This window comes from Streptomyces sp. Da 82-17 (assembly GCF_046098215.1).
Taxonomy (GTDB): domain Bacteria; phylum Actinomycetota; class Actinomycetes; order Streptomycetales; family Streptomycetaceae; genus Streptomyces.
Window position 1 is genome coordinate 1 of sequence record NZ_JBJURH010000023.1, and the last position, 115,343, is coordinate 115,343.

93 protein-coding genes and 1 pseudogene (1 of these 94 running past the window's edge) are annotated in these 115,343 nt (G+C 72.0%); 54 read left to right on the forward strand and 40 right to left on the reverse strand.

The features are described 5' to 3' along the window. The coding region (locus tag ACIDOF_RS30490; protein ID WP_409009390.1) for an APC family permease at nucleotides 1-1,504 on the reverse strand (1,504 nt) is incomplete at its 3' end. Nucleotides 1,505-1,628: 124 nt separating this feature from the next. Between ACIDOF_RS30490 and ACIDOF_RS30495 the strand changes: the two genes are divergently transcribed. The 7 genes from ACIDOF_RS30495 to argF all read left to right on the forward strand — a co-directional run bounded on the left by ACIDOF_RS30495 (nucleotide 1,629) and on the right by argF (nucleotide 12,143). Then, nucleotides 1,629-2,231, forward strand: a complete 603-nt coding sequence (locus ACIDOF_RS30495) for a TetR/AcrR family transcriptional regulator (RefSeq protein ID WP_409009391.1) — start codon at nucleotides 1,629-1,631, stop codon at nucleotides 2,229-2,231. 134 nt (nucleotides 2,232-2,365) lie between these two features. Next, nucleotides 2,366-3,850: a 3' terminal RNA ribose 2'-O-methyltransferase Hen1 gene (locus ACIDOF_RS30500; protein WP_409009504.1), complete on the forward strand. Its 1,485-nt coding sequence runs from the start codon at nucleotides 2,366-2,368 to the stop codon at nucleotides 3,848-3,850. Further along, a complete protein-coding gene (locus ACIDOF_RS30505) occupies nucleotides 3,847-6,432 on the forward strand; it encodes a polynucleotide kinase-phosphatase (protein WP_409009392.1) in 2,586 nt (861 codons plus the stop codon). Before ACIDOF_RS30500 ends, ACIDOF_RS30505 begins: the two co-directional genes overlap by 4 nt. A 124-nt stretch (nucleotides 6,433-6,556) precedes the next feature. Next, nucleotides 6,557-7,006: a hypothetical protein gene (locus ACIDOF_RS30510; protein WP_409009393.1), complete on the forward strand. Its 450-nt coding sequence runs from the start codon at nucleotides 6,557-6,559 to the stop codon at nucleotides 7,004-7,006. Nucleotides 7,007-7,090: 84 nt separating this feature from the next. Next, complete coding sequence (gene secD / locus ACIDOF_RS30515) at nucleotides 7,091-9,433, forward strand: protein translocase subunit SecD (RefSeq protein ID WP_409009394.1); 2,343 nt, start codon at nucleotides 7,091-7,093, stop codon at nucleotides 9,431-9,433. Between the two features lie 362 nt (nucleotides 9,434-9,795). Next, complete coding sequence (locus tag ACIDOF_RS30520; protein WP_409009395.1) at nucleotides 9,796-11,028, forward strand: arginine deiminase; 1,233 nt, start codon at nucleotides 9,796-9,798, stop codon at nucleotides 11,026-11,028. Nucleotides 11,029-11,144: 116 nt separating this feature from the next. Then, nucleotides 11,145-12,143, forward strand: a complete 999-nt coding sequence (gene argF / locus ACIDOF_RS30525) for an ornithine carbamoyltransferase (protein ID WP_409009396.1) — start codon at nucleotides 11,145-11,147, stop codon at nucleotides 12,141-12,143. Nucleotides 12,144-12,203: 60 nt separating this feature from the next. Here the strand turns inward: argF and ACIDOF_RS30530 are convergent, their stop codons facing one another. After that, nucleotides 12,204-12,641: an ATP-binding protein gene (locus tag ACIDOF_RS30530; RefSeq protein WP_409009397.1), complete on the reverse strand. Its 438-nt coding sequence runs from the start codon at nucleotides 12,639-12,641 to the stop codon at nucleotides 12,204-12,206. Between the two features lie 296 nt (nucleotides 12,642-12,937). Between ACIDOF_RS30530 and ACIDOF_RS30535 the strand changes: the two genes are divergently transcribed. From ACIDOF_RS30535 to ACIDOF_RS30545, 3 genes are all read left to right on the forward strand, one after another. Further along, nucleotides 12,938-13,768, forward strand: a complete 831-nt coding sequence (locus ACIDOF_RS30535; protein ID WP_409009398.1) for an enoyl-CoA hydratase family protein — start codon at nucleotides 12,938-12,940, stop codon at nucleotides 13,766-13,768. Continuing rightward, nucleotides 13,765-16,062, forward strand: coding sequence for a bifunctional salicylyl-CoA 5-hydroxylase/oxidoreductase (locus ACIDOF_RS30540; protein WP_409009399.1), 2,298 nt, complete (start codon nucleotides 13,765-13,767; stop codon nucleotides 16,060-16,062). The genes ACIDOF_RS30535 and ACIDOF_RS30540 overlap by 4 nt, the downstream gene beginning before the upstream one ends. A gap of 96 nt (nucleotides 16,063-16,158) precedes the next feature. Beyond that, on the forward strand, nucleotides 16,159-16,821 hold the full coding sequence (locus tag ACIDOF_RS30545) for a hypothetical protein (protein ID WP_409009400.1): 663 nt from the start codon (nucleotides 16,159-16,161) through the stop codon (nucleotides 16,819-16,821). A gap of 43 nt (nucleotides 16,822-16,864) precedes the next feature. Here ACIDOF_RS30545 and ACIDOF_RS30550 read toward each other — a convergent pair whose 3' ends face one another. Both ACIDOF_RS30550 and ACIDOF_RS30555 read right to left on the reverse strand, forming a co-directional pair. Continuing rightward, a complete protein-coding gene (locus ACIDOF_RS30550) occupies nucleotides 16,865-17,689 on the reverse strand; it encodes a PaaX family transcriptional regulator C-terminal domain-containing protein (RefSeq protein WP_409009401.1) in 825 nt (274 codons plus the stop codon). Nucleotides 17,690-17,724: 35 nt separating this feature from the next. Beyond that, complete coding sequence (locus ACIDOF_RS30555; protein WP_409009402.1) at nucleotides 17,725-19,335, reverse strand: AMP-binding protein; 1,611 nt, start codon at nucleotides 19,333-19,335, stop codon at nucleotides 17,725-17,727. 122 nt (nucleotides 19,336-19,457) lie between these two features. Between ACIDOF_RS30555 and ACIDOF_RS30560 the strand changes: the two genes are divergently transcribed. Both ACIDOF_RS30560 and ACIDOF_RS30565 read left to right on the forward strand, forming a co-directional pair. Beyond that, the gene (locus tag ACIDOF_RS30560) at nucleotides 19,458-20,612 is read left to right on the forward strand and encodes an acyl-CoA dehydrogenase family protein (RefSeq protein ID WP_409009403.1); all 1,155 of its coding nucleotides are present in this window, start codon (nucleotides 19,458-19,460) and stop codon (nucleotides 20,610-20,612) included. After that, entirely contained in the window at nucleotides 20,609-21,007 is a 399-nt protein-coding gene (locus ACIDOF_RS30565) for a RidA family protein (protein ID WP_409009404.1), read from the forward strand. Before ACIDOF_RS30560 ends, ACIDOF_RS30565 begins: the two co-directional genes overlap by 4 nt. A 264-nt stretch (nucleotides 21,008-21,271) precedes the next feature. Here ACIDOF_RS30565 and ACIDOF_RS30570 read toward each other — a convergent pair whose 3' ends face one another. The 3 genes from ACIDOF_RS30570 to ACIDOF_RS30580 all read right to left on the reverse strand — a co-directional run bounded on the left by ACIDOF_RS30570 (nucleotide 21,272) and on the right by ACIDOF_RS30580 (nucleotide 24,903). After that, on the reverse strand, nucleotides 21,272-22,627 hold the full coding sequence (locus tag ACIDOF_RS30570) for an alpha-lytic protease prodomain-containing protein (RefSeq protein WP_409009405.1): 1,356 nt from the start codon (nucleotides 22,625-22,627) through the stop codon (nucleotides 21,272-21,274). Between the two features lie 72 nt (nucleotides 22,628-22,699). After that, nucleotides 22,700-23,680, reverse strand: a complete 981-nt coding sequence (locus ACIDOF_RS30575; RefSeq protein ID WP_409009406.1) for a LysR family transcriptional regulator — start codon at nucleotides 23,678-23,680, stop codon at nucleotides 22,700-22,702. Between the two features lie 137 nt (nucleotides 23,681-23,817). Then, complete coding sequence (locus ACIDOF_RS30580) at nucleotides 23,818-24,903, reverse strand: peptidoglycan-binding domain-containing protein (RefSeq protein ID WP_409009407.1); 1,086 nt, start codon at nucleotides 24,901-24,903, stop codon at nucleotides 23,818-23,820. Between the two features lie 252 nt (nucleotides 24,904-25,155). Here ACIDOF_RS30580 and ACIDOF_RS30585 point away from each other — a divergent pair, with 252 nt between their 5' ends. Next, a complete protein-coding gene (locus ACIDOF_RS30585; RefSeq protein ID WP_409009408.1) occupies nucleotides 25,156-26,139 on the forward strand; it encodes a LuxR C-terminal-related transcriptional regulator in 984 nt (327 codons plus the stop codon). 75 nt (nucleotides 26,140-26,214) lie between these two features. Here the strand turns inward: ACIDOF_RS30585 and ACIDOF_RS30590 are convergent, their stop codons facing one another. Continuing rightward, complete coding sequence (locus tag ACIDOF_RS30590; RefSeq protein WP_409009409.1) at nucleotides 26,215-26,391, reverse strand: hypothetical protein; 177 nt, start codon at nucleotides 26,389-26,391, stop codon at nucleotides 26,215-26,217. Between the two features lie 139 nt (nucleotides 26,392-26,530). Further along, nucleotides 26,531-28,057, reverse strand: coding sequence for a helix-turn-helix domain-containing protein (locus ACIDOF_RS30595; RefSeq protein WP_409009410.1), 1,527 nt, complete (start codon nucleotides 28,055-28,057; stop codon nucleotides 26,531-26,533). A 423-nt stretch (nucleotides 28,058-28,480) separates the two neighbouring features. On the opposite strand from ACIDOF_RS30595, the gene ACIDOF_RS30600 reads away from it, so the two are divergent. Next, nucleotides 28,481-29,020: a DinB family protein gene (locus ACIDOF_RS30600; RefSeq protein WP_409009411.1), complete on the forward strand. Its 540-nt coding sequence runs from the start codon at nucleotides 28,481-28,483 to the stop codon at nucleotides 29,018-29,020. A gap of 39 nt (nucleotides 29,021-29,059) precedes the next feature. Here ACIDOF_RS30600 and ACIDOF_RS30605 read toward each other — a convergent pair whose 3' ends face one another. Beyond that, nucleotides 29,060-29,773, reverse strand: a complete 714-nt coding sequence (locus tag ACIDOF_RS30605) for a hypothetical protein (protein ID WP_409009412.1) — start codon at nucleotides 29,771-29,773, stop codon at nucleotides 29,060-29,062. A gap of 358 nt (nucleotides 29,774-30,131) precedes the next feature. Here ACIDOF_RS30605 and acnA point away from each other — a divergent pair, with 358 nt between their 5' ends. Continuing rightward, on the forward strand, nucleotides 30,132-32,849 hold the full coding sequence (gene acnA, locus ACIDOF_RS30610) for an aconitate hydratase AcnA (protein ID WP_409009413.1): 2,718 nt from the start codon (nucleotides 30,132-30,134) through the stop codon (nucleotides 32,847-32,849). A 376-nt stretch (nucleotides 32,850-33,225) separates the two neighbouring features. Here the strand turns inward: acnA and ACIDOF_RS30615 are convergent, their stop codons facing one another. Next, complete coding sequence (locus ACIDOF_RS30615) at nucleotides 33,226-33,780, reverse strand: hypothetical protein (protein ID WP_409009414.1); 555 nt, start codon at nucleotides 33,778-33,780, stop codon at nucleotides 33,226-33,228. A gap of 283 nt (nucleotides 33,781-34,063) precedes the next feature. Continuing rightward, nucleotides 34,064-37,915, reverse strand: a complete 3,852-nt coding sequence (locus tag ACIDOF_RS30620) for a GH92 family glycosyl hydrolase (RefSeq protein WP_409009505.1) — start codon at nucleotides 37,913-37,915, stop codon at nucleotides 34,064-34,066. Nucleotides 37,916-38,621: 706 nt separating this feature from the next. Between ACIDOF_RS30620 and ngcE the strand changes: the two genes are divergently transcribed. From ngcE to ACIDOF_RS30635, 3 genes are all read left to right on the forward strand, one after another. Further along, nucleotides 38,622-40,070: an N-acetylglucosamine/diacetylchitobiose ABC transporter substrate-binding protein gene (gene ngcE, locus ACIDOF_RS30625; protein WP_409009415.1), complete on the forward strand. Its 1,449-nt coding sequence runs from the start codon at nucleotides 38,622-38,624 to the stop codon at nucleotides 40,068-40,070. Nucleotides 40,071-40,190: 120 nt separating this feature from the next. After that, complete coding sequence (locus ACIDOF_RS30630; RefSeq protein WP_409009416.1) at nucleotides 40,191-41,120, forward strand: carbohydrate ABC transporter permease; 930 nt, start codon at nucleotides 40,191-40,193, stop codon at nucleotides 41,118-41,120. Then, the gene (locus tag ACIDOF_RS30635; protein ID WP_409009417.1) at nucleotides 41,120-42,055 is read left to right on the forward strand and encodes a carbohydrate ABC transporter permease; all 936 of its coding nucleotides are present in this window, start codon (nucleotides 41,120-41,122) and stop codon (nucleotides 42,053-42,055) included. The genes ACIDOF_RS30630 and ACIDOF_RS30635 overlap by 1 nt, the downstream gene beginning before the upstream one ends. Before the next feature lie 28 nt (nucleotides 42,056-42,083). Here the strand turns inward: ACIDOF_RS30635 and ACIDOF_RS30640 are convergent, their stop codons facing one another. Together ACIDOF_RS30640 and ACIDOF_RS30645 are read right to left on the reverse strand one after the other, a co-directional pair. Next, nucleotides 42,084-43,646, reverse strand: coding sequence for an MFS transporter (locus ACIDOF_RS30640; protein ID WP_409009418.1), 1,563 nt, complete (start codon nucleotides 43,644-43,646; stop codon nucleotides 42,084-42,086). Nucleotides 43,647-43,711: 65 nt separating this feature from the next. Beyond that, entirely contained in the window at nucleotides 43,712-44,005 is a 294-nt protein-coding gene (locus tag ACIDOF_RS30645; protein ID WP_409009419.1) for a hypothetical protein, read from the reverse strand. Between the two features lie 196 nt (nucleotides 44,006-44,201). Between ACIDOF_RS30645 and ACIDOF_RS30650 the strand changes: the two genes are divergently transcribed. The 9 genes from ACIDOF_RS30650 (at nucleotide 44,202) to ACIDOF_RS30690 (ending at nucleotide 55,895) form a co-directional block, all read left to right on the forward strand. Continuing rightward, nucleotides 44,202-44,414, forward strand: coding sequence for a hypothetical protein (locus tag ACIDOF_RS30650; RefSeq protein WP_409009420.1), 213 nt, complete (start codon nucleotides 44,202-44,204; stop codon nucleotides 44,412-44,414). A 73-nt stretch (nucleotides 44,415-44,487) separates the two neighbouring features. Further along, nucleotides 44,488-45,402, forward strand: a complete 915-nt coding sequence (locus ACIDOF_RS30655; protein ID WP_409009421.1) for a helix-turn-helix domain-containing protein — start codon at nucleotides 44,488-44,490, stop codon at nucleotides 45,400-45,402. A 112-nt stretch (nucleotides 45,403-45,514) separates the two neighbouring features. Next, a complete protein-coding gene (locus ACIDOF_RS30660; RefSeq protein ID WP_409009422.1) occupies nucleotides 45,515-46,714 on the forward strand; it encodes an ROK family protein in 1,200 nt (399 codons plus the stop codon). Nucleotides 46,715-46,835: 121 nt separating this feature from the next. Continuing rightward, complete coding sequence (locus tag ACIDOF_RS30665; RefSeq protein WP_409009423.1) at nucleotides 46,836-47,930, forward strand: substrate-binding domain-containing protein; 1,095 nt, start codon at nucleotides 46,836-46,838, stop codon at nucleotides 47,928-47,930. A gap of 175 nt (nucleotides 47,931-48,105) precedes the next feature. Next, nucleotides 48,106-48,942 carry an ATP-binding cassette domain-containing protein gene (locus ACIDOF_RS30670; RefSeq protein WP_409009424.1) on the forward strand — a complete coding sequence of 279 codons (837 nt, stop codon included), beginning with the start codon at nucleotides 48,106-48,108 and terminating at the stop codon, nucleotides 48,940-48,942. Beyond that, the gene (locus ACIDOF_RS30675; RefSeq protein ID WP_409009425.1) at nucleotides 48,939-50,282 is read left to right on the forward strand and encodes a sugar ABC transporter permease; all 1,344 of its coding nucleotides are present in this window, start codon (nucleotides 48,939-48,941) and stop codon (nucleotides 50,280-50,282) included. Before ACIDOF_RS30670 ends, ACIDOF_RS30675 begins: the two co-directional genes overlap by 4 nt. Nucleotides 50,283-50,503: 221 nt before the next feature. Beyond that, nucleotides 50,504-52,435 (forward strand): 1-deoxy-D-xylulose-5-phosphate synthase, encoded by a 1,932-nt coding sequence (gene dxs / locus ACIDOF_RS30680; RefSeq protein ID WP_409009426.1) that lies wholly within the window; start codon nucleotides 50,504-50,506, stop codon nucleotides 52,433-52,435. Between the two features lie 224 nt (nucleotides 52,436-52,659). After that, nucleotides 52,660-54,183, forward strand: a complete 1,524-nt coding sequence (locus ACIDOF_RS30685) for an amino acid permease (RefSeq protein ID WP_409009427.1) — start codon at nucleotides 52,660-52,662, stop codon at nucleotides 54,181-54,183. Nucleotides 54,184-54,311: 128 nt separating this feature from the next. Next, nucleotides 54,312-55,895 (forward strand): ArnT family glycosyltransferase, encoded by a 1,584-nt coding sequence (locus ACIDOF_RS30690; RefSeq protein ID WP_409009428.1) that lies wholly within the window; start codon nucleotides 54,312-54,314, stop codon nucleotides 55,893-55,895. Here ACIDOF_RS30690 and ACIDOF_RS30695 read toward each other — a convergent pair. The 6 genes from ACIDOF_RS30695 to ACIDOF_RS30720 form a co-directional block, all read right to left on the reverse strand. Then, nucleotides 55,877-56,254 (reverse strand): NTP pyrophosphohydrolase, encoded by a 378-nt coding sequence (locus ACIDOF_RS30695; RefSeq protein ID WP_409009429.1) that lies wholly within the window; start codon nucleotides 56,252-56,254, stop codon nucleotides 55,877-55,879. The genes ACIDOF_RS30690 and ACIDOF_RS30695 overlap by 19 nt on opposite strands. Before the next feature lie 76 nt (nucleotides 56,255-56,330). After that, the gene (locus tag ACIDOF_RS30700) at nucleotides 56,331-58,463 is read right to left on the reverse strand and encodes a 3-hydroxyacyl-CoA dehydrogenase NAD-binding domain-containing protein (RefSeq protein WP_409009430.1); all 2,133 of its coding nucleotides are present in this window, start codon (nucleotides 58,461-58,463) and stop codon (nucleotides 56,331-56,333) included. Then, nucleotides 58,460-59,686 carry a thiolase family protein gene (locus ACIDOF_RS30705; RefSeq protein ID WP_409009431.1) on the reverse strand — a complete coding sequence of 409 codons (1,227 nt, stop codon included), beginning with the start codon at nucleotides 59,684-59,686 and terminating at the stop codon, nucleotides 58,460-58,462. Before ACIDOF_RS30705 ends, ACIDOF_RS30700 begins: the two co-directional genes overlap by 4 nt. Nucleotides 59,687-60,021: 335 nt before the next feature. Then, entirely contained in the window at nucleotides 60,022-61,314 is a 1,293-nt protein-coding gene (locus ACIDOF_RS30710) for an HRDC domain-containing protein (RefSeq protein ID WP_409009432.1), read from the reverse strand. Nucleotides 61,315-61,430: 116 nt separating this feature from the next. Continuing rightward, a complete protein-coding gene (locus tag ACIDOF_RS30715; protein WP_409009433.1) occupies nucleotides 61,431-62,093 on the reverse strand; it encodes a LuxR C-terminal-related transcriptional regulator in 663 nt (220 codons plus the stop codon). A 340-nt stretch (nucleotides 62,094-62,433) separates the two neighbouring features. Next, nucleotides 62,434-63,096, reverse strand: a complete 663-nt coding sequence (locus ACIDOF_RS30720) for a DUF3000 domain-containing protein (RefSeq protein WP_409009434.1) — start codon at nucleotides 63,094-63,096, stop codon at nucleotides 62,434-62,436. Nucleotides 63,097-63,187: 91 nt separating this feature from the next. Here ACIDOF_RS30720 and hemE point away from each other — a divergent pair, with 91 nt between their 5' ends. Next, nucleotides 63,188-64,279: a uroporphyrinogen decarboxylase gene (hemE, locus tag ACIDOF_RS30725; protein ID WP_409009435.1), complete on the forward strand. Its 1,092-nt coding sequence runs from the start codon at nucleotides 63,188-63,190 to the stop codon at nucleotides 64,277-64,279. Nucleotides 64,280-64,432: 153 nt separating this feature from the next. Here the strand turns inward: hemE and ACIDOF_RS30730 are convergent, their stop codons facing one another. Then, nucleotides 64,433-64,705, reverse strand: coding sequence for a hypothetical protein (locus tag ACIDOF_RS30730; RefSeq protein ID WP_409009436.1), 273 nt, complete (start codon nucleotides 64,703-64,705; stop codon nucleotides 64,433-64,435). Between the two features lie 116 nt (nucleotides 64,706-64,821). Between ACIDOF_RS30730 and ACIDOF_RS30735 the strand changes: the two genes are divergently transcribed. Next, the gene (locus ACIDOF_RS30735) at nucleotides 64,822-66,327 is read left to right on the forward strand and encodes a hypothetical protein (RefSeq protein WP_409009437.1); all 1,506 of its coding nucleotides are present in this window, start codon (nucleotides 64,822-64,824) and stop codon (nucleotides 66,325-66,327) included. Between the two features lie 82 nt (nucleotides 66,328-66,409). Here the strand turns inward: ACIDOF_RS30735 and ACIDOF_RS30740 are convergent, their stop codons facing one another. Beyond that, nucleotides 66,410-67,783: an FAD-dependent oxidoreductase gene (locus tag ACIDOF_RS30740; RefSeq protein ID WP_409009438.1), complete on the reverse strand. Its 1,374-nt coding sequence runs from the start codon at nucleotides 67,781-67,783 to the stop codon at nucleotides 66,410-66,412. 183 nt (nucleotides 67,784-67,966) lie between these two features. Here ACIDOF_RS30740 and hemG point away from each other — a divergent pair, with 183 nt between their 5' ends. Both hemG and hemQ read left to right on the forward strand, forming a co-directional pair. Next, a complete protein-coding gene (gene hemG / locus ACIDOF_RS30745; protein WP_409009439.1) occupies nucleotides 67,967-69,472 on the forward strand; it encodes a protoporphyrinogen oxidase in 1,506 nt (501 codons plus the stop codon). A gap of 4 nt (nucleotides 69,473-69,476) precedes the next feature. Continuing rightward, on the forward strand, nucleotides 69,477-70,196 hold the full coding sequence (hemQ, locus tag ACIDOF_RS30750) for a hydrogen peroxide-dependent heme synthase (RefSeq protein ID WP_409009440.1): 720 nt from the start codon (nucleotides 69,477-69,479) through the stop codon (nucleotides 70,194-70,196). A gap of 82 nt (nucleotides 70,197-70,278) precedes the next feature. Here hemQ and ACIDOF_RS30755 read toward each other — a convergent pair whose 3' ends face one another. From ACIDOF_RS30755 to ACIDOF_RS30775, 5 genes are all read right to left on the reverse strand, one after another. Beyond that, nucleotides 70,279-71,949: an alpha/beta hydrolase gene (locus ACIDOF_RS30755; RefSeq protein ID WP_409009441.1), complete on the reverse strand. Its 1,671-nt coding sequence runs from the start codon at nucleotides 71,947-71,949 to the stop codon at nucleotides 70,279-70,281. Nucleotides 71,950-72,050: 101 nt separating this feature from the next. Next, on the reverse strand, nucleotides 72,051-72,824 hold the full coding sequence (locus tag ACIDOF_RS30760; protein WP_409009506.1) for a TIGR04222 domain-containing membrane protein: 774 nt from the start codon (nucleotides 72,822-72,824) through the stop codon (nucleotides 72,051-72,053). Nucleotides 72,825-73,016: 192 nt separating this feature from the next. Further along, nucleotides 73,017-74,003: a TIGR04222 domain-containing membrane protein gene (locus ACIDOF_RS30765; RefSeq protein ID WP_409009442.1), complete on the reverse strand. Its 987-nt coding sequence runs from the start codon at nucleotides 74,001-74,003 to the stop codon at nucleotides 73,017-73,019. 5 nt (nucleotides 74,004-74,008) lie between these two features. Continuing rightward, entirely contained in the window at nucleotides 74,009-75,577 is a 1,569-nt protein-coding gene (locus tag ACIDOF_RS30770; protein WP_409009507.1) for a DUF692 domain-containing protein, read from the reverse strand. Between the two features lie 211 nt (nucleotides 75,578-75,788). Further along, nucleotides 75,789-76,526, reverse strand: coding sequence for a DUF4142 domain-containing protein (locus ACIDOF_RS30775; RefSeq protein WP_409009443.1), 738 nt, complete (start codon nucleotides 76,524-76,526; stop codon nucleotides 75,789-75,791). A gap of 219 nt (nucleotides 76,527-76,745) precedes the next feature. On the opposite strand from ACIDOF_RS30775, the gene ACIDOF_RS30780 reads away from it, so the two are divergent. Further along, complete coding sequence (locus tag ACIDOF_RS30780) at nucleotides 76,746-77,747, forward strand: phosphotriesterase (RefSeq protein ID WP_409009444.1); 1,002 nt, start codon at nucleotides 76,746-76,748, stop codon at nucleotides 77,745-77,747. Here the strand turns inward: ACIDOF_RS30780 and ACIDOF_RS30785 are convergent. Then, nucleotides 77,744-78,532, reverse strand: coding sequence for a peptidyl-tRNA hydrolase (locus ACIDOF_RS30785; protein ID WP_409009445.1), 789 nt, complete (start codon nucleotides 78,530-78,532; stop codon nucleotides 77,744-77,746). The two genes, ACIDOF_RS30780 and ACIDOF_RS30785, sit on opposite strands and share 4 nt — an antisense overlap. 148 nt (nucleotides 78,533-78,680) lie before the next feature. On the opposite strand from ACIDOF_RS30785, the gene ACIDOF_RS30790 reads away from it, so the two are divergent. From ACIDOF_RS30790 to ACIDOF_RS30800, 3 genes are read left to right on the forward strand one after another with little or no spacing between them, the layout of a single operon-like run. Beyond that, nucleotides 78,681-79,358 carry an AIM24 family protein gene (locus tag ACIDOF_RS30790; protein ID WP_409009446.1) on the forward strand — a complete coding sequence of 226 codons (678 nt, stop codon included), beginning with the start codon at nucleotides 78,681-78,683 and terminating at the stop codon, nucleotides 79,356-79,358. 47 nt (nucleotides 79,359-79,405) lie between these two features. Next, the gene (locus tag ACIDOF_RS30795; RefSeq protein WP_409009508.1) at nucleotides 79,406-80,374 is read left to right on the forward strand and encodes an ATP-binding cassette domain-containing protein; all 969 of its coding nucleotides are present in this window, start codon (nucleotides 79,406-79,408) and stop codon (nucleotides 80,372-80,374) included. Further along, nucleotides 80,371-81,039 (forward strand): ABC transporter, encoded by a 669-nt coding sequence (locus ACIDOF_RS30800; protein ID WP_409009447.1) that lies wholly within the window; start codon nucleotides 80,371-80,373, stop codon nucleotides 81,037-81,039. Before ACIDOF_RS30795 ends, ACIDOF_RS30800 begins: the two co-directional genes overlap by 4 nt. Nucleotides 81,040-81,114: 75 nt before the next feature. Here the strand turns inward: ACIDOF_RS30800 and ACIDOF_RS30805 are convergent, their stop codons facing one another. Further along, on the reverse strand, nucleotides 81,115-81,993 hold the full coding sequence (locus ACIDOF_RS30805; RefSeq protein WP_409009448.1) for a polysaccharide deacetylase family protein: 879 nt from the start codon (nucleotides 81,991-81,993) through the stop codon (nucleotides 81,115-81,117). 164 nt (nucleotides 81,994-82,157) lie between these two features. Here ACIDOF_RS30805 and aac(3) point away from each other — a divergent pair, with 164 nt between their 5' ends. Next, entirely contained in the window at nucleotides 82,158-83,015 is an 858-nt protein-coding gene (gene aac(3) / locus ACIDOF_RS30810) for an aminoglycoside 3-N-acetyltransferase (protein ID WP_409009449.1), read from the forward strand. Nucleotides 83,016-83,023: 8 nt separating this feature from the next. Here aac(3) and ACIDOF_RS30815 read toward each other — a convergent pair whose 3' ends face one another. From ACIDOF_RS30815 to zapE, 3 genes are all read right to left on the reverse strand, one after another. Further along, complete coding sequence (locus ACIDOF_RS30815; RefSeq protein WP_409009450.1) at nucleotides 83,024-83,890, reverse strand: PPK2 family polyphosphate kinase; 867 nt, start codon at nucleotides 83,888-83,890, stop codon at nucleotides 83,024-83,026. A gap of 132 nt (nucleotides 83,891-84,022) precedes the next feature. Continuing rightward, the gene (locus ACIDOF_RS30820; protein WP_409009451.1) at nucleotides 84,023-85,411 is read right to left on the reverse strand and encodes an alkaline phosphatase PhoX; all 1,389 of its coding nucleotides are present in this window, start codon (nucleotides 85,409-85,411) and stop codon (nucleotides 84,023-84,025) included. Between the two features lie 186 nt (nucleotides 85,412-85,597). Continuing rightward, nucleotides 85,598-86,713 (reverse strand): cell division protein ZapE, encoded by a 1,116-nt coding sequence (gene zapE, locus ACIDOF_RS30825; protein WP_409009452.1) that lies wholly within the window; start codon nucleotides 86,711-86,713, stop codon nucleotides 85,598-85,600. 37 nt (nucleotides 86,714-86,750) lie between these two features. Here zapE and ACIDOF_RS30830 point away from each other — a divergent pair, with 37 nt between their 5' ends. The 4 genes from ACIDOF_RS30830 (at nucleotide 86,751) to msrB (ending at nucleotide 90,265) form a co-directional block, all read left to right on the forward strand. Further along, a complete protein-coding gene (locus tag ACIDOF_RS30830; RefSeq protein ID WP_409009453.1) occupies nucleotides 86,751-87,578 on the forward strand; it encodes a pyrimidine reductase family protein in 828 nt (275 codons plus the stop codon). A 180-nt stretch (nucleotides 87,579-87,758) separates the two neighbouring features. After that, the gene (locus ACIDOF_RS30835) at nucleotides 87,759-88,208 is read left to right on the forward strand and encodes an indole-3-glycerol phosphate synthase (RefSeq protein WP_409009454.1); all 450 of its coding nucleotides are present in this window, start codon (nucleotides 87,759-87,761) and stop codon (nucleotides 88,206-88,208) included. A 197-nt stretch (nucleotides 88,209-88,405) separates the two neighbouring features. Then, complete coding sequence (gene murC, locus ACIDOF_RS30840; RefSeq protein WP_409009455.1) at nucleotides 88,406-89,824, forward strand: UDP-N-acetylmuramate--L-alanine ligase; 1,419 nt, start codon at nucleotides 88,406-88,408, stop codon at nucleotides 89,822-89,824. Between the two features lie 33 nt (nucleotides 89,825-89,857). Continuing rightward, nucleotides 89,858-90,265, forward strand: coding sequence for a peptide-methionine (R)-S-oxide reductase MsrB (gene msrB, locus ACIDOF_RS30845; protein WP_409009456.1), 408 nt, complete (start codon nucleotides 89,858-89,860; stop codon nucleotides 90,263-90,265). Between the two features lie 90 nt (nucleotides 90,266-90,355). Here msrB and ACIDOF_RS30850 read toward each other — a convergent pair whose 3' ends face one another. Then, nucleotides 90,356-91,180: an SAM-dependent methyltransferase gene (locus ACIDOF_RS30850; RefSeq protein ID WP_409009509.1), complete on the reverse strand. Its 825-nt coding sequence runs from the start codon at nucleotides 91,178-91,180 to the stop codon at nucleotides 90,356-90,358. A gap of 305 nt (nucleotides 91,181-91,485) precedes the next feature. On the opposite strand from ACIDOF_RS30850, the gene ACIDOF_RS30855 reads away from it, so the two are divergent. Beyond that, on the forward strand, nucleotides 91,486-92,163 hold the full coding sequence (locus ACIDOF_RS30855) for an ATP-dependent Clp protease proteolytic subunit (RefSeq protein ID WP_409009510.1): 678 nt from the start codon (nucleotides 91,486-91,488) through the stop codon (nucleotides 92,161-92,163). Between the two features lies 1 nt (nucleotide 92,164). Then, complete coding sequence (locus tag ACIDOF_RS30860; protein WP_409009457.1) at nucleotides 92,165-92,779, forward strand: ClpP family protease; 615 nt, start codon at nucleotides 92,165-92,167, stop codon at nucleotides 92,777-92,779. A gap of 180 nt (nucleotides 92,780-92,959) precedes the next feature. Here the strand turns inward: ACIDOF_RS30860 and ACIDOF_RS30865 are convergent, their stop codons facing one another. Further along, nucleotides 92,960-93,331, reverse strand: a complete 372-nt coding sequence (locus ACIDOF_RS30865) for a helix-turn-helix domain-containing protein (protein WP_409009511.1) — start codon at nucleotides 93,329-93,331, stop codon at nucleotides 92,960-92,962. 231 nt (nucleotides 93,332-93,562) lie between these two features. Next, nucleotides 93,563-94,876, reverse strand: coding sequence for an ATP-dependent Clp protease ATP-binding subunit ClpX (gene clpX, locus ACIDOF_RS30870; RefSeq protein ID WP_409009458.1), 1,314 nt, complete (start codon nucleotides 94,874-94,876; stop codon nucleotides 93,563-93,565). Between the two features lie 103 nt (nucleotides 94,877-94,979). Here clpX and ACIDOF_RS30875 point away from each other — a divergent pair, with 103 nt between their 5' ends. From ACIDOF_RS30875 to ACIDOF_RS30900, 6 genes are all read left to right on the forward strand, one after another. Continuing rightward, a complete protein-coding gene (locus ACIDOF_RS30875) occupies nucleotides 94,980-96,221 on the forward strand; it encodes a TetR/AcrR family transcriptional regulator (RefSeq protein WP_409009459.1) in 1,242 nt (413 codons plus the stop codon). A gap of 537 nt (nucleotides 96,222-96,758) precedes the next feature. Beyond that, nucleotides 96,759-97,370 carry an NUDIX domain-containing protein gene (locus ACIDOF_RS30880; protein WP_409009460.1) on the forward strand — a complete coding sequence of 204 codons (612 nt, stop codon included), beginning with the start codon at nucleotides 96,759-96,761 and terminating at the stop codon, nucleotides 97,368-97,370. Between the two features lie 51 nt (nucleotides 97,371-97,421). Then, on the forward strand, nucleotides 97,422-98,267 hold the full coding sequence (locus ACIDOF_RS30885; RefSeq protein WP_409009461.1) for a class I SAM-dependent methyltransferase: 846 nt from the start codon (nucleotides 97,422-97,424) through the stop codon (nucleotides 98,265-98,267). Between the two features lie 87 nt (nucleotides 98,268-98,354). Then, the gene (locus tag ACIDOF_RS30890) at nucleotides 98,355-98,786 is read left to right on the forward strand and encodes a protein-tyrosine phosphatase family protein (RefSeq protein ID WP_409009462.1); all 432 of its coding nucleotides are present in this window, start codon (nucleotides 98,355-98,357) and stop codon (nucleotides 98,784-98,786) included. A 486-nt stretch (nucleotides 98,787-99,272) separates the two neighbouring features. Continuing rightward, a complete protein-coding gene (gene phsA / locus ACIDOF_RS30895; protein ID WP_409009463.1) occupies nucleotides 99,273-101,168 on the forward strand; it encodes an O-aminophenol oxidase PhsA in 1,896 nt (631 codons plus the stop codon). A gap of 486 nt (nucleotides 101,169-101,654) precedes the next feature. Then, nucleotides 101,655-102,302, forward strand: coding sequence for a PDZ domain-containing protein (locus ACIDOF_RS30900; protein WP_409009464.1), 648 nt, complete (start codon nucleotides 101,655-101,657; stop codon nucleotides 102,300-102,302). Between the two features lie 56 nt (nucleotides 102,303-102,358). Here the strand turns inward: ACIDOF_RS30900 and ACIDOF_RS30905 are convergent. Then, nucleotides 102,359-103,115 (reverse strand): annotated as a pseudogene (locus ACIDOF_RS30905) (phosphodiesterase). Nucleotides 103,116-103,257: 142 nt separating this feature from the next. On the opposite strand from ACIDOF_RS30905, the gene ACIDOF_RS30910 reads away from it, so the two are divergent. Then, nucleotides 103,258-103,899 (forward strand): LysE family translocator, encoded by a 642-nt coding sequence (locus tag ACIDOF_RS30910; protein WP_409009465.1) that lies wholly within the window; start codon nucleotides 103,258-103,260, stop codon nucleotides 103,897-103,899. A 157-nt stretch (nucleotides 103,900-104,056) separates the two neighbouring features. After that, nucleotides 104,057-105,175, forward strand: coding sequence for an aminopeptidase P family protein (locus ACIDOF_RS30915; protein WP_409009466.1), 1,119 nt, complete (start codon nucleotides 104,057-104,059; stop codon nucleotides 105,173-105,175). Between the two features lie 106 nt (nucleotides 105,176-105,281). Here the strand turns inward: ACIDOF_RS30915 and ACIDOF_RS30920 are convergent, their stop codons facing one another. After that, on the reverse strand, nucleotides 105,282-107,015 hold the full coding sequence (locus tag ACIDOF_RS30920; RefSeq protein ID WP_409009467.1) for a DUF3459 domain-containing protein: 1,734 nt from the start codon (nucleotides 107,013-107,015) through the stop codon (nucleotides 105,282-105,284). Between the two features lie 216 nt (nucleotides 107,016-107,231). Continuing rightward, nucleotides 107,232-108,134, reverse strand: a complete 903-nt coding sequence (locus tag ACIDOF_RS30925; RefSeq protein ID WP_409009468.1) for a GNAT family N-acetyltransferase — start codon at nucleotides 108,132-108,134, stop codon at nucleotides 107,232-107,234. A 358-nt stretch (nucleotides 108,135-108,492) separates the two neighbouring features. On the opposite strand from ACIDOF_RS30925, the gene ACIDOF_RS30930 reads away from it, so the two are divergent. Further along, entirely contained in the window at nucleotides 108,493-109,044 is a 552-nt protein-coding gene (locus ACIDOF_RS30930) for an FHA domain-containing protein (protein ID WP_409009469.1), read from the forward strand. Between the two features lie 125 nt (nucleotides 109,045-109,169). On the opposite strand, the gene ACIDOF_RS30935 is transcribed toward ACIDOF_RS30930, so the two are convergent. Together ACIDOF_RS30935 and lpdA are read right to left on the reverse strand one after the other, a co-directional pair. Continuing rightward, entirely contained in the window at nucleotides 109,170-110,438 is a 1,269-nt protein-coding gene (locus ACIDOF_RS30935) for a M14 family zinc carboxypeptidase (RefSeq protein WP_409009470.1), read from the reverse strand. A 218-nt stretch (nucleotides 110,439-110,656) separates the two neighbouring features. Then, complete coding sequence (gene lpdA, locus ACIDOF_RS30940; protein ID WP_409009471.1) at nucleotides 110,657-112,153, reverse strand: dihydrolipoyl dehydrogenase; 1,497 nt, start codon at nucleotides 112,151-112,153, stop codon at nucleotides 110,657-110,659. A 136-nt stretch (nucleotides 112,154-112,289) separates the two neighbouring features. On the opposite strand from lpdA, the gene ACIDOF_RS30945 reads away from it, so the two are divergent. The 3 genes from ACIDOF_RS30945 to ACIDOF_RS30955 form a co-directional block, all read left to right on the forward strand. Next, nucleotides 112,290-113,228: a LysR family transcriptional regulator gene (locus ACIDOF_RS30945; protein WP_409009472.1), complete on the forward strand. Its 939-nt coding sequence runs from the start codon at nucleotides 112,290-112,292 to the stop codon at nucleotides 113,226-113,228. Nucleotides 113,229-113,339: 111 nt separating this feature from the next. Next, the gene (locus ACIDOF_RS30950; RefSeq protein ID WP_409009473.1) at nucleotides 113,340-114,749 is read left to right on the forward strand and encodes an MFS transporter; all 1,410 of its coding nucleotides are present in this window, start codon (nucleotides 113,340-113,342) and stop codon (nucleotides 114,747-114,749) included. Nucleotides 114,750-114,955: 206 nt separating this feature from the next. Further along, nucleotides 114,956-115,343 carry the start of an SAV2148 family HEPN domain-containing protein gene (locus ACIDOF_RS30955; protein WP_409009474.1) on the forward strand. 854 nt of this gene lie beyond the right edge of the window, so only the first 388 of its 1,242 coding nucleotides appear in the window; it begins with the start codon at nucleotides 114,956-114,958; its stop codon lies off the right edge, out of view.

The following is a 115,343-nucleotide window of genomic DNA, read 5'->3' on the forward strand; positions in this document are numbered from 1 at the left end:
CCACCTCCGCCTCCTCCTCCGGCGGCTCCGCCGCGAAGCGGGCGTACACCTCCGGGCGGGTGCGGCGCAGGCGCAGGGCGATGCCGACGCCGAGGGCGAAGGCGGCCGGGACGGTCAGGACGAGGAGGGCGTTGGTGGTGAACGGGGCCGCCGTCATCAGGTCGATCTTGGCGATCACCAGCCACAGCGCCCCGGCCATCAGGACGGTCGCGGCGACCGGGACGACCGCGGTGCGCCAGCGGCCCTCGTCGTGCCGGACGCGGCGGAAGAAGCAGAAGACGGCGACGGCGGTGACCGCCTGCAGTGCCAACAGGCCGATCATTCCCGGGGTGTTCATCCACAGCAGCAACTGCTGGTACGGGTCGGCCCCGGCGAGCACGAAGCCCGCGACGATCACCAGGGCGAGGACGCTCTGCGCGATCCCGGCGACGTACGGGGAGCGGTGGCGCGGGTGGACGCGGCCGAGCGCGGCGGGCAGGACGCCTTCCTGGGCGAGGGAGTGCCCGTACCGGTTGATCGCGTTGTGGAAGGCGAGTTGCGAGGCGATGATGCTGGTCACGATGAAGACGTGCATGAGCGCGGCCGCCCAGTCGCCCACGTAGTGCGAGGTGGCGGTGAAGAACAGGCCGAGCGGGTCGTCGGTGACGGCCTTCAGGACGCGGGAGCTGCCGAAGGCCTGGATGACGATCCACACGGTGAACGCGTAGAACAGGCCGAGGAATCCGACGGCGATGTAGGTGGCGCGCGGGATGGTGCGGCCGGGGTCGCGGGCCTCGCGGCGGTAGATCGCGGTCGACTCGAAGCCGGTGAACGCGGCGAAGGCGAAGGCCAGTACGGCGCCGGTGCCGGGTACGAGCACGTTCGACGGCGCGAAGGAGTCGAGCGCGAGCCCCTCGGCGCCGCCGTCCAGGAGCACCCCGCCCGCGAGCAGCACGAGGATGCCGGTCTCGGCGAGCAGCAGGACGCCGAGGACCTTCGCGCCGAACTCGATGCTGCGGTAGCCGAGGAACCAGATCACGCCCACACCCGCGAACGCGATCACCGGCCACGGCACGTCCACGCCCCACAGCGCCTTCAGCGCGTCCTGCGTGCCGGTGGCGAGGAGCCCGTACACGCCGATCTGCATGCCGTTGTACGCGAGCAGCGCGAGGGTGGCCGCGCCGAAGCCGGCCGGGCGGCCGAGGCCGCGGGTGATGTACGCGTAGAAGCCGCCGCCGTGCCGGACGTGCCGGGCCATCGTCGTGAAGCCGATGGCGAAGAGGGCGAGGGTGGCGCCGGCCAGGAGGTAGCCGACGGGCGCGCCGAGGCCGCCCACGGCGATGGCGAGCGGGGCGACACCGGCCATCACGGTCAGCGGCGCGGCGGCCGAGACGACGAAGAAGGCGATGTCGGCGACGCCGAGCCGGGCCCGGCGCAGTCCGGGGGAGTGCTCCTGCGCCGGGGCGACGCCCTGCGGAACGACGCCTTCTGCTGCCCCCTGGCGGGGTGCGGACTCTACGTCCATGCGCGCGGCCCTTCGTCGGGAGGGATCGGGTACGGGGGGACCGCCGAAACCTAAACCGTTTCGGTTTAGGCAATGTAGAGGTCGCCCGTACGATTCGGGAAGACCTCTCGACAGGAGAAATCACATGGGGCGGCCGCGGAAGGCCCTGCTCGACCGGGCGCGCATCGGGGCCACGGCCCTCCAACTCGTCGACGAGAAGGGCGACTTCACCGTCCCCGAGGTCGCCCGGCGGCTCGGCGTGCAGACCGCGTCGGTGTACCACCATGTGGACGGCCGGGCCGGCGTCGTCGAACTGGTCCGCGAACGCGTCGTCGAGAAGCTCGACCCGGACACCCTCGGCCTGCGCCCCTGGGACCGCGCCCTGGAGGCCTGGGCCCGCTCCTACCGCGCGGCCTTCGCCGCCCACCCGCGGGCCATCGCCATCCTGATGACGTCCCCGGTGCGCGCGCCGCGCGTGATCGGGCAGTACGAACAGGTCGCCGGGATGCTCGTCGACGCGGGCTTCCCCGAGGACGAGGTCATGCCCGTCATCACCGGGCTCGACAACATCGTGCTCGGCTCGGCCCTGGACATGTCGGCGCCCGAGGTGATGTGGGTCGTCGAGGACGAGTCGACCGCGCCGCGCCTCGCCGCCGCCCAGCAGGCCACCGGCGCCGCCCGCGCCGACCGCGCCTTCGAACTGACCCTCGCGGGCTTCCTCGCCCACTGCCGGGGGCTGCTGCCGTAGGCCGGCCAGACGGAGGGCGGCGGGCCCGAAAACCCCTGCGCCCCGGGCCGACCCTGCGGGTACCTTGAGGGCGTTCGAAGCCGCGTTCGCACCCTGCGCGCGCAGCTCAGACCGTGTTTCGAGGCGTACTCACCGTGTTCCTGACGATCACCACCACCGGCACCCCCGACCGCCCCGCCACCGACCTCGGCTTCCTGCTGCACAAGCATCCCGACAAGGCGCAGCGGTTCTCCACCGCGCACGGGCAGGCGCACGTCTTCTACCCGGAGGCGAGCGCGGAGCGCTGCACGGCGGCGCTGCTCCTGGAGGTGGACCCCGTGGCGCTGGTGCGGCGCGGCAAGGGCAAGGGCCGCGGCGGCGCACCCGACACGGCACTCGCGCAGTACGTCAACGACCGGCCGTACGCGGCGTCCTCACTGCTCGCCGTCGCCCTGAGCGCCGTCTTCAAGAGCGCCCTCAACGGGGCCTGCGCGGCCCGGCCCGAGCTCGTCGACCGCCCGCTGCCGCTGCGCGTCGACGTGCCGGTGCTGCCCGCGCGCGGCGGCACCGACCTCGTCGCGCGGCTCTTCGGCCCGCTCGGCTGGACCGTCACCGCCGAACCCCTGCCCCTCGACCCGCAGTTCCCGGAGTGGGGCGACTCGCGGTACGTCCGCCTCGTCCTCGAAGGTGAGGCCCGACTCGCCGACGCGCTGCGGCAGTTGTACGTGCTGCTGCCGGTGCTCGACGACACCAAGCACTACTGGGTCGCGCCCGACGAGGTCGACAAGCTGCTGCGCGCCGGCGAGGGCTGGCTCGCCGACCACCCCGCGCAGCGGCTCATCGTCGACCGGTATCTGACCGGCCGCCGTTCCCTCACCCGTGAGGCGACCGAGCGGCTCGAACTGGCCCGGCTCGCCGACGCCGACGACGTGGCCGTCGAGGACCTGGACAACGCCGTCGACGAGAGCGCCGACACGGAGGAGAAGCCCGTGCCGTTGGCGGTGCGGCGCCGCGAGGCGATCCTCGCCGCGCTGCACGCCGCCGGGGCGCACCGCGTGCTCGATCTCGGCTGCGGCCAGGGCCAGTTGGTGCAGGCGCTGCTCAAGGACGTGACGTTCACGGAGGTCGTCGGCGTCGACGTGTCGATGCGCGCCCTGACCGTCGCCGCGCGCCGCCTGCGCCTGGAGCGGATGGGCGAACGGCAGGCCGAGCGCGTCACCCTCCTGCAGGGCTCGCTCGCGTACACCGACAAGCGGCTCAAGGGGTACGACGCGGCCGTGCTCAGCGAGGTCGTCGAGCACGTCGACCTGCCCCGGCTGCCCGCGGTCGAGTACGCCGTGTTCGGCTCCGCGCGGCCCGGCACCGTCCTCGTCACCACGCCGAACGTCGAGTACAACGTCCGCTGGGAGACCCTGCCCGCCGGGCACACCCGGCACGGCGACCACCGCTTCGAGTGGACCCGCGAGGAGTTCCGCGCCTGGGCGGCCCGAACCGCCGAACGGCACGGCTACGACGTGGAGTTCACCCCCGTCGGCCCCGACGACCCGGAGGTCGGCCCGCCCACGCAGATGGCCGTGTTCACCCTCCGTACGAACACCGCGAACGGCACCACGAACCCGAAGGGAGCGAAGGCCGCATGAGCACCGAGTCCGAGACCGAGACCGAGACCGAGTCCCCGTCCACGGAGCGCGCCGCCGCGCCCCGCGAACTGCTCGTCACCGACCTGTCCCTGGTCGTCCTCGTGGGCGCCTCCGGGTCCGGCAAGTCCTCCTTCGCGCGCAAGCACTTCAAGCCCACCGAGGTGATCTCCAGCGACTTCTGCCGCGGGCTCGTCTCCGACGACGAGAACGACCAGAGCGCCAGCCGGGACGCCTTCGACGTCCTGCACTACATCGCGGGCAAGCGGCTCGCCGCCGGGCGGCTCACCGTCGTCGACGCCACCAACGTGCAGCAGGACAGCCGCAAGCAGCTGATCCAGCTGGCCCGGCAGCACGACGTCCTGCCCATCGCGATCGTCCTCGACGTCCCCGAGGAGGTGTGCGCCCGCCGCAACGCCGAGCGCGCCGACCGGGCCGACATGCCGCGCCGCGTCGTGCAGCGGCACACCCGCGAACTCCGGCGCTCGCTGCGGCACTTGGAGCGCGAGGGCTTCCGCAAGGTGCACGTCCTGCGCGGCGTCGACGAGGTCGACGGCGCGGTGGTCCGCCTGGAGAAGCGCTACAACGACCTCACCCACCTCACCGGCCCCTTCGACATCATCGGCGACGTCCACGGCTGCCGCTCCGAGCTCGACACCCTGCTCGGCAAGCTCGGCTATGTGGACGGCGCACACCCCGAGGGCCGTACGGCGGTGTTCGTCGGCGACCTCGTGGACCGCGGCCCGGACAGCCCGGGCGTGCTGCGCCGCGTCATGTCGATGGTGAAGTCCGGGAACGCGCTGTGCGTGCCCGGCAACCACGAGAACAAGTTCGCCCGCCACCTCAAGGGCCGGAACGTCCAGCACACCCACGGCCTCGCCGAGACCATCGAGCAGATGGACGCCGAGAGCGAGGAATTCCGCGCCGAGGTCAGGGAGTTCATCGACGGTCTCGTCAGCCACTACGTCCTCGACGAGGGCAAGCTCGTCGTCTGCCACGCCGGCCTGCCCGAGAAGTACCACGGCCGCACCTCCGGCCGCGTCCGCTCGCACGCCCTGTACGGCGACACCACCGGCGAGACCGACGAGTTCGGCCTGCCCGTGCGCTACCCGTGGGCCGAGGAGTACCGCGGCCGCGCCGCTGTGGTGTACGGCCACACCCCGGTGCCCAACGCGACCTGGCTGAACAACACCATCTGCCTCGACACCGGTGTGGTCTTCGGCGGCAGGATGACCGCGCTGCGCTGGCCGGAGCGCGAACTCGTCGACGTACCGGCCGAGCAGGTCTGGTACGAACCGGCCAAACCGCTCGCCACCGAAGCGCCCGGCGGGCACGAGGGCCGACCCCTCGACCTGGCCGACGTGCACGGCCGCCGCAGCGTCGAGACGCGGACGGTCGGCCGGGTCACGGTGCGCGAGGAGAACGCGGCGGCGGCCCTGGAGGTCATGAGCCGCTTCGCGGTCGACCCGCGCCTCCTGCCGTACCTCCCGCCGACCATGGCGCCGACGGCGACCTCGCAGGTCGAGGGGTACCTGGAGCACCCGGCGGAGGCGTTCGCGCAGTACGCGGCGGACGGCGTGGAGCGGGTCGTGTGCGAGGAGAAGCACATGGGCTCGCGGGCCGTCGCCCTGGTCTGCCGGGACGCGGAGGCGGCGCGGGAGCGCTTCGGCGCCGACGGGGTCACCGGCTCCCTCTACACCCGCACCGGCCGGCCGTTCTTCGACGACCACGCGGTCACCGAGGAGGTGCTGCGACGCGTCCGGGAGGCCGTGCGGGAGGCGGGCCTCTGGGAGGAACTCGACACCAACTGGCTGCTGTTGGACGCCGAGCTGCTGCCCTGGTCGCTCAAGGCGGGCGGTCTCCTGCGCAGCCAGTACGCGGCGGTGGGCGCCGCGTCCGGAGCTGTGCTCCCCGGCGCGCTCGCCGCGCTCGAAGCGGCCCGGGCACGCGGCGTCGACACCGGTGACCTGCTCGAACGGCAGCGGGAACGCGCCGCCGACGCCGAGGCGTTCGCGCAGGCCTACCGCCGCTACTGCTGGTCCACCGAGGGCCTGGACGGCGTGCGGCTCGCCCCGTTCCAGATCCTCGCCGTGCAGGGCCGCAGCCTCGCGGGCCTCGGCCACGACGAGCAACTGGCGTACCTGGACCGCATGGTGGAGCACGACGGCACCGGCCTGCTGCAGACCACCCGGCGCCTGTACGTGGACACCGGCGACCCGGCGTCCGTGCAGGCGGGCGTCGACTGGTGGCTGGAGATGACCGGGCGCGGCGGCGAGGGCATGGTCGTCAAGCCGGTCCGCGCCCTCGCCCGCGACGGCAAGGGCCGGCTCGTCCAGCCCGGCGTCAAGTGCCGCGGCCGCGAGTACCTGCGGATCATCTACGGCCCCGAGTACACCCGGCCGGAGAACCTGGAGCGGCTCCGCGGCCGCTTCCTCGGCCACAAGCGGTCCCTGGCGATCCGCGAGTACGGGCTCGGCCTGGAGGCCCTCGACCGGCTCGCGGAGGGCGAGCCGCTGTGGCGGGTCCACGAGGCGGTGTTCGCGGTCCTGGCGCTCGAATCGGAGCCGGTGGACCCGAGGTTGTAGCGGGCTGCGAGCGGCTCGTTCACTCGTTCGTGTGTGCCCGGAGGCGGTGGGAACGCCTCCGGGCACGGTCGCGTTGTGAGGGGAGATCGTCGGCAATCGAGGTCGTGGCGCGGGAGGGGGAGAAGTGGGTCAGCAGCAGCATTCCGGACGTACGGCGCCGGATCGTCCGGCCGCCGCCGCGCACCGCCGTGCCCTGACCGCCGCCCTCTCCGCGTTCCTCGCGGCCGTCGCGTTCCTGCTGCTGCCGTCGTCCACCGCGGCGGCGGAGGTGCAGGCCCAACGCGCGGGCGGCGCCGCCCAGTTCACACAGGGCTCGGCCGGCGTCCAGTTCGGCCCCGGCGGCAAGAGCGGCGCCCATCTCTCGTACGGACACATCGGCTCGCACCCGGAGACGACGCCGCCGCCCCCGTTCCTCGCGGCCCGCGCCGGGGACCAGGCGGGCCGGCGGGCGCACGGCGGGCCCGGGGAACGCGTCGGCCGGGGCGGGCCGCCCGCGGGCCGGGACGTCGCCGTGCCGCGCCCGCGCGGCCCGCCGAGACCTCCCGAGAGACCTCACGTACCGGTCGACGCCTGACCGTTGCCTGCCGCCGAGGAGGTGCGCGGGCCCGGGCGCCGATTCCGGCTGCCCACCCCCTCGTGCACCCCTTACGGGAGAACCATGTCTCGTGCGCCCCTGTGGCGGGCCGTCGTCGCGCTCTGCGTGATCGCCGCCTCGCTGTTCTTCGCCCTCACCCAGTCCGCCCGGCTAGGGCTCGACCTGCGCGGCGGCACCCAGATCGTGCTGCAGACCGAGAACTCGCCCACGACCCGAGCCGACGCCGAGTCGACGCAGCGCGCCCTCGAAGTGCTGCGCCAGCGCGTCGACGCCCTCGGCGTGGCCGAGCCCAGCCTGACCCGCTCCGGCGACAACCGCATCATCGTCGAACTGCCCGGCGTCCAGGACCCGCGCGAGGCCGCCGAGGTCATCGGCCGCACCGCGCAGCTGACCGTCCACCCGGTGACCGGAGTCACCGACAAGAAACCCGCGCCCCCCGGCGAGAAGGAACCCGCCGGAGCCGCCCGCACCCTCGCCGACCCGGACCAGAAGGGTGCGTATCTCCAGCTCGGGAAGGCCGCGTTGACCGGTGACGGCGTGCGCGACGCCGAGGCCGTGCTCGACCAGCAGAACATGGCCGGCTGGGTGGTGAACCTCAAGTTCCGCAAGGCGGCGGGCGAGGACTGGGCCCGCGTCACCGGCGAGGCGGCCTGCGCACCGCAGGGCGACCAGAAGCGCCGCGTCGCCATCGTGCTCGACGGCCGCGTCATCTCGGCGCCCAGCGTCAACCCGGACGTGGGCTGCCGCGTCGGCATCACCGGCGGCAACACCCAGATCACCGGCGGCTTCCAGCAGGCCGAGGCCGAGGAGCTGGCCGCGCTCGTCAAGGGCGGGGCGCTGCCCGTGCCCGTCGAGGTCGTCGAGCAGCGCACCGTCGGCCCCACCCTCGGCGCCGACGCCATCGCCGCGAGCGCCCAGGCCGCGATCATCGGCCTCGCCCTCACCGGCCTGTTCATCGTCGTGGTCTACCGCCTGCTCGGCTTCCTCGCCACCCTCGCCCTCGCGCTGTACGGCCTCATCTCGTACGCGGCGCTCGTCGCGCTGGGCGCCACGCTGACGCTGCCCGGGCTCGCCGGGTTCGTGCTCGCCGTCGGCATGGCGGTGGACGCCAACGTCCTGGTCTTCGAGCGGGCCCGTGAGGAGTATCTGGGCGCGCGTACGAAGAGTTCGGCCGGCCGCCTCGACAAGCCGCTGACCACCGGATTCACCAAGGCGTGGAGCGCGGTCGTCGACTCCAACGTGACGACGCTGCTCGCCGCCGGGCTGCTGTTCTTCTTCGCGGTCGGCCCGGTCAAGGGCTTCGGCGTCACCCTGTCCATCGGTGTGCTCGCCTCGATGGTCTCCGCGCTGGTCATCACCCGCGTCCTCGCCGACTTCGCGGTGCGGCGGGCCTTCGTGCGCAAGCGGCCCGCGCTCACCGGCATCACGTCCACCGGCAGAGTCAGGGCCTGGCTCGCCCGGCGGGACCCGCGCCTGGTGCACCACCGGCGCCGCTGGCTCGGCGCCAGCGCCCTGCTCGTCACCGTCGCGATCGCGGGCATCGCGCTGCGCGGCCTCGACTTCGGCGTGGAGTTCACCGGCGGCCGCCTCGTCGAGTACAGCACCAGCAGGCCCGTGCCCGTGGACACGGCCCGCGAGGCCGTCGCGGACGCCGGGTTCCCGCGCGCCGTGGTCCAGGAGTCGGGCGACGGCGACATCTCGGTGCGCACGGAACGCCTCAGCAACGAGCAGCAGCACACCATCAAGGAGGCCCTGGCGGCGCCGGGCGGCGAAGTGACCGTGGAGCGGGACGAGTTGATCGGCCCGAGCCTCGGCGACGAGCTGCGGCACAAGGCGCTGATCGCCCTCGGCGTGGCCGTCGCGGCCCAACTCCTGTACCTCAGCGTGCGGTTCAGGTGGACGTTCGCGGCGGCCGCGGTCGCCGCGATGGTGCATGACGTGCTGCTGGTCGTGGGCCTGTTCGCCTGGCTGGGCAAGCCGGTGGACAGCGTGTTCCTCGCGGCCCTGCTCACCGTGATCGGTTACTCGGTCAACGACACGGTGGTCGTCTTCGACCGGGTGCGCGAGGGCCGCCGCCGCGATCCGCGCTCCACCCTGGTCGACACCGCCAACACGGCCGTCGTGCAGACCCTGCCGCGCACCGTGAACACCGGCATGGGCGCCCTGTTCGTGCTCGCCGCGCTCGCGGTGCTCGGCGGCGACTCCCTCGCGGACTTCTCCGTCGCGCTGATCGCGGGCGTCCTGGTCGGGATGGCGTCCACGGTGGGTACGGCGGTGCCGCTCGCGGTGACCATGGAGCAGAAGTGGCCCGCCGAGCCGAAGCGCCCGTCCCGCCCGGGCCGGGACCGGCAACGCGAGGGCGGCCCGCTCGCCGCCCGCCGCGACGACTCGGGCGCGGTGGTCTGATCCCGGGCGGCGGGCCGGCCCTCGGCCCGCCGCCCGGTCCTCGTCGTCGAGCCCACCGGCCACCCGCACGCCGCGGTGCGAGGCGAGCGCGGGCCCGTGCACGGCGCGATCAGGCCCCCGGCGCCGACCCGAACCTGCGCATCGGCGCCCGGCTCGGGGGAGGGCATGCGGGTTCCGTTCTGTCGTCTCGCTGGTCGTTCCGGCCCCGCCCGCCCCTGACCGGAGCCGGCCCCGGACGGAAGCGGGCCTCGCAGACAAGCCTCCGAGCCAGCCGAGCCAGCCGAGCCAGCCGAAGCAGCAGAGGCAGCCGAAGCGGCCGGATTCGGCGGGTGAAGCGGGCGACGGCGGGCCAGGATAGGCCCATGGGATTCCATGTCGACTCCGAGACCGGCCGGCTGCGCCGCGTCATCCTGCACCGGCCCGATCTGGAACTGAAGCGCCTCACCCCGAGCAACAAGGACGCGTTGCTCTTCGACGACGTGCTGTGGGTGCGCCGGGCCCGGCAGGAGCACGACGGCTTCGCGGACGTGCTGCGCGAACGCGGCGTCGAGGTACACCTCTTCGGCGACCTGCTGCGCGAGACCCTGGAGGTGCCGGCCGCCAAGTCCCTCGTACTGGACCGGGTCTTCGAGGAGAAGGAGTACGGGCCGCTGGCGACGGACCCGCTGCGCGAGGGCTTCGAGGCGCTGCCGCTGGGTGAGCTGGTCGAGGCGCTGGTCGGCGGCATGACGAAGCGGGAGTTCCTGGAGCGCAATCCGGAGCCGACGTCGGTGCGGTTCCACGCCATGGACCTGGACGACTTCCTCCTGAAGCCGCTGCCCAACCACCTGTTCACGCGGGACACCTCCGCGTGGATCTACGACGGGGTGTCGATCAACGCGATGCGCTGGCCGGCCAGGCAGCGCGAGACCGTGCACTTCGAGGCGATCTACCGGCACCATCCGCTGTTCACCGGTCCCGAGGCCGGGGCGTTCCACCACTGGTCGGAGGGGCAGAGCGACTATCCGTCGACGATCGAGGGCGGGGACGTCCTGGTGATCGGCAAGGGCGCGGTGCTGATCGGGATGAGCGAGCGGACCACACCGCAGGCGGTGGAGATGCTGGCGCACAAGCTGTTCGCGGCGGGCAGCGCGACCACGATCGTGGCCCTGGACATGCCGAAGCGGCGGGCGTTCATGCATCTGGACACGGTGATGACGATGGTCGACGGGGACACGTTCACGCAGTACGCCGGGCTCGGCATGCTTCGCTCGTACACCATCGAACGCGGCGACGGGGAGCGGGAGTTGAAGGTCACCGACCATCCGCCGGAGCACATGCACCACGCGATCGCGGCGGCTCTCGGCCTGGACGGCATCCGGGTCCTGACGGCGGTGCAGGACGTGCACGCGGCCGAGCGGGAGCAGTGGGACGACGGCTGCAACGTGCTCGCGGTCGAGCCGGGCGTGGTCGTGGCGTACGAGCGGAACGCGACGACGAACACGCATCTGCGCAAGGAGGGCATCGAGGTCATCGAGATCCGGGGCAGCGAGCTGGGCCGGGGGCGGGGCGGGCCGCGGTGCATGAGCTGCCCGGTGGAGCGGGAGGCGGTGTAGGGCGCCGGGTCTGCAGACGGGGGCACTGTATAAAAATGTTGAGCCTCGTATAGACTTCCAGAGTCTCGTGGGTTCGTACGCCCGTCCTCATGTCCCCGTCCCGTCAGGAGCGCCCCATGGCCCCCGTACTCACCGGCCGCCCCTTCCTCAAGGAGCTGGACTTCACCGCCGAGGAGTTCCGCGGCCTGATCGAGCTCGCGGCGGAGCTGAAGGCGGCCAAGAAGGCCGGGACCGAGGTGCAGCGCCTCAAGGGCAAGAACATCGCCCTGATCTTCGAGAAGACCTCGACGCGTACGCGCTGCGCCTTCGAGGTGGCCGCCGCCGACCAGGGGGCGAGCACCACGTTCCTCGACCCCTCCGGCTCGCAGATCGGGCACAAGGAGTCGGTGAAGGACACCGCGCGCGTCCTGGGCCGGATGTTCGACGGCATCGAGTACCGCGGGGACGCCCAGTCCGCCGTCGAGGAGCTCGCCGAGTTCTCCGGCGTCCCGGTGTGGAACGGCCTCACCGACGACTGGCACCCCACGCAGATGCTCGCCGACGTCCTGACGATGACCGAGCACAGCAGCAAGCCGATCGAGGAGATGACGTTCGCCTACCTCGGCGACGCCCGCTTCAACATGGGCAACTCGTACCTGGTCACCGGTGCGCTCCTCGGCATGGACGTGCGCATCGTCGCGCCCGAGGCGTACTGGCCGGCCGCCGAGGTCGTCGAGCAGGCGAAGCGGCTCGCCGAGACCAGCGGCGCGACGATCACGCTCACCGAACAGGTCGAGGAGGGCGTGCGCGGCGCCGACTTCGTCGCCACCGACGTGTGGGTCTCCATGGGCGAGCCGAAGAGCGTCTGGGACGAGCGGATCAAGGCTCTCGCCCCGTACTCGGTCACGATGGACGTGCTGCGGGCCACCGGCAACCCCGACGTGAAGTTCCTGCACTGCCTGCCGGCCTTCCACGACCTGGGCACCAAGGTCGGCCAGGAGATCTACGCCAGTCACGGCCTCAGCGCGCTGGAGGTGACCGACGAGGTCTTCGAGTCGGAGCACTCCGTGGTCTTCGACGAGGCGGAGAACCGGCTGCACACCATCAAGGCCGTGATGGTCGCGACGCTGGCCTGAGGTCCTCCGTCATGGCGGTGACGTCGGCGTCATGGCGGTGACGTCGGCCTGAGGCCGACGTCACCGGGCCTGCTGGCGCGGGATCGCCCCGAGCGTGAACCAGACCGCCTTGCCCGAGGCCGTCGGCCGGTGGCCGCAGGCCTGGCTCAGGGTGCGGATCAGCAGCAGGCCGCGGCCGTGCTCCTGCCAGGGGTCGGGCGGGCCCGCGGGCGGATCGGTCAGATCGGCGGGCGGCTGCGGATCGGTGTCGTGCACCTCGACCTGGCAGCCGGCTCCGAGGCGCTCCACGACCAGTTCGATCGGCGCGTCCCCCGGCGTGTGCTCGACGGCGTTCGCGACCAGCTCGGCGGTGAGCAGCTCGGCGGTGTCGCAGTCGGCGGGCTCGTGCAGCTCGTGCAGGGCGGTGCGGACCAGGGCGCGGGCCACCGGAACGGCCGCCGCGGTGTGCGGAAGCGAGATCCGCCACGCGTGGGCGGGCGGTGCGAGTGACTCGTACAAGGCGGTTCCGTTCGGTTGCAGGCAGGGCGGGTCGTCCTGCTTTCAACCGTATGAATGGTAAGCGGCCGTCCTGTAGAGGCGATGTGCGGGGCTCGGCGGGGCCTGCGCCCTCGGGATCTCGGGACTTTCGGCGGGTGACCGGAGGCCGGGCAGCCTTGTCGGGCGGCGAGGCTTATCGCGTACCCGTGACGACAGTCACGTACGAGTGATAACTTCGGTGCAGGCTTGCAAGGCTCCCGACCGACGTCCGGCGACGACCGACGACGACCTTCGACGGCCGAAGGAGGCCGCGCGCGATGAGTCCCTTCACCGGTTCCGCAGCACGCACCCCGAAGTGGCAGCACCTCCGCCTCACCACGGACGACAGCGGCGTCGCCACCGTCACCCTGGCCCGCCCCGACAAGCTCAACGCGCTCACCTTCGGCGCCTACGCCGACCTGCGCGACCTGCTCGCCGAGCTCTCCCGGGAGAAGTCCGTGCGCGCCCTCGTGCTCGCGGGGGAGGGGCGCGGCTTCTGCTCCGGCGGCGACGTCGACGAGATCATCGGCGCCACCCTCGCCATGGACACCTCCCAGCTCCTCGACTTCAACCGCATGACCGGTCAGGTCGTCCGCGCCCTGCGCGAGTGCCCGTTCCCGGTGATCGCCGCGCTGCACGGCGTGGCCGCCGGCGCCGGGGCCGTGCTCGCGCTCGCCGCCGACTTCCGGATCGCCGACCCGACGGCCCGGTTCGCGTTCCTCTTCACCCGCGTCGGCCTCTCCGGCGGCGACATGGGCGCCGCCTATCTGCTGCCTCGCGTCGTCGGCCTCGGGCACGCCACCCGGCTGCTCATGCTCGGCGACACGGTGCGCGCCGCCGAGGCCGAACGCATCGGCCTGATCAGCGAGTTGACCGAGGAGGGCGGCGACGACGAGCGCGCCCAGGAGCTCGCCCGGCACCTCGCCGAGGGCCCCGCCCTCGCGTACGCGCAGACCAAGGCGCTGCTCACCGCCGAGCTCGACATGCCGCTCGCCGCCGCCGTCGAGATGGACGCGGCCACCCAGGCGCACCTGATGAACGGCGCGGACTACGCCGAGTTCCACGCCGCGTTCACCGCGAAGCGCGCACCGAAGTGGCAGGGCCGATGACCCCGCCGGCGCGCCCCGAGGGCCCGCTCAAGGTCGCCGTCGTCGGCGGCGGGCCCGGCGGGCTCTACGCGGCGGCGCTGCTCAAACGCCTCGACCCCGCCCGCGAGATCACCCTGTGGGAGCGCAACACCCCCGACGACACCTTCGGCTTCGGCGTCGTCCTCTCCGACGAGACCCTCGGCGGCATCGAGCACGCCGACCCGGCCGTGTACGCCGCGCTGCAGGCCGAGTTCGTGCGCTGGGACGACATCGACATCGTGCACCGCGGCCGCACCCACACCTCCGGCGGCCACGGCTTCGCCGCGCTCGGCCGCCGCCGGCTGCTGCAGATCCTGCACGCCCGCTGCCGCGAACTCGGCGTCGACCTCCGCTTCGCCACCGAGGCCCCGCCCGCCGCCGCCCTCACGCGGACGTACGACCTGGTCGTCGCCGCCGACGGGGTGCACAGCGCGACCCGGGCCGCGCACGCCGACGTGTTCCGCCCGCGGATCGAGGCACACCGCTGCCGCTACATCTGGCTCGCCGCCGACTTCGCCTTCGACGCGTTCCGCTTCGAGATCGCCGAGACCGAGCACGGCGTGATGCAGCTGCACGGCTACCCGTACGAGGCGAACGCCTCCACCGTCATCGTCGAGATGCGCGAAGAGGTCTGGCGTGCCGCCGGGTTCGACCAGCTCGGCGAGGCCGAGTCCGTGGAGCGGTGCGCGAAGTTCTTCGCCGACGCCCTCGACGGCCGCCCCCTGCGCTCCAACAAGTCCGCCTGGACCACGTTCCGCACCGTCGTCAACGACCGCTGGTCGCACGGCAGTTGCGTGCTCCTCGGGGACGCCGCCCACACCGCGCACTTCTCCATCGGCTCCGGCACCAAACTCGCCGTCGAGGACGCGCTCGCCCTCGCCGCGTGCATCGAGGAGCAGCCCACGCTGCCCGAGGCCCTCGCCGCGTACGAGGCCGAGCGGCGCCCCGTGGTCGCCTCCACGCAGCGGGCGGCGCGCGCCAGCCTGGAGTGGTTCGAGGACCTCGCCCGGTACGTCGACCAGCCGCCGCGCCGGTTCGCTTTCAACCTGCTCACCCGGAGCCGCCGGGTCACGCACGACAACCTGCGGCTGCGCGACGCCGACTTCACGCGGGCGGTCGAGGAGGAGTTCGGCTGCCCGCCCGGCACCCCGCCGATGTTCACGCCGTTCCGGCTGCGGGAGTTGGAGCTGCGCAACCGCGTCGTCGTCTCGCCGATGGACATGTACTCCGCGACCGACGGCGTGCCCGGCGACTTCCACCTCGTCCACCTCGGCTCCCGCGCCCTCGGCGGCGCCGGGCTCGTCATGACCGAGATGGTCTGCGTCAGCCCCGAGGGCCGCATCACGCCGGGCTGCGCGGGCCTGTGGAGCGACGAACAGGCCGACGCCTGGCGCCGCATCACCGGCTTCGTGCACACGCAGGCGCCCGGTACGGCCCTCGGCCTGCAGCTCGGGCACAGCGGCCGCAAGGGCTCCACCAAGCTGATGTGGGAAGGCATCGACGACCCGCTCGACGCGGGCAACTGGCCGCTCGTCGCCCCGTCCCCGCTGCCGTACAAGCCGGGCGTCAGCCAGGTGCCGCGCGAGTTGGACGCCGCCGAACTGCCGCTGATCCGGGAGCAGTTCACGCAGGCCGCCCGGCGCGCCGCCGACGCGGGCTTCGACCTGCTCGAACTGCACTGCGCCCACGGCTACCTGCTGTCGAGCTTCCTCTCCCCGCTCACCAACCGCCGCACCGACGCGTACGGCGGCTCCCTGGAGAACCGGCTGCGCTTCCCCCTCGAAGTCTTCGACGCCGTACGGGAGGTGTGGCCGCCGGAGCGCCCCATGACCGTGCGGATCTCGGCCACCGACTGGGCCGAGGGCGGCACGACGGGCGACGACGCCGTGGCGATCGCCCGCGCCTTCGCCGCCCACGGCGCGGACGCGGTCGACGTCTCCACCGGCCAGGTCGTCGCCGACGAGCAGCCCGCGTACGGCCGCTCGTACCAGACCCCGTACGCCGACCGCATCCGCGCCGAGGCCGGGGTCCCGGTGATCGCCGTCGGCGCGATCTCGTCCTGGGACGACGTCAACTCCCTGATCCTGGCGGGCCGTACGGACCTGTGCGCCCTCGCCCGCCCGCACCTCTACGACCCGCACTGGACCCTGCACGCGGCCGCCGAACAGGGCTACACCGGGCCCGGAGCACCGTGGCCCGCCCCGTACCGCGCGGGCAGCCGCCGCCCGCAGACCGGCCGCACCGACGCCCCGAAACCCCGCCTCAGCCTCGACTGAAACGCCCCCGGAACCCCCCGACTGCCGCCGCGACCAGGCAGGTTACAGTCGTCTGGCCTTTTTGTAATGAGCACAACAACATGGGGGAACGGTCGTATGCGTACGAAGACCACAGCACGGGCGATCGCGGCGGCGGCGGTCCTGACGCTCGCCCTGACCGCGTGCAACGACGAGGACCCGATGGGCGCGCCCACCGCGCCGGCCGACGCGTCGTCCACCACCGGCGGGTCCACCACCGGCGGGAGCACGGCGGGCGGCGCGGGCGAGGCCGGTGACGCGGGCGCCGCCGAGGACGACGGGCTCGGCCAGGCGCTCGGCGCGGACGAGGCCGCCGACGCGACGTTCGAGGACGACGGCGAGTCCACGCAGCTGGAGATCAAGCCGGAGAAGGCCGTCAAGGGCTCCTGGGCCGACTTCGAGGGCTTCGACCTGAAGGGCGTCGAGACCAAGGGCACCGTCCCGTACTACGTGACCATGGCCTTCACCTCGAAGGGCGGCGCCGAACCGTGGATCCCGACCTGGGGCAACGAGGACGAGGCGCTGGTCGGCCCGGGGGAGCCCGCGCAGGGCATCAACATGCTGGACGACTTCGCGAAGTGCCCCGGCGTGGACAAGAACGTGCCGTCCGGCAAGTTCAAGAAGGGCACCACGGACCGGCCCTGCGACATCTACGTCGTCCCCGAGGGCAAGCCGCTCTACATCCGCTGGGGCGCCGACATCGAGGGCCAGAAGCCGCTGGTGTGGAAGGTCGTCGGCTGAGCCGCGGCTGAACCCGGGAGAGCGGGGCCCGCCCGGCCTCCGCTCAACTCCCCACGCTCTCCCGCGCGTTGCAGAACGCCGCGCCCGCCTCCCGCAGCCGCGCGTCCAGAGCCGCGAACACCCGGGCCGAACGCTCGCCCGGCCAGTCGGACGGCAACAGCTCCGCGGGCAGCCCCGGGTCGGCGTACGGCAGGTGCCGCCAGCTGTCGAGGGCGAGCAGATAGTCGCGGTACGCCGCCTCCGGCGGGGTGTCCGGGCGGGACTCCCAGGCACGCAGCACCGGCTCGTGCGCGGCGAGGAACCGTTCGTGCTGCTCGGCGAGGGCCGTCAGGTCCCACCAGCGCGCCACCGCGTCGGCCGTCGCCGCGAACCCGAGGTGCTCCCCGCGGAACAGGTCCACGTACGCGGCGAGTTGGAGCCGCTCCAGGGTGTGCCGGGTCTCCTCGTACAGCCGGGCCGGGGCGATCCACACGCCGGGGGCGGCCGTGCCGAAGCCGAGGCCGGTGAGCCGGGAGCGCAGCACGTGCCGCTTCTGCCGCTCCGACTCCGGCACCGAGAACACCGCGAGCACCCAGCCGGACTCGCGCCGCGGCTGCCCGTGGGCGTAGATCCGCCGGTCGCCGTCGTCCAGGAGCTGGCGGGCGTCCGCGGACAGCGCGTACCCGGCGGCGCCGTCGGCCGTGCGCTCCGGCACGAGCAGGCCGCGCCGCTTCAGCCGGGACACGGCGGAGCGCACGGACGGCGCGTCCACGCCGACCGCGCCGAGCAGCCGGATCAGTTCGGCCACGGGCACGGGACCCGGCGTGCGACGGCCGTACGCGCCGTAGTACGTGACGATCAGGGACCGCGGAGTGTGCAGCTCTGCCACGGTGATCACTCTAGAACCCGCCGCCGCGGCCGAGTTCAGGGCGTCCGGAGGCGGAAGCGCTGCAGCTTGCCGGTGGGCGTGCGCGGCAGCGAGTCCGGGAACACGATCTCGCGCGGGCACTTGTACGGCACCAGCTCCGCCTTCACGAAGTCCCGCAGCAGCGCGACCGTCGCCTCCGTGCGCGGCACCCCGTCGCGCAGCACCACATGGGCGACGACGCTCTGCCCGCGCAGCTCGTCCGGGCGGCCCACCACCGCGGCCTCCACGACGTCCGGGTGGCGAAGCAGCGCGTCCTCGACCTCGGGCCCGGCGATGTTGTACCCGGCCGAGATGATCATGTCGTCGGCGCGGGCCACGTACCGGAAGTAGCCGTCCGGCTCGCGGACGTACGTGTCCCCGGTGAGGTTCCAGCCGCCCCGTACGTACTCCTGCTGTCGCGGGTCGGCGAGATAGCGGCAGCCGACCGGGCCGCGCACCGCGAGCAGGCCGGGCTCGCCGTCGGGCACCGGCTCCCCGGCGCCGTCGACGACCCGCGCCTGCCAGCCGGGCACGGGCAGGCCGGTGCGGCCGGGGCGGATCGCGTCGTCGGCGGCGGAGATGAAGATGTGCAGCAGCTCGGTGGCGCCGATGCCGTTGATGATCCGCAGACCGGTCCGCTCCCGCCACGCCTCCCAGGTGGCCTCCGGCAGGTTCTCGCCCGCCGAGACGCAGCGCCGCAGCGAGGAGATGTCGTAGTTGTCGACCTCGTCGAGGATCGCGCGGTACGCGGTCGGCGCGGTGAACAGGACGGACACGCGGTGCTCGGCGATCGCGGGCAACAGCTGCTTGGGGCCCGCCTGTTCGAGCAGCAGCGCCGACGCGCCGGCCCGCAGCGGAAACACCACGAGACCGCCGAGCCCGAACGTGAAACCGAGCGGCGGGCTGCCCGCGAACACGTCGTCGGGGGTGGGCCGCAGCACGTGCCGCGAGAAGGTGTCGGCGATCGCGAGCACGTCCCGGTGGAAGTGCATGCAGCCCTTGGGGCGGCCGGTCGTGCCGCTGGTGAACGCGATCAGCGCCACGTCGTCCGCGGCCGTGTCCACCGCGGTGAACCCGGGCTCCTGCCGGGCCGCCCGCCGCACCAGGTCGTCCGGGCCGTCACCACCGAACGGCGTGATCCGCAACCCGGGGGCCGAGGCCCTGGCCAGGTCGTCCACGTGCCGGGCGTCGCACAGCGCGTGCTCGACCCGGGCGATCTCGCAGACCGTGGCCAGCTCCCCGGCCCGCTGCTGCGCCAGCACGGTCACGGCGACCGCGCCCGCCTTCAGGACGGCCAGCCAGCACGCCGCCAGCCAGGGCGTGGTCGGCCCGCGCAGCAGCACCCGGTTGCCGGGCACGACGCCGAGCTCGTCGGTGAGCACCCGCGCGATCCGGTCGACCCGGTCCTGCAGCCCGCCGTACGACCACACCTCGCCGTTCGGGGTGCGGAACGCGGGGCGGTCCGGGCCCAGGCGGTCCACGGTGCGGTCCAGGAGTTCGGTGGCGCTGTTCAGCCGCTGCGGGTACCGCAGCTCGGGCAGTTCGAAGTCCAGGTGCGGCCACTGGTCGTGCGGTGGAAGGTGGTCGCGGGGGAAGGTGTCGGCGTGGGCCGAGGTTGTCAGCTCCATCGTTCGCCCCTCAGAAGTGCCCCGGAAAGTGCCGAGGACGTGGTGGCGTCGCTCATCGAGCGTATCGTGTTGGTGACGACAGTCAACGCATCGCGATAACTCCGCCGCAAGGAGGCGTGCCGGTGTCAGAATTCGCGCTCGACCCGAAGGAACTCCAGTGGTGTGCGGAGCTGCGCACCCTGGCCGCCGAGCGTCTGCGCCCGCTGGCCGACCACGGGGAGGCGGGCCGCATCAACCGCCCGCTGGTCCGCGCCCTCGGCGAACTCGGGCTCCTGGAACGGCTGTTCAGCTCCGGCTCGCTCGAACTCTGCCTGATGCGCGAGTCCCTCGCGTACGGCTGCACGGAGGCGGAGACCGCGCTCGCCCTGCAGGGCCTCGGCGCCCACCCGGTGCACGCACACGGCACGCCCGCCCAGCGCGCCCGCTGGTTGCCGCAGGTCGAGGAGGGCAGCGCGGTCGCCGCGTTCGCGCTGAGCGAGCCGGACGCGGGCTCCGACGCGGCGGCGCTGACGCTGGCGGCGGAACGGGACCCCGGGCGGGCCCCCGGGCAGGGCGACGGCTGGCGGCTGACCGGCGAGAAGTGCTGGATCTCCAACGCCCCCGAGGCCGACTTCTACACCGTCTTCGCCCGCACCACCCCCGGCGCGGGCGCCCGCGGCGTCTCCGCGTTCCTCGTCCCCGCGGACCGCCCCGGCCTCACCGGCACCCCGCTCGACATGATCTCCCCGCACCCCATCGGCGTCCTCGCCTTCGACGGGGTGCCCGTCACCCGGGACGACCTGATCGGGGAGGTCGACCGCGGCTTCCGCGTCGCGATGGGCACGCTCAACCTGTTCCGGCCGAGCGTCGGCGCGTTCGCGGTGGGCATGGCACAGGCGGCGCTCGACGCGACCCTCGCGCACACCGCCCGACGCCGGGCGTTCGGCGGCCAGTTGAAGGACCTCCAGGCCGTCGCCCACCAGGTCGCCGAGCTGGCCACCCGCACCGAGGCCGCGCGCCTCCTCGTGTACGCGGCCGCCGCGGCGTACGACCGGGGCGAACGGGACGTGCCGCGCCGGGCGGCCATGGCGAAACTCCTCGCCACGGAGACCGCACAGCAGGTCGTCGACGCGGCCGTGCAACTCCACGGCGCCCGCGCCCTGCAACGCGGCCACCTGCTCGAACACCTCTACCGCGAGGTCCGCGCACCCCGCATCTACGAGGGCGCCACCGAGGTCCAGCGCACCATCATCGCCAAGGAGCTGTACGCGCAGCTCGCAGAGGAGGCCGCCGAGTGAGCCTGGAACGCGTCAACCCCGCCGAGCTGTCCCCGCCCACCGGGTTCTCGCACGCCGTCACCGCGACCGGCTCCCGCCTGGTCTTCCTCGCCGGGCAGACCGCCCTCGACGCCGACGGCAAACCGGTCCCCGGGCCGCTGCCCGAGCAGTTCGAGCGGGCCCTCGGCAATCTGCTGACCGCCCTCCGCGCGGCCGGCGGCACCCCCGCCGACCTGGCCCGCCTCACGGTCTACGCCACGGACGTCGCGGACTACCGCGCGCATGCCCGTGAACTCGGCCGCATCTGGCGCGAGTCGGCCGGCCGCGACTATCCGGCGATGGCCGTCATCGGCGCGGTGCGGTTGTGGGACGAGGAGTGCCTGGTGGAACTGGAGGGGGTTGCGGTGCTGGAGTAGGCCCCGGCGGTACTGGTTCGTCTGCGGCGCCGCTGTGGCTGGTCGCGCAGTTCCCCGCGCCCCTAAAAGGGGCGCACCTGGCTGTGGGCAGGCGTTCCGCAGGGCGGAACGGGTGGGCACAGCGCCACCGCGGCGGGAAAGCCGACGACGCACCCCGGAAGCCCCTCCGGCGTTTGAGGAGCCGGGGGGCCGGGGGCGGAGCCCCCTGGGGGTGCAGACGTAGGGGGTGCGGGGACGACAACCCCGCACCCCCCCGGCGCACACCTACACCCGCTGCCAGAGCGACGGCGCAACCGGCGGCTCCCAGCCCGCCTGCGCCTGGTGCGCCTGGAGGCACCGGTACGACGCACCGTCGTACGTCACCGTGTCCCCCGCCTCGTACACCCCACCGGTGGCCCACGTCGTGTCACCGGGCTCGCCCGGCTCACCGGGGTCCGCGCCGCCGGCGGTCTTCAGCGTCAGCCCGTACGTCTGGAGCAGCGGGTTGATCGGCTGGTGGAACGTCGTCCCGCCCGAGCTGCAGTTGCCCGAGCCGCCGGACGTCACGCCCTGCGCCTGGCTGCCGGAGATGTACGAGCCCCCGGAGTCGCCCGGCTCGGCGCACACCGACGTCCGCGTGACCCCGCTGATCGTGCCCTCGGGGTACGTGACGCTGGTGTTGTGCTGCTGGATCGTGCCGCAGTGCCAGCCGGTCGTGGAACCGGAACGGCAGACGGAGGCGCCGACCGGCTGCTGCGTCGACCCCGTGACCTGCACGTTCGCCCCGCCCTGCCCCTTCACGTACGGCGTGGACGTCCACTGCGCGTTGACCGCCACCCACGCCATGTCCCGGCCGGGGAACGTGGACGCCTGGAACGTGCCCTGCGCGACCTGGTTCCAGCCGCTGGTCGTCGTGCCCGCGCGGCCGCAGTGTCCGGCGGTGGCGAAGCCCTGCTGCGTGCCCTTGGTGACGGGGAAGCCGACCGAGCAGCGCCCGCTGCCGTTCATGTAGTACGCGTCGCCGCCCCGCAGGTCGTACAGCGCACGCGGCCGCTGCGAGGTCGCGTCGACTCGCGCCACCGCCCGGTCCACCTTCGCCGCCGACAGCAGCTTCTCCCCGGCACGGGCCGAGATCGCCTGTACGACAACGGAGTTGCTGCGCACGTCCACGTACCAGACCGGCGCGTCCCGGGTGTCCGTCGTACGCGCCGCCCGGTCGAGGCGGGCCTTCGCCGCGTCGAGTTCGCCGAGCGTGTGCCGGACGACCTCGGCCCGCGCGCCCCGGGCGGTGATGGCGCGTACGTCGGCCGGGTCGGTGGTCGCCACGGTGAGGCGGCCGGAGTCGGCGCCGGACACCCACGCGCCCGCGAAGTCCTCGCCGAGCGCGGCCTGCAGGCGGCCCGAAGTCGCCCCCGCCCGGGCCTCGTTGACGAGCCGCTGCTCGGCCTGCGCGCGGGTCAGGCCGAGGTCGCGGCCCATCGCGTCGAGCACGGCGGGGGAGGTGCGGTCGACGCGCAGGGTCTCGGCGGCGGACGGGGCCGCCGCGGCGGGGTCGGGGTGAGCGGTGGCCTGGCCGGCGAGGGCCAGCGCGCCGACCGTGGCGAGCGCGGCGCACACGGCCGTGGCATGTCTGCGGAGCATGGGGGACTCTCCTCGGAATCGGTGGGGGAGGTGCCGACACCGTAGGAGCCGCCAACGGGCCGCGGGCAGCTGTCAGTTGACCCTCTGCCCGGCGTTATGCCCCCGGTTCGGGCCGTCCGGGCGGGTCAGCCAGGACGTGTAGCTGTCGCTGCGCGCGGCCGCCGTGGCGTGCGCGGCGCAGGCCTGCGTGAACACCGACGAGGCGAGCTGCGCGGGCTGCGCCGTCGGATGCCAGCCGAGCAGATGCCGCCAGGTCAGCGGCGTACCGGCGAGCGGCCGCGTGACCATCCCCGGCGTCGTCGGGAACGTCGCCCGGCACAGCCCCACGGCCCGCCCGACCTGCACCAGGTGCACGCACGACGCGGTGTCCGTCTCGTACACCCCGGCCGGGGTGAAGCCGGCGCGGGCGCAGGCGGCGGCGAAACAGTCCGCGAAGCAGCCGTCGCCCGGCACGTCCGTCCAGAACTCCCCGGACAGCTCGGCGAGTTGAACCTCGGCACGCCCCGCGAGCGGATGGCTGTCGGCGAGCATCACGAACACCGGGTCGACGGCCACCTCCCGCCACACCAGCGTCCCGCTCCCCGGCGGCGCGGCCGTCCCGCACGCCCCGACCAGCGCGAAGTCGAGCCGCCCCGCGACCACGCACTCGGCGATCTCCCGCTCCGACCAGGACGTACGCGTGGACACGCGAAGTCCGGGCGCCGAGTCGGCGAGCCGGTCGACGAGGCCGCCGAGCAGCGGGCCGTGCGTGCCGCCGACGGTCAGCTCGCCCCGGCGGTCCCAGGTGCGGGCGAACCGTACGGCCTCCTGCTGCAGGTCGCTCACGGCGGGCAGCACGATCCGGGCCCGCGCAAGCACCAGCTCGCCGAGCGCGGTCGCCCGCACGCCCTGCCGTCCGCGCTCGAACAGCGGCCCGCCCAGGGCCCGTTCGATCCGCTTCAGCTGCGTGCTGAGCGCGGGCTGGGCGAGCCCGAGCGCGGTGGCGGCCCGGGTGAGGCTGCCCGCGTCGGCGATGGCCCGGATCGTCTTGAGGTGACGCAACTCCAGCTCCATGAGGGGAGCTTGCGGGCAGCCGGCCAAGGAGGCAAGAGTCTGGTCCAGACCAGCGGAGGCGGGCGGGGCGCACACGCGGGCACCGGACGAGGGGCGGGGACGCATCGGCGTACGCCCCCGCCCCTCGGGTCGCGCGGCTACTGGACGCACACCGAGTCGCCCCAACTGCGCGCGAACGACGCGAGTTGACTCCGCGTCACCCACACCAGCTCGTTGTGCTTGCTGCTGGAGTCGGCGACCTGGTACTTCCCGGACTTCGCGCTGTGGTCGAGCAGCGCGATCCAGTGCAGCGTCGACCCGGTCGAGCGGCCGTTCCAGCGGGCGCACACCGCGAGGTCGCCGCCCAGCATCGACACCCCGCCCGCGCGCACCGCCGCCAGCGCGTCGTCGAAGCCGCCGGTCCTGGCCTGCTCCACGCCGAGCCGCCGGAACCCGGCGACGAGCCCGACCTCGTCCCGGATCTGCCCGGTGCCACGCGTGTTGTTCGTCATGCCGAGCACGGTCCGGCGGGCGTGGTCGATGGCGGCCCCGCGGTGCGCGACGTCCGTCCACCTGCCGGGCTTGCGGCCCATCCGCAGCTGCAGCGCGACGAACGCGGCGGGCCCGCAGTCGTACGCCCAGGTCGCGAGCCCGCTCCCGGACTGCGCCACCAGCACGGCCGGGCCCTTCTGGAACCCGCCGCCGGGCTTCCGCGGCGGCCTGAACAGGTACGTCCACGTGGTGTAGGTGACGGTCCCGGACGCGTCGAGCTTGCACCTGGACTGGTGCTTCTCGACGCTCGACTGCGTGAGCGGACCGAAGTCCCCGTCGACGGCCATCGCGTACCCGAGGTCCACGAGCAGGGTCTGCACAGCGCGGACCGTATGGCGGTTGCCCCAGCCCCGCTCGGCGGCGACCTTGCCGTTGTCCAGCATCTTCTTCATGGTGAGCGGCCCGGCCCAGCCGTCCTTCACGAGTCCGCGCGCACCCTGGAACTTCGCCACGGCCCGCTCGGTCAGCGGCCCGTAGTCCCCATCGGCCGAGGTCTGGTGGCCGTACGCGGTCAACAGGTGCTGCAGCGCGACCACATCGGCGCCGCCCGTGCCGGGCTTCAGGTCGACCTCGCGCGGGGCCGGGGCCGCGGCGCCGGTCGGGCCGCCGAACGCCTGCGTGCCGGCGACCCCGACGGCGGCGACGCCCGCACCGGCGGCGAGGGTTCTCAGGACAGTGCGTCGAGTGGGCATGGGAGGTCCTTTCTCCGATGAGTGGGGGGTACCGCCAGGACTCGGCCGTACGACCTGTGCGCGGCGCGGCCTGCCGTCGACCCTAGGCAGCCAACGCCCCTTGTGGCGCTACGACTTGGACCGATTCTCGGGCGGCCGGGACCTAGGCCCCGGCCCGCCGGACGGACTTCCGCGGTGCCCCGCCGAGTCGGCACGGTTCGGGATATCGTCGATGCCCCGCTGCGGCGCGACGCCAGTCACCGGAGGGTCGGCTTGGAGACGGTACTGCCAGAGACGGTCAGAGGGGCCCTGCGCCTGGCCGACCGCCAGTTGCGGATGCTGGCGCCGGACGACGTCAGCGAGATGTGCGCGGCCGTCCGCCGCGCCGCCATGGCCATCGCCCCCGTCGAGACGTTCTACGTGGGCCTCTACCAGGGCGACAACACGCTGGTCCTGCCGTACGTCTACAGCGACGGCGAGCTGCTCGCCGCCGACACCTCCCGGTTCGGCCGGGACGGGGTGTCGTACTGGATCAGGGCGCGGGCCGCGCCGTACCGCTACGCGCAGGACAACGGGCGGCGCTGCCATGTCGGGGCGCCGATGGGGGACGGCTCGCTGAGCCGGGACGCGGTCGCCGTGCCGATGTTCGGGCCCGACGGCGACACGGTGATCGGCATGGTCAACACCCAGTCACCCAGGGCGGACGTCTTCGACGACACCTTCGTCGTCGCCCTCGCATGGCTCGCCCAGGCCCTTGCGCTGTCCCTCGACGACGGCGCCCGCTCGGCGGCGCGCGAACGGCTCTACCGGGACTTCCCCGAACTCGACCACAGCCGCCTCGACTTCCCCGTGGACATGCTGCACACGGCGACCGACCGGCTGGACGAGGTCGCGCGCTGCCTGGACACCCTGCAGTCCCGCGCGGCGCTGCTCGACACGGCCCAACTGCGGCAGGAGCTGGGCCGGATCAAGGACCAGTGCCGGCTCGTCGGCACCGAACTGGCGATGATGGTGCTGAAGCCCGCCGCCCCGCCGCCCGACCGCACGGACCTCGGCGCGCTCACCGCCCGGGAGCGGGAGATCGCCGACCTGATCGCCCGCGAGTCGATGACCAACGCGATGATCGGCCGGCGCCTGTTCATCTCGGAGAAGACCGTCAAGGCCCATGTGAGCAGCATCCTGCGGAAGTTGGGCATCCGGCAGCGCTCCGAGCTGGTGTGGTGCCTGGGCGGCAGGACGGCCGACCGGCAGCCGTGACGCTCTGCACGCACGCGTTCGGGTGGGCACCCCCTGCGGGGCGCCCACCCGAATCGTCTACCGCTGCGGGACGGGTCAGCCCACGTCCCAGCACGTCTTCTCAAAGTCGTGCACCATGACGCTGCCGGCCTTGACGTGCGTGCCGTTCGCCGAGCAGCCTTCCACGTCGCTGCCGTGGGCGGACGCCGGGCCTGCGGCGAAGAAGCCGACCGCCATCAGACCGGCCAGTGCGATTGAGATGCGCCGAAGCATGCGTTTCTCCTTCGAGTGGGGACTTGCTTCGACCTTTCATCAGCCGCGGTCGCCCCGCACGTCGGGCGGTCCGACCGGGTGGGACGGGCCGGGCCGCCCCAGCGGTCCCACCCGCACGAGCCGGCCGGACCGTCGTCGGTCAGATGTCCCGGAACGTCTCGATCTGGGCGCCCACGGAGTTGAGCCGCTCCGCGAGGTCCTCGTAGCCGCGGTTGATGACGTACACGTTGCGCAGCACCGACGTGCCCTCCGCCGCCATCATCGCGAGCAGCACGACCACGGCCGGGCGCAGGGCCGGCGGGCACATCATCTCGGCGGCCCGCCAGCGGGTCGGGCCCTCCACCAACACCCGGTGCGGGTCGAGGAGTTGGAGGCGGCCGCCGAGGCGGTTGAGGTCGGTGAGGTAGATCGCGCGGTTGTCGTACACCCAGTCGTGGATGAGGGTCTTGCCCTGGGCGACGGCCGCGATGGCCGCGAAGAACGGCACGTTGTCGATGTTCAGGCCCGGGAACGGCATCGGGTGGATCTTGTCGATCGGCGCCTCCAGCTTGGAGGGGCGCACGGTCAGGTCCACCAGGCGGGTGCGGCCGTTGTCGGCGGGGTACTCCGCGGAGCGGTCGGAGTGCAGGCCCATCTCCTCCAGGACCGCCAGCTCGATCTCCATGAACTCGATCGGCACACGCCGGATGGTGAGTTCGGACTCGGTGACGACGGCCGCGGCGAGCAGGCTCATCGCCTCGACCGGGTCCTCCGACGGCGAGTAGTCCACGTCCACGTCGATGGTCGGTACGCCGTGCACGGTCAGCGTCGTCGTGCCGACCCCGTCGACCTTGACGCCGAGCGCCTCCAGGAAGAAGCACAGGTCCTGGACCATGTAGTTGGACGAGGCGTTGCGGATGACGGTGACGCCGTCGTGCCGGGCCGCGGCGAGCAGCGCGTTCTCCGTCACGGTGTCGCCCCGCTCGGTCAGCACGATCGGGCGGTCGGGGGAGCTGCGCTCGACCTCGGCGTGGTAGATGCCCTCGGTCGCGGTGACTTCGAGGCCGAAGCGGCGCAGCGCGATCATGTGCGGCTCGACGGTGCGGGTGCCGAGGTCGCAGCCGCCCGCGTACGGCAGCTTGAAGCGGTCCATGCGGTGCAGGAGCGGGCCGAGGAACATGATGATCGAGCGGGTGCGGCGGGCCGCCTCCGCGTCGATCGCGTCCAGGTCGAGCGTGGCGGGCGGCACGATCTCCAGGTCGACGCCCTCGTTGATCCACCGGGTGCGCACGCCGATGGAGTTCAGGACCTCCAGGATCCGGAAGACCTCCTCGATCCGTGCGACCCGGCGCAGCACCGTACGGCCCTTGTTGAGCAGCGAGGCGCAGAGCAGCGCGACGCAGGCGTTCTTGCTCGTCTTCACGTCGATGGAGCCGGAGAGCCGGCGGCCGCCGACGACGCGCAGATGCATCGGGCCGGCGTAGCCCAGAGAGACGATTTCGCTGTCGAGTGCTTCACCGATTCGAGCGATCATCTCAAGGCTGATGTTTTGGTTGCCGCGTTCGATGCGGTTCACAGCGCTCTGGCTGGTACCGAGTGCCTCGGCGAGCTGGGACTGTGTCCAGCCCCGGTGTTGACGGGCGTCACGGATGAGCTTGCCGATGCGTACGAGGTAGTCGTCTGCCATGGCGCGACCGTATATCGGATGTGAGATAAAAGAGAAACGGAGCGCGTCCGTCCGGGTGGCATCGCGTGTCGCCTCGGTGGACGGACCCCTGACTGCGCGTCAGGCGACGAGGGCCGCCCGCCCCCGAGGTTCAGAGGCTGTGGGCCACCGGGTGCGGCGGCTGGTGCAGCGGGAGTTCGGATCCGCTGGGCGGGCGCAGCGCCGTCGGCCTCCCCCGCGACCCCTCCGCGACCGGACGCCGACCTCGGCGGGCGGCGGCAGCTTCAAGATGAGCCAGCCGTACGAAGGTGACAATCGGGGCGAAACGGTGCGCAGTTCGGGGCGAAGTGCCGCGTATGTAGGACACGATCCGGCCTCGATGGCTTCTACGGTCGTCTCTGACCGGCCGACAGACGGCGACATGAGCAGCGGAAGGCGAATCCGATGACCGAGACCGCACCCCAGCAGCACACCCCCACCGGCGAGCGGGCCGACTGGCTGGAGATCCTCGCCCACCACCGCTCCTTCCTGCGCCGGACCACCCGGGACCTGACCGACGAGCAGGCCGCGCGGCGCACCACCGCGAGTGAGCTGTGCCTGGCTGGACTGGTCAAGCACGTCACCGCCGTGGAGCGCAACTGGACGGAGTTCATCCTGAACGGCCCGTCCGCGATGCCGGACTTCGAGGCGCCGACCGAGGCCCAGCGGCAGGAGTACGCCGACGGCTTCCGCATGCTGCCCGGCGAGACCCTGGCCGGGATCCTCGCCGACTACGAGAAGGTCGCCGCCCACACCGACGAGGTGATCGCGGCCCTGTCCGACCTGGACAAGTCCTGGCCGCTGCCGAAGGCCCCGTGGCACGAGCCGGGCGGGCGCTGGTCGGTGCGCCGGGTCCTGATGCACATCTGCGCCGAGACCGCCCAGCACGCCGGGCACGCCGACATCATCCGCGAGTCCCTGGACGGCGCGAAGAGCATGGGCTGAGGCCCCTCCGTCAGGTCCTCACTCCGCTTCGTCAGGTCCTCACTCCGCGCCGGGCCGCCTCCGCCAGTGCTGGCGCCGCTTCTCGTCCCGTACGTACACGCCCAGGCGGGCCAGTTCGGCGCGGAGTTCGCGGCGGTCGGCGGCGGACGTCGAGTCGTCGCGGGCGAGGGCCTTCGCGCGGGCCTTGAGCAGCGCGTCGGCGCCGGGCGGCAGGCCGGGCGCGTCCGGCACCCAGAGGCGGAAGTCGGCGGCGTGCGGGTCGCGGTCCGTCCAGCGGTGGCCGTGCCGGGTGAAGGCCGAGGCGAGCCGGCGCTCGCGGAAGTCGCAGCGCTCGCGCGCCAGTTCCGCACCGTCCGGGCCGAGCAGCACCAGGTCCTTGCCGTCCCGGAAGGCCGCGGCGAGCTTCGCGCGCGGGAACGTGCTCGGCTCGCCCCCTCGGGTCAGCGTGACCCCGGCGGCGTCGACCCGCACCGCCAGCTCCTCGTGCAGCACGAGCAGTCCGGCGAGCAGGCCGAGCACCGCGCCCGCGACCAGGAGGCCGAGCGTCAGCCAGGGCTCGGGGAGCGAAGTGAGGAGTTCTGCCGGACCCTTGAAGGGGGCGCGGGGCAGCGACACCAGCCAGTGCGCCAGGTGCTTCGCGGCGAACCCCGCGCCCGTGCCGAGCGCGGCGAAGGCAAGCGGCAGCCAGCCCGGCTGCCGCAGCCGCGAGGCGTCCTGCGTGACGCGCGTCTCGTTCCCCGTGCTGCGATTCATGGGATCCACCGTAGAAATCGGGTACGCGCCGTCGCATCGGCCGTCGGAAGCGGTCGGGCCCGGCCGGGCGCGACGAAAGTAGGGGGCGGGGGAGCCGAAGGTCGACGGTGCGTGCGGGGGAGTTCACGCGCGCTTCGCCGACTGTTGGCGCCGTCGGGCCGGGGCAGGGCATGACCGATCCCGCGGCATGTACTAGAGTTATCTCGACATCGAGATATCTGCCGAGGCGCACCGCGCCGCACGCCGACATCGAACCTGTCGGTAAGGGTTACCTAACTTAGCCCTACCTTAGCGGATCGGTCCAGGGTCGTGGCGGCAGGATTGCGGTGGTACGCGCACATATATGAAGGAGACTGTCGTGTCGGCGAACAGCTTCGACGCCCGCAGCACGCTGCGCGTGGGCGACGAGTCGTACGAGATCTTCAGGCTGGACAAGGTCGAGGGCTCTGCTCGCCTTCCCTACAGCCTCAAGGTTCTTCTGGAGAACCTGCTCCGCACCGAGGACGGCGCGAACATCACGGCCGACCACATCCGTGCCCTCGGCAACTGGAACTCGCAGGCCCAGCCCTCCCAGGAGATCCAGTTCACGCCGGCCCGCGTGATCATGCAGGACTTCACCGGCGTTCCCTGTGTCGTGGACCTCGCCACCATGCGTGAGGCCGTGAAGGAGCTCGGCGGCGACCCGGCGAAGATCAACCCGCTGGCCCCGGCCGAGCTGGTCATCGACCACTCCGTCATCGCCGACAAGTTCGGCACCAAGGACGCCTTCGGCCAGAACGTCGAGCTGGAGTACGGCCGCAACAAGGAGCGCTACCAGTTCCTGCGCTGGGGCCAGACCGCCTTCGACGAGTTCAAGGTCGTCCCGCCCGGCACCGGCATCGTCCACCAGGTCAACATCGAGCACCTCGCTCGTACGGTCATGGTCCGGGGCGGCCAGGCCTACCCCGACACCCTCGTCGGCACCGACTCGCACACCACGATGGTCAACGGCCTCGGCGTGCTCGGCTGGGGCGTCGGCGGCATCGAGGCCGAGGCCGCGATGCTCGGCCAGCCGGTCTCGATGCTCATCCCGCGCGTCGTCGGCTTCAAGCTGACCGGCGAGCTGAAGCCCGGCACCACCGCCACGGACCTCGTCCTCACGATCACCGAGATGCTGCGCAAGCACGGCGTCGTCGGCAAGTTCGTCGAGTTCTACGGCGAGGGTGTGGCGGCCACGAGCCTCGCCAACCGCGCCACCATCGGCAACATGTCGCCGGAGTTCGGCTCCACCGCCGCGATCTTCCCGATCGACGACGAGACCCTGAACTACCTGAAGCTGACCGGCCGTTCGGAGCAGCAGGTCGCGCTCGTCGAGGCGTACGCCAAGGAGCAGGGCCTCTGGCTCGACCCGGCCGCCGAGCCCGACTTCTCCGAGAAGCTGGAGCTCGACCTCTCCACCGTCGTCCCGTCGATCGCCGGCCCGAAGCGCCCGCAGGACCGCATCGTCCTCGCGAACGCCGCCGAGCAGTTCAAGTCGGACGTCCTCAACTACGTCGACACCGCCGACGAGGCCGGCATCGAGTCCTTCCCGGCCTCCGACGCCCCGGTCAACCACCCCAACGGCGGTCCGTCGAAGCCGGTCACCGTGACCGCCCCCGACGGCTCGACGTACGAGATCGACCACGGTGCGGTGACGGTCGCGGCCATCACCTCCTGCACCAACACCTCGAACCCGTACGTGATGGTCGCCGCGGCGCTCGTCGCGAAGAAGGCCGTCGAGCGTGGCCTGACCCGCAAGCCGTGGGTCAAGACCACCCTCGCCCCGGGCTCGAAGGTCGTCACCGACTACTTCGACAAGGCGGGCCTGACCCCGTACCTCGACAAGGTCGGCTTCAACCTGGTCGGTTACGGCTGCACCACCTGCATCGGCAACTCCGGCCCGCTGCCGGAGGAGGTCTCCAAGGCCGTCAACGACCACGACCTCGCCGTCACCTCGGTCCTCTCCGGCAACCGGAACTTCGAGGGCCGCATCAACCCCGACGTCAAGATGAACTACCTGGCGTCCCCGCCGCTGGTCGTCGCGTACGCCATCGCCGGTTCGATGAAGGTGAACATCACCAAGGACGCCCTGGGCACCGACCAGGACGGCAAGCCGGTCTACCTCGAGGACATCTGGCCGACCGAGGCCGAGGTCAACGACGTCGTGGCGAACGCCATCGGCGAGGACATGTTCAACAAGTCCTACTCCGACGTCTTCGCGGGCGACGCCCAGTGGCAGGCCCTCCCGGTCCCCACCGGCAACACCTTCGAGTGGGACACCGAGTCCACCTACGTGCGCAAGCCCCCGTACTTCGAGGGCATGACGATGGACCCGGCCCCGGTCGAGGACATCACCGGCGCCCGTGTGCTGGCCAAGCTGGGCGACTCGGTCACCACCGACCACATCTCCCCGGCCGGTGCGATCAAGGCCGACACCCCGGCCGGCAAGTACCTCACCGAGCACGGTGTGGAGCGTCGTGACTTCAACTCCTACGGCTCGCGCCGAGGCAACCACGAGGTCATGATCCGCGGCACGTTCGCCAACATCCGCCTGCGCAACCAGATCGCGCCGGGCACGGAGGGCGGCTTCACCCGCGACTTCACGAAGGACGACGCCCCCGTCTCCTTCATCTACGACGCCTCCCGCAACTACATCGACCAGGGCATCCCGCTGGTCGTCCTCGCGGGCAAGGAGTACGGCTCCGGCTCGTCCCGCGACTGGGCCGCCAAGGGCACCGCGCTCCTCGGCGTCAAGGCCGTCATCGCCGAGTCGTACGAGCGCATCCACCGCTCGAACCTCATCGGCATGGGCGTCCTCCCGCTGCAGTTCCCGGAGGGCGCCTCGGCGGAGTCCCTCGGCCTGACCGGTGAGGAGACCTTCTCCTTCGCCGGCGTGACCGAGCTCAACAACGGCACGACCCCCCGCACGGTCAAGGTCACGACCGACACCGGCGTGGAGTTCGACGCGGTCGTCCGCATCGACACCCCCGGCGAGGCGGACTACTACCGCAACGGCGGCATCATGCAGTACGTGCTGCGCAGCCTGATCCGCAAGTAAGCGGTACGGGTTCGTAGTTGAGGGCCGCACTCCCTGCGCGGGGGGTGCGGCCTTCGGCGTGTTCGGGTGGCGCTGGGGGTGGGTGGGGTGCGAGGCGGACTACTACCGCAACGGCGGCATCATGCAGTACGTGCTGCGCAGCCTGATCCGCAAGTAAGCGGTACGGGTTCGTAGTTGAGGGCCGCACTCCCTGCGCGGGGGGTGCGGCCTTCGGCGTGTTTGCGGGTCCCCGGGGCCCTGGTTGACGGTTGAGGGCCGCACTTCCTGCGCGGGGGGTGCGGCCTTCGGCGTGCGCGGGGGCGGCCCCGGGGTGTATTTCGGCTGCGGCGCCGTCGTGGCTGGTCGCGCAGTTCCCCGCGCCCCTTTCGGGCCGCGCTCACAGCATCCCCGCATGCGCCCCCGTCTGCTCGACCGCCGCGTGGGCCAGTTGCCATTCGCCGAGGAGGGCGAGGGTCGAGGCCAGGAAGGCTCGGCCCACCAGCATGTGCTGGGTGTGGGCGATGTGGCGGGTGAGCTGGGCGGCGAGGACCAGCAGGCCGCCGAACTGCAGGACTTGGACCAGGGTGCTGCCCGGCGGGGCCACGAAGCCGCCGAGCAGCAGCGGCAGCGAGCACAGCGGGGCGAGCACCGCGAGGACCGCCGGCGTACGGTGCAGGCCGCCGCGGCCGCCGAGCGCGCGGGCCAGGACCACCGTCGTCACGCCGAGCAGCAGGTGCCCGAGCAGCAGCACCAGCGTGGTGAGGAGCAGCCACAGGCCCGGGATCCGCAGGTCCGGGTAGGACGCCGCGACCTCGGGGACCTCCCGGGTCAGCAGCGCCATCAGGGCCATCTGCCCGAGCGCCGCCAGGACCACGGCCCCGGCGAGGGGCCAGCCGCGCAGGCCGCGCAGCCACTCGCCCGCGTGCAGCACACCGGTGAGCGCGCGGCGCACGGCGCGCCCCGCGCGAGTGATCGGGGAAGGCCGCGGCGGCGGGGGAGGGGCCGGCCGCGGCGGGCCTATGAGGGTCGGCGCGGCGTCCCCCGTTCCGGACGCGGACCTGCTGTTCATGTGCGTACTGCCCTTCTGCCCCGCGCCGTCACCCCAACTTCCGCAAGCGCGGCGGTCGTTGGGGCGCGGCCCACTCTCCTGACCCCCGCCGCGCGTGTCCCTGGCCGCACGACGGGCGTGCCGGGCCCCGGCAAGTGCGGGGCCCGGCACGGGGAGAAGAGCCCGGTTACGAGATCAACTCCACCTCCGCAAGTGTCGCAGCTCCCTTCGGAACGAGCCGATAGTGGCGGTACGTACCGGGATCGGACACCGAGAACACCCGTGTCTGGTGGTCCCACTTGAAGGATTCGCCGTCCCGCCGGTCCAGGACCTTCCACGCGTCGCCGTCCGCCGAGCCCTCCAACACCCAGCCGTCGGGGGCCTTCGCGCGGTCCGCCGACGTCAGGGTGTACTGCACGGCACGCGTCCCGTCGGAGCCGGCGAGCGGCAGGTTCACCGAGGCCACCTCGGCCGACGTCGTGGAGGAGTCGTCGAAGAGCGGGCCGTCGTTCTTCGTCGCGTCCTTCCGCGGCGCCGGCACCTCGTCGTCGTCCGTGATCGACACCGGCGCCGCGTCCGCGCCCGTGCCCCACTTGGACGGCTTCGGGCCCATGTCGAACTCCAGGGTGCCGCCGCGCGCGATCTCCTCGTGCGGCAGCGCCGTCGACGTCCACCGCTTGCCGTTGACCTCGAGGCCCTGCACGTACACGTTCTTCGCGCTGTTGTCGGGCGCGCTCACCACCAGCTCGCGGCCGCCGTCCAGATGGACCGTCGCCTTGGTGAACAGCGGGGAGCCGATGGCGTATTCGCCGCTGCCCATGACCAGCGGGTAGAAGCCGAGCGCGGAGAACAGGTACCAGGCGCTCTGCTCGCCGTTGTCCTCGTCGCCGTGGTAGCCCTGGCCGATCTCGCTGCCGGTGTAGAGCCGGGAGAGGACCTCGCGGACCTTCTCCTGCGTCTTCCACGGCTGCGACGCCGCGTTGTACATGTATGTGGCGTGGTGCGCGACCTGGTTGCTGTGCCCGTACATGCCCATCCGCACGTCACGGGCCTCCGTCATCTCGTGGATGACCCCGCCGTACGAGCCCGCGAACTCGGGGGACGCCGTCTCCGGGGTGTCGAAGTACGTGTCGAGCTTCTTCGCCAGCCCGGACCGGCCGCCGTACAGGTTCGCCAGGCCCCGGGAGTCCTGCGGGGCGGTGAAGGCGTAGCCCCAGCCGTTGGTCTCCGTGTAGTCGTGACCCCAGATGCGCGGGTCGTACTTCGACGACTCCACGCGCCAGCCGCCCTTCAGGTCCTTCCCCTGGAAGAAGCCCGGACTGTCCGAACTCCCTTGTCCCGCACCGGCCTTGGCATCGAACAGCTTCACGTAGTTGCGGGCACGGTTGAGGAAGTACTCCGACTCCTCCTTGTACCGCTCCTCGCCCGTCTTCTTGTGCAGCGCTCGCGCCATCCTCGCGATGCCGTAGTCGTTGAGGTAGCCCTCCAGGGACCAGGACAGGCCCTCGTGCGTCTCGGTCGACGCGTAGCCGAGGAACGGCGAGGTGTCCATGCCCTTGCGGCCGACGCCCGAACTCGGCGGCACCACCGTCGCGTTCTTCAGCGCGGCCTCGTACGCGGCCTTCTCGTCGAAGTCCACACCCTTCACGTACGCGTCGGCGAACGCCACGTCCGAGGACGTGCCGGTCATCAGGTCCGCGTACCCCGGCGACGACCAGCGGGAGATCCAGCCGCCGTCCTTGTACTGCTGCACGAACCCGTCGACCAGCTCGCCCGCCTTCTTCGGCGTGAGGAACGAGTAGGCGGGCCAGGTCGTGCGGTACGTGTCCCAGAAGCCGTTGTTGACGTACACCTTGCCGTCGACGATCTTCGCCCCGGTGTGCGTCGGGGTGTCCGGGCCGGTCTGCGGGGAGAACGGGGACGCGTACCGGTCCACCAGGCCCTTGTCCGTACGGACCTGCTCGAAGCCCGAGTTGGGGTACAGGTACAGGCGGTAGAGCCCGGAGTACAGCGTCGTCAGCTGGTCCTCCGTGGCGCCCTCGACCTCCACCTTGCCGAGCAGCGCGTCCCACTCCGCCCGCGCCTTCGACTTCACGGCGGCGAAGGACGTGCCGGACGGGATCTCCCGGTCCAGGTTGGCCTTCGCCTGGTCGACGGAGATCAGCGACGTGGCCAGGCGCAGCGTGACCGTGCGGTCCTTGCCCGCGTCGAAGCGGAGGTGGCCCTTCACACCGGACGCGTCCCCGCTCTGCACGGGCTTGTCGAACGTCCCGTACACGAAGAGCCGGGTCGCGCCCGTGGACAGGCCGGACTTGACGTCCGAGTAGCCGGTGACGATCCCCTTCTCCTGGTCGAGACTGAGGCCCGCCTTGTCGGAGACGTTGTCGAAGAGCACGCTCGCGTCGTCGCCCGGGTACGTGAAGCGCATCATCGCCGCGTGGTCCGTCGGCGTCATCTCCGCCTCGATGCCGTTCTCGAACTCGACGCGGTAGTGGTGCGGCCGGGCCGTCTCGTTCTCGTGCCGGAACGCGAGCGCCCGCTTCTTCCGGTCCAGGTCGGGGACGCCCTCGGCGGCCGACGGCAGCACCTGGAACGTCTGCCGCTCGCCCATCCAGGGGCTCGGCTCATGGCTCGCGCTGAACGCCTGCAGCGTCGGCAGGTTGTCCTCGTTGTTGCCGCGCGCGTAGTCGTACAGCCAGCTCAGGGAGCCCGCGTTGGTCACCGGCGTCCAGAAGTTGAAGCCGTGCGGGACGGCCGTCGCCGGGATGTTGTTGCCGCGCGAGAAGCCGCCGCTGGAGTTGGTGCCGCGGATCGTGGACGCGTAGTCCGAGGGGTGCTCCTTCGGCTTCGCCGGGGGCGCGCTCTTCAGCGTCACGTCGTCGACCCAGCCCTGGAACTTCGACGGGCCCTTCGGCGAGTCGTACGCCACGAGAATCCGGTCCACGGTCTTGCCCGCGGCGACGCTGCCGATGCCGGACGCGACATGGTTCCACTGGTTCACGTACAGCCGCTTCGCCGCGGCCTGCCCCTGCGGGGTGAGCAGCCCGCCGTGCTTGTCGGTGGCCTTGAGCTCGCTCAGATACGTGCCGTCCGTGAACGCCAGGTCCACCGACACGTGCGTCGCGGCATAACTCAGATCCGGCGCGGGCTCCGGCATCGCGGGGAACACACGGTACGACAGCTCGGTGTCCCGGGCGATCTCCACGTCCACGTCGAAGACCTTGTTGTACGAGTACGCGCGCCCGTCCGCCTGATGCGTGCCCGCGTAGCGCAGCGCCCGCTTGCCCGTGAATCCGGCGCCCGCCTTCGCGGTCGGCGAGCCGCTCGGCCCGCGGTGCACGGCGGAGATCATGTCCTCGGGCGCGGGCCCGCCCGTGCTGCCGTCGGAGATCTGCAGATCGGACAGCTGAGTCGCGTCCGCCGCCCCGTTGTTGGCGGTGATCTCGAACCGGTAGTGCGCGTACGCCGTGTCGTTGGCGACGTCGTACGTCTTCGTCTCGAACCGCTTCGCGAACGTCTCGCCGGAGCGGGAGTCGAGGGTCTTCCACTCCTTGCCGTCGGCCGAGCCCTTGAGGACCCAGTCCTTCGGGTCGCGCTCGGCGTGGTCGTTGGCCGAAGTCAGGGCGTACTTGCGGACCTTGACCGGCTCCGACAGGTCGTACTCCACCCAGCCCTGCGCGGCGAACGTCAGCCACTTGGTGCTGGACTCGCCGTCGATGAGGTTCTCCTTCACCTCACCGGAGCCCGCGTTCTCCCCGCTGGCCCGCACCTCGCCCACCCGGTCGGTGACGTTGCCCGGAAGCCCGCTGCTGAACTCGCCGTTGACGCCGGCGGCCTTCTTCTTCCCGTCGGGGGTCGTCTCGACGGCACTGGTCCAGTCCGGCCGGGGCTGCCCTTCCTCGAACGACGAGCTGAACTCCTTTGCGCCGCTTGCCGGTCGGGGCGCGGCGGTGGCGGCGCCCTGGGCCGCGGTGACCAGGAGGAGAGCGGCGACGGGCACGACGGCGAGGGGCCTCAGCCCCGGACGTCTGCGCCCCATACGTCTGCGGCGCGCGGGCCGGTGCGGGGGACTCTGCATTCTGGGGCCTCCAGGCAAGGCGGACAACGTTGTCAGAGCGGAGTGCAGGGTCCAGTAGGGCGTCAAGTGGGGTTGGGTGTCAAGGGTGTTGGGGGTGGTCGGAGGGTGAAGGGGGAGCACGGGGGCGGCGGGGGAGCGCGGCGGCTGCCGGGACAGTCGGAAAGCGGCCAACTTCCGGCGGGCGGGCGGGAGTCGGGAGCGGGCGGCTCGGCGCGCGGGCGACGGCCGTCCCGACGCCCCCAAAAGTCCAGGTGATCCCCCACGAAAGTCCACGGGCGCGGGGTGCCTTCGCGGGAGAGGCTGCGGCGGGGCTTCCGGGAGGTCTCAACTCGGGAAAGACTGCCGACCAAAGCTGTATTCGATCTTGCTCAGCGGAAGGAGAGTGGACTATACCTGTCGGCGTCCGGACAGCCGTACGACGGCGTGTGCGGGCGCGGGGGCCGGGAATTGGGGAGATGCGGGCGGGCCGGGGAGAAGGCCGCGACCGCCGACCGAATTCAGCCGTTCCCGAAGAGCGAAGAGCCAACAGCGAAAAGCGCACAGCCAAGAGCGAACAGCCAAGAGCGAACAGTCGAAGAGAGATCGCACGACCCCAGCTTCACCACACCGCGGTGCCGGGGAGGGTCCGGTTCACCGCCTGAGTCCTGGAGAAGGCGAGGACTTGAGCATGGGATCCACTTCAGCGCGCAAGGGCAATGACGGTGTCGGACGCCGTGATCTGATCAAGCGGTCGGCCGCGCTCGGCCTGGTGTCCGTACCGGCGATGAGTTTCCTGTCCGCCTGCGCGAGCGGGGACGGCGGCGCCGAGGACAAGGTCGACAAGGGCAAGAAGACCAAGGACAACCCCCTCGCCGTCAACGAGAGCGCACCGCTCGACTTCGTCCTCTTCGACGGCGGCTTCGGCACGCAGTACGCGAAGGACGCCATCAAGGTCTACGAGGGCAAGTTCCCCAAGGCCAAGGTCAAGTTCCAGCCCACGCAGAAGATCCAGTCGACGCTGCAGCCGCGCTTCAACGGCGGCAACCCGCCGGACCTCATCGACAACTCCGGCGCCGAGCAGATGGACATGGGCGTCCTCGTCGGCAAGGACCAGCTCGCCGACCTGACGCCGCTCCTGGACGCGCCGTCCGTCGACGACCCGAGCAAGAAGGTCCGCGACACCCTCCGCCCCGGCATCGTCGAGATGGGCCAGTTCGACGGCGAGAAGGTCTGGATCATGTACTACGCGTACACGGTCTACGGCGTCTGGTACTCGCAGAAGGCCCTCGACTCCCTCGACGCGGAGTACCCGGAGACCTGGGACGACATGCTCAAGGTCTGCGCGAAGGCGAAGAAGAAGGGCATCGCGCCCTGGACGTACGCGGGCAAGCACCCGTACTACATCCCGTTCTCGCTGTACCCGATGATCGCCAAGGTCGGCGGCCGCGAGGTGCTCGACGCGATCGACAACCTGGAGCCCAACGCCTGGAAGCACCCGGCCGTCAAGGCCTGCTTCGAGGCGTACTACGAGCTCTACAAGAAGGGCTACATCCTCAAGGGCACGCCCGGCCTCGACCACATCCAGTCGCAGACCGCGTGGACCGAGGGCAAGGCCCTGTTCCTGCCCAACGGTTCGTGGGTGGAGAACGAGGCGGCGAAGACCATGCCGGACGACTTCGACCTGGCCGTCTCCGCGCCCTCCGGCCTGGACTCCTCCGACAAGCTGCCGTTCGGCACCATGTGGGCGTCCGGCGGCGAGCCGTTCATCGTGCCGTCGAAGGCGAAGAACCCGGACGGCGCGATGGAGCAGCTGCGCATCATGCTCAGCGAGGACTCCTCGAAGAACTTCACCAAGTCCGTGAAGTCCCTGACCGCGTTCGACGGCGGCACCGACGGCATCGAGCTGACCCCGGGCCTCAAGTCGGCCGTCGCCGCCCTGGAGAAGGCCGGCGAGAACATCGTCAACCCCCGCATCCAGGACTGGTACGTCGCGCTCCAGAAGGAGAAGATCGGCGTCGGCGGTCTCGGCGAGATGATGGCGGGCCGCCTCACCCCGGCCGAGGCCATCAAGAAGATCCAGGGGTACGCCGACGAGGCGGCCAAGGACGACTCGATCAAGCACTACAAGCACCAGTGAGCGACGCCGGGGGCCCCGGACGACCCGTGGCCCCCGGCTCTGTACGCACGCCGCCGGCCGGGCGCCCGGTGGCGGTGGCCGCACCCGCGGGGAAGCCGGGGAAGATCGGGGTCGGTAGGAATGCAACACGGTAAGTACCGTTTCATCGCGGGGTTCCTGGGGGCCCCGCTCGCGCTGTACGCGCTGTTCGTCATCTGGCCGTTCGTCCAGTCCATCTTCTATTCGTTCACGGACTGGAGCGGTCTGAGCCCCGAATTCAAGATGGTGGGCTTCGACAACTTCCTGAAGATGTTCGAGGACGACGTCTTCTGGAAGTCGCTCCAACACAGCCTGGTATTCGTCCTGTTGCTGCCGCTGGCCACGCTGTCGCTCGCGCTGTTCTTCGCCTTCATGCTGAACGTCGGCGGGCGGCGCCGGAAGAACGCGGCGGTCGCGGGTGTGCGGGGCTCGGCCTTCTACAAGGTCGTGTACTTCTTCCCGCAGGTCCTCTCCATCGCCATCGTCGCGCTGCTCTTCCAGTTCGCGTACAACCCCAACAGCGGGGCGCTCAACTCCGGGCTGAAGGCGATCGGTCTGGGCAGTGTGCAGCCGGACTGGCTCGGCGATCCCGATCTCGCCCTGTGGTGCGTCTTCGCGGTGCTGGTCTGGTGCACGGTCGGGTTCTTCGTGGTCCTGTTCTCCGCGGGCATGGCGTCCATTCCGAAGGACTACTACGAGGCCGCGCTGCTCGACGGCGCCAACCGCATCACCACGTTCTTCAGGATCACGCTGCCGCTGCTGTGGGACACCGTGCAGTCCGGCTGGGCGTACATGGGGATTCTCGCGCTCGGCGCCGAGTCCTTCGCGGTGGTGCAGATCATGACCGTCGGCCCGAACGGCGGCGGTCCCGACTATTCGACGACCGTCCTCCCGCTGTACGTCTACCAGAAGGCGTTCCGGGACGGTCAGGCTGCCTATGCAACGACGATCGGTGTGGCCCTGCTCGTCGTGACGCTGCTGTTCGTGGCGATCGTGATGCGGATGGGCCGGCGCGAGCGGCTGGAGTACTGATGAAGACGACCGACACCGACACCGGCATGCCGCCCTCCGGCGCCGGTGACCAGCGCACCGCCGTCACCAAGACGCAGGCCGCCCCCGCGAGGCCCGCGGAGAAGTCCGCCGAGGGCACGACCCTCAACGTCTTCTCCCACGGCATGCTCGTCCTCTGGGCGTTCATGGTGGTGCTGCCGCTGCTGTGGGCGGTCATGACGTCCTTCAAGGACGACAAGTCCATCTTCTCGTCGCCGTGGTCGCTGCCGGACACACTGCACTTCGAGAACTGGGCGCGCGCCTGGACCGAGGCGCACATGAGCGACTACTTCCTCAACACCCTGATCGTGGTGGGCTGTTCACTGGTCGGCACGATGCTGCTCGGCTCCATGGCGGCATACGTCCTGGCCCGCTTCGACTTCGTCGGGAACCGCTTCATCTACTTCCTCTTCGTCGGAGGAATGAGCTTCCCGATCATCCTGGCGCTCGTGCCGCTGTTCTACGTCATGCAGAACATGTCGCTCCTGAACACCCTGCCGGGACTGATCCTCAGCTACATCGCGTACTCCCTCCCCTTCACCGTCTTCTTCATGACGTCGTTCTTCCGTACGCTGCCGACCTCGGTGGCCGAGGCGGCGTTCGTCGACGGGGCCTCGCACACGCGGACGTTCTTCCAGATCATGCTGCCGATGGCCAAGCCCGGCCTGATCAGCATCACGATCTTCAACTTCCTCGGGCAGTGGAACCAGTACATGCTGCCGACGGTCCTCAACAACGAACCCCAGAACAAGGTCCTCACCCAGGGCCTCGTCCAACTCGCCGTCAGCCAGGGCTACAAGGGCGACTGGTCCGGCCTGTTCGCCGGCCTGGTCATGGCGATGCTGCCGGTCCTCGCGGCGTACATCGTCTTCCAGCGGCAGGTGGTGGCGGGCCTCACGGCGGGGGCGTTGAAGTAGCGGACCGGCAGGCCGGCGCGTCGGCGGGTCAGCGGGCGGCGGGGGCGGAGCCGGGGGCGGGTACCGGAGCCTCCGCCCCCGAACCCCCGCCTTCCGCGAAGGACTTCGGGATCGTACGCAGCGCGAACGCGCCGAGAGCCGCGTGCAGCACGCTCGCCACGAACGCCGCCGCGTGCAGGCCCAGGACGAACGCGGAGCGGGCCGTCGACGCCGACTCGGCGGACAGGGACGGGAGTTGCAGGGTCTCCGTCAGCGTGCCCGCGAGGCCTGGGCCGTCGAGGCGGAAGATCAGCGTCGCCAGGGAGCCGAGGAGCGCGATGCCGAGGGCGTTGCCGATCTCGTTGCTCGTCTCGGCGATCGCCGCCGCCGACCCGGCACGCTCCGGCGGCACCGCGGCCACGGCCGTGTCGGCGACCACGCTGAACGAGATCCCGTACCCGACCCCGGTGACCACGGTGGCCGCCACGTACCAGCCGACCCCGCCCGTCGCCCCCGTCGCGAGCAGCAGGAGCAGCCCGCCCGCGATCGTGAAGTGCACGGTGACCAGCGCGGTGCGCACGCTCGTACGGGCCACGAACGCCGGGGTCACGACGCACGTCACCGTCAGGACCGCCGCACCGGGCAGCGCCGTCAGGGCCGCGTCCAGGACGGAGAGCCCGAGCACCGACTGCAGATAGACCCCGCCGAGGTACGCGACCGCCGACCACGCCGCCAGCGGCAGCAGACCCGTCACCGCGGCGACCGTGAACACCCGGTCGCGGAACAGCCGGAAGTCGATCAGCGGGAACTCCAGGGCGAGTTGGCGCCGTACGAACCAGAACAGGGAGGCCGCGCCGAGCGCCCCGAGGGCCGACGGGACGGGGGCCAGGCCCTCGGCGGCCGTGTGCTTCACCGCGTACACCGCGAGCAGCAGACCCACCGCCGAAAGGAGCACGCTGAGCACGTCCACGCGGTCCGTGCGGCCGCTCGGCACCTCGCGCAGCAGGACCGGCGCGAGCAGCAGGAACAGCGCGACCACCGGCAGGTTGATCAGGAACACCGAGCCCCACCAGAAGCCGCTGAGCAGTTGCCCGCCGACGACCGGGCCGACCGCGAAGCCCGCCGCGAACGTCGCCGCGAACACGCCGATCGCGCGGGAGCGCTGCCTGGGGTCGGCGAACAGCCCGCTGAGCACGGCGAGCGCGGACGGCAGCAGCGTCGCACCGGCCACCCCCATCAACGCCCGCGCGGCGATGAGGAGTTCGGGGCTCGGGGCGAACGCCGCGCCCGCCGAGGCGAGGCCGAACACGGCGGCGCCGACGGTCAGGAGTTTCAGTCGCCCGTACCGGTCGCCGATCGCGCCGAACGCGACGAGCAGGGAGCCCACCGCGAAGCCGTACACGTCCAGGATCCACAGCGCCTGGTCCGCGCTCGGCGCGAGCGCGGCGGACACGGCGGGCATCGCCAGGAACAGCACCGAGCTGTCCATGGCGACAAGCAGCACCGGCCCGAGCACGACGAGCAGCCCGAGCCAGGCACGGGGGCCGGGGGAGGGGGAGACGGGAGAGGGGGAGACGGAAGAGGGGCGTTGTCCGTTCACGCTTGCGTTCATGCGTCGGACGATGCGGCCTCAGCGCCGCGGCAGCCATCTCCCTCCCGTGGGTACACCTCGCAGGGTCACCTTTGGAGTGCGGACAGGCCCTTCTGCAGGTCCTCAGCGTTCATCACCGGGTGCAGTTCGATCTTCGCGCCGAGCTCGCCGAACAGCGGCTCGGCGATGGTCGGCATCTGCGAGCTGTCCTGCATGTCGAAGACGAAGGTGCAGGAACGACAGCCGTCCTCGGGGCCGAAGTAGGCCGCCTCGGGCTTGAGGGTCTCCGTCAGCTGCTGCATGAGCTTCGGGAGGCTGCCGTTCTTGATCGCCTCGTTGGAGATCTGCGTGTCCAGTCGCGCTCTCAGCATCATCCTCATGACGCACGCTCCTCATCGGACGACGGACCGGAGCGGGGCGCTGACGGCGACCGCTGAAGCACCGGTCACGTCCCTTCAAACTCTACGCGCGCCCGCCCGCCGGAACATGCCGGAGGCCCTTGCCCGTTCCGTTGAACCGTCCACTGAACGCGTCCCGCCCAGAGCCGTACGCCGTGCCCTGCGGCACCCTGGAGGTATGAGTGCGCCGATAGTCGTCCACCAGCCGCAGGGGAGCGGGGGCCGCCGCGTCACCGTGCACGGCGAGATCCTCGGCCTGGCCCGCAACGACCGCGACCTGATCGAGTTCCTGCGGCGCGCGGGCCTCGACGACCCCGACGGCCTCGTCCTGGCCGACTCCCCGCTGATCGAATGGCGCGGAGGCCGGGCCCACGAGTACGACGCCGCCTGAGCCCCACCGGCAGGCGTGGGTGCACCTCGCAGGGGCAGGCACGCCGAGGAGCCTGCCGCCTACGCTCGGACGCATGGAGACGGAGAGCCTCGGGGCCTACCTCAAGAACCGCCGCGACCGCGTCACCCCCGCCGACGCCGGCCTGCGCACCTACGGCACCGCCCGCCGCGTACCGGGCCTCAGGCGCGAGGAGTTGGCCCAGCTGGCCGGGGTCAGCGCCGGGTACTACACGCGGCTCGAACAGGGCCAGGCCGGCACCGCCTCCCAGCAGGTCCTCGACGCGCTCGCGAAGGTGCTGCGGCTCGACCCGACCGAGACGGCCCACCTGCACAACCTCGCCCGGCAGAGCGGCACTCCACGGCTCGTACGGCCCCGGCCCGAGCGGCCGCACCGACGCGTCCTCACGCTGCTCGACGCGCTCGGCGAGGCGAGCCCGGCCGTCGTGCTCGGGCGGCGCGGCGACATCCTCGCCTGGAACCGCACCGGCCACGCCCTCGTCGCCGAACACCTCGACTTCGACGCCCCGCAGGACCCGGCCCGCCGGCCGTCCGTGCCGCGGATGTTCTTCCTCGACCCGCTCGCCCGCGAACTGCACCGGAACTGGGCGGAGTTGGCCCGTATCCACGTCGCGTACCTGCGGCTCACCGCGGGCCGGTACCCGACGGACGCGCGGCTCGCCGAGCTGATCGGCGAACTCACCATGCGCAGCGGCGAGTTCGCGTCCCTGTGGGCGAAGGGCGACGTCGCGGACTGCACGGTCGGGCGGATGAGCCTTCAGCACCCGACGGTCGGCGGCGTAGACGTCGACTACCAGGTGTGGCTCCAGCCCGAGAGCCCGGACCACCGCCTGGAGCTCTACACCCCGGCCGACCGGGCCTCGGCGGACGCCCTGCGGCTGCTCGCGGCGCAGGTCGCGGGCGCGGGGGCGGGCGGGCGCGAGGCCGCCGCGGCCACCGGGGCGGCTGCCGACGAGGAAGCTGTCTTGTGAACGTACTTCCGTCAAGGGCTTGACGGGCATTGTCCGCGGAGGCTGAGCTTAGGCTTTACAAGTTTTAGTAAGCCGGAGCCTCAGAGAAGCGGCCTCGGCAGAGGAGGTCGTCGTGGAGACTCCGGGGTCGCAGTCGTCGCTGCACCGGGCCAATCTCGAACGGGTCGTGCGGGCCGTGCGGATGGCGGGATCGCTCACTCAGGCGGAGATCGCCAGGACGACGGGCCTGTCGGCGGCCACGGTCTCCAACATCGTCCGGGAGCTCAAGGACAGCGGCACCGTCGAGGTCACCCCGACCTCCGCGGGCGGCCGCCGGGCCCGCAGCGTCTCGCTCAGCGGGGACGCCGGCCTGGTCGTCGGCGTCGACTTCGGCCACACCCACCTGCGCGTCGCCATCGGCAACCTGGCCCACCAGGTGCTCGCCGAGGAGGCCGAGCCGCTGGACGTCGACGCCTCCGCCGCGCAGGGCTTCGACCGGGCCGAGGAGCTGGTCGGCCGCCTGATCGAGACGACCGGCGTGGACCGCTCCAAGGTCGCGGGCGTCGGCCTCGGCGTGCCCGGCCCGATCGACGTGGAGACCGGCACGCTCGGCTCCACGGCCATCCTGCCGGGCTGGCAGGGCGCCAACCCGGGCCAGGAGCTCTCCGGCCGCCTCGGCGTCCCGGTGTACGTCGACAACGACGCCAACCTGGGCGCGCTCGGCGAGCTGGTCTGGGGCAGCGGCCGGGGCGTGAAGGACCTCGCGTACATCAAGGTGGCGAGCGGCGTCGGCGCCGGGCTCGTCATCAACGGGCAGATCTACCGCGGCCCGGGCGGCACCGCAGGCGAGATCGGGCACATCACGCTCGACGAGTCGGGCCCGGTCTGCCGCTGCGGCAACCGCGGCTGCCTGGAGACCTTCACGGCCGCGCGGTACGTCCTGCCGCTCCTGGAGTCCAGCCACGGCGCCGGTCTGACGATGGAGAAGGTCGTCGCCCTCGCCCGGGACGGCGACCCCGGCTGCCGGCGCGTGATCGCGGACGTGGGCCGGCACATCGGCAGCGGCGTCGCCAACCTGTGCAATCTCCTCAACCCCTCGCGCGTGGTGCTCGGCGGGGACCTCGCGGAGTCCGGGGAGCTGGTGCTCGGGCCGATCCGCGAGTCGGTGGGGCGGTACGCGATCCCCAGCGCCGCACGGAAGTTGTCGGTGCTGCCGGGCGCGCTCGGCGGGCGGGCCGAGGTGCTCGGGGCGCTCGCGCTCGCGCTGAGCGAGATGGGCGACTCGACCCTTCTGGACGGCTCGCTGCCCGCACCCACACCTGTCTTCACTTAGATAACGGATGGCACCGTTGTCATCTCGTTAAGGATTTACTCCTTGACGCTGCTCGCGCGGCCGAGTTGACTTCCAGCCACCTCGGCCGCAACGACGCGGCCTCGTCAGGGAGGCACCCCACATGAACGCAATGACGCGCCGCGTCGTCATAGGCACCGCGACGGTCTCCATGGCCCTCGCGCTGACCGCCTGCGGCAAGGCCGGAGAAGGCGAAGAGGGCAGCGGCGGCGACAGCAAGACCATCGGTCTGCTGCTCCCGGAGAACAAGACCACGCGCTACGAGACCTTCGACCGCCCGATCATCGAGGGCAAGATCAAGGAGCTGTGCTCCGACTGCGAGGTCAAGTACAACAACGCGGCCCAGGACACCGAGACCCAGAAGAAGCAGTTCGAGGCGCTGCTCACCGAGGGCGTCAAGGTGATCATCCTGGACTCCGTCGACTACAAGGCCACCAAGTCCTGGGTCAAGAAGGCCAAGGACCAGGGCGTGAAGGTCGTCGCGTACGACCGCCTCGCCGAGGGCCCGCTCGACGCGTATGTCTCGTACGACAACGAGAAGATCGGCCGCCTGCAGGGCGAGGGCCTGGTCAAGGCGCTCGGCGAGGACGCCGCCGAGGCGAACGTCGTGATGATCAACGGCTCGCCCACCGACCCGAACGCCCCGCTGTTCAAGAAGGGCGCCCACAGCGTCCTCGACAAGCAGGTCGGCAAGGTCGTCTACGAGCAGGACATCCCGGACTGGTCGCCGGACGAGGCCAACAAGAAGATGGCCGCCGCGATCGACTCCCTCGGCAAGGACGGCTTCGACGGCGTCTACTCCGCCAACGACGGCATGGCCGGCGGCATCATCACCGCCCTCGACAAGCGCGGCGTGAAGGTCCCCGTCGGCGGCCAGGACGCCGAACTCGCCGGTCTGCAGCGGATCCTGAGCGACAAGCAGTCGTTCACCATCTACAAGCAGATCAAGCCGGAGGCCGAGACCACCGCCGAGATCGCCGTCCGCCTGCTCCAGGGCAAGGACATCAAGGACCTCACGCCGACCAAGGTCGACTCGATCAGCGGCGAGTTCAAGGGCACCCCGGCGAAGCTGTACGACGCCCAGATCGTGACCAAGGCCGACATCGCCGGCACGATCCTCAAGGACAAGGTGTACAAGGCGAGCGAGATCTGCACGGCTGAGTTCAAGAAGGCGTGCGCTTCCGCGGGCATCAAGTAGTCGTCGTACGGCACCCGTTCACGGCTGAAGTCGGCTCGGGTGCCGTCGATCGCCCTGCGGGCTCGTCCTCAATCGCCGGACGGGCTCGATCTCGCACCCCCTGTGCGGGGCCCTCAGCGCGCCCCCTCGCGCGTACCCCCCTTGCACCATCCCCGCCGATCAGGCGGCGAAGGAGATGATTCACGTGTCCGCTACGCCCGTGCTGGCGTTGCGCGGAGTCTCCAAGCGGTTCGGTGCCGTCCAGGCACTCACGGACGTACACCTGGAGATCCACGCCGGTGAGGTGGTCGCCCTGGTCGGCGACAACGGCGCCGGCAAGTCGACCCTCGTCAAGACCATTTCGGGGGTCCACCCCATCGACGACGGCGCCATCGTCTGGGAGGGGCGGCCCGTCCGCGTCAACCGGCCGCAGGACGCCCAGAACCTCGGCGTCGCCACCGTCTACCAGGACCTGGCGCTCTGCGACAACCTCGACGTCGTCGCCAACCTGTTCCTCGGCAGCGAGCTGAAGCACGGCCCGGTCCTGGACGAGATCGCCATGGAGAAGCGGGCCAAGGAGCTCCTCGACACGCTCTCCATCCGCATCCCCAGCGTCCGCATCCCGGTCGCCGCGCTCTCCGGCGGCCAGCGGCAGGTCGTCGCGATCGCCCGCGCCCTCGTCGGCGACCCCAAGGTCGTCATCCTCGACGAGCCGACCGCGGCGCTCGGCGTCGAGCAGACCGCGCAGGTCCTCGACCTGGTCGAGCGGCTGCGCGAGCGCGGCCACGCCGTGATCCTGATCAGCCACAACATGGCCGACGTGCAGGCCGTCGCCGACCGCGTCGCGGTCCTTCGCCTGGGCCGCAACAACGGCGTCTTCGACGTCGCCGGCACCTCCCACGAGGAGATCATCGCCGCCATCACCGGCGCCACGGACAACGCCGTGACCCGCCGCAAGGCCCGTACGGCCGGCAACGGCGAGGACCGACAGGCCGCCGCGGACGGCACGTTCACGAAGGGGGACGCGAAGTGAGCGACCTCACCAAGAAGCCCGCCGGGACGGACGAGAAGCCCGCGGCGGCGGACGAGAAGCCTGTCTCGGTGAGCAAGGAGCCGGTGGCGACCGAGGCGAGCGCCGCACCCGTGCCCGCCGTGGACCCGCGCCTCCTCGTGCGCGAGCAGGGACTCAAGGGCTACTGGACGGAGTTCAGCCGGAAGATCCGCGGCGGCGAGCTGGGCTCCCTGCCCGTCGTCATCGGCCTGATCATCATCGCGATCGTCTTCCAGGCGCAGAACGACAAGTTCCTCTCCGCGAGCAGCCTCACCAACATCGCGGTCTTCACGTCCGGCCTCGGCATCATGGCCGTCGGCATCGTCTTCGTGCTGCTGCTCGGCGAGATCGACCTGTCCGTCGGCTCGGTCGCGGGCATGGGCGCCGCCGTGTGGGCGGTCCTGAACGTCTCCAACGGCTGGGGCGACTGGACGTCCGTCCTGGTGGCCGTCCTGTCCGGCCTGGTCATCGGCGCCCTGCACGGCTTCTTCTTCGCGAAGATCGGCGTGCCCGCGTTCGTCGTCACCCTCGCCGGCTTCCTCGGCTGGAGCGGTCTGCAGATCTGGCTGATGGGCAACGAGGGCAGCATCAACGCGCCCTCCGGCGGCGTCGTCGAGAACCTCACCGGCTACTTCTTCGAGGACAAGGCCGCCGCGTACGGCCTGGCCGCGATCGCCATCGCCGCGTACGCCGGTTCGCTGCTGCTCGACACCAAGCGCCGCAAGAGCGCCGGGCTGCCGTCCCGGCCGGTCAGCGAGATCGCGCTGCGCACGGCGGTCGTCGCGGTCCTGGTGCTCGTCGCCGCGTACGTCCTGAACGAGCTGCCCGGCTCCCGCGGGCTGCCGCTCGCGCTCGTGCTGTTCCTGGCCGTCCTCGTGATCGCGGACTTCGTGGCCCGGCGCACCACCTTCGGCCGGCAGGTCTTCGCGGTCGGCGGCAGCGCGGAGGCGGCCCGCCGCGCCGGCATCAACGTCGACCGGATCCGCATCACGGTCTTCGCGATCTCCGGCATGCTCGCCGCGTTCGGCGGCCTCTTCATCGCCTCGCTCTCCGGCGGCGCGACGAAGAACCTGGGCTCCGGCAACACCCTGATGCTGGTCATCGCCGCGGCCGTCATCGGCGGCACGAGCCTCTTCGGCGGGCGCGGCAAGGTGTGGTCCGCGCTCCTCGGCATGCTCGTGCTCCAGGCCATCCAGCAGGGCCTGAACCTGCTCGGCATGGCCAGCGAGATCCAGTTCATGATCACCGGCGCGGTGCTGCTCGCCGCGGTCGTGATCGACTCGGTCTCCCGGCGTACGCAGAAGACCGCGGGCCGCGCGTAACGCGCACCCCCCGGGGCTCCGGCCCCGGGACCCCGCCCCGTGCCCGGCACCCATCCCCCTGGTGCCGGGCACCCGCCTGTCCGCATACGGTCGGGTGCATGACGTACCGCCCCACGGGTGACCCCACCCGACGGCGGGCACCGCGGGCGGAACATTAGACTCGACAGACCCGGCACAAGCTCGAAACAGCTCGACCGAACCACAGAACCTAGGAGGCACGGGTGGGCCTGCTGACCCGTATCAAGGGGCCGCGCGATCTGGACAGGCTCAGCCACGAGCAGCTGGACGAGCTCGCGGCCGAGATCCGTGGCTTCCTCGTCGACGCGGTCTCCAAGACCGGCGGCCACCTGGGCCCGAACCTGGGCGTGGTCGAGCTCACCATCGCCATGCACCGCGTGTTCGACTCGCCGAAGGACAAGGTCCTCTTCGACACCGGCCACCAGAGCTATGTGCACAAGCTGCTCACCGGCCGTCAGGACTTCTCCAAGCTGAAGATGAAGGGCGGCCTCTCCGGCTACCCCTCGCAGGCCGAGTCCGAGCACGACGTCATCGAGAACTCGCACGCCTCGACCGTCCTCGGCTGGGCCGACGGCCTCGCCAAGGCCAACGAGCTGCGCAAGAAGAACGACCACGTGGTGGCCGTCATCGGTGACGGCGCGCTCACCGGCGGCATGGCCTGGGAGGCGCTCAACAACATCGCCGCCGCCAAGGACCGCCCGCTCGTCATCGTCGTCAACGACAACGAGCGCTCGTACGCCCCCACCATCGGCGGCCTCGCCAACCACCTGGCCACCCTGCGCACCACCGACGGGTACGAGCGGTTCCTCGCCCGCGGCAAGGACATCCTGGAGCGCACCCCGGTCGTCGGGAAGCCGCTCTACGAGACGCTGCACGGCGCCAAGAAGGGCCTGAAGGACTTCATCGCCCCGCAGGGCATGTTCGAGGACCTCGGCCTGAAGTACGTCGGCCCGATCGACGGCCACGACATCGAGGCCCTGGAGTCCGCCCTGCAGCGCGCCAAGCGCTTCGGCGGCCCCGTCATCGTGCACTGCCTCACCGAGAAGGGCCGCGGCTACAAGCCCGCCCTGGACGACGAGGCGGACCGCTTCCACGCCGTCGGCAAGATCCACCCCGACACGGGCCTGCCGATCTCGTCGTCCGGCCTCGACTGGACGTCCGTGTTCGGCGAGGAGATGGTCAAGCTCGGCCACGAGCGCGAGGACATCGTCGCGATCACGGCGGCCATGCTGCAGCCGGTCGGCCTGGACAAGTTCTCCAAGGCCTTCCCGGAGCGCGTGTACGACGTCGGCATCGCCGAGCAGCACGGCGCGGTCAGCGCGGCCGGCCTCGCCCACGGCGGCCTGCACCCGGTCTTCGCCGTGTACGCCACGTTCCTGAACCGCGCCTTCGACCAGCTCCTGATGGACGTGGCCCTGCACAAGTGCGGCGTCACCTTCGTCCTGGACCGCGCCGGCATCACCGGCACCGACGGCGCCTCGCACAACGGCATGTGGGACATGTCGATCCTGCAGTGCGTGCCCGACCTGCGCATCGCCGCCCCGCGCGACGCCGACCAGGTCCGGATGCAGCTGCGCGAGGCCGTCGCCGTCGAGGACGCCCCGACCGTGGTCCGCTTCTCCAAGGGCGCCGTCGGCCCGGCCGTCAAGGCGGTCGGCAAGGTCGGCGGCATGGACGTGCTGCGCACGCCCGGCGCCGACAAGCCGGACGTCCTGCTCGTCTCCGTGGGCGCCCTCGCGCCGATGTGCCTGGAGATCGCCGACCTCCTCGACAAGCAGGGCATCAGCACCACCGTCGTCGACCCGCGCTGGGTCAAGCCGGTCGACGAGGCGCTCGCCCCGCTCGCCGAGCAGCACCGCGTCGTCGTCACCGTCGAGGACAACTCCCGCGCGGGCGGCGTCGGTTCGGCCGTCGCGCAGGCCCTCAGGGACGCCGGTGTGGACGTGCCGCTGCGCGACTTCGGCATCCCGCCGCGGTTCCTCGACCACGCCTCGCGCAAGGAGGTCATGGCGGAGATCGGCCTCACGGCCCCCGACATCGCCCGCCAGGTCACCGGCCTCGTCGCGAAGCTCGACGGGCGGTTCGACAGCCCGGCGGCCAACGGCAGCAACGCCGTCGAGCCCGCCCGCGACTGACCCGCACGGGACGCCGACGGGGCCCGCACAGGCCCCGTCAGAGACAGCTCCCCAGCACGGAACGGCGCCGTCCGCAAGGCGTCATCAGGCCCGGTCCGGCCGCCCTCCTACGGGTGGCCGGGCCGGGTCTTTCGTGTGAAACTCCTTGCCATCCGGGCATACGGGCACAGACACGCCGCGCAGGTTTCGGTCATGGCGAGCATCGTCAGCAAGGGAGCAGGCCCGTGAGCAGCAGCACACCTCCACCCTCAGGCGGACTCTTCCGCACCAAGACGGTCGAGCAGTCGATCCAGGACACCGAGGAACCGGAGCACGCACTCAAGAAGTCGCTGTCCTGGTGGGACCTGACGGTCTTCGGCGTCGGCGTCATCATCGGCACCGGCATCTTCGTCCTCACCGGCAAGGTGGCGAAGGAGAACGCGGGCCCGGCGACCGCCCTGGCGTTCGTCGCCGCGGGCATCGTCTGCGCCCTGGCCGCGCTGTGCTACGCGGAGTTCGCGTCGACCGTGCCCGTCGCCGGTTCGGCGTACACCTTCGCGTACGCGTCCATCGGCGAGCTCCCCGCCTGGATCATCGGCTGGGACCTGGTCCTGGAGTTCGCGCTCGGCACGGCGGTGGTCGCGGTCGGCTGGTCCGGCTATGTGCGCTCGCTGATGGACAACGCCGGCTGGCACCTACCCGTGTCACTCGAAGGGCCGGACGTGCCAGGGGGCACCTTCGACATCCTGGCGTTCCTGCTCGTCCTCGTCCTGACCGTGATCCTGGTCCTCGGCATGAAGCTGTCCGCCCGGTTCACCGCCCTGGTCGTGGCGATCAAGGTCACCGTCGTCATGATCGTCATCGTGGCCGGCCTGTTCTTCATCGTCGGCGACAACTACAAGCCGTTCATCCCCGACCCGGTGACCCCGGAGGCCGGCGGCGGCTGGGAGACCGCCCCGCTGGTGCAGTTGATGTTCGGCTACGAGCCCACCAACTTCGGCGTGATGGGCATCTTCACCGCCGCGTCCATCGTCTTCTTCGCCTTCATCGGCTTCGACGTGGTCGCCACCGCCGCCGAGGAGACCAAGCTCCCGCAGCGCGACATGCCCCGCGGCATCCTCGGCTCGCTGTTCATCTGCACCGTGCTGTACGTGGCGGTGGCGCTGGTCGTCACCGGAATGCAGCACTACACGAAACTGTCCGTCAGCGCCCCGCTGGCCGACGCCTTCAAGGACGTCGGGCATCCGTTCTACGCGGGCGTCATCAGCTTCGGCGCCGCCGTCGGCCTCACGACGGTCTGTCTGATCCTGCTGCTCGGCCAGACCCGCGTGTTCTTCGCGATGAGCCGGGACGGTCTCCTTCCGCGGTTCTTCTCCGTCACGCACCCGAAGTTCGGCACCCCGTACCGGCCGACCATCCTGCTGGGCGTGGTCATCGCCGTCATCGCCGGCTTCACCAGCATCAACGAGCTGGCGACGCTGGTGAACATCGGCACCCTGTTCGCGTTCGTGGTCGTCGCGTTCGGCGTGATGGTGCTCCGCCGCACCCGCCCCGACCTGCACCGCTCCTTCCGCACCCCGTGGGTTCCGGTGCTGCCGGTCCTCTCCATCGCCGCGTCGCTGTGGCTGATGCTGAACCTGCCGGGCGAGACCTGGGTGCGGTTCGGCGCATGGATGCTCCTCGGCGTCGTCGTGTACTTCCTGTACGGCCGCAGGCACAGCCGTCTGGGCAAGGCGATCTCGGGCAGGGACGTGCAGCAGCCGCTCTGATCCCACCCGCGTTCCGGTTGAGGGGCGGGGAGTTCACGGGGCGTGCGGCGCCCGAGCGGCCACCGCACGCCCCGTGAACTCCCCGCCCCTCAACACCCCACCCCCCAGCGCCAGATACCTTGGCGCCCATGCCCGCCGAGCCGCGCTCCGACGACCCGCCCCGCAGCACACCCACGCTGCCCCAGCAGCGCGGCGAACCGGGGGCGGTGCGTCCGGCGCCCGCGCGGGCGGCCAGGACCGCGTACTGGCCGCGTCTCGTCGCCGCCCTCGCGCTGCTCGCGCTCCTCACCCGCCTCCCGTCGTTCCGGCTGAAGCTGTGGAACCCCGACGAGGGCTTCCTCGCCGTCCAGGCCCGCATGCTGGCCGACGGCGGCGAGTTGTACGAGACGGTCGTCGACCGCAAACCCCCGCTCCTGCCCTGGCTCTACCAGGGCGCGTTCGCGGTGTTCGGCGACGACTCGCTGCTGCCGCTGAAGATCCTCGCCGTCCTCGCGCACCTCGCGACCGCCGTGCTGCTCGCCTCCCTCGCCCGGCGCCGCTGGGGCGACAGCGCGGGCCGCACCGCGGGCGTCCTGTACCTGTTCCTCTCGGTCGGGCTGAACCCCGAGGACACGCAGGCCGCCACCTTCGAGGTCTTCATGCTCCCGGCGACCGCAGCCGCCGTATGGTGCGCCGACCGCCGCCGTTGGGCCTGCTGCGGCCTGGCCGTCGCCGCCGCGGTCCTCGCCAAGCAGACCGGCGGCGCCGTCCTCCTGCCCGTCCTGTGGATGCTCTGGCGCTCCCGCCCCCGCACCGGCCCCGGCTCCGGCCTCCGCACCGGCCCCGGCTCCGGCCCCCGCACCGGCCCCGGCTCCCGCTTCCGCCCCCGCCGGGCCGACGTGCTGCGGCTCGCGGCCGGCGCGGTGCTGCCGGTCCTCGCCGCCGCGCTCGCCACCGACCCGCGCGGCTTCCTGTTCTGGACGGTCACCGGCTCGGGCGCGTACGCCTCCTTCACCGGCTCCGAACTGCACGTACTGTCACGGGCGTTGACCAACGCCGCGCTGCTCGCCGTGGCCTGCGCCGGGCTGCTCCCGGCCGTCGTGCGAGTGCTGCGGATCGCCCGCACCGGGGCCGCCGAGCTGTGGCTGTGGCTCGGCGCGTCCGCCGCCGCCGTCTGCGTCGGCTTCCACTTCTTCGGCCACTACTACCTCCAACTGGTGCCCGCCCTGGCCCTGTTGGGCACCGCCGCCCTGCAGAGCCTGCCGCGCGACTGGACACCGGCGACGCTCACCACGTCCGCGCTCGCCTGCGCCCTCTTCCTCGCCTGGGGGTTTCTGGCGCCGCGCCCCGACCTCGCGCACGCACAGCGGGTCGCCCACGCGATCGGCAACGCCACGGGCCCCGAAGACCGCGTCCTCGTCTGGGGCATGCACCCCGAGACGTACTGGCTCGCCGACCGCACCCCCGCCACCCGGTACCTCACCGCCGGGTTCCTCACCAACTACAGCGGCGGCCGCAACGGCCCGCAGGTCGGCGAGAAGTACGCGGTCGACGGGGCCTGGGACGTGTTCCGCGCCGAGCTGGCCGCCGACCCGCCCGCCCTGATCGTCGACGACTCCCGCGGCAAGCCGTACGCCCCCGACGCCCTGCCCACGCTCAAGGCCCTGCTCGCCGCCGGGTACGAGCGGACCGCGGAGGTCGAGGACGCGGTGATCTACCGCCGGGTCGGGTAGACCGTCCGCGGCCCCACGCACACCGCGCCCAACTCGCCGACCCTGCGCCGCAGTTCACGGTCGGCGGTCACCACCACGGTGACGTCCGCCGCGGCCTCGGCGACCAGCTCCACGATCCGGTCGTCCCCGCTCGCCGGCGCCGCGTCCACCCGTACGCCCGGCACGGACTCCACACCGCGCGCCGCGCCCTCCACGACGAGCACCACGTCGAGCGGACCGGGATGTCCGTCGACGCCCGTCTCCGCGTACGCCACGAGCCCGTCCCGCAGCCGCTCGGCCGCACCCCGCCGGTCCCGCCACCACCCGTCCGGCACGGAACCCACGGTGTTGGCGGCGTCGACGACGAGCAGAGTGCGCATGGACCGACCCTCTCACGCACCACTGCCCCCGACGCCGACAAGGCACCGGGGGCAGCCGTACGAGAAAGAAGCAGAGTTACGCGGGCACGCTCGCCACGCCCTGCTCCAGGAACCGCTTGCCGTTGACGCGCTCGGAGACGCCCTCACGGTCCAGGTACGGCGTGATGCCGCCCAGGTGGAAGGGCCAGCCGGCGCCGGTGATCAGGCACAGGTCGATGTCCTGCGCCTCGGCGACGACGCCCTCGTCGAGCATCAGGCCGATCTCCTGCGCCACGGCGTCGAGCACGCGGTCGCGGACCTGCTCTTCCGTCAGGACGCTGTCGCCCTGCTTGAGGAGGGCCTGGACCTCGGGGTCGAGCTCCGGCTTGCCGCTGTCGTAGACGTAGAAGCCGCGCTTGCCGGCGTCCACGACGGCCTTCAGGTTCGGGGAGACCTTGAAGCGCTCCGGGAAGGCGCGGTTCAGCGTCTCGGAGACGTGCAGGCCGATCGCCGGGCCGACGAGCTCCAGGAGCACCAGCGGCGACATCGGCAGGCCGAGCGGCTCGACGGCCTTCTCGGCGACGTCGACCGGGGTGCCCTCGTCGATGACGTTCTGCACCTCGCCCATGAAGCGGGTCAGGATGCGGTTGACGACGAACGCCGGGGCGTCCTTCACCAGCACCGCGGTCTTCTTCAGCTTCTTGGCGACACCGAAGGCGGTGGCCAGGGAGGCGTCGTCGGTCTGCTCGCCGCGGACGATCTCCAGGAGCGGCAGCACGGCGACCGGGTTGAAGAAGTGGAAGCCGACGACCCGCTCGGGGTGCTTCAGCTTCGACGCCATCTCGGTGACCGACAGCGAGGAGGTGTTGGTCGCGAGGATCGCGTGCGCCGGGGCGACGGCCTCGACCTCGGCGAACACCTGCTGCTTGACGCCGATCTCCTCGAAGACGGCCTCGATGACGAAGTCGGCGTCGGAGAAGCCCTCGGCCTTGTCGAGCACACCGGTGACCAGGGCCTTGAGGCGGTTGGCCTTGTCCTGGTTGATGCGGCCCTTGCCGAGCAGCTTGTCGATCTCGGCGTGGACGTAGCCCACACCCTTGTCGACGCGCTCCTGGTCGATGTCGGTCAGCACGACCGGCACCTCCAGGCGGCGCAGGAACAGCAGCGCGAGCTGGCTGGCCATCAGACCGGCGCCGACGACGCCGACCTTGCTGACCGGACGCGCCAGGTTCTTGTCCGGGGCGCCCGCGGGCCGCTTGCCGCGCTTCTGCACCAGGTTGAACGCGTAGAGCCCGGCGCGCAGTTCACCGCCCATGATGAGGTCGGCGAGCGCCTGGTCCTCGGCGTCGAACCCAGCCTGCAGGTCGCCGTCCTTGGCCGCGGCGATGATGTCGAGCGCGCGGTACGCGGCCGGGGCGGCGCCGTGCACCTTGCCGTCCGCGATGAAGCGGCCCTTGGCGACGGCCTGGTCCCAGGCCTCGCCACGGTCCACCTCGGGGCGCTCCACCTTGACGTCGCCCTTGAGGACCTTCGCGGTCCAAAGCAGCGACTGCTCAAGGAAGTCGGCGCCCTCGAAGATCGCGTCGGCGATGCCGAGCTCGAAGACCTGCTTGCCCTTGAGCTGACGGTTCTGGTTCAGCGAGTTCTCGATGATGACCTGGACGGCGTTCTCGGCGCCGATCAGGTTCGGCAGCAGCGCGCAGCCGCCCCAGCCGGGCACCAGGCCGAGGAAGACCTCGGGCAGCGAGAACGCGGGCAGCGCCTTGGACACGGTGCGGTAGGTGCAGTGCAGACCGACCTCGACACCGCCGCCCATGGCCGCGCCGTTGTAGTACGCGAAGGTCGGCACGGCCAGCGCGGACAGGCGCTTGAAGACGTCGTGCCCGCCCTTGCCGATGGCCAGCGCGTCCGAGTGCTGCTTCAGCAGCTCGACGCCCTTGAGGTCGGCGCCGACGGCGAAGATGAACGGCTTGCCGGTGAGGCCGACGCCGACGATGTCCCCGGCCTTGGCCTCCGCCTCGACCTGGTCCACGGCCGCGTTCAGGTTCGCGAGCGACTGCGGGCCGAAGGTGGTCGGCTTGGTGTGGTCCAGGCCGTTGTCCAGCGTGATGAGGGCGAACCGGCCCGCGCCGTACGGCAGGTCGAGGTGGCGTACGTGCGCCTGCGTCACGACCTCGTCGGGGAACAGCTCGGCCGCGCCCTTGAGGAGCTCAGCGGTGGTGGTGCTCACTTGTCGCCTCCGGCGTCCTTGTGGTGCGGGTTCTCCCAGATGACCGTGGCGCCCATGCCGAAGCCGACGCACATGGTCGTGAGGCCGTAACGGACCTCCGGCTGCTCCTCGAACTGCCGCGCCAGCTGCGTCATCAGACGCACACCGGAGGAGGCGAGGGGGTGGCCGAACGCGATGGCGCCGCCGTACTGGTTGACGCGCGCGTCGTCGTCGGCGATGCCGTAGTGCTCCAGGAACGCGAGCACCTGCACGGCGAAGGCCTCGTTGATCTCGAACAGGCCGATGTCACCGATGCCGAGGCCCGCCTTGGCGAGCGCCTTCTCGGTCGCCGGGATCGGGCCGTAACCCATGACCTCCGGCTCGACGCCCGCGAAGGCGTACGACACGAGGCGCATCTTGACCGGCAGGTTGTTCTCGCGCGCGAAGTCCTCGGAGGCGATCAGCGAGGCGGTGGCGCCGTCGTTCAGACCCGCGGCGTTGCCGGCGGTGACGCGACCGTGCGTACGGAACGGCGTCTTCAGCCCGGCCAGGTTCTCCAGCGTGGTGCCCGGACGCATCGGCTCGTCGGCGGTCGCGAGCCCCCAACCGGTCTCACCCGCCTCCTCGTTGGTCCGCCGTACGGAGATCGGCACGAGGTCGGCCTGGATCTTGCCGTCGGCGTACGCCTTGGCGGCCTTCTCCTGCGAGCGCACGGCGTACTCGTCGGCGCGCTGCTTGGTGATGCTCGGGTAGCGGTCGTGCAGGTTCTCGGCGGTCATGCCCATGAACAGCGCCGACTCGTCGACCAGCTTCTCGCTGACGAACCGCGGGTTCGGGTCGACGCCCTCCCCCATGGGGTGGCGGCCCATGTGCTCGACACCACCGGCGACGGCGATGTCGTACGCGCCGAAGGCGACCGAACCGGCGACCGAGGTCACGGCGGTCAGGGCGCCCGCGCACATGCGGTCGATGGAGTAACCGGGCACGGACTGCGGAAGGCCGGCGAGGATGCCTGCGGTCCGCCCGATGGTCAGACCCTGGTCACCGATCTGGGTGGTCGCGGCGATGGCGACCTCGTCGATCTTGGCGGGGTCGAGGTTCGGGTTGCGGCGCAGCAGCTCCCGGATGGACTTCACGACGAGATCGTCGGCGCGGGTCTCGTGGTAGATGCCCTTCGGGCCCGCCTTGCCGAACGGGGTGCGGACGCCGTCGACGAAGACGACGTCCCTGACGGTACGAGGCACGATGGCTCTCCTCCAGGGGTGCGGGATCGCTGCCGCTGGGCGTGCTCCGGCGGCTACACGGCTCATGCTACTTGCCGGTAACCAAGCAGAACAGGCCCCCCGCCCGGAGCGGCGAAGGTCACACTCCGTACGGGTGCAAGCGGCTGCGCCGTGCCTTGTCGGGAGACGGCGCACGAAGTGCCCGTCTCAGGGGCGCGGGGAACTGCGCGAGCAACCACAACGGCGGGGAAGCCGAACAGCCGCACCGCCCGCCCGGACCCGGAAACGCCGAAGCGCCGGGGAGCCCGAGACACACGACTCGGGCTCCCCGGCGCTCAGGTCGGAGACAGACGCGCTCAGGCGCCGGGCCGGGCGGCCAGGGCCCGCACCAGAACCGGTGTCACCAGTTCGATCTGCCAGGGACGGGCCCCGTACCCCGCGAGGGCCGTCTCGACCGCGGTCGGGTCGAGCGTCGCGGGCGGCTCCCAGCAGACCCGGCGCACGGTGTCCGGCGTGATCAGGTTCTCCTGCGGCAGGTGCAGCTGCTCCGCCAGCGCCGTCACCGCGGCCCGCGCCGCCGAGAGGCGTGCGGCCGCCGCCGGGTCGCGGTCGGCCCACGAGCGGGGCGGCGGCGGGCCCGCCAACTGCTGCCCGGGCTGCGGGAGTTCGCTCTCCGGCAGGGCCTTCGCACGGTCCACCGCGGCCTGCCACTGCTCCAGCTGCCGCTGGCTCGTCCGGTTGCCGAAGCCGTGCAGCTGCCGCAGCGCGTGCACGTTGGGCGGCAGGTTGAGCGCGGCCTCCACGATCGCGGCGTCGCTCAGCACCTTGCCCGGCGACACGTCACGCCGCTGCGCCACCTTGTCGCGAGCCGTCCACAGCTCCCGTACGACCGCCATCTGCCGGCGCCGGCGGACCTTGTGCATGCCGGAGGTGCGGCGCCATGGGTCCTTGCGCGGGGGAGCGGGCGGGGCGCTCGCGATCGCGTCGAACTCCTGGTGCGCCCACTCCAGCTTGCCCTGGCGGTCGAGCTCCTTCTCCAGGCTGTCGCGCAGGTCCACGAGCAGCTCGACGTCGAGCGCCGCGTACCGCAGCCACGGCTCGGGCAGCGGGCGCGTCGACCAGTCGACGGCGGAGTGGCCCTTCTCCAGGCTGTACCCGAGCACCGACTCGACCATCGCGCCGAGGCCGACCCGCGGGAATCCCGCGAGCCGCCCGGCCAGCTCGGTGTCGAAGAGGCGGGTGGGGATCATGCCTATTTCGCGCAGGCACGGCAGGTCCTGAGTCGCGGCGTGCAGCACCCACTCGGCGTCCGTGATCGCGGCCCCGAACCCGGACAGGTCGGGGCAGGCGATCGGGTCGATCAGAGCGCTGCCGGCACCTTCGCGGCGCAGCTGTACGAGATAGGCGCGCTGGCCGTACCGGTAGCCGGAGGCCCGCTCGGCGTCGACGGCGACGGGGCCGCTGCCGGCGGCGAAGGCGGCGATGACATCGGCGAGCGCGGCCTCGTCCGCGACCACGTCGGGGATGCCCTCGCGCGGCTCGAGCAGCGGGATCGGCACTTCCTCGGGGGCTGCGACGCCTTCGTCCGGAGGAGCGCCTCCGGTGGTTCGCAGTGGTCTGTCTTCTGCGGTCTCTTGGGCGTCGGTCACCGGTCAAGGGTATCTGTGCGAGGAAGGCGCCCGCCGACGGAACGTTCCGTCGGCGGGCGCCGGACTGATGTGCTGGGTTTTCTGTGGTTATGTCCCCGTACGGGGTGATCGGGGGGTCAGTGGATGATGCCGGTGCGCAGGGCGACGGCGACCATGCCGGCCCGGTCACCCGTGCCGAGCTTGCGGGCGATGCGGGCGAGGTGGCTCTTGACGGTCAGGGCGGACAGGCCCATGGAGACGCCGATCGCCTTGTTGGACTGGCCCTCCGCGACCAGTCGCAGCACCTCGACCTCACGGCCGGACAGCTCGCGGTACCCGCCCGGGTGGCTCGGGGCGCCCGGCGGGCGGCGGTGCATACGGGCCGCGGCGGCGCCGATGGGTGCGGCGCCGGGGCGGGTCGGCATGCCGACGTTGGTGCGCGTGCCGGTGACGACGTACCCCTTCACGCCGCCCGCGAGGGCGTTGCGGACGGCGCCGATGTCGTCGGCGGCGGAGAGGGCGAGGCCGTTGGGCCAGCCCGCGGCGCGGGTCTCGGACAGCAGGGTCAGGCCCGAGCCGTCGGGCAGGTGGACATCGGCGACGCAGATGTCGCGCGGGTTGCCGATGCGGGGACGGGCCTCGGCGATCGAGGACGCCTCGATGACGTCGCGTACTCCGAGCGCCCAGAGGTGGCGGGTGACGGTGGAACGGACGCGCGGGTCCGCCACGACGACCATGGCGGTCGGCTTGTTCGGGCGGTAGGCGACCAGGCTTGCGGGCTGCTCGAGGAGAACGGACACCAGGCCTCCTGGGGGGATGGCGGGGACGGGGCCGGCTCGGGGAAGAAGCCGGTAAACCGTGCTTTCAAGGTCACAGAGGTCTTCGGCAGCAAGCCCGCCCGCCTTTAGCGAATGATCACGATTTGGTGACTCGCAATTCGGGCAATTCAGACGTGTGATCGATCATCCGAAGATCGAACCGAGTGCCGCGACGGTCAGGCCACGGTCAACGGCGGTCCCGTACCGCATCCGTTCGAAGCGTCGATGGGCCGTACGGATGACCCCTCGTACGCAAGAACCCGCACGCGGGCCCTCTCATGTGCGAGGGGCCGCGCGCAGGTAGCGGAGATGGGTGGTGCGCTCAGGGGGTCTGCGGGCCGCGGCGTTGGGGGAGCGAGACGACCGAGGCGTCCGACGGGCCGGTCGGCGGGAGGCCGGCGACCTGGCAGAGCAGATCGCACCAGGCGGCCAGGTGCGCGGCCGCGTCCGGCACTCCGCCGAGCCCCTCGCGCGGTGTCCACGACGCCCTGATCTCGATCTGCGAGTTGGGCTGCCGTGTGCCGAGCCCGCCGAAGTAGTGCGAACTGGCCCGCGTCACGGTGCCGCTGGGCTCGCCGTACGACAGGCCGCGGCCCTGCAGCGCGCCGGTCAGCCAGGACCAGCACACGTCGGGGAGCAGCGGGTCGGCGGCCATCTCCGGCTCCAGCTCCGCGCGGACCAGCGTCACCAGGCGAAACGTTCCGTGCCAGGCGTCGTGCCCGGCCGGGTCGTGCAGCAGGACGAGGCGGCCGTCCGCGAGGTCGTCGTCCCCGTCGACCACGGCGGCCTCCAGGGCGTACGCGTACGGGGCGAGCCGTTTCGGGGCGCGCGTCGGGTCGATCTCGATCTCCGGCCGCAGCCGGGCCGCCCGCAGCGCGTCCACGGCGGTGCGGAACGGGAGCGGAAGAGCATCGGCCGCCGCGGTCCCCTCCCTGTCTTCCATCCCGTCAGCATCCTCCGAGAGTCGTTCCTGCGCCGCAGCCATGCGGGGAAGGTTAAGGGGAACGGGGCGTTCGTGCAGGGAAGGACACCCGGTCCCGGCCGTGCAGTTCGCGGCACGTGCGAGACTTTCCGACGTGAGTGCCAACGACCTTCCCCGAGCGGGCCAGCAGCCGAACCCGAACACGACCGCCGCCGCCGCGGTCCAGGACTCCGCCTTCCTGCGGGCGTGCAGGCGCGAGCCCGTGCCGCACACCCCGGTCTGGTTCATGCGGCAGGCGGGGCGCTCGCTGCCCGAGTACCGCAAGGTGCGCGAGGGCACCACGATGCTCGAGTCGTGCATGCGCCCGGAGCTCGTCACCGAGATCACCCTGCAGCCGGTGCGCCGTCACAACGTGGACGCGGCGATCTACTTCAGCGACATCGTCGTCCCCTTGAAGGCCATCGGGATCGACCTCGACATCAAGCCGGGCGTCGGCCCCGTCGTGGAGCGGCCGATCCGGTCCCGCGCCGATCTGGAGCAGCTGCGCGACCTCACCCCGGAGGACGTCTCGTACGTCACCGAGGCCATCGGGATGCTCACCGGTGAGCTGGGCGGGACGCCGCTGATCGGCTTCGCGGGCGCGCCGTTCACCCTCGCCAGCTACCTGGTGGAGGGCGGTCCGAGCCGCAACCACGAGCACACCAAGGCTCTGATGTACGGCGACCCGCAGCTGTGGGCCGACCTGCTCGACCGGCTCGCCGACATCACCGCCGCGTTCCTCAAGGTGCAGATCGAGGCGGGCGCCTCGGCCGTGCAGCTCTTCGACTCCTGGGTGGGCGCGCTCTCCCCGGCGGACTACCGCCGCTCGGTGATGCCCGCCTCGTCGAAGGTCTTCGACGCCGTCTCCGGGTACGGGGTGCCGCGCATCCACTTCGGCGTCGGCACCGGTGAACTCCTCGGGCTGCTCGGCGAGGCCGGCGCGGACGTCGTCGGCGTCGACTGGCGCGTGCCGCTCGACGAGGCCGCCCGCCGCGTCGGCCCCGGCAAGGCGCTGCAGGGCAACCTCGACCCGGCCGTGCTGTTCTCCAGCCAGGACGCGGTCAAGGCCAAGACGGACGAGGTGCTGGCCGCCGCGCAGGGCCTGGAGGGCCACGTCTTCAACCTCGGCCACGGCGTGCTGCCGACCACGGACCCGGAGGCGCTGACCCGCCTCGTGGAGTACGTGCACACGCGTACGTCCGCCTGAAAGCAGTCCGAAAAAGGTCCATGCCCGGGTCGGGCATGGACCTTTTCGTATGGCGGGGTATGGAGGTGTGCCTGCAGTGGTGCTGGCAAGGGTGCTCCGTCGGCGCCTGCGGGCGGCCTGTCCGTGCAGGATTCCGCGGGCTTGCGTACGGGATCAGGCCTCGCAGGTGACGGGCGGGTTCCCGCCGGCCGTTCGGCAGTAGTCCAGGCCGAGGTCGCCGGCCACCGTGCCGCCGTTGAAACCGGTCCGCAGGACGTCGTTCTCCGGGCCGCCGCGAACCTCGGCCCCGGTCATGCCGGAGAGGTTGCCGGTGGTGCCGGCGTCGACCGAGAGGCAGGTGATGTAGTCGTTGCCGGGCGTGCCGGAGATCGTCGGGTTCATCGGGGACGTGGAGCGGTTCTGGCCGTTGACCTGGCACGAGGTCACCGTGTGTGGGGCGCCGCGGACGGGGCGAGGGGCGATGACGAGAGGGCCGGGCCGGGAGGGGCAGGGGACGTACTCCGCAGGGAACTCCGCCCGGCCGGTTCCGCGTCGTACGGGGCATGATCACCTTCCCTGACGACCGGACGGCCGGGCTGTACGAGGCCTGGAGCGGCGTCCGCGCCGGCAGCCCCGCCGCCGAGGCGGACCCCCTCGTCCTGGACTGCGCCCGCCGTCTCGCCGCCGATCCCGGCGGGGAGACGGCATACGTGTGGGTGGCGGGGCTCGTGGAGATGGCCGGGTATCTGGCCTGGCGGCCGGGTGCGGAGGCGCGTCGTGCGGCCGTGGACGCGCTGCTCGCCGCGGCGGACGCGCTGGGGGAGCGGCCCTGCGGGCACGAACTGCACCCGTACGAGGAGGAGTTCGAGCATTTCGACGAGTTCGACTTCTGCTGGGGGACGGGCGGCGGCTACCTCCTCGGGGAGCTCGACAACCGCCCGCGGCGGGAGGCCGACCTGTGCCCGGGGAACATCGCGGGGCACGCCCGGCTGGCCGCCGACGCCGTCGAGCCGTTCAGCGCGGACGGGATTCCGGCTCGTGTGACTGAGGAGCGGCGGGCGGACGTGGCGGCGCTCAAGGACTTCCTGCACGACTACCCGTCCGGCGATCCCGGCCCCACGATCTCGTACAACGCTGGTGGCCTGCCGGACCACCCCACGCGCGGCGCCCTCGCCGGGTTCGTCCTGACGCAGCACGTCAGCTGCTGGTACGTCATCCACCGGATCACCGACCGCACCGTCTTCGACGCCATGATCGAAGGCCTGGATGAGGCGCTCGCGCTGCTCGGCCCGGACTCGGAGTGCCGGCACGGGGAGGGCGAGCACCCGGACCCCGAGGAGCGCTACTACGAGACGGACGCCGAGCTCGGCATCCACCTGCGCAGCCCCGGCGGCCGTGCCGAGATGCGGGAACTGCTCGCGGACGACGGCCCGATGGACGCCTGGGTGTGCCCGGCGTTCCTGCGCGAGCAGGCCGAGGAGGCCCTCGGTGAACTCCGCGCCCGGCACCGGGAGTTGTTCGCGGTACGGGACACGAGCGGCCTCGACGCCGTGTACGTGACGCCCGAAGGGGCCCTGGACATCGGTGAGTTGACGCGGGCGCTCGACCACGACCCCTTCCGCTCGGAGGACAGCTCCGCCGCGGAGAACGCCGGCCTGTGGGCGGCCCGCCGCCACGCCACCGCCGCCGACCCGCGCGAACGTCTCGTCCTGCTGCATCTCGCGCTGCGGGCGGCGGCGACGCTGGACCTGCCGTACGGCCCGGGGCGGGAAGTGCGCGCGCTGCTGCGGGAGTTCGCGGACGCGGAGACGGACTGCCCGCACGCGGCCGACGAGCACCCGGACCAGCGACTCTTCGACGGCAGCCGCAAGGCCGACGTGTTCAGGCAGCACCTCGCCCATCTGTACGCCCCCGACGCCCACCCGGCACCCGAGGGCGCCTACCCGGCGGACGTCTGGGCCTGTCCCGGGCTGCTCGGGGAGTGGGCGGGGGCGTCGGTCGTCGAGCTGGACGAGGCGTATTTCGCGATGGACCTGGAGGATGGGGATGAGCTCTCAACGCTCTTGTAATTGGCTGGAAATGATCCCTCGGTCCCGCCTCCAGGGCGTCTCAGTCCCTCCTCCATGACGCTCTGTCCCGCCTCCAGGCCGCTCAGCCCGCTCTGCGCACCGCCCCCACCGCCTTCCGCGCCGCCACCAGGATGGGGTCCCAGACCGGGGAGAAGGGTGGGGCGTAGCCCAGGTCGAGGGTGGTGAGTTGGTCGGCTGTCAGGCCGGCGGTGAGGGCGACCGCTGCGATGTCGACGCGTTTCGCCGCGCCCTCGCGGCCGACGATCTGGACGCCGAGGAGGCGGCCTGTGCGCCGCTCGGCGAGCATCTTGACCGTCATCAGGGCCGAGCCGGGGAAGTAGCCGGCGCGGCTGGTCGACTCGATGGTGGCCGTCACGTACTGCAGGCCCGCCGCCCGGGCGTCCTTCTCGCGCAGGCCCGTGCGGGCGATCTCCAGGTCGCAGACCTTGCTGACCGCCGTGCCGACGACGCCCGGGAACGTCGCGTAGTCCCCGCCGACGCCCCAACCGATGGTCTGGCCCTGCTTGTTGGCGTGCGTGCCGAGGGCGACGTGGCGTTCGCGGCCGGAGACCAGGTCGAGGACCTCCACGCAGTCGCCGCCCGCCCAGATGTTCTCGTGGCCGCGGACCCGCATCGCCAAGTCCGTGAGCAGGCCGCCGTGTTCGCCGAGGGGAAGGCCCGCTTCGCGCGCCAGGTCCGTGTTCGGGCGGACTCCCATGCCGAGGATCACGACGTCCGCCGGATACTCCGCGTCGTCCGTGGCGACCGCGCGGACTCTGCCGTCCTCGCCGGTGAGGATCTTCGTGACCGCCGCGCCGTTGACCATCTCCATGCCCATGCCGGCCATGGCCTCGCCGACGAGCGCGCCCATGTCCGGGTCGAGCGTCGCCATGGGCTGGGCGCCGCGGTTGACGACCGTCACCCGATACCCCCGGTTGACCAGCGCCTCCGCCATCTCCACCCCGATGTACCCGGCGCCCACGACCACCGCCCGGTCACCGCGCGTGTGCCGCAGCGTGTCGAGCAGCGCCTGGCCGTCCTCCAGGGTCTGCACGCCGTGCACCCCCGGGGCGTCGATGCCCGGCAGGTCGGGGCGGACCGGTCGCGCGCCGGTCGCGATCACGAGCTTGTCGTACGCCGTCCAGGACTCCGCGTCCGAGTCCAGGTCACGGGCGCGCACCCGGCGGCCCCGCACGTCGATCTCCGTGACCTCCGTGCGCATCCGCAGGTCGATGGCGCGCTCCCGGTGCTCCTCGGGCGTACGCGCGATCAGCTCGTCCCGGCCGTCCACCTGCCCGCCCACCCAGTACGGGATGCCGCACGCCGAGTACGACGTGAAACGGCCGCGCTCGAACGCGACGATCTCCAGCTCGTCCGGGCCCTTCAGCCTGCGGGCCTGCGACGCAGCCGACATCCCCGCGGCGTCCGCCCCGATGACCACCAGTCGTTCGCTCATGCGCCCACGCTACGTCCACGCCCGCGGCGCATCCGCCGAGTTCCCGGTTTCCTCTGCTGACAGCAGAGTTCGCCCCCGCCCGTGGCGGAGTTCCCCGTTCCCTCTGCCGAGAGCAGATTCCGTCTGCTGACGGCAGAGCGCCCGACCCGCCGGAGACGCCCCCGGGTCTGAGAGGCTGGGGGCATGCGCGAAACGGATCTCCCCACGGGCGCCGAGCAGGCCCCCGAGCAGGCCCCAGAGCAGGCACGAGCGGTGCACGCCGTGGTCGTGGGCGGTGGCATCGCCGGGCTCGCCGCCGCCCACCGGCTGCTGGCCGGCGGTGCGCACGTCACCGTCCTTGAGGCCTCCGACCGCCTCGGCGGGAAGCTGCACGCCGGGGAGATCGAGGGCGTGCGGGTCGACCTCGGCGCCGAGTCGATGCTCGCCCGCCGCCCCGAAGCCGTCGCCCTCGCCCGCGAGGTGGGCCTCGACGCGGCGCTGCAGCCGCCCGCCGTCGCGAGCGCCGCCCTGTGGAACCGGGACCGGCTCACGCCCATGCCGAAGGGCCACGTGATGGGCGTCCCGGGCGACGCCGCCGTGCTCGCGGAGGTGCTGTCCGCCGAGGGCCTGCGCCGCGTCGAGGCCGAGCGGGACCTGCCGCCCACGGAACCCGGCGAGATCGGCGAGGACATCGCCGTGGGGGAGTACGTCGCGTCCCGCGTGGGCCGCGAGGTCGTCGACCGCCTCGTGGAGCCCCTCCTCGGCGGGGTGTACGCGGGCGATGCGTACCGCCTGTCGCTGCGCATGGCCGTGCCGCAGCTCTTCGACGTCGCCAGAGCGGGCGGCTCCCTGCTCGCCGGGGTCCGCGCCGTGCAGGAGCGGGCGGCTCGGCGGCAGCAGACCGGCCCGGTGTTCATGGGCATCGAGGGCGGCATCGGCCGCCTCCCCCTCGCCGTCGCCGAGGCCGTACGCGCCAAGGGCGGGGAGATCGCCCTGAGTTCACCCGTCGAAGCCGTCCGCCGCACCCCCGGCGGCTGGTCGGTGCGCACCGCGGGCCGTGAACTGCGCGCCGACGCCGTCGTGCTGGCCGTCCCCGCGGCGCAGGCCGCCCGGCTGCTCGACGCGGAAGTGCCCGCCGCGGCCGCCGAGCTCCGCGCGGTGGAGTACGCGTCGATGGCCCTGATGACCCTCGCGTACCGCCGTGGGGACGTGGAGCTGCCCGCCGGCAGCGGCTTCCTCGTGCCGCCGGTCGACGGGCACACGATCAAGGCGTCCACGTTCGCCTCCCAGAAGTGGGGCTGGATCGCCGAGGAGAACCCCGAACTGCTCGTGCTGCGCACCTCCGTCGGCCGGCACGGCGAGGAGGAGGTGCTGCAGCGCACCGACGACGAGCTGGTGGACGTCTCGCGGGCCGACCTGCGCGCCGCCGTCGGCCTCACCGCCGCGCCCGTCGCCACCCGCGTCACCCGCTGGGACGGCGGCCTGCCGCAGTACCCGGTCGGGCACCACGCGCGCGTCGCCCGTATCCGGGCACATGTCGCCGAGCACCCCGGACTCGCCGTGTGCGGCGCGGCGTACGACGGAGTGGGCATCCCGGCCTGCATCGCCGGCGCCCACGCGGCCGTCGACCAGCTCGCGGGGGACCGCCGCGCCCTCGATCTGCTCAGCGCGAACCCGGTGCAGAGTCTCCACGGCGGCGGAGGAGAATAGCCCCATGAGTGACGACGCCCCCGCCAAGATCCCCAACGCAGGCAAGAAGGCCAAGGACCTCAACGAGGTCATCCGCTACACGCTGTGGTCGGTCTTCAAGCTGAAGGACGTGCTCCCCGAGGACCGCTCCGGTTACGCCGACGAGGTCCAGGAGCTCTTCGACCAGCTCGCCGCCAAGGACATCACCGTCCGCGGCACGTACGACGTCTCCGGCCTCCGCGCCGACGCCGACGTCATGATCTGGTGGCACGCCGAGACCTCGGACGAGCTGCAGGAGGCGTACAACCTCTTCCGCCGCACCAAGCTCGGCCGCGCCCTGGAGCCCGTCTGGTCGAACATGGCGCTGCACCGCCCCGCCGAGTTCAACAAGTCGCACATCCCGGCGTTCCTCGCCGACGAGACGCCGCGCGAGTACGTCTCGGTGTACCCCTTCGTGCGCTCCTACGACTGGTACCTGCTGCCCGACGAGGACCGCCGCCGCATGCTCGCCGACCACGGCAAGATGGCCCGCGGCTACCCGGACGTGCGCGCCAACACCGTCGCGTCCTTCTCCCTCGGTGACTACGAGTGGATCCTCGCCTTCGAGGCCGACGAGCTGTACCGCATCGTCGACCTGATGCGTCACCTGCGGGCCTCCGAGGCGCGCCTGCACGTCCGCGAGGAGGTCCCGTTCTACACGGGCCGCCGCAAGTCGGTCGCGGAGCTGGTCACGGGCCTCGCCTGAGCCTCGCCCGCCTCCCGGCACCGCACGCGAAGGGGCCGCGACCGGACAACCGGCCGCGGCCCCTCCGCATGCGCGGTCCCCGCTACCCCGCCGCCTCCGGTTCCGCGTGCGGCTTGCAGTTCGCGCTGCCCGACTCCGGGACGCGCCCCGACAGCATGTACGTCGCCACATGGCCGTTGACGCACTTGTTGGGGCCGCCCGCGACGCCGTGCGTGCCCGCGTCCCGCTCCGTGACCAGCGCCGACCCGGCCAGCCTGCGGTGCAGTTCGACCGCACCCCGGTACGGCGTCGCCGCGTCCCGCTCCGCCGCGAGGATCAGCGTGGCGGGCAGCTCACCCGGCGCCGTCCGCACGTCGACCGGCTGCTGCCGCGGCGCCGGCCAGTACGCGCAGGGCAGGTTCATCCACGCGTTGTCCCACGTCTCGAACGGGGCGAGCCGGGCCAGGGCCGAGTTGTCGCGGTCCCAGTCGGCGAAGTCCCGCGGCCAGTTCGCCGAGTCGTTGCACTCCACCGCCGTGTAGACCGCGTTGCCGTTCTCGTCCTCCACCGCCGAGGCCGGCTTCGGCGCGGCCAGCTCGACGAGCGGCTTCGGGTCGCCCTTCAGATACTTCGACAGGGCGAGGGCACTGCGCGGCCAGAAGTCGTCGTAGTACCCGGCCTGCAGGAACGCCGACTGCAGCTGGCCCGGCCCGACCCGGCCGCCGGCGGGCTTGCGGGCGAGCCGGTCGCGCACCTTCTCGTAGCTGCTCTGCACGGCTTCGACGGAGGAGCCGAGGCGGTACGTCTTGTGGTGCTTGGCGACCCAGCCGCGGAAGTCGGACCAGCGGGTCTCGAAGGCCAGCGACTGCTGCAGATTGTTCCGGTACCAGATCTGCTCGGGGTCCGGGTTCACCGCCGAGTCGAAGACCATGCGCCGCACATGCGAGGGGAACAGCGTCGCGTACACGGAGCCGAAGTACGTGCCGTACGAGGCGCCCATGAAGTTGAGCTTCTTCTCGCCGAGGGCAGCGCGCAGCACGTCCAGGTCGCGGGCGTTGTTCAGCGTCGTGTAGTGGCGCAGCGCGTCGCCCGCGTTCTTCGCGCAGCCCTCCGCGTACGCCTTCGCCTCGGCGACCCGCTTCCGCTTGTGCGCGCTGTCCGGGTGCGTCGGCTCGTCGCTCGGGGCCTTCGCGAACTCCTTCGGGTCCTGGCACGACAACGGAGCGGAGCGGCCCACTCCGCGCGGGGCGTAGCCCACGAAGTCGTACGCCTTCGAGATCGGCCGCCACTCCGGGGTGTCCGCGGCGAGCGGCCAGTACATCCCCGAGCCGCCGGGGCCGCCCGGGTTGAACAGGAACGCGCCCTGCCGCTCGGACGCCTCGCCCCTGGCCTTGACCCGGCTCACGGTCAGCTTGATCTTGCGGCCGTCGGGGCGGGCGTAGTCGAGGGGCACGGTCACGGTCGCGCACCGCACGGAGTCCGGCAGGGCCTCCGCCTTGGGGCACGCGGCCCAGTCCAGCCCGGCGGCCGCGGCCCGCCGAGCCGCCTCCGCGGTGCCGCGCGCCTCCGCCGACTCCAGGAGTGCGGGGGCGTCTGCGGTGAGGGCGTTCGCCGCCGGGGAGCTTCCGGTCGGGGAGCTTCTCGCCGGCGTGCTTTCCGCCGGGGTGCTTCCCGCCTGGGGGCTCGCCGCCGGAGCGCTGCCCGCGGGGGCGGCGGCCAGGGCGGTGAGGACCAGTGAACCGGCGAATCCGTACAGCAGCAGTGGTGCACGCATCGTGCTTCGCATCCCTTCGGACGGCGGCGGACGGCAGCAGAACACCAGGGATCCTTCGGCGGGCGATCGGCGAAGTAAAGCAACGCCGCGCCTGGTCAGGGCTATTGACCCTGACGAGTGCGCCCGTGTCCGAACGCGGCGCGCAGGCGGGGGTCGGGCAGCGCGTCCACGCCGAGCACCGCGACCGCCGCGAGCGGGTCCCGCTCGTGCAGCACGGGCCCGAGCGTCCCGAGCAGCCGCCGGCCGGCGGGCGAGGCCCAGCGCGTGTACGAGTGGATCTCGGCCCGGGCGATCACCAGTGAGCCCAGCGTGAGCGCGAGCGGCAGCGCGAACCAGGCGAGGAGCGGCATCGGACTGCCCGCGTCCGCCGGGTGCAGGGCGAGCGCCACCGTGCCGAGCCCGAGGACCGCGAGCGCCGCCGCCCGCACCTGCCGGATCGCGCCCGTGACATGCAGCCGCGCCGCGGTCGGCACGGCGAGACCGGCCGCGGTGAGCCGCTCGGCGAGGGCCCGCACCGGGACCGTCGCCGCGGCCGACGCCCGCACCGGGGCGATCCGCTGCTGTCCCTCGGGGCCGATCGCGCCGATCACCGAACGCTCCATCTCGTCCCGGCCCTCCGGGTCGACGACGGTCGCCCAGCCGGTGTGCGCGAGCAGCAGCCGGCCCGCTCCGGCCATCGACACCAGCGTCAGATCGGCGACCCGGCGCGGACCGCCGGCCAGGAACGCGGCCTCGTACAGGGTCAGTTCATGGCGTACGGCCGCGCGCTGCTCGGCCGCGGGGCTGTCCGCGGCGCGGGCCGCCGCGACGCACAGCCGGGCGCAGGCCACCCCGGCGAAGGCCCAGGCCGGCACGAGGAACAGAACCCAGAACATGGCGGACATGGCGGATTTTGTATGCGACACGAGGGGCGGCGCGCCATGGGGCGTTCACGATGCGGACGCCGGATGACGGTCGGTGACGACTTAGCGATACGGGCCGGTAGGTCACCGTGTGCGGTGTACGTGCGGTTCGTCCCGTACGGTCGTCGCGCACCCGACTCGTCAGGAGCCGCCGCGACCGCCCCGTCAGGAGCCGCCGCCGCAGCCTCCGCCACCGCCCCCGCCGCCACCTCCGCCGCACGACGAGCCGCCGCCTCCGCCTCCACCGCAGCTGGACCCGCCCGAGGAGCCGCCGCACGACGACCCTCCGCAGGACGAGCCGCCGCACGAGGAGCCGCCTCCGCCGCCCCCGCACCACGTCACCGAGGTGTCGCCGACGAACACCAGCGGGGTCGAACCCGCCCCGGCCGCCGTGCTGTTGGCGCGCATCCGGCTGGCCGTCGTCAGCTGGTCGCGCATCACCGCGTCGGGAACGGACCGCGGCCCGTCGCAGGCCACCAGGTGCACCGGGTCGGCGTGGTCGCGCATCGCGCGGAAGTGCGCGAGGGCCCGCTTGCCCGCCCCGGTCATCCGTGAGCCGGTCATCGCCATGCACACCACGCCGATCACGAACCCGGCGCCCGTCACCGGCAGTGCGCCGAGGATGAACGGCACGGCGAACCCGGCGCCGTCGAGCGCCGAGTACTGGACCACCGTCAGGACGATCGCCAGCGGGAACGACAGGAAGGAAAGCCCGGTCTGCAGCCCTGCCCAGCGGCGCAGCGGCCGGTGCGCGTCCGGCCGGTGCAGGAACCCGCGCTGCGCGAGCCCGTCGCCGACCGCCTGCACGGCCGGGCTGCGCATCACGCCGATCCGCAGCCAGTGCAGGGCGCCGCTGGGCGCGGCGGCGTGCGTGTCGAGGACGGCGCGCTCCACCGGGTGGTGCGCCACGGCCTGCCGTACGCCGACCACCCCCGGCCCGGCCACGGCGAGCCGCCCGTCGGCGTGCATCGCCGCGAGGACCGTGTCCGCGACTCGGCCGGGGCCGCCCGCGAGGAACGCCGCGTCCAGCGGGTCGGTCACGTACGCGTGCAGGGGCGCGTTGGCCGAGCGGGCCTTGACGACGGAGACGAGCAGCCAGACGGCGGAGCCGCCGAGGCCGAGCCAGTACAGGAGCATCAACAGGAGGTACATGGTTCTCACCGTCCGGTCAGGGCGTAGCGGGCCCGGCGGACGAGGCGGGCCACCGGGTGGGCGGAGACCGGGGCCGGGCCGGAGCGCGCCAGCCACCAGTCGCTCAACTCCCGCCGGGCGTCGGCCCCTTCGGGCCCGCCTTCGAGCAGCAGATGCTCGGCGAAGTCGAGGGCGTCGCGCCGGTAGCCGCCGGTCATGGGGCGCGTCGCGGCGTACGCGAAGAAGCTGCGGCGGTACGAGTCGCCGAGGATCCGGGGGAGTTCGGGCGCGACCTTCGCGACCACGTCGGCCCGCTTGCCGGTGAGCGCGCGGCTCTGCACGGCGAGCCGCTGCCGGTCGAACCCCTCGGGCGCGGGCGTCCCGGCGACGAGCGCGGACAGCAGCGCGGCCTGAGCGAGCGCGAGCCGCTGGCGGGCGGGGGCGGAGGGGTTCGCTTCGGCTTCGGGGGCGGCGGCTCGGGGCTCCGCCCCCTCGTACGGCCCCTGCTCCGCGTCCGCAGTCCCCTCGCGAGTGCCGCAGGTCAGCGGCGCGCCGGACGGGCGGGCGACCGTGACGCGCTCGGCGGGAGTGGCAGTGGCAGTGGCAGTGGCTGTGGCAGTGGCTGTGGCTGTGGCAGGGGCAGGGGCGGCAGTGGCGGCCGGTTCCGGGGCGGAGGCACCGGTGCAAGGCTCGGTCACCTCGGCCGTACGCTCCGCCGCGGTGCCCGGAACGTCCAGGCGGGCCGTGCCCGGAACGTCCAGGCGGGCCGTGCCCGGAACGTCCAGGCGGGCGGCGGCGGACGCGACGGTGCGGCGGATCGCCTGCAGCTCCTCCTCCAGCTCCTCGGGCGCCGGGAAGTTCTCGTCCCGCTCCAGGAGCACACCGGGCGGGCTGACGCGCGAGGCGAGTTCGGCGAGGACGTCGAGGACGGGCTGCGTGACCGGGTGGGCGTGGCTGTCGTGCCACACCCCGTCCCGCTCGAAGCCGCCCGCCACATGCACGTACGCGATCGCCTCCACCGGCAGCTCGTCGAGGGCCGCGCACGGGTCCTCGCCGCGGTTGACATGGTTGGTGTGCAGGTTGGCGACGTCGATGAGCAGGCGTACGCCGGTCCGGTCCACCAGGTCGTACAGGAACTGCCCCTCCGTCATCTCCTCGCCCGGCCAGGAGATGAGGGCGGCGATGTTCTCAAGCGCGAGCGGCACCGGCAGCGCGTCCTGGGCGATGCGGACGTGCTCGCACAGCACGTCCAGGGAGTCCTTGGTGCGCGGCACGGGCAGCAGGTGCCCGGCCTCCAGGCGCGGCGACGCGGTCAGGGCGCCGCCCGCGCGGACGAACGCGATGTGCTCGGTGACCAGCGGCGAACCCAGTGCCTCGGCCCGCTCGGCGAGCGCGGTGAGCCGCTCCGGGTCGGGCCGTTCGGCGCCGCCGATGCCGAGGGCGACGCCGTGCGGTACGACGGTGACGCCGCGCTCGCGCAGCCGGAGCAGGGAGTCGGGGATGTGGCCGGGGCACACGTTCTCGGCGACGACCTCGACCCAGTCGAGCCCCGGCATCCGCTCCACGGCCTCGGCGATCTCCGGGCGCCAGCCCATGCCGGTGCCCAGGTGCGGCACCTGTCCCAGGCGCGGAGCCTGCCCCCGGTGCGGAGCCTGTCCCCGGTGCTCCCGGTGTGCTGTCTGCTGCATGTCCCCCTCCTTCGCCGCACGGCTGTGTCTCGGCACCACACTGTGCGTGCAGGTGTCATGGCCCCGGCGTTCGCCGCCGAACCCACTGGCAGGGACGTTCAGAGGTTGATTTGAGGTTTCAGGTGCCTGTGCGCGGCTTCGGCCGGGACGTGAACGACTGGTCGCCGCTCGGCGTCGCCGGCACCGGATCGGCGGGCAGCGGGCCCGAGGGCGGCGGCGGTCCGGTCGGGCTCGCGGTGGCCTGGGCGGCGGCTTCGGCGGCGAGGGCGTCGAAGTCCACGAGCCCGGTGGCCTCCAGCATCGTGATGTGGTCGAGCACGGTCTGGTTGGCGTCGCTCGCGAGCTGCCGGACCAGGCTGTTGCGGGTGGTGTGCCGCACCTGCGCGATCAGCGAGAACACCTTGCCGTGCGCGGCGCGCAGCAGGTTCGCGAACTTCCGCTGGTACGTCTCGCCGCTGGCCGCCGTCAACTCGTCCAGCCAGCCCTGCTGTTGCTCGTTGGGCTGGTTCGGCAGTTCGAGGCCGAGCTGGGCGGCGACGTCGCGCACGCGCCGGTCGAGGTCGGTGTGCCCGACGACGAGATGGTCGCCGGCCGCCTTGACCGCCTCGCTCGGCGCGCGGTCGACGGCCTGCTGACCGGCCGGGAGTTCCCAGAGCCCGGCGAGCCTGACCTTCACGACGAAGTCCCGGTCGGTCGCCGACAGCGGCCCCCACCGGGTGGCGACGCTGGACGCGTCCAGGTTCGCCTGCCCGGTCCCGGAGCGGTCGCCGTACGACCAGACGGGGAAGGCCAGCGCGCCGAGGGTCGCGACGAGGGCGGTGATGATCAGGACCGTGCCGTTGATGCGTCGGAACAAGTGCCTCGCCTCCCGGGGCGGCCGGACGCGTACGGGTCTGCGAAGGCATACGTAGCGCATCGTGGGCGCGTTCAACATCCGTGCGGAAGAAGGAAGTTGAGGAGGGCGGGGCTGCTCGCGGGGGAGTGACGCGACTCACCGTGCGGCCCGGGTTGACGCACCGTGCGTACGGGCGGAGGTTGGGGCGGCCTTGATCGGCTCTTCCGGAGAGGAACCCCGATGACACAGGTCCAGACCGTCCGCGGCCCGGTCGAGAGCAGTGCTCTCGGAGTGACGCTGATGCATGAGCACCTCTTCGTGCTCACCGCCGACGTCCAGGCCAACCACCCCGAGGAGTGGGGCTCCGAGGACGCCCGGGTCGCCGACGCCGTCGAGCGGCTGCAGCGCGCGTACGACGCCGGGGTGCGCACGATCGTCGACCCCACCGTGATCGGGCTCGGCCGCTACATCCCCCGCGTGCAGCGGATCGCCGAGTCGACCCCGCTGAACATCGTCGTGGCCACGGGCGTCTACACGTACGACGACGTCCCGTTCTACTTCCACCACCGCGGGCCCGCGCTCGACGAGGCGCTGGGCACGGCGGTGCCGGATCCGATGGTCGACATGTTCGTCGGCGACATCCGGGACGGGATCGCGGGCACGGGAGTGCGGGCCGGGATGCTGAAGTGCGCGATCGACGAGAAGGGGCTGACGCCGGGCGTCGAGCGGGTGATGCGCGCGGTGGCGCGGGCGCACCTGGAGACGGGCGTGCCGATCACGGTGCACACCCACCCGGGCTCGCACACCGGTCGGGACGTACGGCGGGTGATGTGCGCGGAGGAGGGCGTCGACCCGGGGCGGATCGTCCTCGGCCACAGCGGCGACACAACGGACTGCGACCACCTGGAGGAGCTCGCCGACGCCGGTTTCGTCCTCGGCATGGACCGCTTCGGCATCAACCTCGACGTCACGTTCGCGGAGCGCGCGGACACGCTGATCGAACTGGTCCGCCGCGGCTGCACCGACCGCATGGTCCTCTCCCAGGACGCGTCCTGCTACATCGACTGGCTCGACCCCGCGGTCCTCGCCCTCCTCCCGCAGTGGCACTACACCCACCTCTTCGAGGACGTCATCCCGTACGCGGAGGGGCGGGGCGTGGGGCGGGACGTCTTCGACGTGATGCTGCGGGAGGTGCCGCGACGGTTCTTCGAGGGCGCCGTCGAACTCCGGAGCGGCAGCTAGCGGGCCAGCCCCGGGTGGTCGGCCACCACCGTGCAGGAGCCCGGGGCGATCTCCGTGAAGCCCGCGTCCCGTACGACCGGCAGTCCGCTCGCGACCAGTTCGCGCCAGCGGTCCGGGGCGGCCGTGCGGACCGCGAGCGGGAAACCGGCCGCACGCCACTGCTCGCGCTGCTCGTCCGACAGTTCCCACCAGGCGAGTTGGGCGCCGTGCCCCGCCTGGGCCATCGCCTTGCCCGCCGACATGTCGAGGTCCGGGCTGAGCCACAGCACCGGCAGGCCCGGCTCGGGCGCGGGCGGCGGCTGCGGGTCGTCGAGGTCCGTGCCGGACACCTGGAGGCGGGCCAGGTCCTTGGGCCAGCCGTCGAGCGGCACCGGCGGGTAGACCCGGACCTCCGCGCCCGTGCCCGTCCCCGCGCCCGTGTCCGTCTCCGCGCCCGTGTCCGCCGTCGCGCCGGTCACCGTGATCCCCGGCAGCGCTTCCGCCCGCCGCCACTCGGCGCCGCGCGCCCGCCGTACGACCTTGCGGATGCGGGCGTCCTGCCAGTCGCGCACGGCCTCGGCCCACTCGCCCTCGCCGAGGGCGCGCTCGTCGGCGAGGAGGGTCAGGACGGCACGGGCCGCGGTCTCCAGGGCGTCGGTGCGCGCGGGCGGCGCGCTCTTCTCGACGTGCACGACGAGGGGAAGGACGAACTGCGGCGCCTCGTCACGGGAGTCACGGGCGTCGCCGGAGTCGCGGGACTCGGGCGCGGGCTCGGCGGAGGGGTTCGGCGTCTTCAGGCTGCTCACCCCGTCCAGTGTGCCAGCGCGCGCCGACAGCCCTCCCGCCGGGAGCCGCGCCCCCGATAGAGTCGTCGCAGCCCTCCGGACCAGGGAGGGCGCGCCCGGCCGGGGAGGCCGGGACGACGGCGGCAGCACAGCAGCACCGGGGGTACGAATGAAGAGCGAACTGTTCGCGTCGCAGAACATGGCACAGCCCGCCACGGCGCCGGGCATGAGCCTGCAGAACTCGAAGTCCGTCAAGTACGTGGTGAACGGCGAGATGTACGCCCGCCAGGGCTCCATGATCGCCTTCCGCGGCAACCTGCAGTTCGAGCGCAAGGGTCAGGGCGTCGGCGGCATGCTCAAGCGGGCCGTCACCGGTGAGGGCCTCGCGCTGATGGCGGTGCGCGGCCAGGGCGAGGCGTGGTTCGCGCAGGAGGCGGCGAACTGCTTCATCGTCGACATCGACCCGGGCGACTCCCTCACCATCAACGGCCGCAACGTCCTCTGCTTCGACCCGACCCTGTCGTACGACATCCAGACCGTGAAGGGCGCGGGCATGGCCGGCGGCGGCCTGTTCAACAGCGTCTTCACCGGTCAGGGCAAGCTCGCCGTGATCTGCGAGGGCGACCCGATCGTCATCCCCGTCGGCCAGCAGGCCCCGGTGTACGTGGACACGGACGCCGTCGTCGGCTGGAGTTCCCAGCTGCACACCTCGCTGCACCGCTCGCAGAGCTTCGGCTCGATGATCCGCGGCGGCTCCGGCGAGGCCGTCCAACTCATGCTGCAGGGCGACGGATTCGTGATCGTGCGCCCCAGCGAGGCCCTCCCGCACAAGCCCGGCCAGAACTGACCGCCGACGTGCACCGGGCCCGTACCGCGCGTACGCGTACGGCCGCGATGCGCCTCACCGGGGTCGGCCGGCGCTACGGACCGGCCGGCCCCTGGGTGCTGCGCGGCGTCGACCTGGACGTGCCGCCAGGGGCGCTGCTGCGGATCTCCGGGGCCAACGGCAGCGGCAAGTCGACGCTGCTGCGGCTCCTCGCCGGGATCGACGCGCCCAGCGAGGGCCGCGTCGAGGGCCGACCGCGCACCGCGTACGTACCGGAACGCTTCCCGTCCGCCCTGCCGTTCACGGCGCTCGGCTACCTCACGCACCTGGGGCGCGTGCACGGCCTGCGCGCGCCCGTCGCCACCGCCCGCGCGCGGGCGTGGCTGGAGCGCTTCGGCGCGAACGGGCACGCGGGCACGCCGCTGCGCGAGCTGTCCAAGGGCACCAGCCAGAAGGTCGCCGTCGCCCAGGCCCTGCTCGCCGAGCCGGAGTTGCTCGTCCTGGACGAGGCCTGGACCGGCCTCGACACCGCGGCCCGCGCCGAACTCGACCTCGCGGTGGGCGAGTTGACGTCCGGCGGTACGGCGGTCGTGTACGTCGACCACGATCCGCGGCGCCTCGCGGGCGCGGTCGACGCGGCCCACCGGGTCGACGGCACGGCCCTCGTCCCCGACACGGCCCGGCCCGCGGAGCCGACGGCGCGGGTCACGGTCGTCGCCCACGCCCGCGCGGGCACGCCCCTGCCCGCAGGCCTCCCCGACGGCACGCGCGCCGAGGCCGACGCGACGGGCACGGCCCGCATCACGACCACGCCCGCACACTCGGACACCGTCCTGCGGGCGCTGCTGCACGCGGACCCGCCCTGGCACATCCGCTCGGTACGCCGGCCGGAACGGCACCCCGAACCGGAGCCCGAACGGGGGCACGAACGGGGGCCCGGGGCGTCGCCCGAACCAAGCCCCGCTTCGCCCCACCCCGATCCGCGCACCGAGGACCCGTACCCCCGCCCGCGCACCGAGGACCCGTACCCCCGATGACCGCCCTGCTGCGCTACCACTCGGCGCTCCTGCTCCGCTCCCAGCGCTGGCTGCCGCCCGTGCTCGTCTACGCGGCGCTGGTCGCCGTCGGCGCGCAGGCCGGCGACCCGGTGCTCGACTCGCTGGGGTACGCCGACGCCGCGCTGCTGCCCGTCGCCGCCTGGCTGGCCCGCATCTGCGCCACACAGGAACCGCCCGCGGCCCGCCATGTCACGGCCGCCGCGACGAGTCCGGCCCGCACGCATCTCGCCGCGCTGCTCACGGCGTCGACCGGTGCGGTGGCGCTCGGGGCGGCGGGGAGCGCGGTGGTGGTGGCGATCAGCGGCTGGTGGAACACGAGCCACCAGGTACGGGTCGAGCCGCTGCCGATGATCGGGGCGGCGGCGCTCGCGGTGGGCGTGTGCGCACTGGTCGGCACGGCCGTCGGCACGCTCTGCACCTGGCCGCTGCTGCGCAGCCCCGGCTGGTCGGTGGGGCTGACGGCGCTGCTCGCGCTCCTCGCGGTGGTGACGGCGGGCTCGCCCGCGCGGGAGGTGGTGTGGTCCCTGATCACGGCTTCCCGCACGGGCACGGTCCCGGTCCTGCTCGTCCCCTTCGCCCTTGCGGTGCTGGCGGCGGCGGGAGCTGCGGCAACGGCCTGCGCGCTGACGTCACGACGCACGTGAGGGGCCCGGCAGGGGCGCGGGGCTGTGACATCAGCGGTGACATCAGCGGCTTCGCCGCGGACACGACCACAGGGCCTAGCTCCCCGTCCCCCCGATCAACTCCGACACCCGCACGAACCGGTACCCCCTCTTCCGCAACTCCGGCACGACCTTCCGGACCGCGCGTTCCGTCGTCGGCGCCGCGCTCCGCGTGCAGTGCATGACGACCACCGAACCGGGCCGCACTCTCCGCAGCACCTCGTCCGCCACCGCGTCCGCGTCCGTGGCGAACGCGTCGCCGCTGACGACGTCCCACTGCACCGCCGTCACGCCCGCCCGCGCGACGTTCCGCAGGGCCGTACGGTCGTAACACCCGCCGGGGAAGCGGAAGTACGGCATCGCGTTCTTGATCCCGACCTTCCGGAACGCCGCGTACGCCCGCTCCACATCCGCCCGCATCTTCCGCGGCGCGACCGTCGGCAGCCCGTAGCAGCGCGAGGTGAACGCGTAGTGGCTGTACGAGTGGTTGGCCACCTCGAACAGCGGGTCCGAGCCGATCGACCTGGCCTGGTCCGGGTACTCCTCGGCCCAACGCCCGGTCATGAACACCGTCGACGGCACCTTCAGGCGGCGCAGCGTCGCGAGCAGCGCCGGGTTGTCGAACCGTTCGCCGGAGGCGGCGCGCGGGCCCTGGTCGGCGGTCATGTCGGCGTCGAAGGTCAGCGCGACGGTCTTGCCGTGGGCCGAACCGGCGTTCCGCTTCCCGTTCTTGAACACCGGCGCGAGCCCCGCGGGCCCGGGCGCGAGCGTGGGCGGACGTGCGGCGGCGGAACGGCCGGGAGAGGCGGAAGCGGAGGCCCGGGCCGGGTCGGGGGCGGACGTGCGGCCGGTGCCGCCGGAGGATCCGGCACCGCAGCCGGTGACGACGGCGCCGAGGACGCAGAGGGCGGCGAGTCTTCGTACGGGAGCGATCACCCGGCGACGATAACGCTGCAAATCGGATAAATCGCCCAGCCGGGCCGAGCCGTCCGGGCGGTCCGTACGGGCGGTACCCACAGCCCGTGTGACGGCCCCTCACCCCCACCGACTGCCACCATGGTTCCCACCGCCATCGACTGACCCCGGAAGGCCCACCGCCCATGGACGAACGCGCGCTGCTCGACCGGTCCGGCGGGCCCGTCACCCGTAGCCGTCTGCGCCGCGACCTGACCGCACTCGGGCTCACCCCCGGCGACACCGTCATGTTCCACACCCGGATGTCCGCCATCGGCTATGTCGCGGGCGGCGCCGCCACCCTCGTCGACGCCCTCCGCGACACCGTCGGCCCCACCGGCACCCTCATGGTCACCTGCGGCTGGAACGACGCCCCGCCGTACGACTTCGACACCTGGCCGCGCCCCTGGCAGGACGCCGTACGCGCCGAACACCCCGCCTACGACCCGGAGTTCAGCGACTGCGACCACGCCAACGGCCGCCTCCCGGAAGCGCTGCGCCGCACCCCCGGAGCCCTCCGCAGCCGCCACCCGGACGCGAGCTTCGCCGCCCTCGGCCCGGCCGCCGCCGAGCTCACCGCCGACCACCCGTGGGACCACCCGCACGGACCGGACAGCCCCCTCGCCCGCCTCACCGCCCGCGACGGCCGCGTCCTCCTCCTCGGCGCACCCCTCGACACCCTCACCCTCCTCCACCACGCCGAGGCCCTCGCCCAGGCCCCGGGCAAGCGGTACGTCACGTACGAACAGCCGGTCCTGGAGGACGGGCGGCGGGTGTGGAGGCGGTTCACCGACATCGACTCGGAGAACGGAGCCTTCGACTACACGCCCGTGGTGCCCGACGGCGAGGACGCCTTCGAGACCATCACCCGCGCCCTGCTCGCCGCCGGCCACGGCAGGACCGGCAGGGTCGGCGCGGCCGAGAGCCACCTCTTCGAGGCCCGCCGGGTCGTGGAGTTCGGGGTGGAGTGGATCGAGCGGGAACTCGGCGGGGGCGGCGGCTGACGGCCGGCTCACGTTCCGTCGAGCAGCCGCTCCCGGCACGCCGCCACGTCGAACTCCGCCTCCGGGTACTGCGGATCGAGCGCTTCCAGATGCTCCTTGAGCAGCGTGCTGACCGCCCAGTTCCGGTACCACTTGCGGTCGGCGGGCACCACGTACCAGGGCGCCCAGGCCGTCGAGCAGCGTTCCAGGACCAGTTCGTACGCCTCCTGGTACGCGGGCCAGCGCGTGCGCTCGGCGATGTCGGACGGGTCGAACTTCCACTGCTTGTCCGGGCGGTCCAGGCGCCGCAGGAGCCGGCGGCGCTGCTCCTCGTACCCGATGTGCAGAAAGCACTTCACCACCGTCACACCGTCCTCGACGAGGTTCTTCTCGAAGCGGTTGATCTGGCCGTAGCGGCGGCCGAGCTGAGGGCGGGGGGCGAGTTCGCGGACGCGGGCGATCAGCACGTCCTCGTAGTGCGAGCGGTCGAAGATGCCGATCTCGCCGGGCTGCGGCAGGGCCTGCGCGATGCGCCACAGGAACGGATGGCCCCGCTCCTCCGCCGTCGGCGCCTTGAAGGCCTTGATACGGCAGCCGGACGGGTTGAACAGACCGATGACGTGCTTGACCGTGCCGCCCTTGCCGGAGGTGTCCATGCCCTGCAGGACGAGGAGCAGCCGCCGCCGGTCGCCGCCGGTGCTGGCCGCGAACAGCCGTTCCTGCAGGTCGGACAGGACCGCGGCCATCCGGGCCGTCGCCTCGGTGCCCGCCTTCTTGCCGTCGGGAGCGCCGGGCTTCGCGCGGCTGTCGTACGCGGAGAGGTCCACCCGCTCGCCCTCGGGGACGCGCAACAGGTCACCGAGGCTCGGCTCGCCCTTCGCCTTCTTCTTCGGCATCGCGCACCCCTTCCGCCTCCCCTGATCCTGCTCCGCGCGGGCGGGCACCGCGACCGCGGACGGCCCCGCGCCCGCCCCCGGGAAGGGGGCGGAGGCGGGGCCGTCGTGGCCGCGGGCCGTGCGGGCAGGCGGTCAGCTGTGCCAGGGGCCGGTCACGGCGAACGTCGTGCCCGGCGTGTAGCAGTTCACGTACATCGTGTCCTGGTCGGGGGAGAACGTGACGCCCGCGAACTCGCCCCACTCGGGCTCCTCGGGCGTGCCGATGTTCTGCCGGCCGCGCGCCATCGCGTAGACCTCGCCGCCGCGGGTGAGGCCGAAGACGTGCTGGGCGCCCTCGCCGTCCTCGCAGATCATCAGGCCGCCGCTGGGTGCGAGGCAGATGTTGTCCGGCTCCTCGCCGGGCAGCTGCAGGTCGGTGTCGGGGCCGAAGACGATGACGAGGGTGAGGCTGCGCGCCGACGGGTCGTACCGCCAGATCTGGCCGTAGTGGTCGGCGGCCGAGCCCTCCGCGCTCTTCGCGTAGCTGGACACGAAGTACACGCACTTGCCGCCCCAGTAGCAGCCCTCCAGCTTCTGGGCGTGCGTGATGCCCTTCGGCCCGAAGTCCTGGTGCCGGATGGGCGTCTGCACGGCCAGCGGGTCGGGTACGTCGACCCACTCGATGTTGTCGAAGCGGGCGCCGGTCTCCTGGATCCGGGACAGGTCCGGGACCCCCGGCACCCGCATGGCCTGCAGCTTGCCGCCGCCGAGCAGGGAACCGCGGCCGCCGTCGGGCTTGTTGGGCAGGAAGCGGTAGAAGAGGCCGAAGGGCTTCTCGAAGGCGTCCTCGGTCTCGTAGACGACGCCGCGGCCCGGGTCGACGGCGATCGCCTCGTGCTGGAAGCGCCCCATCGCGGTCAGCGGGATGGCCCCGGTGCGGCGCGGGTCGACCGGGTCGACCTCGAAGATGAAGCCGTGGTCCTTGGTGTAGCCGTTGGTGCCGGCCTTGTCTTCGGTCTCCTCGCAGGTGAGCCAGGTGCCCCAAGGGGTGGGCCCGCCCGCGCAGTTGACCGCCGTACCGGCGATGGCGACGCGCTCGTCCGTCACGTTGTTCCGCGCGTCGAGCGCGATCCGGGTGCAGCCGCCCTTCGCGGCCGGGTCGTACGTCAGGCCCGGGACCGTGGGCACGCCGATCTTCGCGGTGACCCGGTTCTCGTGGTTGCGGACCAGGTTGGTGCCGCCGGCGCGGCCCCGGAAGGCGGCCATGCCGTCGTGGTTGCTGGGCACCTTGCCCTCGCCCGAGCGGAGCGCGTCGCCCTCGCGGGAGAGAACCTTGTAGCGGAACCCTTTCGGCAGATCCAGAAGGCCGTCCGGGTCGGGCACGAGCGGCCCGTAGCCGGCCCGGCCGTGCGCGGCGGCCGTACCGGCGAAGAGTTCCGACACGGCCCCGGTGAATGCGATCCCGACTCCCAACGCACCGGTCCCGGCGAGGACTTGGCGTCTGGTCGCGGTGGGGCGTTCGGACTGTCGTGTTTCTGACATACGGGCAACTCCCTGCTGGCGGACAGGAAATACGACCCGCTGTGTGTACCACGCAGCTGCCGCTCCGGGAACCACGCGCGTAGAGGCGGATTTTCGTGTCCGTCCCCGCCCGCGGACCTCCGCGGCCCCTGCTCCGGGCCCGTGATCCGGGGCCGGCTTCCCCGCCCGCCCCGGATCTTGCGGGCCTCAGCCTTCCTGTGCGCCCGGGATCTTGCGGGAGTCGCGGGCGAGGGCCGTGAGGCGGGAGATCGCGCGGAAGTACTTCTTGCGGTACCCGCCCTTCAGCATCTCCTCGCTGAACAGCCGGTCGAAGGGCAGCCCGGACGCGACGACCGGCACCTCGCGGTCGTAGAGCCGGTCGGCCAGGACCACGAGCCGCAGCGCCGTCGACTGGTCGGGCACCGGCGTCACCCCGGTCAGGCACACCGCGCGCAGGCCGTCGGTCAGCGCCCCGTACCGGCTCGGGTGGACCTTCGCGAGGTGGTCGAGCAGGTGCGGGAAGTCGTCGAGCGAGGCGCCCTCGGTGGCGTACGCGACCTTCGTGACGCGCTCGTCGCTGTACGGCGGAGGGGCCTCGGGCAGGCCGCGGTGACGGTAGTCCTCGCCGTCGATGCGCAGGGCGCGGAAGTGCGCCGACAGGCCCTGGATCTCGCGCATGAAGTCGGCCGCCGCGAACCGGCCCTCGCCGAGCTTGCCGGGCAGCGTGTTGGACGTGGCGGCCAGGGCCACGCCCGCGTCCACGAGCTTGCCGAGCAGGGTGGAGACGAGCACCGTGTCGCCCGGGTCGTCCAGCTCGAACTCGTCGATGCAGAGCAGCCGGTGACCGGAGAGGGTCTGCACGGTCTGCTGGAAGCCGAGGGCGCCGACCAGGTTGGTCAGCTCCACGAACGTGCCGAACGCCTTGAGCGCGGGCTCGGCCGGGGTGGCGTGCCAGAGCGAGGCGAGCAGGTGCGTCTTGCCCACGCCGTACCCGCCGTCCAGGTACACGCCGCGCGGACCGGCCGGCTTGGCCTCGGCCTTGCGGGAGAACCAGCGGCGCTTGCCGGAGCCGCTGGCGTGCGCCCCGCCGAGCGTCCCCGCGAAGCCGCTCAGCACGTTCACGGCCTCGGCCTGGCTGGGCTGGCCGGGGTCGGGGACGTACGTCTCGAAGCGGGCCGACTGGAAGCGCGGCGGCGGCACCATCTCGGCGACCAGACGGTCGGCGGGGACGTGCGGCTCGCGGGCACAGAGCGACAGCGGGGACGGGTCCGCTATCGGGCTCGTACCGGCGGGGGAGGCGGAGGAGGCAGGGGAGGACGACACAACTCCTCACTTTAAGCGCCGTGCGAGACTGCGGGACATGCGCAGCCTGTTCCCTGTGACCGACCAGACACCGGCAGGGGGCCCCGAGGCCGCCCCCGCCGCCGACGCCCACGCGGCGCCCCGCCCCGGCGCGGACCTCGGCGTCGACCGTGAGTGGAGCCTCGACGAGCTGGCCGACTGGTACGCCTACCCCGAGTCCGACCGGCCCGTGCTGCGGGCCAACATGGTCTCCACGCTCGACGGCGCCGCCATGCACGACGGCCGCTCGCAGCCCATCTCCAGCCCCTCCGACATGCGGATCTTCGGCACCCTGCGGGGCCTCGCCGACGTGATCGTGGCGGGCGCGGAGACCGTACGCCAGGAGGGGTACCGGCCGGCCCGCGCGCGGGAGGCCTTCGCCGCCCGGCGTGCGGCGGCCGGGCAGGAGCCCGCTCCGGCCGTCGCCGTGATCAGCGCGAGCCTCGACCTGGACTTCTCGCTTCCGCTGTTCACCGAGCCGCTCGTGCCGACCCTCGTGCTGACCGGTGCGGCCGCCCCCGCCGAGCGCAAGGCCGCCGCGGAGAAGGCCGGCGCCCGGGTCCTCACCGCCGGAGAAGGGCGCGGCGTGGAGCCCGGACGGGTCGTCGACGTGCTCGCCGAGCAGGGGTTCCGGCGGCTGCTCACCGAGGGCGGTCCGACGCTGCTCGGGCAGTTCGTGGCGGCCGGTGTGCTCGACGAGCTGTGCCTGACCGTGTCGCCGATGCTGGCGGCCGGCGACGCCCGGCGGATCGCCGGGGGACCGCGGATGACCTTGCCTGAACGGTTCTCGCTCGCCTCTGTGCTGGAACAGGACGGGTTCTTGTTCACCCGCTATCGCAGGTCCTGACATTCGGCGGAATTAGCCGTTCCGTTTCGCTTCCGCTGGGCACACTGGACTTGCAGCCGTCGTGCCCGCGGGGAGCGCACTCCTCGCGGGTACCCGGTCAGGATCGATTCCGCAGATTCCGCAGGGGCGCGAGCCCCCGTATGGAGAAGGGCGCCCGCCGTGTCGTTCACGAGCGTTTTGATGATCGAGAAGTCCCTGTCGCCGGTGGACGTGGAGTTCGTCACCACGTTGCACGGCGACGAGACGGTCTCCTTCGTCGTCCTCATGCAGCCCCGCGGCGACCAGGACCGCCTCCTTCGGGCCCTCGACGACGTCGCCCTCGGCGAGCTCGAGGACGCAGTCCACGAGGGCGACGAACCCGAGGGCGAGGACGCCACGGGCCCGGCCCGCCTCGGCCTCGAGCACTCCCTGAAGTCGCTGCGCGAGGCGGGCTGCGAGGCCGTCGGCCGGCTCGTCGAGGACCATCCGATCGACGTCCTGAAGACGGTTTCCGAGGAGACCGGCGCGGACGAGGTCATCGTGCTGACCGCCCCGCACTACGTGGAGGAGTTCTTCCACCGCGACTGGGCGTCCAGGGCCCGGCACAAGGTGGGGGTCCCGGTGCTGAAGCTCTACGCGCACAGCGAGTAGGGCCCGGCCTCGGGGGCTTCGCGAGTGCGCCCGAAGAGGAGGGTGGACGCGTACGCGGCGCCGGTTCGCGTACGCGGCGAAATAGGGCTCCGCGCGGACACCGAATAGGCTGGGCCTGCCCCCGACCCGGCGCGGGGGCGCGGCCCCCGGGAGACCGGTGGCCGACCCCGGACAGCCAGCCCGCCCAGGAGACGTACATGACCCCCGGCCTGCCCCCCGCCATGGACCGACCGCACTTCATCGGCATCGGCGGCGCCGGAATGTCGGGCATCGCCAAGATCCTCGCGCAGCGCGGCGCCAAGGTCGCGGGCAGCGACGCGCGTGAGTCGGCGACCGCCGAGGCGCTGCGCGAGCGCGGCGCGACCGTGCACATCGGCCACGACGCCGCCCACCTCGCCGCCGACGCCACCGCCGTCGTCGTGTCCTCCGCGATCCGCGAGGACAACCCGGAGCTGGCGGCGGCCGCCGAGCGCGGCATCCCGGTGGTGCACCGCTCCGACGCGCTCGCCTCCCTGATGACCGGCCTGCGCCCGATCGCGGTCGCCGGCACGCACGGCAAGACCACCACCACGTCGATGCTCGCGGTCTCGCTGTCCGCCCTCGGCCTCGACCCCTCGTACGCCATCGGCGGCGACCTGGACGCGCCCGGCTCCAACGCCCACCACGGCGAGGGCGAGATCTTCGTCGCCGAGGCCGACGAATCGGACCGCAGCTTCCACAAGTACGCGCCCGAGGTCGCCATCGTCCTCAACGTGGAGCTCGACCACCACGCCAACTACGCGTCCATGGACGAGATCTACGAGTCCTTCGAGACGTTCGCCGGGAAGATCGTCCCCGGTGGCACCCTCGTCGTCGCCGCCGACCAGTCCGGCGCCGCCGAGCTCACCCGCCGCGTCCGCGACCTGAACCTGAACGTCGTCACGTACGGCGAGTCCGAAGGCGCCGACGTCCGCATCCAGAAGATCACCCCGCGCGGTCTGACCAGCGAGGTCACCGTCCTCCTCGGCGGCAAGCTGCTCACCTTCACCGTCTCGGTCCCCGGCCGGCACTACGCGCACAACGCCGTCGCCGCGCTCGCCGCCGGCGTCGCCCTCGGCATCCCGGCGCACAACCTGGCCTCGGCGCTCGGCAAGTACACCGGCGTCAAGCGCCGCCTGCAGCTCAAGGGTGAGGCCGCCGGCGTCCAGGTCATCGACTCGTACGCGCACCACCCGACCGAGATGAACGCCGACCTGGAGGCGATCCGCGGCGCCGCCGGGGACTCCCGGATCCTCGTCGTCTTCCAGCCGCACCTGTTCTCCCGCACCCAGGAGCTGGGCGTCGAGATGGGCCAGGCCCTGGCGCTCGCCGACGCGTCCGTGGTCCTCGACATCTACCCGGCCCGCGAGGACCCGATCCCCGGCATCACCAGCGAGCTCATCATCGACGCCGCCCGCTCGGCCGGCGCCGACGTCACGCCCGAGCACGCCAAGGACGCCGTCCCGGACCTGGTCGCGGGAATGGCACGGCCCGGCGATCTCGTTCTCACCATGGGAGCGGGCGACGTCACGGACCTCGGCCCGAAGATCCTCGACCGCCTGTCGAAGGGGTCGGACGCCGCGAACGAGTCGAACTGAATCGGACTGAGTCGAACTGAGGGGACGCGCATCATGTCGTACGACGTCGAGAAGCCGGACGAGCAGTGGCGTGCGGAGCTGAGCCCCGCGGAGTACGCCGTGCTGCGCCAGGCCGGCACCGAGCCCGCGTTCACCGGTGAGTACACGGACACCAAGACCAAGGGCGTCTACTCCTGTCGTGCTTGTGGGGCCGAACTCTTCACGTCGGAGACCAAGTTCGAGTCGCACTGCGGCTGGCCGTCCTTCTACGACCCGAAGGAGTCGGACGCCGTCGAGCTGATCGAGGACCGCTCCCACGGCATGGTCCGCACCGAGGTCCGCTGCTCCCGCTGCGGTTCCCACCTGGGCCATGTCTTCGCGGGCGAGGGGTATCCGACGCCGACCGATCAGCGGTACTGCATCAACTCGATCTCGCTGCGGCTGGCTCCGGACGAGGGCTGACCGCGCGGACGGATCCACGGTTTCACCGACCGGGCACGGCCAGGGGGCCGTGCCCGGAGGTGTTTGTCCATAGGCGTGTCCGGAGGCCTTTCAGCGCTTCACGGCCACTCCGCCGAACATCGCCACCTCCTCCAGCGACTCGTCCGCGATGTCCGGGTTCCAGCGGTTGCAGGAGACCACTCCGGGGCCGATGAGCTCCAACCCCTCGAAGAATTCGCCGACTTGGGCCGGTGTGCGCTGGGTCAGCTTCGGGGTGCCGTGCTCGTTCCAGAACGCGACCGCCGCGTCCACGTCCGGCATCGACGGGCTGGTGATGGTGTGCGAGAGCACCAGGTGGCTGCCGCTGGGCAGGGCGTCCATGAGGCGTCGTACGACCGCGTGGGCCTCCTGTTCGTCCTCGATGAAGATGACGACGCCGAGCAGCACGAGGGCCACCGGCTTGCTGAGGTCCAGGGTCTTGGCGGCGTGCTCCAGGATCGTGTCTACGTCGCGCAGGTCGGCGTCGAGATAGTCGGTTCTGCCCTCCGGGGTGCTGGTGAGCAGCGCCCGCGCGTGGGCGAGGACCAGCGGGTCGTTGTCCACGTACACCACGCGGCTCTCGGGCGCGAGGCTCTGGGCGACCTCGTGGGTGTTGTCGGCGGTGGGCAGGCCCGTGCCGACGTCCAGGAACTGGCGGATGCCGACGTCGTTCACCAGGTGCCGCACGGCCGCGCCGAGGAAGCGGCGGTCCGCCCGCGCGTACTCCCCGATGCCTGGGTGGAGTTGGCGGATCTGGTCGCCGGCGGCTCGGTCGACCTCGTAGTTGTCCTTGCCGCCGAGCCAGTAGTTCCAGATGCGGGCCGTGTGCGGCTGGGTGGTGTTGATCCGGGCGCGCAGCTCTTCCGGAGTCGTGTCGGGGGTGGGCTGGTCGGGCACGGGCTCCTCCTGGTGGCGCTGCTCGCAGATCTTCAACACGCAATGTAGAGCGTCGAGTTAAGGGCTGTGTGAGCGGGCCGGATGCGTGGCGAGCGGGCCGGGAGGGCACTGTCTCGCCCTCGCGGGCCGCCGACCTGCGGCTTTGCCTGCGCCCGGCGGGTGGAGCGTACGACTCCGGTGTCCATCTGCTGTGGGCAGATCTGCTCAGGGCAGAGATCTCTGTCCTCGCGACGGTCCTGGGCCGACATTGGGAGTCGAGACGCCGACGACTCGGCAACAGCTCGGACACAGGAGGACCGATGGCCATGACTTCGCTGATCACCGGCGGCGGGTACGGGGGTGGGGGCGCCCGCGTGCGTACGCCGGACCCGCGCGCCGAGGAGGGGGACACCGTCCCCACGCGCTTCGACGACCATCTCGCCGCCCAGCTCCTCGGCCAGCGCATCATCGTGCTCGGCACGCAGGTCGACGAGGTGTCCGCGAACCGGGTGTGCGCGCAGATGCTGCTCCTGTCGGCCGAGGACCCGCGCACGGACATCAGCCTGTACATCAACAGCCCCGGCGGCTCGGTCCACGCGGGTCTCGCCATCTACGACACCATGCAGCTGATCCCGAACGACGTCTCCACGCTCGCCATGGGATTCGCCGCCAGCATGGGCCAGTTCCTGCTGTCGGTCGGCGCTCCCGGCAAGCGGTACGCCCTGCCCAATGCGCGGATCATGATGCACCAGCCGTCCGCGGGCATCGGCGGGGCCGTCGCCGACATCGAGATCCAGGCGGAGAACCTGGAGTATCTGAAGCGGTCCATCGAACGCATCACCGCCGAGCACACCGGCCAGTCGGAGGAGACCATCGCGCGCGACGGCGACCGCGACCGCTGGTTCACCGCCGAACAGGCCAAGGACTACGGCATGGTCGACCATGTGGTCACCTCGCTCGTCGACGTACGGCCCGCGGCGGCCAGGCAGCGCAGGGGGTTCTGAGATGGGTACGTACACGATCCCGAACGTCGTCGAGCGCACCCCGCAGGGCGAGCGGTCCTACGACGTCTTCAGCAGGCTTCTCTCCGAGCGCATCATCTTCCTCGGCACGGAGATCGACGACGGCGTCGCCAACGTCGTGATCGCCCAGCTTCTGCACCTGGAGGCGTCCAACCCGGCCCAGGAGATCGCCGTCTACATCAACTCGCCCGGCGGATCGTTCACTTCACTGATGGCGATCTACGACACGATGACGTTCGTCAGCGCGCCGATCTCCACGTTCTGCGTGGGCCAGGCCGCGTCCACGGCGGCTGTGCTGCTCGCCGGCGGGGACAAGGGCAGACGCTTCGTCCTCGATCACTCACGGGTTCTGCTCGGCCAGCCCGCAAGTGGCGGCCAGCGCGGCACGGTCGCGGACCTGCGGGTGCAGGCCAAGGAAATGATGCGGATCCGCGCGCAGATCGAGGAGGTCCTCTCGCAGCACACCGGGCACGACGTGGCGACTCTGCGGCAGGACATGGACCGCGACAAGGTCTTCACGGCCCAGGAGGCAGTGACGTACGGCCTCGCGGACGAGGTGCTGACGCGGCGTGATGTGGGGGTGCGGGGCGTGAGTTGAGGAAGGGGTGGGGTGGAGGGGTTGGCTTCCCCTCCACTCCCCTCCACCTTGCTTCTCGGGTTGGTGGTCCGGGCCGGCCGAGGAGGGGGGGCAGGCTCCCGGGCGCTCGGAAGCCTGCGGACCGGCCGACCTGTCGACCCGCCGACCGGTCGACCCGTCGACCCGCCGACCTGTCGATCCTCAGGCCGCCAGGCGCATAAGGCTGCGGTGGATGCTGGCCGTCGGGCCCGAGATGCGCGCACCGGATCTGCCGCCCGCCCCGCTCAGCGCGCCGGCGCCGGTGAGCCGGATGATCTCGGCGTGGCCGCGGGACAGCAGGTCGGTGAGGCTCAGTCCCAGAGCTCGTGCCGCAGCGGCGAGCACCTCGGACGAGGCCTCCTTGCGGCCGCGCTCCAGCTCGGACAGATACGGGATCGAGATCTGCGCCGCCTCCGCGACGTCCTTCAACGTCCGCTCCTGCACGAGCCGTTCACGGCGCAGCACATCGCCCACGACATCCCGCCACAGCGGCTCCTTGGCGGGCGTCCCGCCGACAGGCCGCAGCGGTATCACCTGGGCGCCGGACTCGCCGGACTCGCCGGACTCGCCGGACTCGCGGGGCTCGCGGGGCTCGTCGCCCTTGCCGGGGCCGGCGAGATCGGGGAACTCCTGGGTGACGCGGCCGTCTCGCGCCACGAGTGCTTCGGTCGGCTCTTCGCTGCTCACCACTTCAGATTAGGAGCGAAGCAGGGCCTGAGGGGCGGGTTCCGTTCTGCCAACAGCGAAGCAGTGGCCCGAGCCCGGCTACGCCGACTTCTCGCTGGGGCCGGACGCGTCGCGCGGCACGAGCGTCGGGTTCACGTTGTCGAGGACGGTGTCGCGGGTGACGACCACGCGGGCCACGTCGTCCCGGCTCGGCACCTCGTACATCACGTTCAGCAGCACCTCCTCGAGGATGGTGCGGGCAGCGCGGGCGCCCGTGCGGCGCAGCAGCGCCTGCTCCGCGATCGCCTCGACGGCCTCGTCCGTGAACTCCAGCTCCACACCGTCCATTTCGAAGAGCCGCTGGTACTGCTTCAGGAGTGCGTTGCGCGGCTCCGTGAGGATGCGCACCAGCGCCGGCCCGTCCAGCGGATCGACCGCCGCCATCATCGGCAGCCGCCCCACGATCTCCGGAATCAGGCCGAACTTCAGCAGGTCCTGCGGCAACGCGCCCGCGAACGGACGCTCCTCCGCGGCATCCTGCGCCGGCCCCAGCGAACCCGTGAAGCCGATGCCCCGACTGCCCGCCCGCTGCTCGATGATCCGTTCCAGACCGGCGAACGCGCCGCCCACGATGAACAGCACCTGCGACGTGTCGAACTGGATGAACTCCTGCTGCGGATGCTTCCGGCCGCCCTGCGGCGGCACCGAGGCCACCGTGCCCTCGAGGATCTTCAACAGCGCCTGCTGCACGCCCTCGCCCGACACGTCCCGCATGATCGAAGGGTTCTCGCTCTTGCGCGCCACCTTGTCGATCTCGTCGATGTAGATGATGCCGTGCTGCGCCCGCTCCACATCGTGGTCCGCGGCCTGCAGCAGCTTCAGCAGAATGTTCTCGACGTCCTCACCGACATAGCCCGCCTCGGTCAGCGCGGTCGCGTCACCGATCGCGAACGGCACGTCCAGCATCCGCGCCAGCGTCTGCACCAGATACGTCTTGCCGCAGCCCGTCGGCCCCATCAACAGGATGTTGGACTTGCCGAGTTCCACCGGCTCCGGCAACGCCGACGAGCCCTGCGCCCCCTGGGAACCCTCCTGCGACCCGGCCGGCGTACTGCCCTGACGTACGCGCTTGTAGTGGTTGTAAACCGCCACCGACAGCGTCTTCTTGGCCTCTTCCTGCCCGATCACGTACTGCTCGAGGAACGTGAAGATCTCACGTGGCGTGGGCAGTTCACGCGGTGCGCCCTTGGCCGCTTCCTCGGCCTCCTCGGCGATCAGCTCATTGCACAGCCCCACGCACTCGTCACAGATGCAGATGCCGCTCGGGCCCGCGATGAGCTTCCTGACCTGCTTCTGACTCTTGCCGCAGAACGTGCACTTCAGCAGGTTTTCGCTGTCGCCGATGCGTGCCACTCGTACCTCAAATGCCGGGATCAGATGACGTCACCATGTGAAACGAAGGTATCCTGCGCCGTGACGGACGGCAATCCATACAGGGCATGAACGAGTGAGGGCAATGGTTCGGCTCAGCAGGGCGCAGCTGCAGCAGCTCAATCGCGCCAAAGTCCTTGCGGCAGCCCGGGACGAGTTCGCCGCCCGTGGATATCCCGGCGCGAAGGTCGACCGCATCGCCGAACGCGCAGGCCTCACCCGCGGCGCCGTCTACTCCAACTTCCCCGGAAAGAGGGCGCTCTACTTCGCCGTCCTCGCCGAACTGGCCGAGTCCGATGCGGAGTCTGTTGCCGAACAGGGCGTCACGGGGCGGGAGTTCGGGTCAGAGGTCATCGCCGAAACCGGCGCCGACGCGGGCAGTCCCGGGGCTGCGGATCGGGCTGCGCGCCGTGCCGCGCTCGGTGCGTTCGCCCGCGCCTGGACGGCACGGCTGCCGCTCGCCGGTGACGCTGTCCGACCGGCCGGCGAGGGGGCGCGGCTCGACACACACCTCATGTCGGAGGTGCTCGCCGACGAGCGGACCCGACAGCCGTACGGCCAACTCCTCAAGCTGGACGCCCTGCTCCTCGGCCTCGCCCTCGAAACGCTGCAGCCCGCCGACCGTGACCGCCCGGCCGAACGCTCCCGGCTCGTACGCGTCGCCGAATCCGTGCTCACCTCCCTCCACGGCGCACGCCAACTGGCCGACGCCGCCCCTGGGTTCGTCGAACCCTTCACCGTCATCCACGCCTGCGAACGCCTCGCCGACTCCGCCCCGCACGACACCTGGAACCCGCCCCACCTGCCGTACGTGCCCCATGCCCGCCCCGTCGACGAACCCTGGCCGCCGGTACCGACGTCGGGCGGGGCCCTGCACGGAGCCGCGGGCGACGCACCGCTCGACGCCGTGCGCGGCACACCCGCCCGCCTGGACGGCGACGGCGACGGCGTGCTGGTCGTGCTCGGACTGCACCGGCTGGAGGCGGTGGAGGAAGCGGTACGCGCGGCGCCCGCCGGGGCCACCGTGACCGCGGTGCTCGTCTCCGGCTGCCCTAATGAGCTCATCCCGCTTGCCCGCCTCGCCGTCGCCGACGTCGTCACCTGCCTGCGCCGCTCCTTCCCGGCCGCCTCCTGGCCGCGCCTCCAGTTGGTGTACGACGCCACGGGCTCCGTCGCGGCCGCCGCGGGCGTGCCGGCCGTGAGCGACGGAACGGAGGCCGCCGTTCGGATCGTTGACGGCCGCATCGTGGCCCGCGCCGACGGCCGCGGCGCCTGCCACGCCGCAGCGACAGCCGACCTGAGGCAGCCTGCACCCGCGCCGGGGTGAGGAGCGGCTGCGTGGGCTGAGGGCGGCCGGGCGCCGCACGGGCCGGCTGCGCAGCGGGCTGACGACGGCAGGCAGCCGCAAGGACCGGCTGCGCACGGACTGCGGGCGGGCGGGTCTCGCAACGGCCGAGCTTGGCCCCCGTGGCGGCGGATGTCGCCAGGGCGAACGCGGCGTCTGCGGGGGGCGGATGTCGCAACGTCGAACGTGGCGTCTGCGGGCGGTGGGTCTCGCAAGGGCTGGGCTTGGCCTCCTCCGGGGCGGGCGGGTGTCGCGCATGGGCGCAAGTGGCGTCCGCGGGCGGAGGGTGTCGCCAAGGCCGATCGCGGGGCCGCCGAGCCGGGCGCCGGGTGTCGGGTGTCGGGTGTCGCAGAGACGGTTTCCGGGCCCTGGCCTGGGTGCCGTGAAGCGCGCGGAGAAGTCGGTGCCCGGGGCCCGCCGCGCTTTTCGCCTCCCGTGATCAGCCCGATACGGTGGCGGCGATCGCCGAGCCCTCGCCCGGAACTCGGCTGCCGTACGAGCAAGTTGGAGGTCGCCGCAGTGTCCCGCGACGAGCAGTCCGTGCCCCGCGACCACCAGTCCGGACCCGCCGCGCCCAAGCCTGAGCGGGTCGAGCGGGCGTTCCCCGCGCCGAACAGCGTCACCGGAGTCGGCGTGATCGTCGTCGATTCGCAGGAGCGGGTCCTTCTCGGCCTCGGGCACGACGACCGCTGGGAACTGCCCGGCGGCAAGGTCGACCCGGGGGAGAGCTTCGAGCAGACCGCCGCCCGCGAACTCGCCGAGGAGACCGCCCTCATGGTGTCTCCCGACGCCGTGCGGATCGTCGCCGTACTCGTCGACGGAAAGCAGGGCGTCACCCGGCTCACCGCCGCCGCGGTCGTCCCCGCACCCGCCGCAGCAGACGCAGGTCACGCTGAACACGGCCTCGGTCCCGAGCACGGCACCGGTCGCACTGAACATGGCACCGGTCGCGCTGAACACGGTGCCGGCACCCCGGTGGTGACCGAACCGGACAAGATCGTTCGTTGGGAGTGGACCCGCCTCGACGCGCTCCCCGCCGCCCTCTTCGAGCCGTCCGCCGCCGTGCTCGCGGCCTGGCGGCAGGACCTCGACGTACCGGCGCACGGCGCGCACCACTACCGCCTGGCCTGAACCATCGTGTCGCGGCCCGCGCCCGCCGTCGCATGCGTAGCTTGAGGGGTCATGGACCGCGAGAAGATCACCCTGACCGGCGCCCAGGAGACGATGCTCGCCACCCTTTACGGGCGGGCCCTCGACAGCCGCTCGCCGCGCTCCGTCCTGCACGACGACGAAGCCGCGCGCGCCGTCCGCCGCATCGACTACGACTTCCGCAAAACCGGCGTGAGGGGCACCAGCGCCGTCGGCGTCGCGCTCAGGGCCCGGCAACTCGACGACTGGACCCGCGAGTTCATCGCCGACGAGCCCTCCGCCACCGTCCTCCACCTGGCATGCGGCCTCGACACGCGCGTGCACCGGGTCGCGCCCCCGCCCGCGGTGCGGTGGATCGACGTGGACTTCCCCGAAGTCATCGGCCTGCGCAGCCGATTGCTGAGCGCGCCGGAGGACGTGGACTACCGCATGATCGGCTCCTCCGTCACCGACGACGCCTGGCTCGACGACATCCCCGCCGACCGGCCCACCCTGGCGGTCTTCGAAGGGCTGTCCATGTACCTGCGCGAGGCCGAGGCCCGCCACCTCATCCAGGGCATCGTCGGCCGCTTCCCGCGCGGCAGGCTGCTCTTCGACGTGTACGGCACCGCAGGCATCCGGCTCCAGAACTGGGTGCCGGCCGTACGCAACGCCGGGGCCACCCTGCACTGGGGCCTCGACGACCCCGAGGCCGTCGAGTCGTGGGCGCCCGGCCTCACCCTCGTCGAATCGGTGCGCAGCGTCGACGTGCCCGGCCTCGATCACCTCCCCGCGTCCGGCCGCCTCGGCATGCGCCTGCTCGCCCGCATCCCTGTACTCCGCGACATCGGCCGCATCCTTCGGTACGACTTCGCGGCGCCGGAAGAGCCTGCCCAGTAGCCGCAGAGGCCACAGCAACATCCGGAACAGGGTCCCGCGTTCGCCGTTCCGTGGCGGGTCGGCCGGGGCGCCGCTTACCGTGTCCGGATGATCGAGACCTGGGATCCGGAAGCCCCTGGAGTGCTGCGACTGCCGTCGGGGCGTCTCGTGCGCGGACGCGGCCTGCGCAAGCCGCTGCCGGACGGGCCGCCGCCCACGTTCGCCGTGCTGCTCCTCGGCAAGCAGCCGCCCGAGGTCGAGTGGGAGTCCCGCTGGCTGCGCTGGCCCGACTTCCGGCTGCCGAGCGACCGGCTCGAGGCCGCCGCCGTGTTCCGCGCCGTCTGGGAGCGTGCCGCGAGCGAGCGCGTCGAGGTCGCCTGCGCGGGCGGGCGCGGGCGCACCGGCTCCGCGCTCGCCTGCATCGCCGTCATCGACGGCGTACCGCCCGAGGAGGCGGTCGCGTACGTACGCCGCCACTACGACCCGCACGCCGTGGAAACCCCCTTCCAGCGCAGGTACGTACGCCGCTTCACCGTGTGACGTCGCCGTTCCGAGCAGGGGTGTTCTCGCCCCTGTCCGCGTGCTCAGGCAGCCGCGATCGGGCGAGGCCACCCCGCCGGGCCGGCCGCCCAGCCCGTCGTGGCCGTAAACCATGGGCCGTCCCGCCTGGCCGGGTACACGGGAGCGGAGGCGTGTGACGGCGGGCCGTCCGTCCGGAAGGGCTGGCCGTGGTCGGGTCGGGTACGGCTCGTGCGGTGAAGCGGAACAGGTGTCGCCTCCTGTGCAGGCGTTCCGGTCGTGGAGATTCCGCACCCGATTGCTGCCGTGTGCATGCTGTTTCAGCCGGAATGGGTGATTCACGCAACTGCTGTGTGATGCACGGAGTCTTGTGAGGTGAGGGCGGGTCGTGAGCCGCCCTACGGGGGTCGCCGCGGAGGCGCCGGCCGAGCGGGACGTCGCGCTGCGGCGTGCGCGGGCGGTGCCGGGGGAGCGGCGACGCACAGCACTCACCATGGGGGAACAGTCTTGACCGACATCATCGAGCGCTTGGCCGACCGTCTGACCGACGGCTTCGGCCAGGCCCAGGAGAAGGTGACCGACGGCCAACTCGTGCCGTACGTCAGCCCGTTGACCGTGCCGCCCGTGCTCAGGCCGCAGCCGGTCGACGTGCTCCAGGAGACCGCCGTCACCCTGCAGCCCACATGGGTGCGGCTGCATCCGCAACTGCCGCCCACTCTGATGTGGGGCTACAACGGCACCGTGCCCGGCCCCACCATCGAGGTGCGGCGCGGTCGGCGCATCCGCGTGGCCTGGACGAACGGCATCCCGGTGGGCTCGGAATACCCGGTCACCGCCGTCGAGGTGCAGGCCCGGCCGCAGGGGGAACCGCCCGCCAGTACCGAGCCGGGGCGTGGTGGCGTCGAACCGAACAAGGACGTCGCCGCGCTGCCCGCCTGGACGGTGACGCATCTGCACGGCGCGCAGACCGGCGGCGGCAACGACGGCTGGGCCGACAACGCGGTCGGGTACGGGGACGCGCAGCTCTCCGAGTACCCGAACGACCACCAGGCCGTGCAGTGGTGGTACCACGACCACGCCATGAACATCACCCGCTGGAACGTGCAGGCCGGGCTGTACGGCACCTACCTCGTGCGGGACGACGAGGAGGACGCGCTCCGACTGCCGCGCGGCGAGCGGGAGATACCGCTGCTGATCGCCGACCGGAACCTCGACACCGACGAGGACGGCACCCTCAACGGCCGCATCCTGCACAAGACCGTCGTCGTCCAGGAGGAGAACCCCGAGACCGGCAAGCCCGTCTCGCTGCCCTTCACCGGCCCGTACACCACCGTCAACGGGCAGATCTGGCCGTACGCCGACGTGGACGACGCGTGGTACCGCTTCCGGCTCGTGAACGCCTCCAACGCCCGGACCTACAACCTCGTCCTGATCGACGAGGACGGCAGTCCCGTGCCCGGCGTGGTCAAGCAGATCGGCAGCGACGGCGGGCTGCTGCCGCGCCCTGTGCCCGTCGAATTCGACGCGGCCATGCCCGTGCTGACCGTCGCTCCCGCCGAACGCTTCGATCTGCTCGTCGACTTCCGGGCCCTCGCCGGGCGGCGGCTCCGGCTGGTCGACAAGGGCCCCGGCCAGGCGCCTGGCGTGCCGGACCCGGTGAACGACGTCCGCTACCCGCAGGTCATGGAGTTCCGGGTGCGGGCGTGCGGCGCGGCCGACGCCTTCGAGCTGCCCGAGGTGCTCTCCGGTTCCTTCCGTCGCATCGGCCACGACGTCGAGCACGGGCACCGACTGGTCGTGCTCACCCCGCCCAACACCAAGGGCGGCGGAGGGCATCCGGAGATCTGGGAGATGGCGCAGCTCTCCGAACACGAGGCCGCGGACGTGCAGGTGCCCACGGAGGGCGTCATACAGGTGCGCGACGCGGACGGTGCGGTGAAGACGTACCGCCGGATCGCGCGGACCTTCAACGACGGGCTCGGCTTCACCCTCGCGGAGGGCGCGTACGAGCAGTGGAGCTTCCTCAACCTGTCGCGGATCGTGCACCCCATGCACATCCACCTCGCCGACTTCCAGGCACTGGGCCGGGACGCCTACGACGTGTCCGGGTTCGACCCGGAGCTCGGCGGCACCCGCGCACCCGTCGCGTACGACGCCGGGACGCGGCTGCCGCTGGCGCCCAACGAGCGCGGCTGGAAAGACGTGTTCCGGGTGCCCGGCGAGCAGATGCTGCGGATCATGGGGCGCTTCGACGGCGCCTACGGGCGGTTCATGTACCACTGTCACCTCCTGGAGCATGAGGACATGGGGATGATGCGGCCGTTCGTGGTCATGCCGAAGGAGGCCCTGAAGTTCGATCACGGGGCCGGCCACGGCGGACCGCACGAAGGGCATGCGGCGTGAGATCGGTGTGCGGAGAAGTGTGAGATCGGCGTGCGGACGGGGGCGCGTGGCGTCAAGCGCGCGGTGAACGACGCGTGGCGAGATGCTGCGAGGGGAAGCGCGGGGGAGGGGAGAAGCGGCGGGGTCGGGCGGCTCTCGTGCCGCCCGTGCTCCCGCTCCGGCTCTCCCGTCGTCCGGCTTCTGTGGTCCGGAGGGGCTCTCTGCCGTCATGCTGGCGACGGAGTCGGGGGGCCTGCGCCCTCGGTCCGCCATGTCGAAGAAGCTAACAGCCGCCACTGACAACGGACTTGGCGTGGTGTCGGACCAGGCAATTCGCCGATTCGAGGTCGGGCGGTCGCGAGGGTTCGCCACTGTCGGCCGGCCGGCGGGAGTGATGAGTATTCGCCTGGATCGCTCCTGAACGCCCGTCTCCGTACTGAATATGTCACTCTTTCGTGACTCGTTCCGTGGTCGACCGTGGGGTAGAGCCTCACACGGAGGCGAGCCATGGAAGAGAGAATGTTGCGTCCCAAGCCGATGCCCGGCCACGCCGGCGAGTACGGAGCGGGCCGACGGCCGCATCCTGCCCGGCCGCGCGGCAGACGGCTGTGGACCGCTCTGCTCGGCGTGCTCGTCGCGGTGATGCTGGTGCTGGCCGGGGTCGGGCTCGGCACCGTCGGCGCCACCGTCATCGGCATGAGCAGGCTGAGCGAACTGAAGCAGGCGGACCTGCAACTCCCGGGGAGTGCAGGCCCGTTGGGTGGCAAGGGCGGCGACGGGGCATCGAGCTCGGGTCGGCCCTCGGGCCAGGAGCAGCAGGGCGGACAGGGGACGCAGGTGGGCGGCGCCGGGGCCTCCGGGCGTTCCGGCACGGCCACGGGCTCGCCGCGGGCGACGCTCGGGGTGGAGGCGGTCGACCTGCCAACTCGCGCCGGTGCGCTGCTCGTTGGCGTACACGTTCCGGGCCCGGGCTACACCGCAGGCCTCGTGCGCGGCGACGTGATTCTCGCTGTGGGCGGGGAACGGACCTCGTCGGCTGCCGAGCTGGCGTCCGCCGTGGCGAAGGCCCGGCCCGGCGCGGCGCTCACTCTCACGGTGAGGCACCGCGCGGGCGAGAGGGAGTCGATCGCCGTCACGCCCGGGGTGGTGACGTGACCGGGCGCCGGCCCCGCCGCCTCAGGCGCTCGGCACGAGGTATCGGCTGCTTCGCCTCACGCGCTCTGCACGGTTCGGAAGTGCGTGACGAGGCGCCCTTCGTCGTCCAGCACATGAAAGGCCAGTCCCCGGATCGGCCGCGCGATCCGCCACTTCGGGGCTCTCCCAAGGTAGCTGCAGGGTCCACGTCACTCCTGGTCCGATGACCAGTGGACGCCCGGCGAAAACCGTCGCAGCAGGCGAGTGCGCGTGGCCTGTGATGAGGGCCTTCACCTGCGGTCGGTGCTCCAACAGGTCGGCGAGAGCGTCCGGTTGACGCAGCGGGTAGGCGTCCGGAAGCGGGTGGTGCAGGGCCACCGGTGGGTGGTGGAAGGCGAGCAGAGCGGGCACATCGCCGCCCAGGTCGTCGAGGGTGGCCTCGATCCAGGCGTACGTCTCCGCGTCGAGCTGTCCGTCGTCGCGGCCGGGGATGCTCGAGTCGCACATCAGGACTGCGGCGCCGCCGACGCGGTGGACGGAGTTCACGGGCCCGTCGGGGCGTTCCGCGTCGGTTACGCCGAGCAGTGCCTTGCGGTACGGCGCGCGCGCATCGTGATTGCCGGGGCAGGTCAGCACGGGGAACGGTGCGGCGAGGATGCGGGCGGCCTCTTCGTACTCGTCCTCCGTCCCGTGGTCGGCGATGTCCCCCGTGACGAGAAGCGCGTCCACGCGCGCGTGCAGACCCCGCAAACGTGCCATGACCCGCTCCGCGCGTTCCGTCGCACGCGGAGTGCCGTCGAGATGCAGATCGCTGATCTGTGCCAGTACGAGCACGGCGGTTGAGCCCTCCCCCTGACCCGGTCGGCGACCCCACCGCGCCGAACGCCAGTCGCTAATGGTTGTGAATCATCTAAGCATTAGACGGGCTGGTGGAAAACCCTTGGTGCAGCGGCGTCCGAGCCCCGAGCATGGGGGCATGCTCAGCACGCTCATCGCCTTCCTCGGCGCCTGCACCCTGATCGCCGCCTCTCCGGGGCCGTCCACGATCCTGATCATCAAGCAGTCGCTGCAGAGCAGGCGGGCCGGCTTCCTCACCGTCCTCGGCAACGAGACCGGCGTGTTCATCTGGGGTGTCGTCGCCGCTTGCGGACTCTCCGCGCTCCTGGCCGCGTCTCAGCTCGCGTACGACGTGATGCGCATCGTCGGGGCGGTCGTGCTGGTCGTCTTCGGCATCCAGACGCTGTGGCAGGCCAGGCGTGGAAAGAGCTCCCGCGGGGAGCTCGGTGTTGAGGCCGACGCTGAATGGCGGACGACCGTGCGCTCGGGCTGGGCCTCGTACAGCGGCGGTCTGTTGCTGAACCTCGCCAACCCGAAGGCGGCGGTTTTCGCCATGTCGTTCCTGCCGCAGTTCGTGCCGAAGGGGATGCCGGAACTGCCCACCATGATTGTGCTCGCCGCGATCTGGGCGCTCTACGAAGTCGCCTACTACGGCGTCTACGTGTGGTGCGTCGGCCGGATGAAGACGGTCCTCTCGCGTGCCGGTGTGCGGCGCAGGCTGGAGCAGGTCTCCGGCGGTGTGCTGCTGCTTCTCGGTGTGCGGCTCGCCCTGGAAGGGTGAGCCGGTTCGAAATCCGGCACTGGGCGCGCGTGGTGCAGCGCCCGCCACGCGCGCGTGGTGCCGGATTTCGGCTGCGGTGCTCAGGCCCGCTCGCGCCGCCACCCGGAGGCGGGCGATGATGCTGCGGGGAGAGATCCGGAAGGCTCAGGAGGCAGCCATGACGCCCGCGCCGTTCACCGCCGACGACTACAAGGCCCGGATGGAGCGAGCCGCCGAGGCGGCGGCAGACGCCGGCCTTGCGGGCCTGCTCGTCGCGCCGGGCCCCGACCTCGTGTGGCTCACCGGCTACCAGCCCACCGCCGCCACGGAACGGCTCACGCTGCTCGTGCTCGCCGCCGGCCAGGACCCGATCCTCGTCGTGCCCACCCTGGAGGCGCCGGACGCCGAGCACGTCCCTGGAGCGCCCGCTCTGACGCTGCGGGACTGGACGGACGGCAAGGACCCGTACGCCGTCACCGCGCCGCTCCTGGACGTCGACGGCCGGTTCGGCATCAGCGACAACGCGTGGGCGATGCATCTGCTCGGCCTGCAGCAGGCCCTGCCCGGCACGTCGTACGCCTCCCTGACGGAAGCGCTGCCCATGCTGCGCGCCGTGAAGGACGCGCACGAACTGGAGCGGCTGGCGGCGGCTGGCGCTGCGGCGGACGCCACCTATGAGGAGATCCTCAAGGTGCGGTTCTCGGGCCGCAGAGAGCTCGACGTGGCGTCTGATCTCGCCGATCTGCTGCGGCAGTTCGGGCACTCGCAGGTGGACTTCACGGTGGTCGGTTCGGGCCCCAACGGTGCCAATCCGCACCATGAGGCGGGCGAACGGACCATCGAGCACGGCGACATGGTGGTGCTCGATTTCGGCGGCCTCAAGCACGGCTACGGTTCGGACACCTCCCGCACGGTGCATGTCGGTGAGCCGAGCGCCGAGGAGCAGAAGGTGCACGATCTGGTGCGCGAGGCGCAGAACGCGGGCTGCGCGGCCGTCCAGCCGGGTGTCGCCTGCCAGGAGATCGACCGGGTCGCACGCGCGGTGATCGACGATGCCGGTTACGGCGAGTACTTCATCCACCGCACCGGCCACGGCATCGGTGTCACCACTCACGAACCGCCCTACATGATCGAGGGCGAGGAGCAGCCGTTGGTGCCCGGCATGTGCTTCTCCGTGGAGCCCGGCATCTATCTGCCCGGGCGGTTCGGTGTCCGCATCGAGGACATCGTCACCGTGACCGACGAAGGCGGGCATCGCCTCAACGACACGGCACGCGAGCTGGCGATCGTCGAATAGCAGCCTTCCGCGGGGCCCCGCCCCCCCCCCATGCCTGCCGTCACTGGCGGCCGCCTCGGGCCGCTGAGGCGCTCAGCAGAGCGTCAGCGGCCCGAGGCGTCGGTGTTCACTGCAGCGGGCCGAGCACCACGCAGGACTCCGCGGGAAGGTGCAGGATGCCGTCCCCGGCGGGTGCTTCGACCGGGTCCCAGGAGGCCAGCACCTGCGCCTTGCCGCCCAACAACGGGATCTCGGCGGGCGCCTTGGAGAGGTTGACGGCGATCCGCAGGTCTCCGCGCCGGAACGCTAGCCACCGCGCGGTCTCGTCGTACGCCACCCGCACCGACGCCAAGTCCGGGTCGCACAGGTCGGATTGGTCGCGGCGGAGCGCGATGAGCGTGCGGTACCAGGCCAGCACGCGCGCGTGGTGCTCGTTCTTCTCGGGCTCGTCCCAGTTCAGACAGGAACGGTTTCTGGCCTCCGCGTCCTCGCCGAAGGGCTGCCACGGAGTTCCGGCCGCCCACTCCTCGCCCATGAACAGCAAGGGTGTGCCGGGCGCGGTGAGAGTGAGTGCCGCGGCGCAGGCGAGCAGGCCCGGGGAGAGGGAGGCCGAGAGTCGCTCTCCTTGTGCGCGGTTTCCCACTTGGTCGTGGTTCTGGGCGTAGCCCACGAAACGGTGTGCTGGGGTGCGTTCCCGGTCGACGGGCCGGCCGTGGCTCCGGCGTCGCGCGGTCGAGTAGCCGCCGTCGTGGAAGACCCCGAACGTCAGCGTTTTGCCGAGCGCCTTCAGGGGCGTCTGCGCGAAGTCGGCGTAGAGGCCGGTCCTGTCGCCGGTCAGTGCAGCGTGCAGCGCGTCATGGAAGTCGTCGTTCCACTGGGCGTGCGCCCCGAGCCCGCCCTCGTGGCGGGGCGTGGTCAGGCGCGGGTCGCACGCGTCGGAGTCCGCGACCAGGAACAGCGGGCGGCCCAACTCCACCGCAAGGGCGTCCACTTCGGCGGAAATCTCTTCCAGGAACGGGAACGCGCGCGTGTCGCGCAGTCGGTGCACGGCGTCGAGGCGGAGCCCGTCGATCCGGTAGTCCCGCAGCCAGGAGAGCGCGCTGCCGATGAGGTACGAGCGCACCTCGTCCGACCCGTCGCCGTCCAGGTTGACGGCCTCGCCGTGTTCACCGGTCTGCGTGAAGTACGGCCCGAACGCCGTGAGTTGCGCAGTCGACGGCCCCAACCGGTGGTGCACCACGTCGAGCACCACACCGAGGTCGAGGCCATGGGCTGTGTCGACAAAACGCTTCAGCGCGTCGGGCCCGCCGTACGGCTCGTGCACCGCCCACGGGAGGCCGCCCTCGTACCCCCGACCGTGCCGCCCCGGAAGCGGGCTCAGCGGCATCAGCTCGACATGCGTGACACCCAACTCGGCCAGGCCGCCAAGACGTTGGGCTGCGGCGTCGAGGGTGCCCTCGTGGGTGAACGTGCCGACATGCAGCTCGTAGAGCACTGACGCGCCCGTGAGCGGCTTTCCCGGCCACGGTGCGCTCCAGGCGTGGGCCGCGTGGTCCACGACCGCGCTGAGGCCGCTCGGGCCGTCCGGCTGGTGGAGCGAACGCGGGTCGGGAAGCACGGCACCGCCTGCAACGCCTTCCGCAGAGCCGGATCCGTCACCGGGGCCCGTCCCCGAATCGGATCCGGCACCTTCCCCGGCGGCGCCGTCGATGACGAACCCGTAGCGCGCGCCGTGCTGCGCTTCCGCCTCACCCACCCACCAGTCGCGCCGGTCCGGATCACGCTCCAACGCCTGTGTGTCGCCTTCCAGTTGGAGCGTGACCCGGTCCTTCGCCTGTGGTGCCCACACCTCGAACTGCACGGACGGCCCCCCGTCTGTGATGCCGGCCGACGTGTCCGGCCGGACGCTGTCAGTGACCTCGCCCGTCCATGGTGCTGCACCAGAGATCGTTTCGCCGGTGAATCACGCACAATCCCGCACCTCAAGGGTGCCGAGAACCGGCACCCTTGAGGCGACTGTTTCCTCACTGGCGACAACGCGACCGGCCATCCGGATCCGGTCGGGGCGCGCTGGGGCTCACACCAGGTCGATGCGCATCTGCGTCACCGGATACCCGGCCTTCTCGAAGTTCGCCGCCATGGGGAAGTTGCCCACATCAGTGGCGGCGGCGACGTCGTCGGCACCGCGCGTGTGCAGGAAGTGCGTCGACTCGGCAAGCAGGTCGTACGCGTACCCGTGGCCGCGCTGTTCCGGCACCACGCCGATGAACCCGGCCGCGAAGCCCGCCGGGATCCGGCACGGCAGATGCAGACCCACCAGCTCGCCCTGCTGCGTGAACGCCAACTGCGGCCACGCCTCGGGGCACCAGTGGATGTACTCCAGTTCCTCCCGCGCCGCCTGGTCCACGCCGCCCAGCTCTTTCGCGCGCTGCGCGTGCGCGTCGAGGGTGTCGGAATGGATCCTGCGCAGCACGTCGAGGAGCACGGCGTCGTCGTGCTCCTCCCGGAACACCAGCCGCCCCGGACGGGCGGGGAGGCCGCGATCCGTGGTCCACAGGTACCGCAGCCGCTCCACGAGGGGCCGCTTGCCCGCCGCTTCGGCCGCCGAGATGCGCGCCTGAGCCGCCGCGGCGGCCTCGGGGCGCTCCCGCCAGTCCGGCGGCAGGATCAGCTCGTAGTCGACGTCGAACGGGGCCTCACGGAGCAGGGCGACGGCGGCGTCGTGCTCGCCGTCCGCGAAGTCGAGCCAGTTGAGGAGCAGTGGTGTCGTGTCCTGCGGTGAACCCCACCAGGCGGCGCGTGCCACGACCTTGCCTTCGCGCAGGGCCACATAGGTCCACTCGGGCCGGTAGTCGCCGCCCGCCGCGCGTGTGCGGTATTCGACGCCTGTGACGGCGCGGCCCACAAGACCGGGGTCGGCAAGGGAGTTGAACAGGTGCGCGTCCTTTTCGGTGAGCGCGCGGATGACCAGGTCGGTCATGAAGAGTCCTCCGGAAACGAAACGGAACGCTCCCGATCAGACCTGGGACGCCGCATGGACAGGGCGGGAGCGCAGTGGCAGGATCGTGCACTTCATGGCTCTCGCCTCCTTTCCGTGAGCAGTGGCGTCTTCGGCGACCCTATGTGCGCGATGTGACGCCGTCCAGCGGTTTTCGCAGGCACGGGTGTCCCGCACGCGCGGTGCTCGATCCGGGTGGCGCCGAGCACACGCGCGGTGCTCGATCCGCCTGCGCCGGGTCCCTCGTTCCGGTGTACCGAATCGGGTTCGTGCTGGTCAGAGACCGGCCATCTTCCGGGTTTTCTGGACACCCCGGCGACGCTGCCCGACAATCGCGAACGTGACGTCCTCCTTCGAGTTCCCCACGTATCCCGCGCGGCTCTCGGACGCCGAACGCGACAAGGCGCTGCGCGCGCTCCAGGAGGGCGTGGTCCAGGGACGGCTTTCGCACGACACGTACGTACGCCGCATGGAGCTCGCGCTCGTCGCGCGGCGGGCGGACCAGCTGGCCGCGCTCACCGCCGACCTGCCCGCCCCGCAAGGGCGTTGGAGCGCGTTCGTGACGGGCGCGGTCGGTGCGGCCTCGGCGTTCACCGTGCGCGTGCGCAGGGCCTGGCAGGCGGAGCGGCTGCCGAAGCTGCTGCTGCCCGAGCCCGGCCCCTATCCGCTGCGGATCGGCCGTGACCCGTCCAACGGGCTGCGCCTCAGCCACGACACCGTGTCCCGCCTGCACGCGGAGCTGCGCATGCAGGGCGGCCAGTGGGTGCTGCGCGACCTGGGTTCGACCAACGGCACGAGCGTGAACGGGCGCCGCGTGGTCGCCGCCGCGGTCGTACGGGACGGCGACCACGTGAGCTTCGGCTCGATGAACTTCCGCCTCGCCATGCAGTAAGTGGCCGGGACAGGCCCCGAGTTGGCGCCCAAAACATGCTCCACGCGCGCGTGCCGAGCAGGCCCCGCCCTCGAGCAGGCCCGCCTCCGAAGGCGCCTGACTCCTGGCGTGTTCGATTCATGTGCTCAATGCGTCACCACGCGCGCGTGCCGGGCGGCCGCGACGACCGTGCGGGACTGGTGCTCCACCTGGTGCTCCACCGGCACCCAGCGCGCCCTGAAGTGGTCCTCGAAAGACGCGCACCACTCCGCCACCATCCGCTCCAGCCGGGCCGCCAGCGGGTCCTGTGTCGCGTCGAGCACCCGCAGCAGCATCGCCGCCGCCCGCAGCGGGAGCCGTCGACCGAAGGCGTCGATGCTGGACACGTACGTCATCGTCGCGTCGTCCGGAGGCGGGCGCAGCCAGTCCTCCGCGAGACCCGGGACGAGTCCCAGCGCCCAGCGGGCGGCCCGGAGCAAGGGCGCGCAATCGGCGGGCAGGGACTGCTCCTTGGCCTCTCTGAGGCCCGTCTCCTGCAGCACCGCCTCCACCCTCAGGGCCTCGGCCCGCAGGCGTCTGGAGACCTGTTGAAGGGCCTCGCGCGGCGCCGGATGGCGCGCAGGGTCGTCGACGAGATCGCTCGCCCACATGGGCACCTCGACGATCGCCGTGCGGCCCCCGTACCGGTGCACGTGGTGCCACGTGGACCGCGTCACGTCCTCGGGAAGGCTGGGGAACAGCGCGTCCGTGCCCGGGTCCGGCATCACGTGCACCCCGGGGCCGGATATCGGCCAGCCGGCGGCGTCCGACGTACTGGTCTCGATCGGGATGTGCAGCTGCGCGGCCGACTTGGCGAAGGGCTCGGCGAGCCCGGGTATGTCCTGCGTCAACTGGACCCAGCTGCCGCCCAGATCGGTGCCGTGGAGGGACACCTGAAGGTACGGCTGCAGTTCGTCGATCACTCCCAACAGGGCGCGGGTTTCCGGCGGCCACTCGTCGGCGGGCAGCACCGACGGCGCCCACTCCGGCTGCTCGGGCCCCGCAGGGCGGAAGAACTGCCGGTGGTAGTCGAACAGGGTGCGCGGCGCGGACGCGCGGTGCAGGGAAGCCCCGTCCGGGTCGGCGCACAGCAGGAAGTGCCAGCTCACCCCGGACCGCAACTGTTCGTCGTGCACCGCGCGGTGCGCCAGATGCAGCGCCGTGGGGCCGCCCACGGGCTCGTTGGAGTGGGCGCCCGCGACGACCAGGACGCGTTGCTCCGCCCGCCCCACGGAGAGCAGGTGCAGCGGCCGTCCCGCGCGCGAGGTGCCGATCCGGCGCAACGCGCAGAGGTCGGGACGCTCGGCCGTCAAAGTCCGTGCGGACAGGGCGAGTTCCGTCACGCTGGGATAGTGCTGCTCCGTCAGGTGACTCACCCCCGTATGGTCCGCCCGCCGTGCGCATCCGCAGTACCCCACGCTCTGGAGCCGCTGTCAAGCGCCTGACACCACCGTGCGTATGCGGATGGCAGCGCTCCGCTATCCGAACGTCCGGGGGTTGGGGTGGGTTCGCACTCAAGAGCCGGATTTCGCACCGCAGCCGAGTGACGGTCAGCGACCGTACGGGGGGTCGCGAGCGTGGGTTCGTCGCTGCGCTACTGCTGGTGCAGCCCGCGCCCTGCCAGCGTCAGAAAGGCCTCACCGACCGCCTCGGACAGCGTCGGGTGCGCGTGCACGTGCCGGGCCACGTCCGAGGGCTCCGCGTCCCAGCCGACGATCAGCTGGCTCTCCGCGATCATCTCGGAGACGTGCGGGCCCACCAGGTGGACGCCCCACACCTGACCGCCGCCCGCCTCCGCGACGACCTTCACCATGCCGCCCTGCCCGTGCACCATGCCCTTGGCGACAGCCGTCAACGGCATCGTGTTCACTTCGACTCCGTGCCCACGCGCGCGTGCCTCCGCCTCGCCCAGCCCGACGGACGCGGTCTGCGGCGACGAGTACGTGACCCGCGGCACGGCCGCGTAGTCCACCGGCGGCGACTCCAGCCCTGCCAGGGTCTCGGCCACCAACAGGCCCTCCGCGAACGACGCATGGGCCAGGCCGAGCGACGGCGGCGGCAGCAGATCGCCGACCACGTGAATGCCGGGAACGGCGGTCTCCAGGCGCTTCCAGTCCGCCGGGGGCACGAAGCCCCGCTCGTCCGCCGCCAGTCCGGCAGCGGCCAGCTCGAGGCCGTCCGTGACGGGAACGCGGCCCACGGCGACCAGGAGCCGGTCGGCCGTGACCGTGCGGGCCTCGCCCCGCGCGGTGCGCACGGTGACGCGCACGCCGTCGTCGAGGACCTCGGCATCGGTCATGCGGGCGCCGGTCTGCACGTCGATGCCGCGCTTCTTCAGGCCGCGCGTCAAGTGCCGTGACACATCGGCGTCTTCGACCGGAACAATCCGGTCAGCCGCCTCGACCAGCGTCACCGCTGCGCCCATCGAGCGATGGAACGACGCGTACTCGACGCCGATCGCGCCACCGCCGAGCACCACCACGGAACCCGGCAGTCCGGGCGCGAACAGTGCGTCGTCGCTGGTGACCACGCGCCGCCCGTCCGGCTCAAGGCCGGGCAGTGTGCGCGGCCGCGAACCGGTCGCCAGGACGATCCCGCGCCGCGCGGTGAACTCCCCGTGCCCCTCGACGTGCACGGAACGCCGACCCGTCAACCGGCCACTGCCACGGGCCACTTGCACGCGCGCGTGCGCAAGGTGGGCCTCGACGCCCTTGTGGTTCCGGTGCACGATGTCGTCGCGCGTCGCCACGAGCGCCGGCCAGTCCACGGAGTCCAGCGTGGCCTTCACACCCCACCGTTCCCTGGCCTCGGCGATCCCGTCGACCAGCTCCGCTGCGTGCAGCATCGCCTTGCTCGGGATGCAGCCCCGGTGCAGACAGGTGCCGCCGACCTTGTCCCGCTCGGCCAGCACCACAGTGAGGCCGAGGTGCGCGGCGCGCAGGGCGGTCGAGTAGCCGCCCGTGCCCCCGCCGATCACGATCACATCAACCGTGGTCGGATCATCCGGACCGGTGGCAGTGCGCGCGGCGCCGATCGCGAAATCCGTGGCCGCAGAGGCGTGTTCGGGTCGAAGTCCCTCTCCTGTGTTCATGATCCTCAGACTCCCTCCGGGCCTTGCGCACCGTCCAAGGCAATGTTCTTGTGGGTTCGATGCACGGCCTTTATAGGAGCGCGTCTTTGCAGAGGAGAGCGGTGGGTTCGCGCAGGAGAGCGGTGGGGGAGCTGCGGTGAGTCTGCGACAGATGGAGTACTTCCTGACTGTCGTCGAGGAGTCGTCCTTCACACGCGCGGCAGAGGCCCTCCACGTCACTCAGCCCGCCCTGTCCCACCAGATCAAGGCGCTGGAGAAGAGCGTCGGGGGACCGCTCCTGGAACGCATGCCGCGCGGCGTGCGCCTCACCCCCATGGGACGCGCCTACCTGCCGCACGCCGAACTCGCCGTCCGCAGCGCGGAACAGGCCCAGCGCGCCGCGCGTGCCGCTTCCGGGGCCGAAGGCGGCGAACTCCACGTGGCGGCCGTCCATGCGGTCGCCGTGGGCGTGCTGCCGGACGTCTTCGCGCACTGGCGCCGCACCCACCCCGGAGTCCAGCTCCTGCTGCACGAGTACGGCACGCCCGAGGCCCTGGAGGAGCAGGTCGAGCGGGGCGTGGCCGACCTCGCGGTGGGGCCGCCGCCGCAGTACTGGACGGGCTCGGTCATACCTGTAGGGGAGGAGGAGATCGTCCTCGCGGTGCCCTTCGACGACGACCTGGCTGGCCGTACCAGCGTCCGCCTCGAGGAACTCGCCGGGCGGCCCTGGGTGCGCTGTGCGATGGAACCCGTCGTACAGGGACAGCGGTTTCTCGACTGGGCCTGCGGGCAGGCGGGTTTCGCCCCTCGTACGGCGGTGTGGACCGAGCACACGTCGACGGCGGTGCGCATGGCGGCGTCGGGCGTCGGGATCGCCACGGCGCCCGCACACGTGGTGCGTGGCGCGGTCGGCGAGGACTGTGTGGTGCTGTCCGTCGAACCCTCCTGGAAGCGCACGTTGACGGTCTTCACGCGCGTGGAGCCGACCGGGGCGGCCGCCGCCTTCGTCGAGGCCGTGCAGGAGGTTCTGCCGCCCTACGAGCCGCCCGCGGGATGGCGTCCCGGGAAGCCGCTCAAGGCGTACCAGGACTGCTGAGGAGCAGGCGAGGTCGGCCACAGTCGTCATGCGAACCTACGGGCCTGCCTGCCGTGCTTTCGTCTCATCCCCGCATGGGGCCGCAACCGATCAGGAAGCTAGGTTCGAGCGATGGCGCAGGAGACACCGGAGCGGAGCACAGGCGGAGAGGCACCTGCCGGGACGTTGCAGACGTACCGGGAAGTGATCGGCCTCTCCGGCGCACTGCTTCCGGTGCTGTCGTTCCTGGGGCGGCTGCCCACGGCGATCATCCAGATGGGCAGCGTCCTCATGGTCACGAGGACCAGCGGCTCGCTCGCGACGGGCGGCATGGTCGCCTGCGCTCTGGCGCTCGGGCAGGTGGCGATGGGGCCGTTCGTCGGCCGCCTCGCCGACCGTCGTGGACAGCGACGCGTAGTGCTGGTTTTCGCGCTGCTGAACGCGATCGCGATCAGCGCCTTCACGGCGAGCGCGCTACTCGGCGCGGCCACACCGCTGTTGGTGGTTCTGGGCGCGCTGGCAGGCGCCACCGTGCCGGGCATCGGGCCGCTGGCACGCGCGCGTGTGGTGGCGCTCGCCCGACGCGCGCGGGCCGACCATCGGCTGCCCGACGCGGTGATGTCCCTGGAGAGCACGATGGACGAGGTGTCCTTCGTGCTGGGGCCGGCCGCCGTGGGGCTCGCCGCGGTCGCCGGGCACCCGGCGTACGCGATGCTCCTCGCCGCCCTCCTCGTGGCCGTCTGCGGAACCGGATTCGCCCTCCACCCGACCGCCCTGACCCTCCAACCGACGCCGACGAGCAAGGCGTACGAACCCGGCCTGTCCCCAGGGGACCGACAGCAGCCACGCGCGCGTGCGGCGGGGGAACGCGCACGCGCGCGTGGTGCGGGACGGCGCATGCCGCGGCAGGTGTACGTGGTGCGCGTCGGCCTCGTACTCCTCGGTGTGCTGCTCGGCGGCTGCGGGGCCGGAATCACCGCCCTCACACAGGAGTTGGGCCGACCCGACCAGGCGGGGCTCGTGTACGCCGCGATGGGCGTCATGAGCGCCGTCGTAGGCCTCTCCATGGCGGCGGTCCCCGAACGCGTCGGGCTGTTGCTGCGCTGGCGCGTGGCGACGGCCGCAGCAGCGTTGCTCTCCCTGCCGCTGGTGTGGACGGACTCGTTGGCGGGCCTCTACTTCGTAGTGACGGTCTTCGGTGCGATCTTCGCGCCCAACCTGATCACCGGATTCGGCCTCACAGAGAGAGCGGTTCCGCGCGCACGGCTGGCCGAGGGCATGACGTTCGCGTCGAGCGCCTTCGTGGGCGGCCAGGCCGTCACCCTCGCCGTCGCCGGGCGCCTCGCGGAGTCGTACGGCCCCGCGGCCGCGTTCACCGTCGGCACCACTGCTGCGGCGCTGGCGTTCGTCGTGGCCCTCGCGACCCGACAGGCAGCAGCCGGACACGCGGGTCAACTTCACGTTCCGGCGCGTCCCCGGGACGAGAACGGGAAGCGGAGCGGGGACGTCGGAGAGGACGAGCACCCGTCCCACGTCATGTGACCGCTATGAATCCGCTCACTCCGACAGCGCTCCGGAACCAGAACAGGCCTGTGGAGCAAGGAGGTTGAGAAAGGAGCCTGTGCATCCGGCTGCATGGCCCACCGCTCCCGGAGTACCCTTCCTTGATCGTTGACCCGGCTCTCGACCAGGACGCCGGACCATGATCCCGAAGGGATCCCAAGGGGGGAGCGGAAGGCGGTGCGTGGGTGAGCTCGGGCGGTCTTGAGCTGCCCCCTGGCGACGAGGGTCGCGAGGGAGGCTCCGGCGACGCCCCGCCCTCTGCGGTCTCCTTGGCGCGCCCGATCGACACGGCCGCACAGATAGGCCCGGAACTGGACTGGGGCGCCGACGCCTGGCACGAGGTGCGCACCCGCGCACAGCGTGCCGGCCGGGCCTACATCTGGCTGAACCTCGTCGAGCAGCGGCTGCGCGCCGTCGTCTCCGCGGTGGTCAGGCCCGTGTACGAACCCGTCCACGGCGACGACTGGGTGGTGGCCGCGGCGGGGCCGGCGGGCCAGGAATGGGTGCAGCGCGCCGTCGCCGTACGCGAAGTCAGCCGCCGCAAGGGCTACTTGCTGGACCCGGCCGACGACA

Bases quoted from the DNA above. Each gene is read 5' to 3' on its own strand.
- ACIDOF_RS30495 (WP_409009391.1), top strand. From the start codon at position 1,629: ATGGGGCGGCCGCGGAAGGCCCTGCTCGACCGGGCGCGCATCGGGGCC.
- ACIDOF_RS30505 (WP_409009392.1), top strand. From the start codon at position 3,847: ATGAGCACCGAGTCCGAGACCGAGACCGAGACCGAGTCCCCGTCCACG.
- secD (WP_409009394.1), top strand. From the start codon at position 7,091: ATGTCTCGTGCGCCCCTGTGGCGGGCCGTCGTCGCGCTCTGCGTGATC.
- ACIDOF_RS30520 (WP_409009395.1), top strand. From the start codon at position 9,796: ATGGGATTCCATGTCGACTCCGAGACCGGCCGGCTGCGCCGCGTCATC.
- argF (WP_409009396.1), top strand. From the start codon at position 11,145: ATGGCCCCCGTACTCACCGGCCGCCCCTTCCTCAAGGAGCTGGACTTC.
- ACIDOF_RS30535 (WP_409009398.1), top strand. From the start codon at position 12,938: ATGAGTCCCTTCACCGGTTCCGCAGCACGCACCCCGAAGTGGCAGCAC.
- ACIDOF_RS30540 (WP_409009399.1), top strand. From the start codon at position 13,765: ATGACCCCGCCGGCGCGCCCCGAGGGCCCGCTCAAGGTCGCCGTCGTC.
- ACIDOF_RS30545 (WP_409009400.1), top strand. From the start codon at position 16,159: ATGCGTACGAAGACCACAGCACGGGCGATCGCGGCGGCGGCGGTCCTG.
- ACIDOF_RS30555 (WP_409009402.1), bottom strand. From the start codon at position 19,335: ATGGAGCTGACAACCTCGGCCCACGCCGACACCTTCCCCCGCGACCAC.
- ACIDOF_RS30570 (WP_409009405.1), bottom strand. From the start codon at position 22,627: ATGCTCCGCAGACATGCCACGGCCGTGTGCGCCGCGCTCGCCACGGTC.
- ACIDOF_RS30575 (WP_409009406.1), bottom strand. From the start codon at position 23,680: ATGGAGCTGGAGTTGCGTCACCTCAAGACGATCCGGGCCATCGCCGAC.
- ACIDOF_RS30580 (WP_409009407.1), bottom strand. From the start codon at position 24,903: ATGCCCACTCGACGCACTGTCCTGAGAACCCTCGCCGCCGGTGCGGGC.
- ACIDOF_RS30590 (WP_409009409.1), bottom strand. From the start codon at position 26,391: ATGCTTCGGCGCATCTCAATCGCACTGGCCGGTCTGATGGCGGTCGGC.
- ACIDOF_RS30595 (WP_409009410.1), bottom strand. From the start codon at position 28,057: ATGGCAGACGACTACCTCGTACGCATCGGCAAGCTCATCCGTGACGCC.
- ACIDOF_RS30600 (WP_409009411.1), top strand. From the start codon at position 28,481: ATGACCGAGACCGCACCCCAGCAGCACACCCCCACCGGCGAGCGGGCC.
- ACIDOF_RS30605 (WP_409009412.1), bottom strand. From the start codon at position 29,773: ATGAATCGCAGCACGGGGAACGAGACGCGCGTCACGCAGGACGCCTCG.
- ACIDOF_RS30620 (WP_409009505.1), bottom strand. From the start codon at position 37,915: ATGGGGCGCAGACGTCCGGGGCTGAGGCCCCTCGCCGTCGTGCCCGTC.
- ngcE (WP_409009415.1), top strand. From the start codon at position 38,622: ATGGGATCCACTTCAGCGCGCAAGGGCAATGACGGTGTCGGACGCCGT.
- ACIDOF_RS30630 (WP_409009416.1), top strand. From the start codon at position 40,191: ATGCAACACGGTAAGTACCGTTTCATCGCGGGGTTCCTGGGGGCCCCG.
- ACIDOF_RS30635 (WP_409009417.1), top strand. From the start codon at position 41,120: ATGAAGACGACCGACACCGACACCGGCATGCCGCCCTCCGGCGCCGGT.
- ACIDOF_RS30640 (WP_409009418.1), bottom strand. From the start codon at position 43,646: ATGAACGCAAGCGTGAACGGACAACGCCCCTCTTCCGTCTCCCCCTCT.
- ACIDOF_RS30645 (WP_409009419.1), bottom strand. From the start codon at position 44,005: ATGAGGATGATGCTGAGAGCGCGACTGGACACGCAGATCTCCAACGAG.
- ACIDOF_RS30650 (WP_409009420.1), top strand. From the start codon at position 44,202: ATGAGTGCGCCGATAGTCGTCCACCAGCCGCAGGGGAGCGGGGGCCGC.
- ACIDOF_RS30655 (WP_409009421.1), top strand. From the start codon at position 44,488: ATGGAGACGGAGAGCCTCGGGGCCTACCTCAAGAACCGCCGCGACCGC.
- ACIDOF_RS30665 (WP_409009423.1), top strand. From the start codon at position 46,836: ATGAACGCAATGACGCGCCGCGTCGTCATAGGCACCGCGACGGTCTCC.
- ACIDOF_RS30670 (WP_409009424.1), top strand. From the start codon at position 48,106: ATGATTCACGTGTCCGCTACGCCCGTGCTGGCGTTGCGCGGAGTCTCC.
- ACIDOF_RS30690 (WP_409009428.1), top strand. From the start codon at position 54,312: ATGCCCGCCGAGCCGCGCTCCGACGACCCGCCCCGCAGCACACCCACG.
- ACIDOF_RS30695 (WP_409009429.1), bottom strand. From the start codon at position 56,254: ATGCGCACTCTGCTCGTCGTCGACGCCGCCAACACCGTGGGTTCCGTG.
- ACIDOF_RS30720 (WP_409009434.1), bottom strand. From the start codon at position 63,096: ATGGCTGCGGCGCAGGAACGACTCTCGGAGGATGCTGACGGGATGGAA.
- ACIDOF_RS30735 (WP_409009437.1), top strand. From the start codon at position 64,822: ATGATCACCTTCCCTGACGACCGGACGGCCGGGCTGTACGAGGCCTGG.
- ACIDOF_RS30740 (WP_409009438.1), bottom strand. From the start codon at position 67,783: ATGAGCGAACGACTGGTGGTCATCGGGGCGGACGCCGCGGGGATGTCG.
- hemG (WP_409009439.1), top strand. From the start codon at position 67,967: ATGCGCGAAACGGATCTCCCCACGGGCGCCGAGCAGGCCCCCGAGCAG.
- hemQ (WP_409009440.1), top strand. From the start codon at position 69,477: ATGAGTGACGACGCCCCCGCCAAGATCCCCAACGCAGGCAAGAAGGCC.
- ACIDOF_RS30755 (WP_409009441.1), bottom strand. From the start codon at position 71,949: ATGCGTGCACCACTGCTGCTGTACGGATTCGCCGGTTCACTGGTCCTC.
- ACIDOF_RS30760 (WP_409009506.1), bottom strand. From the start codon at position 72,824: ATGTTCTGGGTTCTGTTCCTCGTGCCGGCCTGGGCCTTCGCCGGGGTG.
- ACIDOF_RS30765 (WP_409009442.1), bottom strand. From the start codon at position 74,003: ATGTACCTCCTGTTGATGCTCCTGTACTGGCTCGGCCTCGGCGGCTCC.
- ACIDOF_RS30770 (WP_409009507.1), bottom strand. From the start codon at position 75,577: ATGGGCTGGCGCCCGGAGATCGCCGAGGCCGTGGAGCGGATGCCGGGG.
- ACIDOF_RS30780 (WP_409009444.1), top strand. From the start codon at position 76,746: ATGACACAGGTCCAGACCGTCCGCGGCCCGGTCGAGAGCAGTGCTCTC.
- ACIDOF_RS30790 (WP_409009446.1), top strand. From the start codon at position 78,681: ATGAAGAGCGAACTGTTCGCGTCGCAGAACATGGCACAGCCCGCCACG.
- ACIDOF_RS30795 (WP_409009508.1), top strand. From the start codon at position 79,406: ATGCGCCTCACCGGGGTCGGCCGGCGCTACGGACCGGCCGGCCCCTGG.
- ACIDOF_RS30800 (WP_409009447.1), top strand. From the start codon at position 80,371: ATGACCGCCCTGCTGCGCTACCACTCGGCGCTCCTGCTCCGCTCCCAG.
- ACIDOF_RS30815 (WP_409009450.1), bottom strand. From the start codon at position 83,890: ATGCCGAAGAAGAAGGCGAAGGGCGAGCCGAGCCTCGGTGACCTGTTG.
- ACIDOF_RS30820 (WP_409009451.1), bottom strand. From the start codon at position 85,411: ATGTCAGAAACACGACAGTCCGAACGCCCCACCGCGACCAGACGCCAA.
- ACIDOF_RS30830 (WP_409009453.1), top strand. From the start codon at position 86,751: ATGCGCAGCCTGTTCCCTGTGACCGACCAGACACCGGCAGGGGGCCCC.
- ACIDOF_RS30835 (WP_409009454.1), top strand. From the start codon at position 87,759: ATGATCGAGAAGTCCCTGTCGCCGGTGGACGTGGAGTTCGTCACCACG.
- murC (WP_409009455.1), top strand. From the start codon at position 88,406: ATGACCCCCGGCCTGCCCCCCGCCATGGACCGACCGCACTTCATCGGC.
- msrB (WP_409009456.1), top strand. From the start codon at position 89,858: ATGTCGTACGACGTCGAGAAGCCGGACGAGCAGTGGCGTGCGGAGCTG.
- ACIDOF_RS30855 (WP_409009510.1), top strand. From the start codon at position 91,486: ATGACTTCGCTGATCACCGGCGGCGGGTACGGGGGTGGGGGCGCCCGC.
- ACIDOF_RS30860 (WP_409009457.1), top strand. From the start codon at position 92,165: ATGGGTACGTACACGATCCCGAACGTCGTCGAGCGCACCCCGCAGGGC.
- ACIDOF_RS30875 (WP_409009459.1), top strand. From the start codon at position 94,980: ATGGTTCGGCTCAGCAGGGCGCAGCTGCAGCAGCTCAATCGCGCCAAA.
- ACIDOF_RS30885 (WP_409009461.1), top strand. From the start codon at position 97,422: ATGGACCGCGAGAAGATCACCCTGACCGGCGCCCAGGAGACGATGCTC.
- ACIDOF_RS30890 (WP_409009462.1), top strand. From the start codon at position 98,355: ATGATCGAGACCTGGGATCCGGAAGCCCCTGGAGTGCTGCGACTGCCG.
- ACIDOF_RS30900 (WP_409009464.1), top strand. From the start codon at position 101,655: ATGGAAGAGAGAATGTTGCGTCCCAAGCCGATGCCCGGCCACGCCGGC.
- ACIDOF_RS30910 (WP_409009465.1), top strand. From the start codon at position 103,258: ATGCTCAGCACGCTCATCGCCTTCCTCGGCGCCTGCACCCTGATCGCC.
- ACIDOF_RS30915 (WP_409009466.1), top strand. From the start codon at position 104,057: ATGACGCCCGCGCCGTTCACCGCCGACGACTACAAGGCCCGGATGGAG.
- ACIDOF_RS30925 (WP_409009468.1), bottom strand. From the start codon at position 108,134: ATGACCGACCTGGTCATCCGCGCGCTCACCGAAAAGGACGCGCACCTG.
- lpdA (WP_409009471.1), bottom strand. From the start codon at position 112,153: ATGAACACAGGAGAGGGACTTCGACCCGAACACGCCTCTGCGGCCACG.
- ACIDOF_RS30950 (WP_409009473.1), top strand. From the start codon at position 113,340: ATGGCGCAGGAGACACCGGAGCGGAGCACAGGCGGAGAGGCACCTGCC.